This is a genomic window from Mycobacterium shottsii, from assembly GCF_010728525.1.
Taxonomy (GTDB): Bacteria; Actinomycetota; Actinomycetes; order Mycobacteriales; family Mycobacteriaceae; genus Mycobacterium; species Mycobacterium marinum.
Genome location: NZ_AP022572.1, coordinates 4,036,388 through 4,151,730, shown reverse-complemented (window position 1 = coordinate 4,151,730; position 115,343 = coordinate 4,036,388). Strand labels below are relative to the sequence as shown.

The following is a 115,343-nucleotide window of genomic DNA, read 5'->3' as shown; positions in this document are numbered from 1 at the left end:
TCAACCGCGCACACTGGGCGTCCGGCAGCGCGACGCGGACATATCCCGCCGTGTGCCGGACGGTGAAAGCGACCAGAGACGAGGTCGCGGCCTCGGCCGCGAAGACCAGATATCCCTGGGCGGCGTGATCGTGGGTGACAACGACGGGGCGTCCCGCCGCTATCGCGGTGATCGCCCGGCGCACCCGGACATCGGTGGTTTTCATCCAGGCTCCGTTGCGGGGTGAGCGGCCAACCGGCGGAACCGGCTGCCATGAAAAACCAGTGGTGGTGTCTCGGGATCGGCTCCCAGCGAGCAGATTTCAAGCAATGCGATGGTGTGATCCCCCGCCGGGACCTCGGAGTGCAGCAGGCACTCCAGCCAGGCGCTGGCTCCGAGAACGACCACGCCCCCGCCGGGCAGCTCGCTGTGGAACACCCCGGCGAATCGGTCACCTTCCTTGCGCGAGAGGCTGATACATGTCTCGTCGTGGCCCTCGGCAAGAACGCTGACGCCGAGGCGCGGACGGTTGCGCAACTTCGGCCACGTCGTGGAAGTGTTCTGCACACAGATCGACACCAGCGGCGGGTCGATCGAAACGGAAGTGAACGAGCTCGCCGCCATCCCGACCGGGGCATCGCCGACCATCGCACAGACAGCAATCACACCGGAGGGGAAGCAGCCGAAGGCGTAGCGCAACGCGGCGCCGTCGAGAGGGTCGACGGTCTGCGGAATCATGTCGAAGGCGCAACTCACTGCCGCAGCCCCCCAAGGAATTCGAGTAGCAGCCGGTTGGTCTCATCGGGCGCTTCCCGCTGAATCCAGTGCCCGACGTCGGCCACCATGTGGGTGCCGCGGTAGTCGGACATGACCTCGTGTGCCCGCGCTATGGCCTCGGCTCCCCAGGTGGTGCCGACATCGTATTGACCACCGATGAACAGCGCGGGCGCAGACAGCGGCTTGCCTTCCTGGTCGGCGAGGTCGTGCCAGTCGTTGTCGATGTTGTGATAGAAACTCAGCGGTCCACCGAAGCCGGAGCGTTCGAACTCGCCAGTGTAGAAGTCAAGATCGGCATCGGTGAACCAAGCGGGCATCGTCTCCGGGTAGACGAACGTGTCCTTGAGCCGCGCCCCATCGGCCATGCACAAGGGGCCGGCCCGGATAACGTCGATCGGATCCATGGATGCCAGATCGACACCCGCATCGGCGGCCGCCTTGGTGGCCGCGATCATGCCGTCGCCGGACACCGTGTAGGTCAGCCCGAGTAGCCAGGTCCGCACATCTTCCTCGATCTCGGCGATGATGCCATCCTGAGCGGAGAAGTAGTCCTGATACCAAACCCGGCCTTCGCCCGCCAGCTCGAGGTGGTAGTCATTGGGCCGATGCTCGCCAAAGGGGCTGCCCGGCAAGCCGATCACACCACGCCCGGCGAATGGAACGCTGATCCCCACCACTCCGGCGCATCTTTGCGGATATAACCAGGCGAAGGTTCAAGCGACCGGCGCGCCCCAGTCGTGACCGATAACGAATACCTTGTCCGCACCATAGGCATCGACGACGCCAAGCACGTCACCGACTAATTCTTTGATGCGGTAGGCCTTTTGCACCCGGTACTTCGACGATCGGCCATAGCCACGCTGATCGACGGCCACCACCCGGTAGCCCGCGGCGGCCAGCGCCGGAATCTGATGGCGCCACGAGTACCAGGACTCTGGAAACCCGTGCAGCAGTATCACCAGCGGTCCCTCGCCGTCTTCGACGGCATGGATGCGGGTGCCCCGGCAGTTCAAGATCCGATGAGCCTGCGCCATGGTCGCCTTCCTTATCTCAGATCACCCACGGTCACCAGCTGGTCCGAGGGTTCGGCAGGTGCGGTGTGGTTTTCGTAGTTGCGGGCGATCAACGTCTTCTGGCCGGACAGCCTGGTTCGCGCCCATTTACCGATGACGCGGCTGGCGATTCCGGGCTTCATGAGCGCCAGCGGCGGTTTGACCAGGTGGACGACGGCCAGAAACTCGCGGTAGGCGTCGAGGTCGTCGTGCACCAGCTCCAACAGCCGATCCATGTACCAGGTGAGCGCACCGAAATAGAACGGGCGTTTCTTGTCGACGTCCTTGATCCAGTTGAAGCGCAGGTTCTGCTCGCGGATCACGAACCAGGCGGTGTCGGCCATCTTGGCGATCGTTCGGTAGTACTTGCGCGGTAGCTCCCGGTGCGTGGGACCGTATTTGGACAGCAGCAACTGCATCTCCCGAACTTCCTTGAGCGCCAGACTCATGCCCAGCCCGGAAACGGGGTCCGCACTGGTGTAGGCGTCGCCCACCGCCAACAGAGCGCGCGGCAGGTTGCGCTTCTTTTCGTAGTGCAGCCGCAGCATGTTGGGATATCGGAAGTTGTAGATCGGCGAGGCCGGCTGAAGTCCGTCGATGTTCTCTCCGATGACCGGTGACGGCATCAGATCGGCGAACTCGCGAAATTCTCGAGCGGTGCGTGGCGGCGAGTAGCAGTTGTAGGCCACCAGTGAGGTGGACAGGATGGTCCGGGAGCTGTCGGTGTAGTACTGCGCGGCGTAGGTGTCTTCGTAGGGCCGGTACGCATAACAGATCACCATCACCTTGTCTTGCCACTGCCGCTCCGGCGGCACCTGGTGTTGCATGGTGGAGTAGAAGCAGTTGATGATGTCCTGTTCGACCTCGGGGGCTCCAATGCCGACGCGCCCCAAGAACTCCGGCACGTGGGTGTTCTTTCCCGAGGCATCCACGACGAACTCCGCGGGAATCACCTCCGGTTCGCCGCCGTCACCCTGGACGGCAACCCCGATGACGGCGTTGTTGGCGCGATCGAACACCAGGTCGGTGACCTCTGACTCGTAGCGGAAGTCGATGCGCGGTTCGTCGTCGAGTCGACGGCGCACGCACCATTCCAGCAGCGGCCGCCCGGCGCACACGATCTCGATGTCGCTCGTACCGGGTTTCTTCCAGGTTCCGCCCAGCCGAATCCGGTACTGGGCTGCCATGTCGACCTTGAATGCGCCCTCGCGCACCATGTCGTCGACGATGCCGGGGAAGAAACGTTCGAGTTCGATCTGCCCGGCGGTGAGGAGGTGGTGCAGGTGCCAGCCCTGCGCAGCGCCCGGTCTGCCCTCGCGGCGGCGGTGGGGGTCGTCCTTCTCGAGCACGATGACGCGGTCAAAGGCGTCGCTGCAGACCTTGGCCGCGGCGATGCCCGCGATGCTGCCGCCGATGACCACAGCGGTACCGCGACCGCTGCGCCGCACTGCGGCGAGATCCAGGGCCGAGTAGTCCAGGCGCGCCGGCGTGCGGCGGCGCGCCGCCCCGCTGGACACGAACTTCTCGTGGTAGAGCCCAGCTCGGTGAAAGCCATTGGCCGACAACCAGGTGCGGGTAGCCTCGACCATCGCAGCGGGGCCGCACAGGTACACGTCGGCGTCGCCGCCGGCCAGCATCGCCTCGTCGAGCAAGTCGGTGACCAGCCCGGTGCGCCCGGACCAGTCGTCGTCGCGGCGCGCCACGATGACGTGCACCTGCAAGCCCGCAACACGGTGCTCGAGCTGTTCGAGTTCGTCGTGCTTGCACAGATCTTCGGCCGAGGTCACTCCATAGAGCAGACTTACCGGTTGGCCGGGATCGGCCGGCAGACTCTGGGCCATGGCCAGGATTGCTGACAGGCCGGTACCGCCGGCGACCAGCACCACCGGCCGTACAATCGGGCGAAGATAGAAGTTTCCCTTGCTGCCCCGCAACGCAATTCGATCACCCTGTTTAGCGTGGTCACGCAGATAGTTCGACATCGCGCCGTCGGGCAACAATCGGATGATGAACTCGAGCTCACCACCTCCGTCGGCCGGATGCGCATAAGAGTAGTTGCGCCACTGGTCGCTACCGGGAACCTGCTGCTGGGCGAACTGGCCCGCTCGATATCCGATCGTGCCGGCCATGGCCGAGACATCGACACGCAGGACGGCGGTGCCCGGTGACACCATGTCAACACCGGTCACCACGCCGTCGCCGCTTACCAGCAACGCCGCGTTGTCGTCGACGGGGTACTGCAGTTCGATCTCGCAATCGGACTCGGCAAAGGTTTTGCAGGTGAGGATCTTTCGGGCCGCTCGCTCCACATCGGAGAGGCCCTCGGTACGTCCCATGTCGTACCGGCCGGCGGTGCAGGTGGCCACGCAGGTGCCGCAGATTCCGCTCTGGCATTCGTTGACGATGGCGACACCGTGTTCTTCGGCGGCCTCCAGTATCGACTGGTCGGGCCGCACCGGCATGGTCTTGTGCGTTCCGTCCGAGTAGCCGACGGTAACGTGCCGAACTGTCATGGCGGTGCCCTTCTCGCCCTTGGTTCGCTAGACGATCGCGGCTTCGGGCTTTGGAGGTTTGTGGGGTCCCCCCCGGCTTCTTGGCGATGCGAGCATTGAGCCGGGGCATGACTTCCTCGGCGAGCAGCCGTAGTGACTCTTTCCATGGCCCCGGGTTCTCCCGGTAGTCGAATCCGAGAACCAACAGGTGACCGAATCCGCCGACCTGGTCGTAGGTGGCTTCGAGTTTGTCGACCACGGTGTCCACCGAGCCGACCACGAAGGTGTTTTCGGCGAGGTACTCCGGGGTCACGTCGTCGTCGGGCACCGAGGGGTTGTGCTTGTAGAACTTGGTCATGCCGAACATTCGGAAGGTCGGCAGGACGTACTCGCGCATGGCTCGCCCCATGGTCCCGTCGACGGCGTACCGGAATGCTTGCTCATCGGTCTCCGCCACCAACACCTCACGCACGAGTCGCCAGTCGCGGCGGTCGGGCGTCCGGCCGCTGCGGGCGGCGCCTTCGAGGACCGCATCCCAGTGGGTCGCGACATACTCGGTGTTCAGGTCCAGGCTCATCGGAAGGTAGCCCCGCTCGCCGGCCAGTTTGAGGGTTTCCGAGCCGGCGCTGAACCCGGTTACTCCGATCGGTGGGTGGGGTTTTTGGTAGGGCTTGATGTGGCGCCTCATCAGACCTTCGAACATCGGCGCAATACCGTTGGCGTTCCAGTACTTTCCGCGATGTTCCCAGGGTTGGTCTTCGGTCCAGATCCGCAACATGATTTCGAGAGCTTCGCGGGTCATCTCGCGATCCTCGCCATTCTTGCCGTCCACGTCATAGAGTGCCCAGTCTCCTGGGATACCGCTGGCTCCGACGCCCAGCATGAAGCGGCCCTGTGCCAGGTGATCGAAATACGCTACGCGATGGGCAAGTTCGACCGGGTGATGATAGGGCAGCAGGTGCGCGCCGGGTGCGAGCTTGATCTGCTTGGTACGCAGCAGCGCCTGGGCCAACAGTAGATCCGGGGCGCAGATCGGCTCCCACGGCACGGTGAAGTGTTCGCCGACCCAGGCTTCGACGTAGCCGAGTTGGTCGGCCAGTTCGATGATGTCGAGGTCCCACTGGGTGGCGTCGTAAAGAGTGCGTTCCGGCGGATGGGCCGGTATGAGGAATATTCCGATCTCCATCATTAACCCTTCTGGTCTGTCCCCGGCCCTGATGCGTGGCGCCGTGATCGCTTCTTCTGTAGGTATACTACAGTACTAGCAAGATACTTGACTGCGCACAAGACCCAATTTGCATGCGAGTTTATCTGTCGTTGAACTCCGATAGGACGTATTGGCTATGGACATACTGGTCCGTAGCCGCGTAACCTCGCACAGATCACCCGTTCAGCGCCCAGTGAGCAGTAAGGAGCCGCCATGAACGTCGCCGGTGTCAGTCCAGTCGATCGCCGGTCCAACGGGGAGCGTGCGGCGCCGGACTTCACATACGTCCGGTACGAAACGATCGACGACGGCCGTATCGCGACGATCACCCTGAACCGCCCGAAACAGCGCAACGCGCAAACGCGCGGAATGCTGGTGGAGTTGGGTGCCGCCTTCGAACTTGCCGAAGCTGACGACACCGTCCGGGTGGTCATCCTGCGCGGCGAGGGGCCCGCCTTTTCCGCCGGGCACGACCTGGGCTCGGCCGATGATGTCCGGGAACGCGCCCCGGGGCCCGACCAGCACCCCTCCTATCAGTGCAATGGCGGCACCTATGGCGGGGTGGAGTCACGCAACCGCCAGGAGTGGCACTACTACTTCGAGAACACGAAGAGGTGGCGCAATCTGCGCAAGATCACCGTCGCCCAGGTGCACGGGACGGTGCTGTCGGCGGGTTTGATGTTGGCCTGGTGCTGTGACTTGATCGTCGCTGCCGATGACACCGTGTTCGCCGAGGTCGTGGGCACCCGTCTCGGCATGTGTGGAGTCGAGTACTTCGGCCACCCGTGGGAGTTCGGCCCGCGCAAGGCCAAGGAGCTCTTGCTTACCGGCGACTCGATCGGCGCGGACGAAGCCCACGCGTTGGGCATGGTGAGCAAGGTATTTCCGGGCGAGGATCTAGCCGATTGCGCGATCGAATTTGCGCGCCGCATCGCCAAGCTACCGACGATAGCTGCGCTGCTCATCAAGGAATCGGTGAACCAGACCGTGGACGCCATGGGTTTCACCACGGCGCTGGACGGGTGCTTCAAGATCCATCAGCTCAATCATGCGCACTGGGCCGAGGTCACCGGCGGAAAGCTGTGCTACGGCACCGTCGAGTATGGACTCGACGACTGGCGGGCCGCTCCGGAGATTCTGCCCGCAACCAAGCGGCGGCCCTGAGCAGGGCGCCGCACGTGGACGTCGCTTACCCGCCCGAGGCGGAAGAGTTTCGCGAGCGGGTCCGCGCGTTCTTGGACGAGCACCTGCCGTGCGGCTGGTCGGGGCCCGGCGCTCTGGCGGTGCAGGACCGCAAGGCCTTCGCTGCGAGGTGGCGCCAACTCCTGGTGGCAGCCGGGTTGATCGCGGTGTCCTGGCCCAAGGAGTACGGCGGGGGCGGTCACTCCCCCGTCGAGCAGGTGGTGCTCGCCGAAGAGTTCGCCCGCACGGGAGCACCCGAGCGCGAGGAGAACGATCTGTTCGGGGTCGATCTGCTGGGCAACACGTTGATCGCCCTGGGAACCGAAGCGCAGAAGCGGCATTTCCTGCCGCGCATCCTCACCGGCGACGATCGCTGGTGCCAGGGTTTCTCTGAGCCCGAGGCCGGCTCGGATCTGGCCTCTGTGCGGACCCGAGCCGTAATCGATGGTGACCAGTGGGTGATCAACGGTCAGAAAATCTGGACATCGGCCGGATCCACCGCCAAGTGGATCTTTGTCTTGGCGCGAACGGATCCCGTTGCGCCCAAGCACCAGGGGCTGTCGTTGTTGTTGGTGCCGATGGACCAGCCCGCCGTGGTGGTTCGGCCGATCATCAATGCCGCCGGACATTCCCCGTTCAATGAGGTCTTCTTCGCCGACGCCCGAACCGGCGTTGCCAATGTAGTGGGCGAAGTCGGCAGCGGCTGGACGGCCGCCATGACTCTGCTGGGTTTCGAACGCGGCGCGCAGGCGACCACGGGGGCGATCGACTTCGCCCGTGACCTGTCCCGGTTGTGCGATCTGGCCCGAGCGCGGGGCTTGGACAGCGACCCGCGCATCCGAGACCGGCTGGCGTGGTGTTATTCCCGCACCCAGATCATGCGCTACCGCGGCTACCGCAGCCTTACCTGGGCGCTGAACGGGCTGTTGCCAGGCGCTGAAGCGGCGATCAGCAAGGTCATCTGGAGTGAATACTTCCAGCGCTATACCGAGCTTGCCGTGGAGATTCTCGGGTTGGACGCGCTCTGCCCCAGCGGCCCGGGCAATGGTGAGGCGCGCGTTGTTCCGCAGGCCGGTACCGCCAACTCCCCTGCCTGCTGGATGGACGAGTTGCTATACGCGCGCGCCGCGACGATCTATGCCGGCAGTTCGCAGATCCAGCGCAATGTGATCGGCGAGCAACTGCTCGGGCTCCCCAAGGAACCACGCCGAGAAGCCGTGCACTGACATGGATTTCCGCTATAGCACCGAGCAGGACGACTTCCGCGAGTCGTTGCGGGGCTTTCTTCGCGATCAGGCCCCACCGGCGCGGGTACGTCAGGTTACCGCCGTGGGTGGCCATGACAAAAAACTGTGGCACCGGCTTTGCGCCGAACTGGAACTACCCGCGCTGCACGCCCCGCCGGAATACGGCGGAGCGGGCGGCACGCTGGTGGAGACCGCGATCGCATTCGGCGAACTCGGCCGGGCACTGACCCCGGTTCCCTTCGCCGCAACGATCCTCGCGATCGAGGCGATACTGCGCATGGGTGATAGCGAGCAGCGCAAGGGCCTGCTCAGCGTTCTGCTCTCCGGCGATCGGATCGGGGCGCTGGCGGCGGCCGGACCCGACCTATCGGTGACCTCGGTGCGAGCCGGCCGGCGCGACGGCCGCCCGGTGCTCACCGGCGAGTGCGCCCCGGTGTTGCATGGCCATGTCGCGGACCTGTTCGTCGTCCCGGCCGAATCCGACGGTGCGGTGATCCTCTACGTGGTGGACGCCGCTGCCCCAGGGGTCACCGTCGTCGGACTCCCCTCGTTCGACATCACCCGTCCGGTCGCCAAGCTGCGACTGGTTCGGGCCCCGGCGGAAGCCTTGGCCGCGAGCTCAGCCGACGAGGTAGCCCGACTACTGGACGTGGCCCGGGTGCTGCTGGCCGCTGAGATGCTCGGTGGCGCCGAGGCATGCCTGGATCTGGCAATCGAATACGCCTGCAGTCGCAAGCAATTCGATCGGCCGATCGGCTCGTTTCAGGCCGTCAAGCACCGCTGCGCCGACATGATGATCGAGATTGATGCCACCCGCGCTGCGGTGATGTTTGCGCAGCTGTGCGCGGCCGGCGAGGACGAACTGCACGCCACCGCCCCGCTGGCGAAGGCGCAGGCCGCGGACACCTACGTATTGTGTGCGGGCTCGGCTATCCAGGTTCACGGCGGGATCGCCTTCACCTGGGAACACGACCTGCATCTGTATTTCCGCCGGGCCAAGACGACCGAAGCCTTGTTCGGCAGCAGTGCGCACCAGCGGTCGCTGTTGGCCGATCGTGTCGGCCTCTAGCCGGTGAGCGACGGTGCCGATCTAGGTGGCGACCGCTGCCAGCGCCGCTTCGTAGTCGGGCTCTTGCGCGATTTCCGGCACCAGTTCGGTGTAGGAAACTTTGCCGTCGGCGCCGATGACCACGATGGCCCGGGCAAGGAGTCCGGCCATCGGGCCGTCGGTGATGGTGACGCCGTAGGCCTCACCGAAGCCGTCGCGGAACGCCGAGGCGTTTGTCACGTTCTCGATCCCCTCCGCCCCACAGAATCGCTTCTGCGCAAACGGCAGGTCTTTCGACACGCAGAGCACGTTCACTCCGCTGGCGGCGGCACGCTCGTTGAAGGTCCGAACACTGGTTGCGCACACCGGTGTATCGATGGACGGGAAGATATTAAGCACGACGGCCTTGCCGCGGAACTGGTCGCTGCTCACCGTTCCCAGGTCATCACCGGTCAGGGCGAATGCCGGGGCAGGAGATCCGACGGCGGGCAGTTCGCCGACAGTGTTGATCGCATTTCCACGCAGGGTTATCTGTGCCATGGGCACAGTCTGCCAAGACCGTCAAAGCGACCCACGACCAGGTCCAGACCGGGCTGACCCGCCGCTGTTGGCGCCCAAAGGACACCTTCAGCATGAATACGAAACCCGCGCTCCGAACGCCTCCACCACATGGGTCGCGGTGACCTCATGGACCATGGCGCTGAACTGTTCGTCGAAGAAGCCCCGATCCTCCAGGTGGGCCTCGATGCGCGGCAAGATATATCGATCGATCGGGCAGTCTTGCAGGATGTGGCTGTCGAAATTGCGTGCGATCGGGCTGGTGTCGCAGGCGCCGAGGAACGGGCACTGCGTGCATACCGAATCCTTCAGTGCTGTCTCCTCCGCGACAAGGTAACCGTAGGTGGCGCCATCCACGATGTCCTCGATGGTCGTCTCGGTGATATTGCCGAGGTCCCCATGCTCACGGTAGGCATCGCAACTGAGTCTGCCGTCACGGTCGATGACGAGGACGTCGTTACCCAACAGCGCACGGTCTTGGCCCGGGCGCTCCAAGCCCATGCGCTTGAGGATCACGGTGCGCAGATACTGATCAAGAGGATCGACCCGCGGGGTCATACCGGCCGAGACCCACAGGTCGAAGAACACCATCAACGCGTCGAGGATGTCGGACTTGTCGACGGTGACGCCGTTCATCGGACGCGCCGCGGGACCGCTGAACAGTGGGAGCAGTCGTGCTGGCTTCTGGAGCTGGCTGATCTCCTCGAATACGCGCTGAATCTGGCTGACGGTGTGCCCAGCCAACACCGTGATGATGCTGAAGGGTAAGCCCCGGTCCTGCAGACGGCGGATGTTCTAACGTACCGCCGCCTCTGTCCGCTTGCCTCCCGTCGTCAACCGCACGCCTTCGGCGAAATCTACCGAGATACCCAGTTCAACGCCATGTTCTTCGAAGACATCCAGGTGCTCGTCGCGAACGGAATACAGGTTCGTTTGCAGGACATTTCTGACCCGGCGGCTTTGTAGCCAATCGCTGGGGAAAACCTCTCTCTGCAATGCGAACACTCGCTCAAAATATTCACGCGGCAACAGTGTGGGCTCGCCCCCGTGCCAAATGATGTCCACGGGGATGTCGTAGCCGCAGCGCCGGGTCGTCAGATCGGCGTAGTCCCGGATGGCTACTAAAGCGTCCCGCCAGACCGACTCCGACATCCTTGTCGGGTCCGATAGGTGCTCCCACTCGTAACAGTAATTGCACCTTAGATTGCAGAGCTTGCTGGTCTTAATTACCCATTGGATAGCGGCACTCCCAGTCCGAAGACTGACACTTCTTCCCCTATTGGCATCGCTGCCGATCAACCGGCAAGAGGTAGAACACGGCCCAATCGGGGATATCTCCGGCCGCGGCGGTACCACCTACCAGGCGGCCATTTTCAATCACCAATGTCTTGCCGCAGGCCAGGACGTAGGTGCCGGTGGGTGCGGCATCGATGGTCGTGCCCGCCGAGACCAACTCTGCCGCTGTAGCGGACTTGCTGGTCAGCGTGCTGACTCGGATCTCTTGTCCGTCGATGGTCTCAAGTGTGATGATGCTCGGGCGGAAAGTGTTCTTGGAAGCCGTGTTTCGTCCTTCGGCGAGGGCCGAAATGACCGACGTAGCGGTCGCCGACTCCAACGCCTCGATGATCACCTTGCTGACAGCTGATTGGGCGGTTTCCTGCAATATCGTCACGTTGTAATCCTTACGTTAAGTGGCTGTACTGCTATCGCTTGCTCGATGTGGTCAATGTGGCATATGTGACTTATTCGTCCTATGCGGCTGAGTGACAGCAGCCCTTCGCCAACGACGCAAAACAATGTGGTATGCAAACCATACACGATATTCATCATGATGTCTGCATTGGCGAAATGCAGCCTCAAATTCGAGCGCAATTCTAATTTGCCATTCTGGTATCGGGTTCACCCTTAGCAAGTGATGGCGTTGGAACGAGGGATTCCGGCTGGCGGTGCCGGCATCACGCCGGTCGCGCGCCTCGGTCTTCTCGCTGCCGAGCTTGCGCCGCGGTCGAGACGCAGCGGCCGCCGAGATCCTGTTTACGGTTTCGGGGTCGGGTCAGCACAATCAACAAGCGCGGATTGATGCGGCGGGTCGACTTAGCGAAGGCGGGCCAATGACGACACGGCAGGATCGAAAGGCCAAGCGGCGCAGCTTGATGCAGCACCTCACGGCGCTGTGCGTGCGCTATGTCGAACGCTTCATGCCAGATCCGTACCTGTTCGCGGTCCTGCTTACCGTCATCGTGGTTGCGTTGGTCGCGCTACTGGTCCGGGGCGCAACGCCGAGCGGCGTCCTCAACGCCTGGTACGACGGTGTCTGGGGATCGCAGAACATCTTTACCTTCGCGTTCCAGATGGTGTTGATCCTAGTGACTGGTTACACGCTCGCCGAAGCGCCACCGCTGAAGCGGGCGATCGTATTCGTCGCCAGTAAGCCAACGAACCAGATTCAAGGCGCTCTGCTGTGTTTTAGCCTGAGTGCCGCATTGTCGCTGCTGAATTGGGGGCTCGGTCTGGTGGCGGGCGCCCTGGTCGCTCGCCAGGTGGCGAAGCGACTCGAGGGCGTGCATTTTGGCTACCTCATCGCAGCCTCATTCATGGGCTTTATCGTCTGGACCCAGGGCCTGTCGTCGTCGATCGCGCTGGCGAACACCGACTCCAATAGCCCAATCAATGTGATTCACAAGATGACCGGCATCAACGTGCCGCTGCGGCTGACGATCTTTCAGCCCTACAGCTGGGTGGCCGCGGCGGCGGTACTGGTGCTGCTGGCCATCGCGATCCGGCGCATGGAGCCGGCGCGTCGCCTCGAGCCGGACCCCGCGGTCTTCGCGGACGAGGACACGCCATCGGACCCCGCCACAGGCGACCGGACGTTTGCTGACTGGTTGGAAAACCTGTGGATTCTCAACGTGATCGTCTTTGTCACGGGACTAACATACTTCTCGCTATGTGGTTTTGCGCTGAACATCTCGTCGATGATCATGCTGTTCACCGTGACGGGAGCGTTGCTACATCGCACGCCAATTCGCTTCATCCGGGCGTTTTCCGGCGCGGCCAGAGTGTCGGGCCCGCTGCTGCTGCAGTATCCGCTGTACGGCGGGATCATCGGGCTTCTGGGTTATCTGCCCTCGCAAGCACCCGCGGGTTCGGGCACGCCGGTGCAGACGGTGCTCGCCGAGGTGCTGGTCAGCGGCGCGAACCAGTACACCCTCCCTTTCCTGACCTTCGTCGGCTCGATCATCATCTCGCTGTTTGTGCCCTCCGGCGGTGGCCACTGGGCGGTGCAGGGGCCAGTCGCGGTCGACTCGGCGCTCGTGCTGGGCCAACATTCGCCGGCCTACCTCGGACTGATCTCAATGTCGGTGGCAATCGGCGAGGCGGTTGCCAACATGATTCAGCCGTTCTAGCTGCTACCACTGCTGGCCATCGCGAAACTCAATGTCCGTCAGGTAATGGGATTCACCATCATCGCCTTCCTGATTGGTTCGGTGGTCTCCAGCGCCGCCGTCCTCATCGCGCCGCACGTCCTATGAATCGATCAACTCCGGCGCCTACCAATGCACTGACATGTGCTCCCCTGGACTCATTACTCGGCTGCCGGTGCGGCGGGGACACGCCGGCAGCCGACGGCCTGGCCTAATTTGTGGGGTACACGCCCTAGGTCCTGTCTGCTAATTGCGGACGCGGTGGTAGGTGATGATGGCGGCCAGGGTGACACCGCCGAGGTAGGTCAGGGCGTATTTGTCGTAGCAGGTGGCGACCGCGCGCCAGTGTTTGAGCCGGTTGAAGCTTCGCTCGACGGTGTTGCGGTGCTTGTAGATTCGGCCTGAGAACCCCGGAGGCCGTCCTCTGTTGCGGCCTTTGGCTTTGCGGCGGGTGATCTGGTCGCTGCGCTCGGGGATGGTATGGGCGATCTTGAGCCGGCGCAGCTGTGCCCGCGTCGAGTCATGGGAGTACGCCTTGTCCGCCAGCAGGCGAAACGGGGCGTATGAGTTGCTGCACCGGGCGGCCAGCAATGGCCAAAGCATCGGATTATCACCGGCTTGACCGGCCGACAGTGCCAGGGTGACCGGACTGCACAGCTGGTCGGTCAAGGCGTGGATCTTGGTAGTCAGCCCGCCGCGGGAACGCCCAATGGCGTGGTCATCGGGCTCATCGAGATATTTCTTGTAATTCGACAGATCCCCTGTGCGGCGCCCGGCGCGCTCCGGCTGCGTGTTGGTGGGCGCGCACACTGGTCGAATCGACCGACAACAGTGCGCCCAGGTCGGCGTCCTCGGCGTCGAGGTCAGAGGCGATCGCCGCGAAGATCCGCGCGTAGATGCCATCGACCGACCAGCGTAGATGCCTCTCGGCCACCGATTGCCAGGGACCGAAGTGCTCGGGCAGGTCACACCACGGAGATCCCGTACGGTAACGCCAGATAATGCCCTCCAGAGTACGTCGATGATCGTTCCACGGCCGGCCACGCCGCCGCCCCGCAGGCAACACCGCCACGATCAGCGACCACAAATCATCAGAAATCGCATGCGTCCGCATCACCCAAACAGCATCAGCCAAAACACCATTCACATTAAGCAGACACGCCCTAGACGACATAGCGGAACCTGAGCAGCATTGAGCCCATGGCCCGCAAGGTGGTTATCGTCGGTTTCCCCGGGGTCCAACCGCTCGACGTGGTGGGACCGTTCGAGGTGTTTGCGGGTGCATCCCTGCTGAGCGAGGGCGGTTACGACGTGGCGCTCGCATCGATCGACGAGCGTCCGGTGGCAATCGGAATCGGCTTGGAATTCATGACCACGCGGCTGCCAGACCCGAGTGCGCCGGTAGACACCGTTGTGCTCCCCGGTGGCGGTGGCGTCGATGCCGCACGCGACAACGTGGCGCTGATGGACTGGGTCAAAGCCGCTGCGGGTACTGCCCGGCGCGTTGTCACCGTCTGTACGGGCACATTTTTGGCCGCCGAAGCGGGGCTGCTCGACGGTTGTCGGGCCACCACGCATTGGGCCTTCGCCGACCGACTGGCTCGTGAGTTTCCCGCCGTCGACGTCGATCCTGACCCGATCTTCATCCGCAGCTCCCCGAAGGTGTGGACTGCCGCGGGAGTGACGGCGGGTATTGACCTCGCGCTCGCCTTGGTCGAGGGTGATCACGGCACCGAGATCGCCCAGACGGTTGCCCGCTGGCTGGTGTTGTATCTGCGTCGCCCCGGCGGCCAGACGCAGTTCGCGGCACCGGTGTGGATGCCGCGGGCCAAGCGGCCTTCGATCCGGGACGTGCAGGAGGCGATCGAGGCCCAACCGGGTGGCCTGCACAGCATTGAAGAGCTGGCCCATCGGGCGGCGATGAGTCCCCGCCATTTCACGCGGGTATTCACTGGTGAAGTTGGCGAGGCGCCGGGCCAGTATGTCGAACGCGTCCGCACGGAGGCCGCGCGACGACAGTTGGAAGAGACCGAGGACACCGTCGTGGCAATCGCGGCCCGCTGCGGGTTCGGTACCGCTGAGACGATGCGGCGCAACTTCATTCGCAGGGTTGGCATCTCACCAGACCAATACCGCAAGGCCTTCGCCTGACCGGAAGGGAGAATACCGATGCCCCAGTTCGCTTTCGTTGCTTACCCGGGTTTTACCGCTCTGGACATGATTGGCCCGTACGAGGTATTGCGCAATCTCCCCCACGCCGAGGTGCGTTTTGTCTGGCATGATCCCGGACCGATCACCGCCGACTCGGGGGTGCTGGTGCTCGGCGCCACGCATTCGCTGGCTGAAACTCCTGCGCCTGATGTGGTCGTGGTTCCGGGTGGCCCGGCTACTCTCGTGCATGCGCGCGATGAGAAGCTACTCGACTGGCTGCGCCAAGCCCATCGGAGCGCCAGCTGGACTACCTCGGTGTGTTCGGGCTCGGTAATCCTGGCCGCGGCCGGCTTGCTCAAAGACCGGCGCGCGACTTCACACTGGCTGACCATCCCGGCGCTAAAGGCGTTTGGCGCGATTCCGGTCGCTGACAAGCGAATCGTTCAGCAGGACAACATTATTACTAGTGCAGGCGTGTCCGCGGGACTGGACTTGGGGCTGTGGCTGGCCGGGCAAATCGCTGGCGAGAGCCGGGCGAAAGCGATCCAGCTGGCCCTCGAATACGATCCTCAGCCGCCGTTCGATTCCGGTCACATGTCGAAGGCATCGGCGAGCACGAAGGTTGCCGCGACGGCGCTGTTGTCGAAAGATAGCGCCACGCCGGTTAACTTGAAGGCCGCCACCATGTTGGCGTGGCAGCAGGCGCTGGCGGCGGCTCGGGCGCGACGGCGCAAGCGCCAGCCGGTTGACTCGACGCCGTAGCGGACCCGGCCCGTCTTCGCGCGGTCGCCAATGATCCCGCGACGCCATTTCCACCTTCACACCTCCGGCTGGGGCTAGCTGGGACATGAGCTCGGACCTGATCGCATCCATGTCGGGCGCATCCTGGGGCTGTGTCGCTTATCCGTCCCGAACAGGATGAGTGAACGGATGCGACCGCCACAGTCGCGCCACCAGCAGCACCGCAACCAGCGGGTAGGGCGCGTTGACGGCGACGCTGTGCAACGCGCTTGGTGACTTGTAGTCGAAGCTGGAGTCGGGCCCGCAGGCCAGTGAAAACAGCGGTGCATCACCGAGGAGTAAGACGGCAAGGTACAGCCCGGTTGCCATGACGACCATGCCGGCGCCGAAAATTGCTGGCAGTCGGATCCATTCGCGGCCCCGTACGAATGCGTAGCTGAGCACGAGGTAGAACCCGCCGAACAGCAGCGCCGAAACAAAGCCGACGGACAGTTGCACAAAACGAGGATTGGCCATCATCAGCGGATCGGCACCGCCTATCTGAGCGTAGAGGAGCCGTGCTATCGGGTTGTGCGAATGCGGATTCGGGCGGCTAACCATGTTGGCGGTATCGATCACCAACGATGTACATGCGAACGTTGTGAATGCGACGACGAAGAACCAGTCATATCGTCGCTCGCGCAGCGGGATCGACAACGATGGGGCATCGTGTTGACCGGTATGGTCAGGCCCGGCGGGGCTGGTTGTCATGCTCCGAATGGTAGGCGGGTCACCCTTGGGTGTGGATGAATCCACCACGGACAGCGGCCCCGCACCGATGTTGGGGTGCGGCCGTATGGTCTGGTCTATGGGACAGATTGTGTTCGACACCGCGACGACTCTCAACGGCTGGATCGCCGACGAAAACTATTCGCTGGCTTGGCTGTTCGCGGTCGACCAAAGCGGAATGCCCGAAAGCGGACTGGTTCCGACCGAAGCGGCAGTCATGGTGGAGGGCTCGATAACCTACCAGTGGGTCATTGAGACGGAGAGCATTCTCGACCACCCCGAGACGTGGCAGCAGTTCTATGGCGAGAAACCAACATTCGTCTTCACTACACGTGAGCTGCCCGTCCCCGCCTGGGCAGATGTGCGGTTCGTGTCCGGCTCAGTCCTCGATGTGCTGCCGACGATAGAAGAGGCCGCGGGCGCCGGAGACATCTGGGTGGTCGGTGGCGGAGACCTTGCCGGCCAGTTTCTCGATGCCGGCGCCCTGGATGAGATCAGGTTGTCCGTTGCGCCTGCTGCCTTGACCGGCGGAGCGCCGCTACTCCCGCGATGCATCGGGGCCTATCGGCTCCGCCTGGCTTCCGCCGCTGCTCATGGGCAGTTCGCCCGTCTTGTCTACACCGTCACCCCACCAGAGTGACCCCCTACTGCCATGAAGTTCCCGGGCAGGTCAGTCCCGACGGTCCGACCCCGTAGCTTGCGCGCCGATGATCCGCTGTGCGACCTCGGTGAACGCATCGCGCACCGCGACTGGCTGTTCGATCCAGGGGAAGTGCCCCGCCTCGGCGATGACGCGCCGGATCACGTTGTCTGCCTGGAAGCGTTCGGTTTGCCACAGCTACTGCGTAACGATGCGATCGGCCGCGCCGCTGACGATGAGTGTCGGTAGTCTGGTCGGCCACCAGGCCAATCGGTAGCTGCTATCGAAGTTCGCGTCCGACCATTGCGTCGCACCCGTGTTGTAAGGCAGCCGGGCCAGTATCCGCGCGCCCCTGGCGACGCTATGTTCAACGAAGTTCCAGGGCGCCGACTCGACGGTAACGGCGCGAAGATTCTCCGGTGTTTGATCGGATTGGTAGCGGGCCATCGCCTGCTCGACGCCCGGCAGCCAATTGTTGCGGGTCATCTCCTCGAAGGCCGGCATCCACGAGGCATCAGGAGCGGTGCTGATCAATACCAGCCCCTCGAGCACTGCATCCAGCGCGGGCGTCGACAGTAGGTACTCGCCCCCGGTGGAATGCCCGACAAACACGGGATGCGGGACTTGTCGGGCCGCTTCCGCGACAACCCGCGGCCACAGACGATAGGGATCCTCGGAGGCACCCGGCGCATTGACGTTGGAGCCATCGCCGGGAAGATCGACCAGCCAGCAGGTGCCGGGGACATCGACCGTGTCGACCAGTTCGTGCAGGCTCTCGGAGCCGATTCCCGGGCCACCGGGCAGAAATAGCCAATTGAGGTCACCGGCGCGATCGATCCGGCGAATCAGGCGTACTCCGGATCGGGTCCACTGGACGTGTTGCATGTGCGCGTCGGCCCAGCCGGGTTGTGGCAACCTAGGGCCCGGGCTGCAGGATCTGGTCGGAGGCGAGCTGGCCGCCGGCCAGCAGCCAGGCAGCTATCACCCGCGGCGCATCCCGGTCGGGGTTATAGATGTCTTCCTCGCTGCAGAACAGGCCGTCGCCGGCGTAGACGAGTCGAGTCCAGTTCGGGAACCAGAACGGCTCACCGTTTGGATCGGTCGGGTGGTCAAGGCTGTTCTTGATCATCAGGACAACAGCATCGTTGTCTTCGTCGTAGGCGGTCCAATCCGAGGGAAAGCGCATATGCGGGAAAGGCGCCATGACCGCAACGATCCACTCGCGCACCGCCTCGCGGCCATGGAAGACCCCATAGTGGTGTTCGGTGTAGACGACCTCCTCGGTGAACAAATCTGCGAACGGTCGCCAGTCACCGGAGGCTGAGCACCCCTCGACGACGGTGGTGTAGTGCCTGACGGCTTGTTCTATCTCGGGCTTGGTGAACCTGCCCATACCGGACACACTAGAACGTGTTTCGGTTGGAGGTCACCGTCTGAAGGGACTGGCGAATGAGCGTGTTGGATCTGTTCGACTTGAGCGGCAAGCGCGCCCTGATCACCGGGGCGTCCACCGGCATCGGAAAGAAGGTGGCGCTGGCCTATGCCGAGGCCGGGGCCCAAGTCGCCGTTGCGGCAAGGCATTCCGATACGCTGCAGGTGGTTGCCGACGAGATAGCTGGGGTCGGCGGCAAGGCGCTGCCTATCCGCTGTGATGTCACCCAGCCTGACCAGGTCAGGGGCATGCTCGACCAGATGACCGGCGAGCTGGGTGGGATCGACATCGCCGTCTGCAACGCCGGCATCGTCTCGGTCCAGGCGATGCTGGACATGCCACTCGAAGAGTTCCAACGCATTCAGGATACGAACGTGACTGGTGTCTTTCTCACCGCACAAGCGGCGGCCCGGGCGATGGTCGATCAGGGCATTGGCGGAACGATCATCACGACCGCGTCGATGTCCGGACACATCATCAACATTCCTCAGCAGGTCAGCCACTACTGCACGTCCAAGGCGGCGGTTGTTCATCTGACCAAAGCCATGGCCGTGGAGTTGGCTCCGCACCAGATCCGGGTGAACAGCGTCAGCCCGGGCTACATCCGCACCGAGCTCGTTGAGCCATTGGCGGACTACCACGCCCTATGGGAGCCAAAGATTCCGCTGGGACGAATGGGCCGGCCCGAAGAACTCACCGGCCTCTACCTCTACCTAGCCAGTGCGGCTTCCAGCTATATGACCGGCTCGGACATCGTGATCGACGGCGGGTACACCTGCCCCTGACCCCGAATCCGGATGCCGCTCGGCTCGCTTTGCAATGAACCACGCATTCAACGAACCACGCACGGGCGCCCGAAAAAGGTTCGTACTCCGGGAGAGAACAGGGCACGCAGGTGTTTGCCGGCCGGCCGCACCCCGCTGGCCGCGGTGAGCTCATCGTCGAGTTCGAGGATCTCGGCCGAGTGCAACGGCCACGATCCGTGCTCGTTGGGCATCCACCACGTCCGTCCCCCATGGCGGGTGTGCGCTCCCCAGCGCGCGGTGAGCCAAGTCTCCAGCGGAGTCGGTTCAACCGCGTCGCCCACGCGGATCGTCAGCAGGCTGCGCAGGCCGCGGTGGGGCCAGCGCCGCACGCTTTCATAGCTCAGGCGCTGGCCCGACCATGTCATCTGCATTTTCGCCCAGGTGTAAGGAATGCCCATCCCAATCCGGGTGACGGGCACAACGGCCAGCCGGGCTGTTTCCAAGGAACGGAACAACACGCCGTGGCGCCCGGAGTCATCGATCGAGTAGAGCCGGATGTTGGTCTCCAGAAACCTGCCGAAATATGGGAGCGGGAGCGCGGTGCCGATCTTGGTGCTGGTCATCGCGAACGGAACAAAGCCCAGATATGTCAGACCGTCGGCGAAGATGTCGGGACGAGTGCCGGGCGGGTACATGTGCGCGACGCTGTCCGGCAGCACGGGCCAGTGGACGAAGGTCAGGTCATTCCAGCGCTGGTCGAAGGTGACGGGGCGCGGCAATGGCGGTGGCGTCACCGGGTATCCGGCAAGGGGGTCGCAGTGGCTGGAATCCGATTCTGGGGGGCCCGGTCCGACAGTCATTTCACCATCGTGGCAGGGTCGGTCCCATCCAGCGACCCCGAACCAGCAACGCAGCGATCAACGTTGCAGCGCAGGGTATTACGAGCATCAATCCGTCTAGGATCCACCCAGGATCCATTGTTGTGCTTGTTCGACTTGGCCGGCGGGAAAGTGGCGCACCTCAGCCGACACGAAATGTGATGTCAGATGCTCGGCGACATCCCCGAGGTGGGAGTCGGTAACGACGGCGATTTTCTTCACGTGCTTCTGATGGTCCCGAATGAAGCGGAAGTGATTGACCATCGCTCCGAAACTGTCCCAGCCGGGGAAGGACGGGGCGTTGAGAATCAGCCCGGCAAGATCGCCGGTCGCTTCGATGTGAGGATCCACCACTTCAGCGAGCTTGACGAAATCTTCCTTTTCCAGCGCCGTTTCGGGCCGTACGTGGAGAATGGAATGTTCGGTGTCCAAAGAGAAATCGATTATGAGGGCTCCTAGGCTCCTAGGCGACAGTCGGCCGCGAACTGTCATGCCGCCATGATCGGCTACCCCGGTGCTGGCTGGTTAGAGGCCAAAGTCACCGGATTGGGCGAAGCCGGGATCAAGCTTGCAGATGGGGCTTCGGAGTGATCTTGAGGGCGTAGGCAGGCCAGACGTCCAATCGGTCGGGGAACGTCACGTTGATCCGGTCTTCGGCACATTCATGTTCGAGGGTGCCACCGCCGAGTAGCTCGACCTTGGTATCCGAAGTGCCGGTGAGTCCACGCAACCCGACCCGGCGTTCGCCGGGGGCCTGCAGGAACGTCACATAGACGGCGTCCTCTTTTTGGGTAAAGCGCAGCGGGGTTCCATCTGTAGCGGTGGCTTGCGCGGTTGCCCACGGGCGGGTGTTGAAGTAGGCGTCGCCGGTCACGTCGAGCCACGCGCCGAAATCGGCGAGCAGCTTGGCCTGCAACTCGGGGATGGTGCCGTCCTGGTAGGGCCCGATACCCAGGAGCAGGTTTCCGTTCTTGCTCACCAGGTCGGCGAAGCCGCGGGCGAGGTCGGTGAGGGTCAACATCTGGTCGGGACCCTCTTGGCGGTTGTTTCCGAACGAGTTGCCCACACCGCGGGTCGATTCCCACTTGTACGGTTTGATCTCGTCGTACTGGGCGTACTCCGGGGTGCGGAAGTCGTAGTGGAAGCTGGTCGGGAAGTCCAAGACCCGAACCCGGTCGGGCAGGAACCGCCACAATGCGTTGGCCAGACCGAGCCCGCCCATGACCAGTGGCTCCATTCCGGGGACCCTGGGGAGCTGCAACTGCGCCCACCGGTCGTTGATGACACCGTCGGGCACCTGGTTGTAGTAATGCGCGAACAACTCGGCCAGGTTCGACTTGGGCGGGTAGCCGATGTCGTTCCACAGCACAGACGGCTGGTACCGGTTGATGAGCTCGCGGATGTGATTGTCGGCGTACTGCGCATACTCGTCGGTCTGTACGAGCGAGGATGCCATCCCCGGTAGGTCGGTGATGACGGTCGGGTTGAACGTCCAGTCGTAGCCACCCGAGTAATAAAGGCCCATCTTCATGCCCCGGTCGCGGACCGCGCTGGTCAGGTCTCCGACCAGATCGCGGCCGGCATGCCAGGAGTCCTTGTGCGGGTTGGGATGCCGGCTGGGCCACATGGTGAATCCGTCGTGGTGCTTGGTGGTGAGCACCACGTAGCGGGCGTTGGCCCGGACAAAGAAATCGGCCCAGGAGTCGGGATCGAACTGCTTGACCGCCTTGTTGAACATCGGCTTGAAGTCGTCGTAGGTGAAGTTGGAGCCGTAGGTCTTGAGGTGGTACTGCTGCGACGGGCTGCCGGGGATTCCGATGGTGTTCTGATACCACTCGGCATAGGGGTTGTGCTTGAGCCAGTACGCCGGCCCCCTGGTGGCCATCAACTCTTGGGTGTCGGCCTCGAGTGGGGCCCACCCCGGCACCGAATAAAGACCCCAGTGGATGAAGGTGCCAAACTTCGCGTTCTCAAACCAGTCGGGCACACGATGGGTGGCGACCGAGTCTTTGGTCGGCTGGTATTCGGGCACTCCCGCACCCTACTAGCACTATCGGCATCGTGCCTGGTCCCATCGTGGTTGTCGGCGGTAACCCGGCGCTGCGGCGTCGGCCATCAACAACCCCGATGGGTGGAAACTCCGACGGCCGGAATATACCCCTATGGGTATTTTTTGAACGGGCTGAGATACGCGAAAGGATCATCACGATGACCAACCCCGACACCCCGGCCCCAGCCGCAGTCATGCCACGAATCGGCGATCCGGCTCCGGAGTTCACCGCTGTCACCACACAGGGGCCCATCAATTTTCCGGCCGACTATGCGGGCAAGTGGGTCATCTTCTTCTCTCATCCGGCCGACTTCACCCCCGTATGCATAAGCGAGTTCATCACGTTCGCGTCGATGCAGCAGCAGTTCGCGGCCTACAACACCGAGTTGGTCGGACTGTCCGTGGACGGGCTTTATAGCCACATCGCATGGCTGCGAACGATCAAGGACAATATCAGTTTTCGCGACATGCACGATGTGCAGGTCAACTTCCCGATCATTGAGGACGTCTCGATGGAGATCGCCGGCAAGTACGGGATGATCATGCCTGGTGAGGACTCGACCAAGGCCGTACGAGCGGTGTTTGTCATCGATCCCACCGGCACGATCCGGGCCATCATCTACTATCCGCTCAGCCTCGGCCGCAATTTCGACGAGCTCCTTCGTGTGATCAAGGCCCTGCAGACTGCCGATCACTACGACGTCGCTACACCGGCGGACTGGCGCCCGGGTGACCCGGTGATCGTGCCCCCCGCGGGCTCGTGCGGCACGGCGAAAGAGCGCATGGAGGGTCAGGTCGACGGCGTTGAATGCGAAGACTGGTTCTTCTGCACCAAGGAACTCAGTGCTGAGACCGTCGAGTCGGCGATCACAGCCGGTGCCCAACCGTGACGGGCACCGGCATCGGTTCCGAAAGAGCCGCGGGCCAGATGGGTGAGACGACCATGGACGAGTCGGCGAAATGCCGAGAGCCAGCCGGCCCGCGCCGGGACGGGAGCGCTGCGGCCCCCGCGAACGCAACGAACACGCCCCCCGCGCCGAGTCGGCCAACATGCCGGGAAGTACCCGACGATGACCCCTATGACTTGGGGTGTCAACCCGGTGCCGAGCTGGGTCCTGCGCCGTCCGGCGCCGACTGAGCGCCAATCGGCCCTAACTCGGCCTTGGCGGCCGTTCCTCATTCGGCGACGGGCGCGGGCTGCGGCTAGCGGGATCCCCCGGATCCCATAGCTCCCAATGGATTTGCGTCAAAAGGGATCAGAGGGCTACCGGCAGATGCGCCGCGGGGCTCAGCGGCCGGCGTCGGCCAGACCTAGCCGCGTTCCCGCAGAGTCACCGCGGCGTTCTTGGCGTCTGTTGCCAAGGTCTCGGTGTCGGCGGTGCGCAACTCGCCGTCTTCGACGACGGTGTTTCCGCCCAGCAGGAGTAGCCGCAACGGCGCAGGCGGACCATAGATCAGCGCCCATACCGGGTCTTCGACATCGGAATGGCCGAGCCCGTCCAGCTGCCAGAGTGCGATGTCGGCCAGCTTGCCGACCTCGAGGGACCCGAGGTCCTGGTCGCGGCCCAGGCACCGGGCGCCAACAACGGTCGCCATCCACAAGGCCTCGCGCGCGTCGAGCGCCTGCGGGCCCAGCCGGAATCTGGCCGCCAGCTCGGCCTGGCGCATTTCGTTCGCCAGCCCACGGTGTTCGGCGCCGGCGCCGTCCACGCCCAATCCGACCGCTACATCGGCGGCCAGCAGTTCGGGGATCGGGGCGATCCCCGCGCCAAAGCGGCCATTGGAGGTCGGGCAGTGGGCTACCCCGGTTCCGGTAGCGGCGAGCTTGGCGATGTCGCCCTCGGACAGGTGCACGCAGTGCGCCATCCAGACGTCACTTCCCAGCCAGCCCAGCGATTCCACGTAATCAACTGGCCGGAAACCGAATTGGGCGAGACAAAACTCGTCTTCTTCGACGGTCTCCGAAAGATGAGTGTGCAGCCGCACCCCAAGGTCGCGGGCCAGCAGCGCGGACTGCTTCATCAATTCACCGGTGACCGAAAACGGTGAGCAGGGAGCAAGGGAGATCTGCACCATCGAGCCCTTCGTGGGGTCGTGGTGCTCGCGTACGGCGTCTTGGCAGGTGGTCAGGATCGTGTCGATGTCTTCGACGGTGTGCTCCGGCGGGAGTCCCCCCGATGCGACGCCGAGGTCCATCGAGCCGCGGGTCGGATGAAAGCGGACGCCGATGCGCTTTGCTGCGGCGATCTCCGCGCCCAGCATGTCTCCCCCGGCATGCGGGAAGACATAGTGATGATCCATGGTCGTGGTGCAACCGGTCAGGGCGAGCCTGGCCAGCCCCGCGCTGGCGGCAGCGAACTCCAGCTCAGCGTCCAGGCGTCCCCACACCGGATACATCTCGGTCAGCCACTGAAACAAGGTCCCCTTCTGGGTGTAACCACGGGTGATCCACTGATAGAGGTGCTCGTGGGTGTTGACCAATCCGGGAGTTGCCAGGCAACCGCGGCCATCGATGACAGTTGCGCCGGGGACCTCGGGCGCGGGTCCATCACCAACCGCGACGATCAGATCGTCCTCGACGATGATGTGGCCTTCGGAGAACTCGGCGGCCTTGGGGTCAACGGTTGCTATGGATACGCGGTCGATCACGAGTTTGGGCACGCGACACTCTAACATCAGCGTGAGCAGAATGGTTGACATGGGAGGGGTCTACGTAGAGTTGACACGACCAGCTCGAACATGCTACAGCGGTGCACAATTGGTTCGGCAGTACCGATTTGGATTTGGTTCGGCAGTACCGATTTGGATTCCAAATTCGGATTGTTTTCCGGTCGGCGTGGCGCCATCGCGTTAGGGTTGAGCCGAAGTTCACCGGCCTGAACCGATTGTTGTTGGTGGGAACAGTTGTTGACGGGAACAAACGATGACACCTGAGCAGTCCATGGCCACGGCGATTAGGCTGGGCGGTGTATCGGTTGGCGCCGGCCGGGCAGGCGGGCGCAACCACGAGTTGCGATATTCCGACTCAACCCCAGGCGATGTCCGGGGCCGTAGCGCGAACGAAGGCAGCTGTTGATGGGGCGGAAGGCGCCCGGCGGCGACCGGTCCGGGTCCTACCGTGCGGTCGAGCCACGCGACAACGCGGTGACCGTGATCATCGGTCAGGCAATACATTCCGGTCGCGAAGACGACTACGTGGCTTGGCAGCAGAAGCTTCACAAGGGGCTCTCGCACTATCCGGGCTACCTCGGCTCCGAGCTGCGGCCACCCGGCGGGGCGCAGTCCGAGTGGATTGCCGTCTATCGCTTCGACTCGGCTCCAAACGCGAAAAGTTGGTTGGACAGTTCCAGCCGCCAGCTCATGGTCAGTGAGGCGGCGGGGATTTTTGCCGGACCGGCCAGTTGTCAGGTGATCGCACGAAGTACCGAGGCTGATGACGCGCTGATGACCGTCGTAGTGTCGCACCGGGTTCCCGAAGAACGGGTGGATGAGTTCCTGGCTTGGCAGAAGGAGATCGTGGCAGCCGAAAGCAAGTTCGCGGGCTTTCGCGGTGCCGAGATGTTCCGCCCGGTCGCTGGCATCCAAGACGAGTGGACAATCTGCTATCGATTCGACACCGCCGAGCATCTGGACGCCTGGCTGACTTCGGAGGCGCGCAAGCAACTCATGCACCACCCGCACTTCCGGGACTACAAGATGCGCAAGATCGATCAGTCATTCGGCAGCTGGTTCGTCCTCGGTGACGAGACAGCCCCGCCACCTTCGGATTTCAAGACTTCGGTGGCGGTGTGGTTAGGGCTCTACCCCACCGTGGTGTTGTTGACGATGCTGCTCAGTCCGCTGCGCATGCCACTGTGGTTGGGGATGTTGGTGGGCAACCTGTTGTCCAGCTTTGTGATGAGCTACATCACCATGCCCTACTACAGCATGCCGATCATCGGGTGGTGGCTCAGGCCGAAGGCCAGCGCTCGTCAGCCGCGTACCAACGTCGGCGGAATGCTGTTGGTAGTGCTGGTCAACGGGGCCTGGGCCGTGGTGTTCTACCTGGTTACGGTCCGGCTTTGGCACCCATAGGCTCGCTATTGCTTTAGCCGGCAACGCATTCAGGTCTCACCGATCTCCCGGTCGTGGCAAGCTGGCGCGGTGACGATGGTCGAAGCGGCGAAGATCGCCTTTCAGTTGAGCCTGTTCGTGGTGATCCTCGGCTACGGGCTGACAGCACACTTTTCCGACGTGCTCTATGTGCTGAGACGCCCGGGTCTGCTGGCCCGTTCGGTGTTGGCCGTGCTGATCGTTGCACCCGTGCTAGCAATACTGCTCGTTCGCTTGCTGGAGCTGCGTCCACAAATCGCGATTGCGCTTGTCACACTGTCGTTGTCACCGCTGCCCCCGTTGTTGCCGCGTCGCGGAGAAAAAGCGGGCGGGCACGTTCAGTACGCCCTGGGCCTGGTCATCATCCTCGCCGTCCTCGTCGTTCCCGTGCTAACCATGGCCGCGATGTTGCTCGATGACATCTTCGGGCGCCAACTCGTCTCCAGACCCGGGGCCATCGGAGAGCTGATGGCCATATCTGTGCTGGCCCCGCTGGGCGCCGGGATGGCGATCAGAGCGCGCTGGCCGGATGCGGCAACCCGCATCGCGCTGCCCATCCAGCGCGCGCAGAAGTGGGTGCTGCCGATCGCAATGATTGCGCTGCTGATCTCAGCTGCGCCCGAGATGTGGAAGCTCATCGGTGAATCGACCTTGGTGGCCATGTTGGCATTCATTGCTGGCACCTTCGCCATTGGTCATCTCTTGGGCGGCCCCGACCGGGAATCGTCGACGGTGTTGGCGTTCGCCAGCAGCTGCCGCCATCCCGCGACCGCGTTGGCGATCGCGTCGGCCAATTTTCCCAACGCTGACGAGCACGCCGCCGTGGCGCTCTACGGTTTGCTCACCGCGGCGTTGGGGATGCTCTATACGTTGTGGACGCGCCGACGCGCGGTCACCTCACCATCGTGGCTGGCCGTCCGTTGGCGCATCGCTGGGCTGCGGGACCTAGATCACCCCGAGGCCGTGCAGGGCCTTGAATCCGAACCAGATCCCAAACCCCAATCCCACCACGATCATGATCGGTCTGTCGTTGTCCTGCAGCCAGCGCTGGATCCGGTCCAGCAGGGCGCGCGACTGATCAGGGAACAGTGCGGCCATGGCTACCACGAGCAGATTTGTACTCAGGGCAAGCAACACGAAAAGCACGTAGGAAGCCATGTTGCCGACTCGTGGCAGTCCCGCGTTGCCGATCACGCTGATCGCCGCCAGCGTGAAGACCCACGATTTCACCGATACGGTCACCAGGCCCGCGCCGATGAGGAACGCCCTGGTGGGTGTCGCCGACATCGGCATCGCCATCCACTTGGGCGGTGGCGCCTCCGGGTCGTTATCGCCGAAGAACTCTCGGGCCGCGGTGACCAGAAATATCAGCGCCACGATCAGAAGGACGGTCGACACAATCCAGTGGTGCGCGTGGTTGGGTGCAGAGCGGCGAGCTCCCCAGTGCAGGATGGTGCCGAAGACCAGGCCCTGCAGCAGACGTGTGCAGCCATGGCCGGCGATCCAAGCGCCGGCGGTTCGAGTACGCGCGGGCGTGCCCAGCAGCATGATGGTTATGGCAAGTTCGATCGGTTCCAGCAGACTGCCAAGAATCAACGGCAGAAGGCTGCTCCACATGGCGGACACCGGGTGAGAATAACCAGCCGGCGCGCCGATGGGGCCAAACCTGGCGCCGGTGTCCAGGTTCGGTTGTGAAACTTGAGCCACTAACGATGCGAGCGCTTCAGGCAGCACGGCAACGCGGTGGGTGGGTTGCCGTGATCACCGACGGGTGCGGTGTAGGTCACCGACCAGCGCGATCTATTGGGAGCCCAGTGCCGCGCGCATCTCGATGTCGGAAAGGGCGGCGGCAAGGTCGGCCGGACGCGGGCTCACACTGGCATCGATCCGGTGGATAAGGCCGGTGAACGGGAAACTGTGCTCGCAGGGCGCGACGGGTGAGCCGGTGTCGAGTCCAACATCGAGGGTTTCTCCGCTCATTGAAAATCGGAACGGAACCGTCTGCTCAACGCGCCCGCTGGCCACCGTGGTGCCGTCGACGACCAAGGTGACCAACGCGCCCTTCCCGAGTCCCCCGCCGTCGTAGTCGAACGAAAGCGCCAGGGTTATCTGGCCCTCGGGAAGCGGATCGGTGGCGGCGACCGTGGTGAGTTCGTGGCCCAAGTAGTTGTAGGCGAACGTGGGGATGCCGTCTTGCAGATACAGGCTCCACCCGCCCATTGACCCACCGATGCAGATGACCACCCCCTGGGCGCCGCCGCGTGGGATCTGCAGCTGCGCCCGCAGTTCGAATGAAGTGCTGGTGTAGGGCAGCGTCGAGGTCTCGGGGATCCGCACATGGCTGGGGTAATAAGTAGCCGAGGTGCGGCCGGCGAGCAGGTTCGGCCGGTTAGCGGGCAGCGCGCGGGCCAGCGTCGCGTCGCTGAGCGGGTAGACGTCGTACTTGCGGGCTTCGGTGTCGAACACGGCCCGCAGCTCGGCGAGCTTGTCCGAGTATTGCTCGGCGAGATCTACCCCCTGGCTGAAGTCGTCGGCGAGGTGGTAGAGCTCCCAGCGCTCGGAGTCGCCGAAGGGGTTGGTTCGCTGGGTGCGGACCCACGGCAGCCGGCCGTGGAAACAGGACGCGATCCAACCTTCGTGATAGATGGCGCGATTGCCGAAGATCTCGAAATACTGGGTCCGGCGTCGGCTGTGGGCATCGGCCTCGTCGAAGGAGTAGCGCATGCTCACACCTTCGATCGGCTTCTGCTCGATACCGTTGACGCGCTCGGGCATCTCGATTCCGGCGGCCTCCAAGATCGTCGGAACGACGTCGATGACGTGGTGAAACTGGCTGCGCTGCTCCCCCGCGCAGGTAATCCCGCGGGGCCAGGAGACGGCCATCCCCTTGCGAGTTCCGCCGAAATGGGATGCCACCTGTTTCATCCACTGAAACGGTGAGTCCAGCGCCCAGGCCCAGCCGACGTTGTAGTGGTTCTCGCAGCGCACCGTGCCGAAATCGGCCAAGTGGGCCAGCAGCCATTCGGGGTCCTCGGGCAACCCGTTTTGAAACGAAGGAGAGCTCCAGGCGCCGTGCACCGTTCCTTCGGCCGAGGCGCCGTTGTCGCCGCAGATGTAGATGAACAAGGTGTTTTCCCACTGCCCCAGGTCGTCGATCGCATCGACGACACGGCCTATCTGGGCATCGGTATGGGCCAGAAAACCGGCATAAACCTCCATCAGGCGACGCGCCACCGGCTTGTACCGATCGTCGTAGTCCGCCCAGGCCGGAATTTGTTCGGGTCGTGGTGTTAGTTGGGTCCCGGGGGGAATGATTCCCCTCTAGAGCTGGTGGGCATACGTCTGCTCGCGCAGCGCGTCCCAGCCCTCGTCGAACTGTCCGGCGAACCGGTCCGACCATTCTGGCCAGACGTGGTGGGGACTGTGCGTTGCGCCGGGTGCCAAGTAGAGCAGGAACGGCTTGTCCGGCGCGGATGTCTGTTGCCGCTGAATCCACTCGATCGCCTTGTCGGCAAGATCCTCGGTGAGGTGGTAGTCGTCGCGCCCGACGTATGGTTCAACCGGCGTGGTTTGGTCAAATAACGCGGGCTCGTACTGTGACGTGTCGCCGCCCAGGAAACCGTAGAAGCGTTCGAATCCCAGCCCGGTGGGTCACCGGTCGAAGGGGCCCGCCGGGCCAATCTCCCAGGTGGGAGTGAAATGCGCTTTGCCGAACAGTGCGGTGTTGTAGCCGTTCATGCGCAGGACCTGTGCGATGGTGGCGGTGCTCTGCGGCAGCACACTGTCGTAGCCGGGGAACCCGTAGGCGATCTCGCAGATCGTCCCCATACGCGCGCTGTGGTGATTGCGGCCGGTCAGCAACGCGGCGCGGGTGGGCGAGCAAAGTGCGGTGGTGTGGAATTGGTTGTAGCGCAAGCCGGCTTGGGCGATGCGGTCCAGGGTTGGGGTAGGCACTGGTCCGCCGAAGGTCGAAGGGGCGCCGAACCCAACGTCGTCGAGCAACACCACAACGACGTTGGGAGCCCCGTCGGGTGGATAATCGATCGACGGGGTGACCGGGGTGGAGTCGGCCACCACCGGGTTGATAACTCCGCCGAACGGTTGCTCGTTGCGCGGCAAGTCGACCATTCGTGCTCCTGATTCCTGTGCCCGGATTGTTGTCTGCCATAGGTCTTCTCGACGGCCACATTACAGATTCTTCGGCGTCTGTCCGCCGTACCGGCGAGGTACTTGGGCCAGGTGGGCAGTGGTGTTTGCTGCCAAATTGCGGGTAGCAATAGGCCATTTAAGACCTAGAGTTAGTCATGCCGGGAGGTTTGAACGGCGTGATCGCTCCAAAAAAATAGTGGAGGAGGACCAATGAAGCTCACCACGATGATAAAGACGGCGGTGGCCGTCGTGGCAATTGCGACCATCGCGACCATCACTGCACCAATCGCATTCGCCGCATATCCGATCACCGGCAAATTCGGCAGTGAGTTGAAGATGACCGACTCCGTTGGTCAAGTTGTGCTCGGCTGGACAGTCAGCGATCTCAAATCCAGCTCAGACGTGATCCCCGGCTACCCGGTAGCCGGCCAAGTCTGGGAAGCCACTGCCACCGTTAATGCAATCAGCGGCCCGGTCACTCCGGCGATTTCTCAGTTCAACGCTCGCGCCGCGGACGGGGTCAACTACCGAGTCCTGTGGCAAGCGTCGGGCCCGAACACCATTAGCGTGGCCACCATCCCACAGGGTGCATCATCGACCGGGAAGATCTACTTCGATGTCACCGGTCCGGCTCCGACCATTGTTGCGATGAACAATGGAATGGAAGATCTCATGATTTGGGGTCCCTAGAACGGTTGCTGATTGACCGGCACGGTGCGGGCCTGCCCGCTCGCACCACGGCCCTATCGTGGTTGCCGTGGGCCCTTCACGGAAGCGAGGCAGGCTCGCGGCCGGTGCGGCATTGGTCGCGGTGACGGCACTGTTCGGAGCCGGCTACCCGCTGTGCGGGCGGCCATCGGCAGAGGTCGGATGCGCCGGCGGCAGGCCTGTCACCAGGCCCGTTGATGGAGGCGAGCGGGTGATCGTGGACTACTTCAACGCGGTCAACGACCGCGACTAGGGCGCGGCTTGGGGGTACCTGGGCCGGCCGATGCGTGCGATCTATGGCGCAACATCGCCGGATCACGACCGAGACGGGCTGGCGCAGTTCTCATTACGCATGGACCAACGTGTGAGGTGCGTGCGGGTCACCGAGATCGTCAACGTCGGAAGCGCCGACCCGCAGATCTCTGCCTCGATGGGTATCCAGTGGTATCGGGTGACACTTGATGCCGAATACGTCGCCGCGGCCGGCGCATTGCCGGCGTTCTACAAGGCCAGCGCCGATCCGCACGCCGGGGCGCCACCGCCGCTGATCATGGGGCAGGCGACGAGCCTGTGAAAGCGCACGACCGCATGCCGGTGCGAAGTTCAGCACCGTCGGCTCGACCAGCCGGGGCCGCCTTGGGTGCGGTAATGCCACCATGGCCGTATGCGAATCAGCGGTACCGGCGTCGGGAGATGGGCAGCAATTCTGTTGTTGGCGAGCACGGCGGGGTGTGGCGATGGGCCGGGCGTTACCACCGGAGAGAGTTCTCCGGCGCCAACCGGCACCACGATTTCTACGTCCACACTGCCGACTCCCAGTAATAATCTGCAGCTGGCGAACGCGGCCGACTACTTCTTGGACACCGGCAGCGCTCGCGCGGGCTACTACTTCGAATCGCCCAGCGGTCGCTGGCGTTGCGCGATCCTGCCCCATGTCCAGGCCGGTTGTCAGTCTGCCAGCGGTTCGGCGATCGGGATCCACGGTGCGCCAGACACGGTGACCAACTCCGATGGTACTACCGACGCGCCGAATGCGATCGTGGTCGAGGAGACCGGTGAGGCGCACTTCGCCGTGCTGAGCAAGGCACAATCCTTTGCGGCCGTTGAGCCGGCGAAGGTTCTGCCCTTCAACGAAGTCCTCGATGCGGCCGGTTTCCGGTGCAACTTTCAGGAATCCGTCGGTGTCTCCTGTGCAAGTGAAACGAGCGCACAAGGCTTCACGTTTTCCAGCGACGGCTACACCCTGCAGTACACGGACATTCGGCCGTGATATCGCTGCTGGTGCGAGATGCGTTGCGGCTCCCGGAATATTCGGTTGCCCCGGCACACGTCGGTGGCAACAATCGCTGAATGGTCGACCCACCGCTATCGGATGGCACGGTCACGCTCTCGCCGTTTCGTCCCGATGAGGTGAGTGCGCACGTCGCCGGCCAAGACGAGCTGACAGCGCGCTGGCTCAGCGGCGGGGTGGTGACCCAGCACAGCGCGGCGGCGTACTTCGAACACTGCCGTGACCAATGGGCTACCGGCGGACCACTGCGGGCCTTCGCGATCCGAGTGGGGCCGCAGCAGGTTCCGGCGGGGACGGTCGACCTGCGATTTGCCGGTGAGGGACTGGCCTTCGGCGAGGTCAACGTCGCCTACGGCCTCTACCCGGCCTGGCGCGGGCGCGGCCTGGCCACCCGCGCGGTCGACCTGGTGTGCCGCTATGCGGCAGAGCTGGATGCCACCGTTGCGGTGGTCAAGGTGGAGCCGGAGAACTCGGCTTCGGCGCGGGTCGCGCTGTGGGCTGGCTTTGGCCGCACCAGCCGGATCCGCGAGCCGGACGGAAACGTCTTCGATCGCTACGAGCGCACCCTCAGCAGGGGGGTTTGGGTCAGGATCGCCGGCGAGGCCGATATCGACGCGGTGTTCGAGATCCGCACCAGTGTCACCGAGAACCATCTGTCGCTCGAGCAACTCGCCGAACTCGGCATCACCAAAGAATCGGTGCGAGAGGCCATGCGCGCCTCGCCGTGCCTGTGGGTCGCAGATGTCGACGGGGTCACCGCGGGTTTCACGATGGCCGATGCGACCGCCGGCAGCGTGTTCGCCTGCTTTGTTCGACCGCAGTTTCAGGGTCGCGGTGTGGGAAGCGCGTTGATGCGGCGCGTGGAAGCAACACTGTTTGAACGGCACACGGAGATCTGGCTGACTACCGACGGCTCGAGTCGTGCCGCCGGCTTCTACCGCAAACTGGGCTGGAGCGCGGCCGGGGATCTACCCGACGGCAGTATCAGGTTCGAGAAGCGGCTGAGAGCTCCCGCCGCCAAGATGCACGCCGACGAGGTGGACATCGACGCATCGCTGGTCCGGCGGCTGGTGTCCACCCAATTCCCGCACTGGGCGGACCTGCCACTGACACCGATCGACTCGGCCGGCACAGACAACGCCATGTACCGGCTCGGAACCGACATGGCGGTTCGGCTTCCGCGGATCCACTGCGCGGTGGCGAGCCTGCGAACCGAGCAGCGCTGGCTCGGTCGAATCGCCCCGCAGCTGCCCGTCGCCAGCCCGGCCCCAGTGGGGCTGGGTGCCGCGGCGCAGGGGTTCGCTTGGCCGTGGTCGATCTGCCGTTGGGTCACAGGTGAGAATCCGAAGGTCGGCCAGCTTGTCGATCCTATCGGACTTGCTCGGGACCTGGCCGACTTCATCGGCGCCCTGCGCCGCATCGACCCCGCAGGCGGGCCGGACGCGGTGCGGGGAAAGCCCTTGGCCGAGCAGGATGAGCAGGTCCGCGGCGCGTTGGCGATGCTGGACGGACGCCTCGACGTCCAGGCCGTTACCGTCGCGTGGGAACGAGCGCTGCGCATCCCCGGGTACGCGGGGCCGCCGACGTGGTTCCACGGCGACCTGTCCCCGTTCAACATCCTGACCGTCGACGGCCGGTTGGCGGGGGTGATCGATTTCGGCTTGATGGGCGTGGGCGACCCCAGTGTCGACCTCATCCCCGCGTGGAATCTGCTGTCCGCGCCGGCGCGCGAGCAGTTCCGCACCATGCTGCGCGTAGACGCCGAAACCTGGGCACGCGGTTGCGGTCGGGCTTTGTCGATCGCCCTCGTTGCCCTTCCCTACTACCAGACCACCAACCCTCAGCTGGCCGGCAGTGCCCGCCATGTCATCAGCGAAATCCTCGCTGATCAGCGGCGCAGCGGCTCGCTTGGCTCGTGGTGAGTGCTAGTGCACTCCCAATACCCCGCCGAGGTATTGGCCGCGGCATGCCCGCCGAGCCAACTTGCCGCTGGTCGTGCGCGGAATGGCGCCGGCGGGAAGGAAACGCACTTCGGCCACCGCCAATCCATGGCGGTTTGCCACCGCGGCGCGGATGGCTTGGATCGCGGGCTGTGGATCGTCGCGGCTGGTTCCGGCCGCCCGTTCTGCGATGACGACCAGCTGTGGGCTGGTGTTGTGGCTATCCGAGTCTTGGGCCGTAGGCAATTCATTGGCGGGTGCCGCGAACGCTGTCACATATCCCCGCCGGACCATGGGTGAGGCCTCGGCAACGGTGGCCTCGATGTCCTGGGGATAGTGGTTGTGTCCATCGATGACGATCAGATCGGCGATTCGGCCGGTGACATACAGTTCGCCGTCGAGGTAGACGCCCAGGTCACCGGTTCTTAGCCAGGCGCCGTCGACCGCGGCGCCGGCGGCGTGGCTAGCTTCGTCGAGCTGCGAATGCAGCTTGGCGCCAAACACCCGCTCGGTGTCTTCGGGCCGTCCCCAGTAACCGCGACCGACGTTGTTGCCTTGCAGCCAGATTTCGCCGACTTCGCCGTCACGCAATTCGGTGCCGGTATCGGGATCGACGATCATGGCCCACAAGCTGCGGGCGACGCGGCCGCAGGACACCTGAAGCACCGCGTTGGGTGCGTCGGCGGCCACGCGTACGGCGTGACCGGCGCCCAGCTGTTCGCGGTCGAGGTAGACGACCGTGGGCTCAGCGGCATGGTCGATGGTTGCCACCAGCAGCGTCGCCTCTGCGATCCCGTAGGAGGGTTTGAACGCTGTGCGCGGTAGCCCGTAGGGCGCGAACGCCTTGTTGAACGTCGTGACGGCATCGATGCTGACCGGCTCCGAACCGATGATCAGTACGACATTGCTCAGATCGACGTCGTCGCCGGGTGTGAGTAGACCACGCTGGGCCGCCCATTCGTAGGCGAAGTTTGGCGCTGCGGTGACCACGCGTCCGGTGCGCGATCCAGCCGACAAGGCATGGATCCATCGTTGCGGTCTGCGGACAAACGCAGTCGGAGACATGAGTGTGGAGTGCCCGCCGTACACCGCGGGAAAGCCAATCATGGACAAACCCATGTCGTGGTACAGCGGCAACCAGCTGACGCCATGCGTGTTGCGGTTCAACAGGTCGATGGACAGGATCATCTGCACCAGGTTGGTGCCCACGGCACGGTGGGTGATCTCCACACCGACCGGTGGACGTGTCGATCCGGACGTGTACTGCAGGTGCGAAACGGCATCGATGTCGAGCTCGACCGGAACGAAAGACTCCCCCGCCGAATCCGGCACATCATCGATGGTGATGATGTGCGGCCTGCGTAGGTGGGAAAGGTTCGCCAGAAACTCCTCGATGGCAGGCTTTGCCGCGCCGGTGGTGAGCACGACCGTAGGTTCCGAGTCGCGCAGCGCGGTATCGAGACGTTCAGCGTGGCCGGGGAGTTCGGGTGCGAACAGCGGTACCGCGATCGTGCCCGCCTTGATCGCCGCATAGAACCCGGCGACGTAGTCAATGCCCTGCGGCGCGAGAATCGCAACCCGATCACCGTCGCCGGCGAACTTCTGCACATGGGCACCGATGGCCTGCAACCGGACGCCGAATTCTGACCAGGTGACCTCCAGGGCGTGCCCCTGCGCCGTCCGATTGTGGTCCAGGTAGCGATACGCCACCGAGTCGCCGACATTGGCAATGTTGCGTTCAATGAGAGAGATCAGCGTGGTGCCCGGCGGCAGCTCGATGTTGCCGCCGGCATCCAGGCAGTCCTCGATCTCTAGCAGGCCTTTTGGAGCCGCGGAGTCCTGCCGGGAACCGTCATTCATAACCGCAGTCTAAGCAACCGCGCAGGTCTGGCACCGCAAGCACCTTGTGGCCTCGGCCACCCCGGCGACGCACCGATCACCCCTTGGCTGGCCTATCGGTCCACTAAAGTCCGTGCCTAGCGGGCCCGTCGATCGACTCGAGGCAGGGGTATCCGTGGACTCAGGCGACTGCAACCCCGCGGCCACGACTCGCGATGCGGCATTCGCGCGCGTGCTTGCCTACCGAGACCGAGCGCGGGCCAAGCCGATGGTGCTTCGCGTACTGCTCGCCGTCTTCGGTGCGGCGCTGCTGATCGCATCCGTACCTCTCATGGTGCTGCTGCCGGAGCTGGGCATTCCCGCGGTCCTGGTCGCGTTCCGTGTCCTGGCGATCGAGTCCGATTGGGCCGCGCGCGCGTATGGCTGGACCGATTGGCGGTTCGCCCAGCTGCGTGACTGGTTCCATCGGCAGTCCGCGATTGTGCGCGCGGCGATTCTGACCGCGCTGTTGTTGGTGGCAGCCGCCCTGGTGTGGGTATTGATTGTTGAGTTCTAGCGTCGGGCGATGGTGTTTAGTGCGGGGTTCAATCTCGCCCGCAGCGCCACCATACGCCGCGTCCGCTGCTGCATCCTCGTTCTTCTTGTGCGGCCTGGGAAGTCCAACTGTGTTGTGGCTCAGTGGGGTTGGTTTGTGTGTCGACCTTGGCGGAGTTGGTCGCGGTTGGACTGGCCGTGACGCCGGGGGTGGGTGGGAGCCATGCGGTTGCCGCCACCAGCGCTGGTGCGGCAAGTAGCACGCGCGGCCAATTGGGCCTGCGGGCCCGGCTGGGCTCAGCAGCAACTGGAGATGGCAAAGCTGGCGCCGACATGGTCTGGCCCAGTTTAGCTGGTGGGAGCGGATTCGGACGGTGCGTGTTGGGCCTGTGTAGGTAGCTGTGCACGCGCGCGGCGCGGCGAAGTCACCCAGACTCGCCGCGAGAGGCAAGCCTGGAATCTACACCGAGGTCTTCAATAAGCATCCGCCTTACCAGGCGGATCCACGGTTTCACTCCCGCGCGTGGTCCATGCCGGGTGGCAACCGGTGAGCAGGTGCGGAAGGGTGCTCGGTATGACCAGTAGCACCGAATGCCGTAGACGAAGTAGAGACCAAGTGAGAGTCTGAATGGAAACCGAGCGTCTGCTGCGCGCCGCAGCTGACTTTCTCAGCACGCGGCCCAACGCCACCCTGGATGAGATCGGCGCTGCCGCGGGGGTCAGCCACTCAACGCTGTACCGCCACTTCGACGGACGTACCGCATTGCTCGAGGCACTGGATCACGCGGCCATCGAGCAGATGCGTGGTGCGCTGAAAACCTCTCACTGGCAGGAATATTCACCTACTGATCCGCTGCGGATACTGGTTGCGGCTTGCGAGCCGGTGGCGGGCTACTTGACGCTGCGCTACGTGCAAGGTCAAAGCTTTGAGACTCGGAAGTCGGTTGCCGAGTGGCGTGGAATCAACTCCGAGATCGAGGAGATTTTTCTGCGCGGCCAACGCGCCGGAGAGTTCCGCACCGACGTGACCGCGGGCTGGCTGACCGAAGCGTTTTTCAGCCTCGTCTCGGGCGCAGGGTGGTCCGTTCAGCATGGGCGGGTCGCTCGTCGCGAATTCACCCACATGATTACCGCTTTGTTGCTTGACGGAGTCAGAGCGCCGGCACAGGGGAATCCGCCGCCACCGCTTGTTGGGTTTGTCGGTCGTGAGGCCGAACTTGCCGAACTCAAAGAGTTGATCTTGAATTCGCGATTGGTGACGTTGACCGGGATCGGTGGAATCGGTAAGTCGACCTTGTCGGTGTGGGCCGCCCGCGAATGTGTCGGGGAATTTCGCGATGGCGTGTGGTTGATCGAGCTGGGCGACCTGAGCAATGGTGAGCTGTTGGTTGCGGCGGCGGCCGCGGCGCTGGGCATTCGCGATCAGACCGCCAGGCCGCTGTTGGAGGTGATGGTCGAAACTCTGGCTGACCGTGAGGCACTGCTGGTGCTCGACAACTGTGAACACATCATTGACGCGGCGGTCCCGTTCATCCAGACACTGCTGGCACGCTGCCCGAGGCTGAAGATTCTGGCGACCAGCCGAGAGTTCTTTGACATCGATACCGAAGTGGTGCTGCCGGTTCCTCCGCTGTCGGTTCCCGATACCAGTCACCTGCCTGGTCTGCAGGATTTGGCCCGCTGTGATGCCGTGGCGTTGTTTGTCAAACATGCCCGTGCCAGCCAGCGCAGTTTCAAGCTCACCGAGCGCAATGCTGCGGCCGTCGCGCACATCTGTGCTCAGCTTGACGGGCTGCCGTTGGCCATCGAACTGGCCGCTCCGTTGTTGCGGACGATGGCCGTCGAACAGATCGCCGCGCGGGTTTCGGACCGGGCGGGGCTCTTGACCCATGGCAAGCGCGGGGCGCCGGCTCGCCAGCGCACGTTGAACTGGTGCATCAGCTGGAGTTATGAGCGTTGTACCCCGGCCGAGCAACAACTGTGGGCACGGTTGTCGGTGTTCGCGGTGGCTTTGAGCCAAACGCCGTTCAACGGATCTGCGCGCCAGAGATGTCCGACGATGAGCTACTCGAGGCGTTGTGTGCCCTCGAGGACAAATCGATCCTCATCCGCACCGCGGCCCAAGACGTGCTGCGTTTTCGGCAGCTGGCAACGCTGCGTGAATTTGGATACGCCAAGCTCAGCGTGCAAGAGCAAGCCGAGCTGCACCGCAGCCACCTTGATTGGTACCGCCAGCTCGCCGAGAAAGCCTGCGAGGAATGGTTTGGCGAACATCAACTCGACTGGCTTCACCGCCTGCGACGGGAGATGCCCAACCTGCAAGAAGCGCTGCAGGTTGCGCTGACCGTTGCACCCGCCGATGCCGTGGAAATGGCCACCAACCTACGCGATCCCTGGACCGCTATCGGGATGCTGCAGCAAGGGCGCCGATGGATCGAAAAGGCCCTCGACGCCGGCCCCCGCCGAACCCAACGCGGCGCGACTGCAGGCGATCGTCGCAGCGGCCGAACTAGCCTTTTTGCAGGTCGATATGCCCACCATGGCCGCTCGACAGGCAGAAGCCGGTGAACTGCTCACCACCGTGACCGACCACAACTCCCTCGCCTATTTCAACGCCAACGAAGGAGCGCTCGCCCTGCTGCGCGGCGAGCTAGACCTGGCGCGGAGCTTGGCCGAGCAGTCGCTGGCCAGCGCCGACGAATTCCGGGTGCAAATCTATGCCCGCCTGGTGATGATATGGACGTCGGCTGCCGCCAATGACGCCCACACCGCGGTGGCCCACGCCGAGCAGGGCATCGCCCTGTCCGAAGCCCACGGCCAGGACATCGTCTTGCGGACCTACCTCTTGGCGGGCCTGGCGGCTAGTCGGCTGGCGCTGGGGCAACTGGACCTGGCTGAGCACGCGATTCGCGAAGGCCTGCAACTGTCTCGGACGATCAACGACACCATCACCTGCGCGACATTTCTGGAGACGGGTTCCTGGATTGCCGCGGCCGGAAACGATCCGCGGCGCGCCGCGGTTTTGATGGCCGCCGCAGCCGCCGTGAGCCGCGCTGCCGGCGCCGGCGGCGCCGTCTCGGCACACGTGGGGCCATTCCACGAACAATGCGAACGCCAAGTCCGCAAGCAACTTTCCGAAGCCGACTATCGCACCGCCACCAACGAGGGCGGACGCCTATCCCTGGACGAGGCCGCCGCCCTCGTTCTGGGTATGGAGGTGCTGCCCGATCGAGGGTATGGCGGGTGAGGCCGGGCGGTGTAACTGGCCGGGTGCACAGCAACACGAATCAGCCATCGCCTAGCAAGTCCGCCGGGGCCCGGTGCCAACCCCAGTGACCGCGGCCAATCGACCCGCGCAAGAGCGAGATGCACTGTCTGCCATGTCAGTAGACCGTGATCGGATATGTCCATCCCCAACACGGAGCTAGCGGCTGCGGCCTGATTCTGGGAGCGGGCTTCTCGGTGCTGCCGTGGCGAGGGCTGGCGGTACCATCGCCAGGCATGGGGCGGGTCGACTACCTAGCCGCGCTGCGGCGCGACGGCGATCGGATTGTCAGCGTGTCCGAGGCGGGCCTGGATCGTTCGGTGCCGAGCTGCGCCGGATGGACCATCGCAGACCTGATCTGGCATGTCGGTGTCGTGCACACGTTTTGGCGGCAGGTGGCTGTCGGAGCCATTACTGGGCCGGAGACCTACCAGGAGCCTGCCCGGCCGCCGAACCTGGTGGACTGGTTTCGCGACGGTGTGGCCGAGACCAGTGACGCGCTCGCAGGTATCGATCCCGCCGTACCGGCATGGACTTGGGGACGTCGACAAGACGTGGGTTTTATCCGGCGCTGAGTTGCGCACGAAACTGCGGTGCACTGTTGGGACGCCGTAACTGCGGTAGGGCCCGAGGAACCGATCGAATCAGAGTTAGCCGCCGATGGCGTGACAGAGTTCATCGATGATGTGTTGCCGGCGATGTCGAAGGATTTGGCTGGGCCGTTTCAGACAATCTCGTTACGCGCCTGCGATACCGATACCCGATGGACGGTCCGAGTCGGGGATGGGCATTGCCATGCCATGCCAATCGAGACCGTGGCCGATGCCACGGTCAGCGCCACCGCGTCGGATCTGGTTCTGCTGCTGTGGGGGCGTCGTCGCCCAGATCGGGTTGATGTCGACGGCGCGGCCGAGGCACTGAGACGATTCTTGGCCCGGGCGACCTTCTGAGCCACACCGACCGGCTGGTTTCAGCTGGTTTCTCCGGCCGCCAGCGGTTGCTGACCAGTCTCGCGGTAGGAAGCACCGAAGTGCGGTACCTCTAGCGGGCCCTCCCGCCGGGCGGTCGAGACAGCACTGCTCAACAGCGGTGCCAACCCGGCGAACGAACCGATGTCAAAGAGCAGCAAGGTCAGCAGCCGGTTGTGTACGTAGCCGAAGGCGCTGCCGCTCTCGGGGTCCGCCCATCCGATGGTTCCGCCCAGACCGATGTGGCCGTATCCCCCCAGCAGTCCTGGGACGGGAGAGGATTGGTAGCCCTGGTGGTAAGTAAAGGGAAGACCAAGATTGAGATCTGGCCACAGCTCGGCCTTGCCGGTCAGTCCGCTTACCGCGTCCGACGACAACAGTCGCATGCCGTCGATGACACCGTCATTGGCCAGCGCCGCATACGTCTTGGCCAGGGCGCGCGCCGTCACCACGCCGTTGACCGCTGGGATCTCGCCATCCAGAAATGGCATGTCGTCCTGCAACATCGACAGAATTCCCGGGAAGTAGACGGCGCCAAGTAGACCAGAAAAGGACAGTCCGGCAACTTTTGGCGCGATGAAGTCCAGTAGTGGCGTGGGGATCTTGGATTGTGGTAGCAGCGTCTGTGCCGCGGTGGTCGGCGCATCGGCCGGCGGGCGGCCTAGATGGAGACCATCCGTGTCGAGCGGGCGGGCGAGTTCTTCACGGAACAGGTCACGCATACCTTTGCCGGTCACCGCGCGGGCCAGACCGGACAGCAGCCAACCGTAGGTCACTGCGTGGTACGCCATCTTGCCGTGCGTGCGATCCAGCGGTGCCGCCGCCAGCTTCTCCTCCATCCGGAGGTGGTCCAATATTTCCTTCTTACCGACACCTTTGAGGTGCGATAGCCCGGATCGATGTCGCAGCAGGTCGCTGACGGTGATTGCCGACTTGCCCTTGACCCCGAACTCCGGCCAGTAGTCGGCCACGGGGGCGTCGTAATCCAGCAGCCCGCGATCCACCAGGCGGTGAATCACGGTGGCGGCCAGGCCCTTGGTGGCCGAGAACACCATTGCTCCGGTGTCAGCAGTCCAAGGGACTTCGCCGTTGCGATCGGCCCAGCCCGTCCAGACGTCGACCACTTGACGGCCCTCGATGTATACCGATAGCGCCCCGCCGCCGAACTTGCGTCCCGGGTACAACCCCGCGAAGGCACGCACGACCCCGGAGAACCGGGAGTCGCAGGCACCCGCTACGCCGGACGGTAGGCCATCATCGGTGGTGAGGACAGAAGGTTGCGCCATACCGTGAATGATTGCAGCCCGCTCTGGCTCTGTTACATCGGAATGACGTTTTGGTCGTCGTTGGCCGGGTTTGACACCCGAATCCGGTGCTCGAGCGGCCGTCAACCTGGAGTGCTCGCGGCTACATCCACAGGCGTCCAATTGCATCGGCCAGGCTTTGGGGATCTTGTCCTTCCATGTTGCAGCTGACGGCCACCGAAGTACGCCGGTCGCTGCTGATCCGGAAGTCAGTGACAAATCCGGCCCAGCTGCCGTCGTGGTCGAGGGTGCCGTTGGCACGGGAGAAGATGCCGGCGCCATACCGGTCGCCGCTGCCGGGTTCGGTTTCCACGGCACCGGCAAGTTGCTCGTCAAGCAGCTTCTGGCAGCCCACTTTGCCGGTTCGGTAGTTGTCGGCCCAGAGCACGAGTTGGCTGGGCGTGGTCTGGATAGCGCCATCGCCGACCTGCTCCCAACCTGAGTGGAGCACCGGGAACTGCGGTGGGTTGCCGGTGTCGCCCTCGCCGTAGGAGACCGCCTCATCGGGATCTGCCGAGATCGGATCCACGACCATGGCCAGATCCAGCGGGCGGAATATCTCGATGCTCAGGAAGTCAGGTAGCGATTTGCCGGAGACCAGCCGCACGATCTCGGCGAGCAGCAGATAGTTGGAGTTCGAGTACTCGAAGCGGTTACCGGGCTTGAATTCCAGCTCAGGTGCCCCTTGTATCGCGGCCAAGGCTTGAGCTTGGGTTGTCCGGTCACTCATTTGGTACCCCTGGTCCTCGAGCAAGCCGGTGTAGTCGGGGATGCCGCTGGTGTGGTGCATCAGTTGCGCGACGGTGACGGCGGACGACCAGTCCGGAAGGTCGGGAACATAGTGGGCCAACGGGTCATCGAGCGTCAGCCTGCCCTCGTTGACCAGGAGCAGCACCGCGGTGGCGGTGAACTGCTTGGAAACCGAGCCGATGTCGAACACGGTGTCCTTGGTGACCTTCTTGTTGGTAGCCAGGTCCGCAATCCCGAGGACACCGGTCCACATGACAACGCCCTCAACGCCTACTGCGGCCGAGCAGCCCGGTTCATCGGGATTGACGGCGCCGTCGAGCACCCGCTGGCTGCGGGTCTTGAGATAGGAATTGTCCGTAGTAGCCGGCGGGCTGACGGCAGGGGGCGGGCCGCCGCAGGCGCCGAGCATCACCGCAATCACCAGAAGTGGTGCCCACTTGATTCGCCATCCGCGCCGATGCGTCGAGGAAACCGGATTCCACCGAACCAAGCCCACCTGGTCGGGTGCAGACGACGCCTGAGCCTCAGCCTCATCACGCGCGATCACCGTTGTCGAATCCCCTTCACCACATAAAGACTCGCACACGCCCGCGTGCTGCCCGTAAACCTCGTCGGATCGGACGGTCCATCGGATAAGCGAGTCGCACAACCAGGAATCTCTCCCCCGGCTGCGCCAGCGATTGAATGCGCTAGCGAGTGGAGGTCGGCGGCGCCACGACTCAGCCAGCGTCATCGACGGACGGCCAGGCGGCCAGCGGCCGGCTCGCGGGTCCAATCACAGCGCCGAATTTTCGGGTGCGACTCGCGTATTTATCAGGCGTCCGACCGCAACAATCGGCGGACCACCGAGCGATTCGGATCGCGTTCGCGTTCGGCGAGCATCAGCTCGATACCCTCCTCGATCGCAGCCGCCGCACGCTCGCGCACCTTGCGCGCGGCGCTATCGTCGGCTTCCCGGCTGGCGAACTCCGTGGTGTCGATAGGCTCGCCGAACCAGTAGTACTGCCGCTCGGGCCGGGGCACCGGAGTCAGCCCGACGCCGCGGACCAGAGGCGGCCCTTCGCGCATGCCGAGCAGCTTGTCGGCCAGGAACTGGGTCGGTGCCATCAGCGGTGAATCTGTATCGAGCACGATGTCGATGCCGTGCTCAGCCCCGACCGAAGCGAACGGCACGATGGGATATGCGTGTTGGATCGCTGAGCGTGCGAACCCCAGTCGGTTCTTCCACACCAACTTGTAGCGCTCGTTCTTGCGCTTGTTGACCTCCCGGCCGCCACCGGGGAACACCATGATCAGCTCGCCGCGCTGCATCAGCTCCGAGGTGATCTCTCTGGTTCCTTCGACGACGCCCATCCGCATCTGGGCCTCGCGCCACCCCGGAATTCTGAAGTGTGCGTGATCTCCGAGGGAGCGGACCAGCCGGCCCCGCTCCCACAGCTCCGCGGCCAGCAACGGGGCATCGACCATGCCGAGTGTGTTGTGGTTGCCGACCAGCAACGCATGCTCGGTTGGCACATTCTCGATGCCATATACCTTGGGCTTGATCAGTTTTCGCAGCGGCTTGATGATCCGCAACGCCGCGTCGACGTCGGCTTGTGACGGCGGGGGCGGAACAGCGGGGGCTTCGACGTTCGACACAAGCTGAGTATGCCCTCGAGATTCGGGCAAGGGGGCCATTTTGCCTGGTCGGCGTTGGGCCGGACGGATCAGCGTCGGGCGTGCCGGTAGGGTACGCGGCAGCACCGTTGCAGGCATTCGTGAGATCGGGAGTGGGTATGTCGGGTCGCAAGTTCTCCTTCGAAGTCACCAAGACCAGTAGCGCGCCTGCCGCGACGCTGTTCCGGCTCGCGACGGACGGCGCCACCTGGGCTAACTGGGCCAAGCCAATCGTCATGCAGTCGAGCTGGGCGCGGCAAGGTGACCCGGCACCGGGCGGTGTCGGGGCGGTTCGCAAGGTAGGCATGTGGCCCATGCTCGTGCAGGAGGAGACCGTCGAGTACGAGCAGGACCGCCGCCATGTTTACAAGATGGTTGGGTCTTCGACTCCGGCCAAGGACTATCACGGCGAAGTGGTCTTCACCCCGAACGCATCCGGCGGCACCGACATCCGCTGGAGCGGCTCTTTTTCCGAGGGAGTTCGCGGAACGGGGTCGGTGATGCGTGCGGCGTTGGGCAACGCGGTCAAGTTCTTTGCAGGTCGACTCGTCAAGGCGGCCGAGCGGGAGGCCTCCAGCACCGGCTAGCGCTTGCCCTAATCGGTGATCGCTGAGCTTCAGCTGCAACGGCTTTCGGCCTCAGCGGCTACTTGCTGTCGAGTTCTTGCTGATATTTCTTGGTCATGTGGTCGATGGCCTGCAGCTGCGTCTGGGCCAGACCTTCCCGCACTTCGCCGGCACGCACGGCAGCGTCGAGGGTGCGCTGGGCTTGTCCCTGAAAGTGCGGCATCACTTCGGCGGCGAACAGCTCGGCGGAACGTCTGGTCGCCGCGGGATTTGCCCATTCGTGGCCCATCTGCAGCATGCAGCCGAATCCGCCAGATTGATCCCACAGTCGCTGGACCTGTGCCCGCGCCCGCTCCGGGGTACCGATCACACCGGCGACGTTCTCGTTGATGATGTCGATCATCTCGTCAAGTTGTTCTCCAGGCATGGTCATCTGGGGGAACGCGGCAACTTTTTGGAAATATCGGAACCAAGGCTCGATGCCGAATTTCACGTCGGCACGGGCTCGCGCATCGGTCTCGGCGATGTGAAACGGCCCGACCAGGGTCCAGTTCTTGCGGTCGGCGTGGGTGCCGAACGCCGCGGCGCGCTCTTCGGCGATGCCCCAGTGATGGGCCAGCGCATCGAAGCCCTCGATCGTCAGCGTCGCTCCGATCGACAGCAGGCCGATGCCATGCCTGCCGGCCAGCCGCGCACCGGTCGGCGACGCGACGGCGGCGACCGCCAGTGGGATCCCCCCTTCCGAGTAGGGCGCAAGCTGCAATCTCGCGTCGAACAGTTGATGTGTTGCGGTCTTGGCGGTCACGGTTTGCCCAGCCAACAGCCGGACGACGATGTCGAGGTTGGTTTCCAGCAGCTCGCGGGTGTCGGTGGGGGTAAGCCCGATCATCGCTGAATCGGTGGGCAATGAACCCGGTCCCATGCCTCCGATCACCCGACCGTGGGTGAGATGATCGAGCAGCATCAGCCGGTCAGCGACCCAGAGCGGGTGGTGATAGGCCAGCGATATGACCCCCGTGCCAAGGCGGATCCGCTTGGTCCGTTCGGCGGCGGCGGCGATGAAGACCTCCGGTGAACTGATGATCTCGCTGCCGGCCGAGTGATGTTCCCCGATCCAGGCCTCATCAAACCCGAGGGCATCCAGATGTTCGACGAACTCCAGATCGCGCTGTAGGGCCAGTGTTGGATTGGTGCCGGCACGGTGGAACGGGGCGATGAAATATCCGAACCTGAGCTTGGCCATGTCGAGGCTCCCTTGCGCTTGCGATCGGCCTTGACCGAACCATAACGCGGACCGACCGTCGCCGGAACGCATCAACTAACGCGCCTGGGTCACCATGGCCGGGGCGAACGTCGCCGCAAAGTTCAAGGAAGTTTCAGTGACGTCTCGCGATCACGGGTAGCTGCCGCAGATGTTGCCGATGCAGCCGCCGCCACCGCCCGGCCCGCCGCCGCCCCCACCCACGCCGGGAATGGTGCCGCCGCCACCGCCTGGTCCACCGCCGCCGGTGGGCCCACCCGGGATGCTGCCGCCTCCCCCACCCGGACCGCCGCTGCCGGTGGGACCGCCGGGCACGCCGCCGCCCCCGCCCTCTGGGCCGCCAGTGCCGGACGGACCGCCGGGCGCCGGTGACGACTCTGTCGTAGGTGAGCTGGATGGGCTGGATGGGATTGTTGTTGTGGGTGTCGTGGTCGGCGTTGTGCTACTTGGCGCCTTGTTTTCGCCGCCACCGCAGGCCACCGCCAGAACAAGCATGGCGCCGCCGCCAAAAACCGCGAATGTCGTCCTGGCTTGGGATCTCATGTCACTCTCCGCTCTCGTCGCCACTGTTGGTCGGGCATTGTTTGGTCGGGCCTTGCTGCAACCATTCGTTCCCATACCCGATCGGCTGTGGATGGAAACGAAGCATCCTGACGGTCGCTGCGGTCGTCGCATGCCCGTTGGCACCAAGCCAGCTTCCGTCATACCGCATCCCGCCGCCGCAGTTGCCCGTTATCGGCGCCATCGTAGAAGTCTGCGCGGCTTCGCTGGGGGCTGTGGCCGCACTGGGTCTGAGCACCGAGACGCCTGCAATCACGTCTGTGGACCGGGTCCGCGGTTTGCTGCCATGGCGACCATGGGGTGATTCGCCGTTAGTTGCGCTGTCGCCGGACGAGCCTAGCTGCATTGTTCTGCATTGTTGAGATTTTCCGGGCGCTGATGGCGCAAATTGCGGGTTTGCGGCAGCTGAATTTAACGCATACTCGGCGAGGAAGTTCCGCGCGAAAGCGGCTTGGATCCGCTACCGAATTCCCTTGCATATCCCCTTACTTCGGGAGGTCAACGCCTGATTCTGGCTTGACATCGAGACCGCTGGATATGTCCTGAACGGCCCGTGTAAAGAAATTTGGCAATAGCCCGGATATAGAATCATGATCAGATAACAGAATGATCGGGTTATGATAAATATGCGAAAGTCTCTACCGGTTATGCGCGTAGTTTGTCCGCTACGAGGTTGGCGTGACGGCCGCCGACTGACACCCGGGCCCACTGTCGTTGGTCCTGGCGTGGAGCCTTCAGCGAAAGGGTTGGCGATGAACTTCTCCGTGCTTCCACCCGAGATCAACTCGGCTCTCATATTCGCTGGCGCGGGATCGGAACCCATGCTGACGGCCGCGGTGGCTTGGGACGGGCTGGCCGACGAACTATCAATGGCGGCTTCATCTTTCGAATCTATTACCTCGGGAATTCTGAGCGGGTCGTGGCAAGGCGCGGCATCGCTTGCGATGGCCGGCGCAGCGGCGCCATACGCAGGGTGGCTCGCCACTGCGGCTGGCCAGGCCGCGCAGGCGGGCGCCCAGGCCAGTGCCATGGCGGCCGAATTTGAGGCCGTGCGGACTGCGATAGTGCCGCCGGCGTTGGTGGCGGCTAACCGTTCGAACCTGGTGTCGTTGGTGCTTTCGAATCTCTTCGGGCAAAACGCGCCAGCGATTGCCACCGTGGAGGCGGCATATGAGGAGATCTGGGCTCTCGATGTGTCGGTGATGTCGGCCTACCATTCCGGCGCGTCGGCGGTTGTCACGGCGCTGACGCCGTTTGCTCCGCTGCAGAGCCTGGCGGGTCTGCAGTCCGGCCTGTCGACCGTGATGAGCGGTGGTGCATCCGGAGCCGCTGCCGCCCCGGCCGTCCCGGATCGCGTCACAACTCTCAACCTCGGTCTGGCCAATGTCGGTGGTGGCAACGTTGGCAACGGGAACAACGGCTTCGGAAACTTCGGCAGCGGCAATCTAGGTAGCGGCAACTTTGGATCGGGAAACTTTGGTAGTTCAAATATCGGAGCCTCAAACCTCGGGAGCAACAATTTTGGATTCGGAAATCTGGGAAACTTCAATAATGGCTTCTCCAATATTGGAAGTGGAAACTTCGGGTTTGGCAATAATGGAAACAACAACATCGGTACCGGGCTCAACGGGAATAATCAGGTCGGCATCGGCCTACTGAATTCCGGCACCGGCAACGTCGGTCTGTTCAACTCGGGCGATGGAAGCATCGGTTTCTTCAATTCTGGTAGCGGCAATTTCGGGATTGGCAATACCGGCAACTTCGGCACGGGAATATTCAACTCTGGCAATGGCAGTACTGGCCTCTTCAATGCCGGTTAATTTAACACCGGCGTCCTGAACGTGGGCGATGGAAATACGGGAATCTTGAACACCGGCAGCTACAACATAGGGGGTTTCAATCCAGGCTCGTCCAACACGGGTTCATTTAACATCGGGCGCGCGAACACTGGTTGGTTGAATTCTGGCAGCATCAACACCGGAATTCTCAACTCGGGAGACATGAACAACGGCCTGTTCAACACGGGAGACATGAATAACGGCATCTTTTTCCGCGGCGTCGGTCAGGGCCGCCTGTACTTCGGAATCGGACTGCCCGAGCTAACGTTGCCGCCTCTTGATGTTCCGGGGATCACGGTTCCGGGCTTCAATCTGCCTGCCCTAACACTGCCCTCGATGTCGCTACCTGCCATTACGACGCCGGCGAATATTACGGTGGGTGCGTTTGATCTGCCTGGGTTGACGCTGCCGCCGTTGACGATTCCGGCGGCGACGACGCCGGCGAATATTACGGTGGGTGCGTTTAACTTGCCGGGATTGGCGATCCCATCGTTGACAATTCCATCGATATCGATACCTGCGGGTACCGCTATTGGTAGTTTTGATCTGCCGGGGATCACCACTCAGTCGATATTCGCCAACAACATCACTACGGGTTCGTTTACCACGCCTACGATAGTAACGCCCACAATAGCTGGGCCCGTTGTCACAATTCCGGGCTTCCATCTGGATTTCAAGGCGCTCATTCCCAACAACATAATTGCTTTGCAAACAGGTATCGCGGGCCAGTATCCGGCCATTGGTAATTTTTATGGGATGGAGGGGGCCTACCTCGAGACCGGAACGCTTACACTCGGGCCCATTGGCCTCAGCGGATTCACCATCAGTCCAATCTCTATCTCCGGCTTCAGCCTGCCCAACTTCACCATCCCGGGTATCAACGTTCCGCCCATTCACCTCGCCGATTTCACATTGCCGGCGATTACCACTCCCGAGTTCACGACTCCCCCGTTGAGCATCGATCCCATTGCGCTTGATGGCTTCACGCTTCCGCAGATCAGTACTCCGCAGATTACGACTGAGCCGTTCACCATCGATCCGATTGCGGTTGGTGGGTTCACGCTTCCGCAGATCAGTACTCCGCAGATTACGACTGAGCCGTTCACCATCGATCCGATTGCGGTTGGTGGGTTCACGCTTCCGCAGATCAGTACTCCGCAGATTACGACTGAGCCGTTCACCATCGATCCGATTGCGGTTGGTGGGTTCACGCTTCCGCAGATCAGTATTCCGCAGATTACGACTGAGCCGTTCACCATCGATCCGATTGCGGTTGGTGGGTTCACCCTCCCGCAGATCAACATTCCGCCCACGACAACAGGGGAACTCACCATCCCGCCGATAGGCCTGGCGTCTTTCACCACGCCTGCGCTCACCATCCCGAGCATTCACGTGCCGGCCGGTACGTTGGCGCAAGTTTCGATCCCCGCCGGTTCAGGTTTCCTCAACTCGAGCACTGCGCCGTCATCGGGCTTCTTCAATGCCGGAGCGGGCGGCAGTTCTGGGTTTGGCAACAACGGATCGGGGCTGTCGGGCTGGTTCAACACAAACGCCACCGGACTGATTGGTGGCTCGGGCTACCAAAACTACGGCAGCGTGTTCTCGGGCTTCTCCAACCTGGGCACCGGTGTTTCGGGCTTCGCCAACACCGGCACGTTGCCGTTAGCGATGACCAGTCTGGTGTCGGGCTTCGCCAATGTCGGCAGCAGCCTGTCGGGCTTGTTCTTCCAGAGCGTCACCCCGTAGCCGTCGTAGCTCCTGCCGGATGGCACGGTCAATCCATCGCGCCATCTGGCTGACTGGAACCTCGCTGGGTGAACTCCCGAGCGGCAGATGTACGCCTAGGGCGTGTCTGCTTAATGTGAATGGTGTTTTGGCTGATGCTGTTTGGGTGATGCGGACGCATGCGATTTCTGATGATTTGTGGTCGCTGATCGTGGCGGTGTTGCCTGCGGGGCGGCGGCGTGGCCGGCCGTGGAACGATCATCGACGTACTCTGGAGGGCATTATCTGGCGTTACCGTACGGGATCTCCGTGGCGTGACCTGCCCGAGCACTTCGGTCCCTGGCAATCGGTGGCCGAGAGGCATCTACGCTGGTCGGTCGATGGCATCTACGCGCGGATCTTCGCGGCGATCGCCTCTGACCTCGACGCCGAGGACGCCGACCTGGGCGCACTGTTGTCGGTCGATTCGACCAGTGTGCGCGCCCACCAACACGCAGCCGGAGCGCGCCCCGGGCGCCGCACAGGGGGATCTGTCGAATTACAAGAAATATCTCCATGAGCCCGATGACCACGCCATTGGGCGTTCCCGCGGCGGGCTGACTACCAAGATCCACGCCTTGACCGACCAGCTGTGCAGTCCGGTCACCCTGGCACTGTCGGCCGGTCAAGCCGGTGATAATCCGATGCTTTGGCCACTGCTGGCCGCCCGGTGCAGCAACTCATACGCCCCGTTTCACCTGCTGGCGGACAAGGCGTACTCCCATGACTCGACGCGGGCACAGCTGCGCCGGCTCAAGATCGCCCACACCATCCCCGAGCGCAGCGACCAGATCACCCGCCGCAAAGCCAAAGGCCGCAACAGAGGACGGCCTCCGGGGTTCTCAGGCCGAATCTACAAGCACCGCAACACCGTCGAGCGAAGCTTCAACCGGCTCAAACACTGGCGCGCGGTCGCCACCTGCTACGACAAATACGCCCTGACCTACCTCGGCGGTGTCACCCTGGCCGCCATCATCACCTACCACCGCGTCCGCAATTAGCAGACAGGACCTAGTCGCCCTTGGTGATCAACTGTCGCAGCGCCACCCGGTCCGCCGTCAGCAACTCCTCGATGCGCGGGCGGTTGACCTCCGCGACAATGATCTCGCCCACGTCCTGGTTGACCTCGCTGAAGATCCCATGCGACTTCATCTTTGAGGTCTGATACTGGTTGTCTTCGGTAGGCGTGACGTAGTAGACCGCGTCAGCCTTGAACCGGTGGACCAGCCAGAGGTGGATCAAGGTCATCAGCCGCTTCTGGCGAAGCTTGTGAGCGAACGTGTTCTGGTCACGCACGGTGAGAATGCTGCGGCCGTGGCGGTCCTTGATGGGATCGAACACGACGTTGGCCAACTGTTCGTCGTCGTTGCCGTAGATTCCCAGTTCCAGCACGTCGGAGCCGGCGCGGCGAGGCCGCAGCTGAACGCGCAGCTTTTCGCCCAGCTGGTAGTGATCGCTCCACAGCGCCAGCCACTCCTCCAGCAGCTTCTTGGGCACCTCGGTCTGCACGAGATGTTGGTGCTGTGTGGAGCCCTTGCCCATCGCCTTGGTAGTCGCCGTGCGTCCGGACGAGGCTTGCAGCGCAGCATCGCTGCGCGGGCCGCCGACCAGGGTCTGTGGTGTGCGATAAGGGGACTCGACGAGGCGCATCTTGCGCTGCAGCCGAGCCAGCGCCAGCATGCCGTCCTGTCGCAACGCCGTTGCGAATTCTTCGGAGGCAACACCATCGATCTGATGCCCACCGTAGGTGATGAAGTTGAAGACGAAGCCCATCTTGCCCAGCTCTTCGGGGAAGCGCTTCATCTCCTCGTCGGTCATGCCGGTGGTATCCCAGTTGAACGACGGCGAGAGGTTGTAGGCCAACATCTGGTCCGGGAACTCGGCATGGATCGCCTCGGCGAACTGCCGCGCGTCGGCGAGGTCGGCCGTCTTGGTCTCCATCCAGAGGATGTCGGCAAATGGTGCCGCCGCAAGCGACTTGGCGATGGCATACGGTATGCCGCCCCGGATTTGGTAGTAGCCTTCTGGCGTTTTTGCCAACTCGCAGTCCCAGCCGGGGTCGACGCCCAATTCCTTCGCCTTTTGCCGAGCCGCATAAAGCGATGCGCGCGCGGCGAAAGTCCGCCATTCTTCGGGGCTCATCGCCACCGGATCGCCTTCGCTTTGACCGAACGCGAGCACCTCGGCCACGGCCTCTGCATAGTTCATCAGGCCGGCGTCGTCCTCCCACGCGGCCACGAACCGGGATTCGACTTGGTCGAAAAGGTCGTCGATAGTCTGCATCCCGTCTTCGCGCCAGGAGTTAACGGCGTCGGAGATCAGGCCCATGATGCCGGAACGCTCGAGCCAGCCGTTGGCGGCGGCGTACTCGGCATCGGCGAGAGCGTAGAGCAGGTGACCGTTGAGTTCCTTGACGCCCAGTTCGTAGAAGCGCCGGAGCATGGCCAGGAAGCAGGACTTGTAGGAGGGGATATCGAGTTTGGTGGCGCCCAGCAGGAAAGGCTGGTCCCGTTCGTCGGCGCGGCTGTCGATCAGATTGGCTGCTTCGGCATCGGTGCGCGCGACGATGATGCCCGGGACTCGCATCACGTCGAGCTGGAAACGAGCGGCGTTGAGACGCTTGATCTGTTCGTCGGACGGCACCAGAACCTTGCCGCCTTGGTGGCCGCACTTCTTGGTGCCCGGGCGCTGGTCCTCGATGTGGTAACCAGGCACTCCAACCTCGACGAAGCGGCGGATGAGGTTGCGCACGTGTGGATCACCGCCGTGGCCGGTGTCGGCGTCGGCGATGATGAAGGGCCGAAAGTCGTAGGCCGTGGTGGTGGCGCGCTGCTGGTCGGTCATCTGCAGGCGCAGGTACTCCTGATTACGGTCGGCGGTAAGCAGGGCGCGTACCAGTACCGCCGCATCGTCGGGCACCTGACTCAGCGGGTAGCTGGCCAGGTCGGGTCCGGGATCCTCGGTCGTGGAACCCTTGGCCGAGGTCGCCCATCCGCCTAGGTAGATCGCCTCGATGCCCATGCGCTTCATGCTCACGGCCTGGCCCGGCGAGTAGGGGCCGAAGGTGGTTACGCTCTTCTTCTCGGTGTAGAGCTCGCGTAGGCGCTGGTAGAAGGCGCCCGCGGCGGTTCGTGCGACGGTGTAGTCGTTCGGAATCGTGCCGCGCTGCTCTACGACTTGTCGCGCCGTATAGAGGCGAACGATCCCGGCAAAACGGGAACTGTCGAAGTATCGCTGTGTGTCGGCGACTTCTTGCTCGAACGGTGTGCGGACTTCAGTGTCCGTTTCGGCGATAGCCATGGGCTTGCGCTCCTTTGTGCGCCCGGTTACCTCAACGGACCGAGTGTATCCCCGTAGCAGGCGACAAAATCATCGGCTAAGCGAGTCTCTGAAATCGTTCGCAGCCGGGCGGGCGGCGCCGGTATCGTTTTTCTGTGAAAACGCAATTGCGGTTCGAACGGTGGTTTCTGCCCCTTTCGGTGCCGCTGGGCCTGGGACCCAAAAACTGCGCGGTTCGGGTCGAGGCAGGCAACCTGTACGTGCGGATGGGTTGGGCGTTCGCCGCCGACATTCCCGTAGCGTCGATCAAGAGTGCCGCGCTCACCAATGCCAGGGTGTTCGCGGCGGGGGTCCACTATTCTGGCGGCCGGCGGCCGGTGGTTGGTCAACGGGTCCGGAAAGGGCCTGGTGGCACTGACGATCGAGCCGCCGGCGCAAGCCAAGGCGGTGTTCATGTCGGTGCGGGTGCGCTCCTTGTGGATCAGTGTCACCGATCCGGATGCGCTCATTGCCGCATGCGCTACTCCCTAGCTGCGCTCAGCGCAGGCCGGGGTGCGCCCGCTGCTTCAGCCAATCTCGCTGCCCGCGGATGAAGTCGGCGTCAACGACGCTGCCGTGACCGGGGACGTAAATGGCGTCGGGTCCACCGATCGCCAGTAGACGCTCGAGTGTTGCGGGCCATGCCGCGACGTCAGAATCGGCGTCGATGGCGGGGTCGGCGGACTCCTCGACAAGGTCACCGGTGAAGACGACGACCGGTCCGGTCTGCGCAGCCGGCGGGGTCGCCACGACCACCAGGTCTGCGCTGGTGTGGCCACGGCCGAGATGGGTGATCCGCACGCGGCGGTCGCCGAGGTGGACGTCGGCGTCCAAGATCGGGTGCCGAGGCGGTCGCAAGGCTGCGATTGCGGTATCGATCTCCCCGGCATCCGCGCCGTGGTGCAGCGCGTCCTCGCGCAGCTGGTGGCCAGCCGAGGAGAGGTATTCGGCGACTTCGGGCGCGCAGTATATTTCGGCGCCGACAAAAGCCGAGGAGCCCAGCACGTGGTCGAAATGCTTGTGCGTCAACGCGATGTGTGCCACACGGCGCTCGGCGAGCTGCCGAATGTCGGCCTGAACTGCGGCCGCTTCGCGTAGCGTTGAACCGGAGTCGACGAGCAGTGCGTCGTCGCGGCCGATCACCAAACCGACTGTGACGTCGCAGAACGGCAGCCGACAGCGATAGACGCTGCCCGGCAGCTGTTCCCAGTCGTAGTTCACAGCTAGCAACGTAGGCCGTCGCGGGCGTGCGCGGGCCAATTGCGGCATGCGTCTTGCCCGTCGGTCTGGTTGGGAGTCGACAATTGCAGCGCCGGGCGCCAACTTACTGCGGGCGGTGCGCGGCGGAGTACGGCTGTGTTATGACGGAAAAGTGTTCGAGGACGCGAGTGCCGAGCAGGCCCGGGCGATCCTGGCGGCCGCGCATTGTGTCACCCAGCAGACCATCGATCCCGCCGATCCCCGCTCCGGCCGCGGCGAGGGAGTCGTCGTCGCCGCGGGCCGGTTGTTGTTTCGGCCCGCCGTGGAGATAGAGCCGAGTGGATTGGGACGCATCGAGCCGCAGGAACTGGCTCGCGCGGTGGGACCGGATCGTGATCTGGCCGAACACGCCGCGGCGCTGATCGCCTGCGCCTCGCTCTCCGATGGCCGGATCGATCCTGGGCGGCTGCGCAAGGTGGTCGAGTACGCCCACGCGATGCATGTTCGGGCGGGCTGGGTGCGAGACGTGCTCCAGGTGGCTCGTGGGCATCTCGCCTGGGCGATGGCGGACATGACACGACGCAACAGGTCGACCTTCCCCGGCTGGGCAAGCCCAGACGACACGCTCACCGAGATGATGCCCTACCGGGCGCAGACCGACGAGGACAAGAGACTGGCCGCTCGGTTCCTGGCCTTGGAAGGATTGCCTGAAGGAACTTTCGGGCATCAGTTTTGGGCTCACTTCCGGCGGCACGGTTTCGGATTTCCCGGTGAAACGGAAGCGTTCGCGGGATTGTTTGCTGTTCTTCATGACGGTCTACATGTGCTGTCCGGTTACAGCACCTCGATTCAGGGTGAACTGCTGGTGAGTACCTTCACCGGTGCAATGCACCGCCGCGATGCGCTGCGCGCCCATATCTTGCCGGTGATCTTCGAGTGGCAGGTGAGCCACGAGGTCAACGGCATCGGCGCGCGCCGAGGAGCGCTGGACCCGGTCAAGTTCTTGGTCAGCTGGCAGCGCGGGGATTCGATGACCACTGATGTGCTGGCGCCGAATTGGGACTTCTGGTCGGTCGTGGATGTCGAACTCGACGAACTACGAGTCAGGTACGCCATTGCTCCGTTGCTGCCGGCCGACGCCGCGGCGGGTGACGAGGTCATCGTGGCGGATAAGGCGGACCCCTACGCGAACTAGCCGAGCGTTATGTCGGAAAAGTTGATATGTCGGAAATCTCCGACATATATTCGTCGGGTGTGCACCCCGGAACGCATTTGCGACCGGATCTTCGTCGCGCTGGCTAGTCCGGTGCGGCGCAAGCTACTTGAGATTCTGACCGGGCAGCCGCTATCGGCAGGGGAACTCAGCGATCGGTTCGAGCTGAGTCGCCCTGCCATCGCAGAACACCTCAAGGTGCTGCGCGAAGCCGGGCTGGTCAGTGACGAGGCGCAGGGGCGCCGGCGCATCTACCGGCTGACCGCCGAACCGCTGGCCGAGCTGGGTGAGTGGCTGCATCCATTCGAGAAGCTCTGGCGAGATAAGTTGTCCGCACTTGCCGAAACGGCCGAGGAGCAGCAGTGAGCCCGACGATTTGCGTGGACCAGTTCGTGGCTGCGCCCCCGGAGAAAGTGTGGCGGCTGCTGACCGAACCCGATCTGCTGCGGCGCTGGTGGGCCGAGGGTGAGGTGGCCGCGGTGGTCGGGCACCAGTTCGAACTCGACATGCCGGGTTTTGGAAAGCAACGCTGCAAAGTGCTCGAGGTGGACCCGCCGCACCGCTTCGTCTACACCTTCACCGCCGCCTGGACGCTCGCCTGGACCTTGGAGCCCGAAGGCGCGGGCACCCGGGTGTTCTTGGAGCACAGTGGCTTTGATCGCAACGATAAGCGCATGGCCGATGCGTTCCTGCGGATGGGGCCCGGCTGGCGCGATGTGGTTCTCCCCCGCCTGGCGGCGGCCGTCACGGCGACTGCCGATGGGGCCGAGAAAGCAGCCGTCGGCGAGTAATTCCGCAAGCTGCGGTTCGATGAGTCCTGATATGGAGGAGCAATGCGTGCTGTCGTAATCACGAAACATGGTGACCTGTCTGTCCTGCAGGTGCAGCAGCGGCCCGACCCGCCGCCGCCCGGCCCGGGTCAGCTGCGGATCTCGGTTCGCGCGGCGGGGGTGAACTTCGCTGACCACCTCGCCCGCGTGGGTCTCTACCCGGATGCACCGAAGCTTCCGGCGGTGGTTGGCTACGAAGTCGCCGGGACCGTCGAGGCCGTGGGCGCCGGCGTCGACGAAAGCCGGATCGGCGAAAGAGTTTTGGCTGGGACACGGTTCGGCGGCTATTCCGAGATAGTGAACGTCACGGCGACCGACGCGGTGGTGCTCCCCGAAGGATTGAGCTTTGAACAGGGGGCCGCGGTCCCGGTGAACTACGCCACCGCGTGGGCGGCTCTGCACGGGTACGGGTCGTTGCGGGCCGGAGAGCGTGTGCTGGTGCACGCCGCGGCCGGTGGTGTTGGCATCGCGGCTGTTCAATTCGCCAAGGCGGCGGGTGCTCCGGTGCACGGAACCGCATCTCCTGGGAAGCATCAGCGGCTTGCAGAATTGGGAGTCGATCGGGCCATCGACTACCGCCGGGACGGCTGGTGGAAGGGCCTGGACTCCTATGACCTCGTGTTCGACGCGCTCGGGGGCACCTCCCTGCGCCGATCGTATGAGCTGCTGCGCCCGGGAGGCAGGCTGGTCGGCTACGGGGTTTCCAACATGCAGGAGGGCGAGAAGCGCTCGCTGCGCCGGGTGGCCCCACATGCGCTATCGATGCTGCGCGGCTTCAACCTGATGAAGCAGCTCGAGGAGTCCAAAACCGTGATCGGTCTCAACATGCTGCGATTGTGGGACGACCGTGGCACGCTCGAGCCCTGGATCGCGCCCCTGAGTGAGGCGCTCGGTCAAGCTACCGCTGCGCCGATCGTTCACGCGGCGATACCGTTCGGCGAAGCGCCCGAAGCGCACCGCATTCTGGCGGCCCGGGAGAACATCGGCAAGGTTGTGCTGGTGTCATGAGTGTTAGGCGTGCATCGGTACACGTATAGCCAGTCGCCAATGCTGTTGCGCTATCCCGATGTTTGCCGTGTGGCCACATCCTCGAGCACCTGATGGGCAGCGTTGTAGCCCGGTATGAAGGTGATGCCCGGGCCGCCATGGCATCCAGCGCCGCCGAGGTAGAGGCCGTCGATGGGAATCGGAAAGTCGAGAAATCCCTTGGGGCCGGGGCGGTTGGGCCCCATCAGATCCGGATGCAACAACCCGTGGCAGAAGTCACCCGAGGGGGCCCCGAACATTGTTTGCATGTGATACGGCGCGAACGTGATGTAGCGGATCACAATGTCTTTGAAGTTGGGGGCGAATCGGGTGATCTTGTCGATCACGCGTTGGGCCATAAGCCGTTTCAGATGACCATGTTGGTCGCGGTCGACCTCCACCGGAAACGCGTACGCATAAGCGCTGGCGGCGTGCTTGCCCGGCGGTGCGAGGCCGCTGTCGTGGACCGAGGGAATCTGCATCCCCATCGAGGGATTCTCCGGCACGATGCCTCGCCGGCAGGTTTCCCATTGCTGTTGCTGTTCCTCGGGCGTTCCGAAGATGCCGACCGACTGCTGCATTCCCGGCTCGTTCAACAGCTCATACGGTGGTGCGAATTCGGGTAGCGCGTCGAGGGCGAAGTGGATCTGTACGAAGGAGGCCCGATGGTCGCGCCCGGCCAACCGTGCCAGCAGATCTGCCCCGACGTGTTCCGGCCCGACGAGCTTGGCTAGGGTCACGTCCGGCGCCAGGTTGGACACCACGACCGGCGTGCTGATCACCGAGCCGTCGGGCAGTCGCACACCAGACACCGCCCCGCGGTCAACGACGATCTCCACTACTTTCGAGCGGAATCGGATGTCGCCGCCGGCCGATGCGAAAAGCTCCCGCAGGTGATCGGTCAGGGCACCGATGCCGCCTCTGAGCTTGGTCATCATCGCGGTGCTGTCGTCGGGCACCGCAAGGGCAAACGCCAGGCAGGCGGCGCTGCCAGGAGTAAATGGTCCACGGTAGGTGGAATTGACGGCCAGAAACGCCAACATTCCGCGCATCACCGCATGTTTTTCCTTGTCCGGCAGGAATCGGTCGATCACGTCCATCGCGGAGCCGAATAGCATTTCATGAATAGCCCTGCGCTCGGCCTGGTTGGTGGCGCAGGCATACATCTCTTCGAGGGTCCGGGGCGGCGTGCGCACCTCGAAGCGGCCGAGTGCCCGGGCCGGCCCCTGACTCCAGCCGATCAGCTCGGCCATGCCGGTGACAGCTGCCGAGCCGTGCTTTTCGCCTAGGTGTGAGATCAGTTGCAGCGGATCTCGATAGAAGATCATCGCCTCTTCGCCGGATTCGCCGATGTTGGTCGACATCACCTCGGGTGCCACGGTGGGCAAGGTGTCCAGCCCAAGCTCTTTGCTGATTTGGCTGTCGGTCGGAAATTGCACCGATCCTGCGATCTCGAAGTGGAGGCCGTCGATCAGTTCAACCGTTGCGGCCATTCCTCCGGCGTATGTGTTGGCTTCCATGCATAGGGTGCGAAGTTGTCCGTGGCCATGAAAAAGTAGCCACTGGTGGCCAAGTCGAGGTATCCAGTTTTGGCCAGATAAAAGTATCCACCCCGTGTTCGTCGTGTCGATCAGGAACTGTGGGCCCCGATGGTGACGGTGAAGGCGCCAACCAATGGCCATCACCACCGGGGAGTTCCATTGAAGTCTGTGAAGGACCGCATGGACATCATTTCTGCCGATCAACAGCTCGGGTCGTACCGGGCCGCCGCCGACGCGTGCGGCACCACGCATCGCACCGTCAAGAAGATCATCGACAAATTCGAGGCCGACCAGGCCGGCATACCGCCGGCACGGCGGGCCGAACGAGGGCACAACTACGATTCGGTGGCCGAGCTGGTCGCCGAACGTGTCGAGAAATCTGGAGGCCGGATCTCGGCCAAGCGGCTGCTGCCGATCGCCCGCACCGCAGGCTACCAAGGCTCGGATCGCAACTTCCGGCGTCTTGTTGCCGAGGCGAAGACGTTGTGGCGCAGCGCCAATCACTGCGGGCGCCGTCCAGCGGTATGGTCACCAGGGCAGTACCTGGTGATCGACTGGGCCCAAGCGGCACCGGGATTGTTCCTGTTCTGCGCGGTGCTGGCATTCTCCCGGTGGCGATTCGTGCGTTTCGCCGCCGACCAGAAGGCCTCGACCACGCTGGCGTTGATCGCCGAAACCCTGTCGGCGATCGGCGGGGTCCCGGCGTGGGTGCTGGCTGATCGGATGGCCTGCCTCAAAGGCGGGGTAGTCGCCAATGTGGTCGTCCCGACCCCGGATTACATCCGACTGGCCACCCATTACGGGTTCGCCCCGGACTTCTGTCACGCCAACGACCCACAATCCAAGGGCATCGTGGAGAACCTGTGCGGCTATGCCCAACGCGACCTGGCGGTGCCGCTGCTGACCCAGTCCGCTGTCGACGGCGTGCCGATCGACATCCGGGCCGCCAACGCCGCTGCGGCGGCGTGGTGCGACGAGGTCAATGCCCTGGCGCACTCGGAGATTCAGGCGATTCCCGACGAACGGTTGGTCTCCGAACGCCAAGTACTGCAACCACTTCCATCGTTGCGCTTACAGATCGGGGCGCCCACGGTGCTGCGCAAGGTCGACCGACTCTCCTGTGTGCGCTACGGCTCGGCCCGCTACTCGGTACCCACCCGGCTGATCGGCACCACCGTGGCAGTGGTGGTCGATCACGGCGCGGTCTGCCTGGTCGAACCGGCTACCGGGATGATCGTGGCCGAACACGAACTGGTCGCCCCAGACTCAGCGTCGATCCTCGATGAGCACTACGACGGGCCAAGGCTGGCACCGAGTCGGGGCCCGCGGCCCAAGACCAGCGTGGAGAAGCAGTTCTGCGCCCTCGGCGCGGACGCCGAGGCATTCCTCGTCGGCGCCGCGGCGATCGGCAACACCCGCCTAGGGCGTGTCTGCTTAATGTGAATGGTGTTTTGGCTGATGCTGTTTGGGTGATGCGGACGCATGCGATTTCTGATGATTTGTGGTCGCTGATCGTGGCGGTGTTGCCTGCGGGGCGGCGGCGTGGCCGGCCGTGGAACGATCATCGACGTACTCTGGAGGGCATTATCTGGCGTTACCGTACGGGATCTCCGTGGTGTGACCTGCCCGAGCACTTCGGTCCCTGGCAATCGGTGGCCGAGAGGCATCTACGCTGGTCGGTCGATGGCATCTACGCGCGGATCTTCGCGGCGATCGCCTCTGACCTCGACGCCGAGGACGCCGACCTGGGCGCACTGTTGTCGGTCGATTCGACCAGTGTGCGCGCCCACCAACACGCAGCCGGAGCGCCCGGGCGCCGCACAGGGGATCTGTCGAATTACAAGAAATATCTCGATGAGCCCGATGACCACGCCATTGGGCGTTCCCGCGGCGGGCTGACTACCAAGATCCACGCCTTGACCGACCAGCTGTGCAGTCCGGTCACCCTGGCACTGTCGGCCGGTCAAGCCGGTGATAATCCGATGCTTTGGCCATTGCTGGCCGCCCGGTGCAGCAACTCATACGCCCCGTTTCGCCTGCTGGCGGACAAGGCGTACTCCCATGACTCGACGCGGGCACAGCTGCGCCGGCTCAAGATCGCCCATACCATCCCCGAGCGCAGCGACCAGATCACCCGCCGCAAAGCCAAAGGCCGCAACGGAGGACGGCCTCCGGGGTTCTCAGGCCGAATCTACAAGCACCGTAACACCGTCGAGCGAAGCTTCAACGGGCTCAAACACTGGCGCGCGGTCGCCACCTGCTACGACAAATACGCCCTGACCTACCTCGGCGGTGTCACCCTGGCCGCCATCATCACCTACCACCGCGTCCGCAATTAGCAGACAGGACCTAGCCGCAGAGCTGGAGATCCTGCTCGCCCTGGGGGCCGCCCACGGCACCGACGCGCTGATCGCGGCGCTGCACCGGGCGGTAGCGTTTCGCCGGTTCCGGGCCGCCGACGTGCGCTCCATCCTGGCCGCGGGCACCGGAACCCCACAACCCCGCCCTGCCGGGGATGCGCTGATTCTGGACCTACCGGTCGCCCCGATGCGTTCCCTGGACGCCTACAAGATCGGACCCGTCGGAGCCGATGACGAGGTGATCTCATGACCACGACATCACCAACGACTGCCGTCGAACCCGTGGCGCCGCCGTCGTTGCCGCCGCTGGCCGCTGATCTGGATGCCGGGCTGCGGCGGTTGAAGTTGGCCGCGGTGCGGCGCAGCGCACCCGAGGTCTTGCTGACCGCCAAGACCCAACGCTGGACTCCTGAGGAAGTGCTGCGCACGCTCGTCGAGACCGAACTGGCCGCCCGGGATGCCTCCAACATCGTCAACCGGCTCAAGGCCGCCGCGTTCCCCGTCTCGAAAACGTTGGAGTCCTTCGACGTGGCCGCCTCGTCGATCCCGCCGAAGGTTTTCGACTACCTGTCGAGTCTGGAATGGATACGGGCCCAACAGAACCTGGCGATCATCGGCCCGGCCGGCACCGGCAAATCCCACACCCTGATCGGGTTGGGGACCGCGGCGATCCACGCCGGGCTCAGGGTCCGCTACTTCACCGCCGCTGATCTCGTCGAGACCCTCTACCGCGGCCTGGCCGACAACACCGTCGGCAAGATCATCGAATCGCTGCTGCGGGTCGACCTGATCATCTTGGACGAACTCGGCTTCGCCCCACTCGATGACACCGGTACCCAACTGCTGTTCCGCTTGGTCGCCGGCGCCTACGAACGCCGCAGCCTGGCCATCGGGTCACACTGGCCCTTCGAACAATGGGGCCGGTTCCTGCCCGAGCAGACCACCGCAGTCAGCATCCTCAACCGCCTGCTACACCACGCCACCCTCGTCATCACCGACGGCGACTCCTACCGCATGAAGGACGCCCAGCACCGGAAGGAGCAACCCACACCAACCTAGGAACTACCGCCCGGGGTGGATACTTCTATCTGGCCACCAGCGGATACTTCAACTTGGCCATTGACACAAGTCCCGCGCGTTGCAGAACCGCGGCGGCGGTCAACCCGTTGTGCCCAGCTCCCACCACGATCGCGTCATAGTCCGTCACGGCTATTTCCTCCCGAGTAGGCAATGTGCACGTCCCAGGTTATGTCAGTACTGACATAATTTGAAGATGTCAGCCCTGACATCCTTGGCGCCGCTGAGATGGCATCCTTGGCGCCGCTGAGATGGCATCGGTGCGAGATGGCCGTGCCCACCAACCGTCACGAACTGCGTCGACGATCCACCCACGAAGCGCTGCGGCGGGCTGCATTAAAGAGCTTTGCGCGTAAGGGATTTGCTCAGGTGACGGTGACCGAGCTGGCACGAGAGGCCGGTGTTACCGAACGGACGTTCTTCCGACATTTCCCGACCAAAGAAGCGGTGCTGTTCCAGGACTATGAGAACCAGCTGGAGTGGCTCGCGCAGGCGCTTGCCCAACGCCCGGTGTCCGAGCCGCTCTTTGATGCGGTCTTGGCCAGTGTCGCCGCCTTTCCTCATGATCTGGAAGTGGTGCGCCAGGCCGCAACCGCTCGAAGCGAGTTGATCAGCGCGGATCGGATCGCTAACCATCTGCGGGTGGTGCAGTCGTCGTTCGCGCAGGTGCTGGCCGCGTTCGTCAGAGACCGGTATGCGGATGTGGCCAATGTCGACCTGGTTGCGGAGGTCGCCGGCGCGACGATTGCAGCGGCTCTTGTGGTGGCGGTGGAAAATTGGGGCCGCAACGGGTGTGTCGTAGACCTCGGCGAACTGGTGGCCGCGAGCCTGGATCTGGTGCGGTCCGGTTTGGCGCCGCTGTCCTAGACAACTACCGACCCCTCGCAACGTAACAGCCGGTAGCCCCCTCCCGCTCGTCGCTGGAGTAGGCACCGTGCTTCTGAGTCATCTTCACAGATGTGGTGGACATGAGTGCTGCAAGCCAGAATTCGGCGACGTTAGGGCACTTCGGACATTACCCGCAGACGATTGCTTCCAGTCCATTTCGTGCCCGACCTCGACACCAGCTGACCTCTAGATTGAGCAGATGCTCTCGGTGCGGTTTCCGGACCGCCGAGAACGCGACGCATCCGTCAAGCCCGTGGCAGCCATCGCGGGAACATCACACGCACCGCCAAATGGGCCACTCGTGGGACAAGGCATCGATGCTCGCCTATGTGAGAGTCCCGGATAGTGCTAGCTCCCGCATCGCCATCACACGAGGACACTTGTTTGGCGTGGCACGGCAACGGTCTTGGCGGCCGTGACGCTAAGAGTGGCGATGACAAGACAGGCGATCGTGTACCAGAGGCTGCCGATGGGATCACCGTTGGGAGTTACGCCGTCGACGGCCGCGAAGTAGGCCGGCAGAGATGTCGCCCAGAGGATCGTCATGACGGCCAGGTAGGCCGCAGCGTAGCCGAGGATGAGCGGGTTGGCGTATTGCAGGACGCCGGGCACGTAGCCGCGGCGTAGGCCGCGCCATTGGTTGCTCATCACCACGAGGGCGATGACGGTGGCTAGGGCAAGTTCGGCTCCGTAGATGAAACCCACAACGGTCGTACTATGAGACAGGGCTCCCGCGATCGTGGCGGGCAGCGGCAGCACTGCGGTGCCGATCGAGGCCAGGACGCCAACAGCGATCGTGCGCCACAGCAGCTGCACCGCTGAGAAGGTCTTGCCCTCATCGACGTGGCGGCCAACGAAAAGTTGGACGAACAGTGCCAGGGACATCGGCCACAACGCAGCGAATACCACGACGCTGGGCAGTGGCACCGAATCGAAGAACGGCCGGTTCATCGGGTTGTCCAGCGTCCATTCCCACCAGCGCAGTTGTGGCCCGAGCTGGTCGAAGATCTCGTAGAACGCGTGGTGCACAAATCCCACGCAGACGGCGCCGACCAGGGCCCCGTACCGGCGGAAAACCCCCAGCATTCGGACAATTTCATAAGCCACTGTCGCCATCGTCGGATAGACAGCGACGATGTACAGCGGTAGCCGGCCCCACAAGAAATCGACGGTGAACACGTTGTGGGCAAACATCGTGTCGACGTGGCTACTGATGCCGAAGGCTGCGGGAAAGTACAACGGCGGCTCGATGATGACCAGGTAGGAGATCGCGCCCAACCACAGCACGAGGTTGGTCGGATCGTTGTGGCGACGGAGCCGCACGATCGCGTACACCAACGTCAGCACCGCCCCGGCGATCATGGTGACTTCCAGGACGGGCAGCGTCCAGTTCGCCAGGCTGAATGGGTTGCGCAATTCGATGAGCCCGCCCGCGTCATCGCACGAAAAGCCTAGCCGCGCAGCAAGTCCGGCGAACGTCGGGGCGCACAGATCAAACATCAGCGATCCCTCGCGAGCTGCTGGACGGGTGCCGTATACCACTGAGTGACGTCGTAGCCCGCCGCGTAACGTTTGAACCATTCATCGGCCAGGGCCGGTAGGTTCTCGTGAGCGGGATTGTGGCCTGGAATTTGGCTGCGCACGACCCCGAACATGGCGATCAGCTGCTCGCGCCACGGAAGGTGTCCGAAGGCGTTGCCCAACGGGCCGTCATCAGCGACATCGAAGAAGGGCAGCCTCTGCATCAGGGCCTTCTTCTGGCGCTGCATGCCAAACATCGACAGGGCGTCCACCTTGAGTTCCTCGACCGGGACGTGCTTGTTGAACCCGTGGCAGGCGATCTGCAACACCGACCAGACATGTTTGAAGATCGACGGTGCTACCCGCATGCGGTACCAGGGGTCGTCGACCACCGCGTCGTAGATGATCAACGCTGAGCTGCGATGCTCGACCTCTTCGACGAAGTGCCATAAAAACAATGAGGCCACCCGATCGTCTCCCGGAGCGAACAAGGTGTCATCGTGGTCGAGCATCAGCTTGAACGCCGGCGTGAACGTTGCCTCGAGGTCGGCGGTGTAGGCCAACCGGTACTTCAAGGGCTTGCTAGCCGTCAGATCATCGAAGGCGGCGATCACTTCGTCGAGGGTCTCCTTGAGGGCTGGATAACTCTTGATAAGTCCGCGGGCGTGCTGGCGATGGGCCATCGAATGCTGGCCTTCTTGGCGCACAAACGCGTCAGCTTCCTCAGCGATCGCGGGGTCGGTGATCATCGGCTTGGCCTCAGAGATCATGCTCACGACCATCTTCTCGAACGCGATCGCTAGGAACGACACCGCGTTGGCCATGCTGGAAAACGCCGGGTTCTTTTCGTTCCACAGGAACGGAACGTAGTGGTCAGCGAACGTGAAGCGCATTTTTCGCACAATCAGATCTGTCACCGCTTGACATCTCTCTGCTCGGGGAAGCCGCGTCGGGGCTCACGTCAAGTTACCATACAGTCATATATTGATGTGTGTGGGCGTATGATCATGTGGCCGGTGCCTGCATGGGAAGGCATCAACCGAGGCAACGATTGATCGGGTGTCCGCCGCGGCGACGTCTCCCCTACTTCGACCGGAATCGGCGCCTGCACCGCCGCCGCCGTCTTTACCGCCGTCTGCCGAAGCCGGAAATCATCGGATCGTGAGATGTGAGCGAGTTCCGTCGAGATCGCTGTCTTACGACCAACGTTCGGCGCTGCTGGACCGTCTTTATTGTGTCTACAGCGAGACCATGTACGGGCACACGCGCGAACAATTCGAAAAGCACCTGTTCAGCGCTGGCGAGCTCACGTTTGCGCTTTATTACGGCACTTTTGGCGAGTTGGCCGGGTTCGCCTTTAACGGTGTTCAATGCGTCACTCATGGGAAAAGTCGGATGGCGGCGTTTTCCGGCGGTGGCTTCTTCCGGCCCGGGTACAACGGATGCGGCGTGGTCGCCATGTTTTTCGGACTGCGTCAGGCGCTGCGCTTCAAACTCCGCCAGCCGGGCACCGCTTTGGGGTACCTCGCTCGCACCTCCTCCCCGGTTGCCTACTGCCTGTTCACCCGGACCATGCCGCGGGTATATCCGTGTCGCACCTGCGCGACGCCGGTTGAGGTCGACAACTTGGTGCAGAGCATTGGCGAGGGGCGCCACTACGTTCGGACCAACGCGGATTCCTGGGTGGTGCGCTCGGACGCGATTCCGCGCGACGCGTCTCGCATGAGCAAGCTCGACGATCACCCGGACGTGAGGTTCTACAGCCGAATCAATCCGCGATTCTGCGAGGGTGATGCTCTGTTGGTCTGGATACCGCTTAATGCCGCCAACATCGTCGGCGGGTTGTATCGCCAGGTAAGGCTGCGCGTCTTCCGATGGTCGCAGTAGTTCGCAACGGCTGGACACGCGAGGGCGCCCGCCAGGTGTTACTCGCGTTAGGTGCCGGTGTGTTGTATGGCAGCTGGGCGGCGTTTGCCAATCAGGCGGGCGGCGCCGCGGTGGCGCTGCGCGCGGCTTTGACACAGATGCTGTTGAGTATGGCCGCGACCCTGATGTTGGAGCTGGTGCTGGAACGGCTATTTCGCTTGGGGCGCACTCCCAGACGCGGCTTTTGGCTGTCGTGGCTGGGGTCGTCGATGCTGGCCGCGACCGCATTGGTGACGGGGCACGTCCTGGTAGGTACGCCGCACGTTGCCACCACGATCGCGCCGTCACTGATGGTCGGCACCGCATTCTGCTATCTATATGCGCGCGGGATGCTCGCGCGCCGCGGACGCGGGCACCCGAGTCTGGCGGCGTAGATACCAGCAGTTCGAAATGCGCTGCTCACCCCGGTAGGCTGCAGTGCTATGGGCTCGAAGGTAATGGCATCCCACGCGGCGCGCCTTGGCGCTGCGGGATTGCTGCTTGCGGGCTGGGCGGGGTCGATGGGCGTTGCCGCGGCCGATCCCCAACCAGCGCCGCCCGCGCCGAAGACGACGATGGATCACGACGGCACGTATGCCGTGGGCACCGACATCGTTCCCGGTACCTATACGTCAGCGGGGCCGGTCGGCGACGGGACCTGTTATTGGAAGCGCATGAGCAACCCCGATGGCGCCCTCATCGACAACGCGATGACCAAGAGGCCTCAGGTAGTGCAAATCGAGCCGACCGACAAGGCGTTCAAGACGAGCGGCTGCCAACCCTGGCAGAGCACCCCTGACGCCGATGTGCCCGCCGTGCTTCCCGGCCCGGCCGCCGGGGGCCAGTTGCAGATGAATCTGGGGATACTCAACGGGCTGCTTGCTCCGAATGGTCAGCAAGTACCCCCGTCCTAATTGAGGTCGATCTTGGGCAGCGGCCGCACTGCGGCAAGTGATGCGCGACAAGTCGTCGTCATCGGTGCCGGCGTCAGCGGGCTGACGTCGGCCCTGTGCCTGGCCGAAGCGGGTTGGCCGGTGCGGGTGTGGACCGATCTGCTGCCACGGCAAACCACCTCCGCGGTGGCTGGTGCGGTGTGGAGACCGCGATTTGTGGAACCCGTCGTCAAGACCCGAAAGTGGGCCGAGCAGTCACTGCATCGGTTTCGCGAGCTGGCCGACGATCCGACCAGCGGTGTGCAGCTGATGCCCGCTATCAGTGTTGGGGAGATAGCCGAGGTGGACGTGACGGCGTCTGGGGAGGACATGATTCCCGGCCTGCGTCCGGTCGCCGACACCGACGTTCCGGATGGCTTTCCCACGGCCACTGCAGCGACCCTGCCGATGATCGATATGCCCCGCTACCTTGATTACTTGACGACGCGGCTTGCCGCGGCGGGTTGTGAAATTGAGATACACCCGGTGCGGTCGCTAACCGAAGCCGCTCAGAGCGCACCGATCGTGATCAATTGTTCTGGTCTGGGTGCCAGAGAGTTGGCCGGCGATGACACCCTTCGGCCGCGATTTGGCCAGCATGTTGTGCTGGCCAACCCCGGCTTGGACCAACTGTTCATGCAGCTAGGTGATGGCCCGGAATGGATCTGCTACTTCCCTCACCCGCACCGGGTGGTGTGCGGCGGCATCAGCATTCTTGATCGCTGGGACACCACTGCGGATCCCCAGGTGACCGACCGTATCCTGCGAGACTGCCGGCGGGTCGAACCCAGATTGGCCGACGCGCCGGTCATCGAAACAGTTACCGGACTGCGGCCCGATCGGCCGTCGGTGCGCGTGGAAGTCGAGCAGATTGGGGCGACGCGGTGCATTCACAACTACGGTAACGGGGGCGATGGTGTGACTTTGTCGTGGGGTTGCGCGCTTGATGTTGCGCGGCTGGCCGGCCTCGATTGCTGAAGGGCAGCGCCCGCTCAGTGCCCGTTGGGAACGGGCGACAACGCGGCTTCGACCGACGAATACATCGGCAGCAGACGGCGCAGTCCACACGCGGCAATGGTGCGGGCAACGATGGGCTGGTTGCTCACCAATCGCAGATTCACGCCGCGCCGACGGCACCGCACCGACTCTTGGGCCAAAACCGCATAGGCACACGAGCCAATGAAATCCAGGTCACGGATATCGATCACGAACGGACCCGGCGCGATGGCGATGGCAGCGCTGCGATTCACCAACCGCTGCCAGACCACCTCATTGCTGGCGTCAACGTCTCCTCCGACGTGAACAACCACTGCCGAGCCGGTGCACTCGGTGACCGCCCGTAGACCGGTATGCGGATCCCCGGCGGGTGAACTCAGCCGGGTGCTCGATGAACTGGGCGATGACCCCATCGCGACGGTGTTCACTCTTCGCACTATCCCGTCCTAGTGTGCCGTTAGGTAGCGCCGACCTGGATCCGCGAGGACAAACCATCGGTCCTCGCAATCGCAGCAGAGCTACTGTCTCCGAGCGCGTTAGCGAGCTGTGTTCGTAAGCATATGTGCAACTGTGGCTGACAACATAGGGTGTCGCGTGCGGTAATTTTGGGCGCTCTTGCTCGGCAAGTTTGTCACATCGATCGACGTAGGTGGCTGAACTTCGATTTATGGTCGTGTTCTACCTGCCCTCAGCAACCTAATCGAAGGCCAACTAATAATGGCTAGCCGCGCGCTACGCGGCGCAAATCACGAGTCAGCAACGACAGAAGCCAGCTCACGATCGACAAGAGGATGGCGGCCCAGATGGCGGTCCACCAGAAGTGGTCGATCTGCAGGCCCCACCTGGTGGTGTCCTCGGTGATCCGGGCGGTGATCCACAACATGAACGCGTTGATGACGACGTGAATGAGGCCCAGCGTCAGGATGTAGAGCGGGATTGACAGAAATTGCACGATGGGCTTGATGATGGCGTTGACGAGGCCGAAGATCACCGCGACAACGAAGATGATCCCGATCTTCTCCAACGTCGTATCGCCACCGACAAATCGGATCCCCGAGATGCAGAGCGTGACTACCCACAATGCAAATCCCGTGACGGCGGCGCGTAGCAGAAAAGGTCCCATGCGCCGATCCTGCCATTCAATTCAGCTCGTAGAAGCGCTGGGCGTTGACTCCAGCGATCTTGTTCCGAGACTGTTCACCGATGTCGGTCCTGGTGCGCAGCTGCTTCGTGCTCTCGGGCCACTCGCCGTCCCAATGCGGGTAGTCGCTGGCGAACATGATGAAGTCATCGCCCAGCACGTCAATCACGCCAGGCAGGATTGGCTCGTCGGGCTCGCAGGTCACCCAGACGTTGCCGGCGCGCAGGTAGTCGTGCGGGTCGCGGCGCCAGCCTCCGTCGATCCAGTCACCGCGCTTCTCGTAGTGCTCGTGCAGGCGGTCGACAAAGAAGGGGACCCAGCCGACGCCCGCCTCCAGAAAGGCAACTCGCAATCGGGGATGACAGTCAAAGACACCGCCCGAGAACAGCGCGGTCATCGCCGTCATCTGGTCGAAAGGGAAGCTGATGCAGTGCACCTGGATGTAGTTGGTGAAGCGGTCCACGCCGATTTTGGGCAGGTGCATGCCGGGGGCGCCGTGAATTCCCAGCGGCATCCCCTGCTCGGCGGCGGCGGCGTAGAACGGATCCAGGTCAGCATGGTCAAGGTTGCGGGACTTGAGCGCGGGTGGGACCAACGTTGCGACCAGCCCCAGCTCGTTGGCCTCTTTCATGATGTCGATGGCCACTTGCCCGTGTTCGATGGGAGTGACACCGACACCGCGTAGTCGCCCGTTCGTCGGGGCACAGAAGTCCGCGATCCACTCGTTGTAGAGGCGCGCGAAACCGGCGGCGAACGCCGGGTCTTCCAGGCTGGGAACGCAGAGCCCGACGCTGGGATAGAGCACCATCGTGTCCAGGTGATCGCGATCGGCGTCGGCGAGTACGCCATCGGCTGTCGCACAGTTGATTCCGGGCGCTTTGCTGATGCCGTGTTGGGGCGGACACCCGGCCCCGGGACCGTTGTCCTGCGGGTAGTGCCGGCCCTCGATCATTAGATGCGGTCGACCGCATGTGGTGAGTCGCACCCGGTCCGGCCAACGACGCAGCGCTTCGCCGGTCAGCGACGCGTTTTCGGCGACATGTCCATCGGCATCGATGATTCGCATATAAGCCCAAGCTACTCGCGGGTGGCCGCTACCCCAGGTGCGCGGTCCGGCGTGCGGTACGCCACGATGCAGAACGTGAAAACACCGTGGCTGAACGTCGACCAGCGGAATTCGTTTATCGCGGCGTTCTTGGGCTGGACGATGGACGCGTTCGACTACTTCATCGTGGTGCTGGTCTACGCCGACATCGCAAAAACCTTTCATCACACCAAGACCGAAGTCGCGTTCGTGACCACCGCGACGCTGGCCATGCGGCCGGTGGGTGCGCTGATCTTCGGGCTGTGGGCAGATCGGGTCGGCAGGCGCGTTCCGCTCATGGTCGACGTGGCCTTGTACTCGGTGGTCGGGTTCTTGTGCGCCTTTGCCCCCAACTTCACGGTGCTGGTGATCTGGCGCCTGCTCTATGGCATCGGCATGGGTGGTGAGTGGGGATTGGGTGCGGCGCTTGCCATGGAGAAGGTTCCCGTCGGTCGGCGCGGATTTTTCTCTGGGCTGCTGCAAGAGTGCTATGCGTTCGGCTATCTGCTGGCCACGGTGTCGAGCCTGGTGGTGATGAACTGGCTGGGTCTGTCCTGGCGCTGGCTGTTCGGGTTGTCCATCATCCCCGCGTTGATCAGCCTGATCATTCGGTACCGGGTGAAGGAATCCGAGGTGTGGGAGGCCGCGCAGGACCGGATGAAGCTCACCAAGACCCGAGTCCGAGACGTGCTGCGCAACGCGGCGATCATCCGCCGGTTCGTCTACCTGGTGTTGCTGATGACCGCCTTCAACTGGATGAGCCACGGTACCCAGGACGTCTACCCGAGTTTCCTCACCGCCACCACCGACCACGGTGCCGGATTGTCGTCGGCTACCGCCCGCTGGATCGTGGTCGTCTACAACGCGGGCGCCATCATCGGCGGGCTGATGTTCGGCACCCTTTCGCAGCGCTTCGGCCGGCGATACACGATTGCGTTCTGCGCGGTATTGGCGTTGCCGATCGTGCCGATATTCGCTTATTCGCGTACCGCCGCGATGCTGTGCCTGGGTTCCTTCTTGATGCAGCTATGCGTGCAGGGGGCCTGGGGCGTGATCCCGGCGCACTTGACCGAGATGTCGCCGGACGCCATTCGTGGCCTCTACCCCGGGGTCACCTATCAGCTCGGCAACCTGCTGGCGGCGATGAACCTGCCCATTCAGGAACATCTGGCCGAAACCCACGGGTATCCGTTTGCCTTGGCCGTCACAATCGTGCCGGTGTTGACCGTGGTCGCGGTGCTGGCGCTGATCGGCAAGGACGCGACCGGTATCCACTTCGGCACTGCCGAGACCGCCTTTTTACCAGGGAAGACATGACGCAGACAGCGTCGGGATCGCGAAATGCGCGCTCCGGCAAGCCCGACTCGGGGGCGGTCGCCGCACGATCGACCGGCGGTGAATCGTCGGCCGAGTTATTCGCTCAACGCACGCCGCAACAGGTGCATGGCAACGGTTGTTGAGCGTTCGCGGATGTCGGACCGATTTCCGGGCAGCCGCAGCGTTCGAGTGACGTTGCGACCGTCGCCGACCAACACGCAAAAGCAGACTGTCCCGACCGGCTTTTGCTCGGTTCCCCCACCGGGACCGGCGATTCCGGTAATCGCGACCGCGGTGTCGGCGCCGAAGCGCTGCAATGCCCCCGCCGCCATGGCCTGCGCCACCCGTTCTGAAACTGCCCCGTGCATCTCGATCAGTGCTGGGTCGACGCCGAGCAACTCGGCCTTAGCCTCATTGGAGTAACTCACCACACCGCCCATGACATAGGCCGAAGAGCCAGGACGGTCGGTGAGCCGAGCGGCCAGGAGTCCAGCGGTGCACGATTCCGCGGTCGCGATGCGCCGGTCGGCAAGCAATCGTGCCACCAGATCGTCCACCTGCGAGCCGTCTTCGGAGTAGATCTGATCGCCATGGCGATCGCGCAGCAGTCGCGCTACTTGCGCATAGGTGTCTGCCGCGCCCGGTTCGTACCGCGTGACCATCTCGATTTCTCCGCGCCGCAGGCATGTTGTGATCTCTAGCGCGCCAAAATCGGGGATGGTCGTCTCGGCGCTGCGCAAGGTCTCGGCCAACCCGGACTCCGGCAGTCCGAACATCCGTATTGTCTCTTGCCGGTAGGTCGTTCGGCCGGCGATCGCCTCCTGCGCCCCGGGCATCTGAATGGCACTGTGCCACATGGGCTGAAGCTCGCGCGGGGGTCCTGGAAGCACCATGACCGCCGGCTTTCCCGGCACCACCAGACCAGGCGCGGTACCCACCGGATTGATCACTTGCGCACCAGCCGGGATCATCGCTTGCTTCTGATTGGCGGCCAGTACCGAGTCGAAGTTGCCGGGGTCGAAACCCGGGTTGCGCGCCATCAGCCTCTTGAGGATGTTGGCGATCGTGTCTTCCAGTTCCGCGTCCAGTATCAGCTCGCGTCCACAGAAACGAGCGACCACCTCGACGGTCATGTCATCGGCCGTAGGTCCTAGACCACCGCTGGTGATGATCAGGTCGAGGTCCTGGTCTGCCATGAATCGCAGCTGCGCTTCGATGTCGGCAGGGCGGTCGCCGCAGATGGTGATGTGGGCCAGCTCGACACCCAGCTCGAGCAGCTGGTCGGCGATCCACGGACCGTTGCGATCTTGGACACGGCCGGTGAGAACCTCAGTTCCGGTGACCACGATGCCCGCACGTGCGCTCACCGCCATCAGCCTACACACCGGCCGATCCGGCGACGAAAGTGCCTTCTTGGCAAGTCGATTAGTGCCCAGCTGGGGTGCTACGGCCGGGGCCGCTTATTCGGCGCTCAGCGCCTGCAGGTGATCTAGTGGGCCGGGCTGCCAGGTTGACCCGGCTGGCCGGGCTGACCGGGCTGACCGGGGGTTCCGCCGGGGCCCGGCTCACCGCCGGCTTCGCCCGGACCACCCTCGCCGGGCCGACCGCCTATGCCAGGCGCACCGCCCGGTCCGCCGGCGCCGCCCCGGCCGCCTTGACCTCCAGGACCGCCGGCACCGCCGGCACCGTCCCTGCCGCCGGCACCACCGGCTCCGCCGGCACCACCGCGGCCACCCGCCCCGCCTTGGCTGTCTTGGCCGCCGGGCTCACCGGTATCGCTACTCATGCGATTCGCGCCGGTAGGGGTGTGCAGTGACGAGCCATCGGTGTGCCTCCTGGTGGGCCAGCCAAACTTCCTCGGTTGTGTCACGTTATCTCAGCGGCCGCCTCGACCGGCATCAGACTCCAGGTCGTGCCGTGGCAGTCCCTCCGCTTTGGTCCGCGCCGTCGCGGCTGGCTGGCCGAAGCCGGCCGTTTGATGGCGTTTCCGGCGGTGCGCGACGGACAATGGGCCCATGATCGAGCTAGAGGTAGTCCAGGCTGACGTCACGAAGCTCGAACTCGACGCGATCACCAACGCCGCCAATACCCAACTTCGCCATGCCGGTGGCGTCGCAGCGGCCATCTCCCGCGCCGGTGGGCCGGATATCCAACGTGAATCGAATGAAAAGGCGCCGATCGGGCTCGGAGAGGCGGTCGAAACCACGGCCGGCGAGATGCCGGCGCGCTACGTGATCCACGCGGCGACAATGGAGCTGGGCGGTCCTACCTCGTCCGAGATCATCTCTCGGGCCACCAGCTCTGCCTTGCGCAAGGCAGATGAGCTCGGTTGCCGCTCGCTGGCCTTGGTGGCATTTGGCACCGGCGTTGGCGGCTTCCCGCTCGAACGGGCGGCACGGCTGATGGTCGAAGCGGTGCGGCGACACCACCCGGGTTCGCTAAAGCGGGTGGTTTTTGCCGTGCACGGAAATGCGGCCGAGAAAGCATTTGTAGCTGCAGTGCAGGCCTAAGGTGCTGGCTGATCGCTGCCGGGCTGAGCTAGGTAACGCTCTACCGACGCGACTTTGCCGGTCATTGCGTCACTGGCTTCCCGGCGCCAGTCCGCCTTGATCACGGTGCTGACTCGCGGCGCGCGGGCCGCGACGGCCTCCACCGCGCGCTGTACCACCGCCATGACCTCTTCCCAGGTATCGCCTTCGATCACGGTGAACATCGAGTCCGTCTGGTTGGGCAATCCGGAATCGCGAACCACCCGAACCGCTTCGGCCACGATCTCGCCAACGCCTTCACCAACGCCCATCGGGGTAACGGAAAACGCGACAAGCACAGACACGCTTTTCTCCTATGTCAAGCCGCTGTCGGTCGGCACGGCTGTACTCGGCACCGCGACGGCCAGGACCGCGGCCACGGCAGCAAGAAACCGGCCCTCAGCACGATACGCCCCGCAGTGGGAGAACAGCCGTCGGCAATTGGCGAGATCGGTTGCTTCCGCCAGTGCCGCCGCTACCGCCAGACCAGGCGATCGAATTTCCGCCACCGCAACACGTGGCACCCTCACGCTCACAGCGACATGCGCCTACCCAGACCGGCACCTTGGCGCTACGACCCGACCTGGCAGCATCGAGGCCCATGCGGGTTCTGGTGCAACGGGTGTGCTCGGCAGCGGTGACGGTCGACGGTGACGTGGTCGGCGCCGTCCGGCCGCCCGGCCAGGGACTGCTGGCCTTCGTCGGTGTGACTCACGGTGACGACGGCAACAAGGCCCGGCGGCTTGCCGAAAAGCTCTGGTATTTGCGTATTCTCACCGACGAGAAATCGGCTTCTGACCTTGGCGCGCCGATTCTGGTGGTCAGTCAGTTCACGCTCTACGCCGATACCGTCAAGGGACGGCGGCCATCGTGGAACGCTGCGGCGCCGAGGGCGGTGGCTGAGCCGCTGGTGGCCGCGTTCGCTGAGGCCTTGCGGGCGCTGGGCGCCCACGTGGAAGCCGGTGTCTTCGGGGCCCACATGCAGGTTGAACTCATCAACGACGGTCCGGTGACCGTCATGCTGGAACTGTGATCGCGTGCGGTGGTAGGTTGGCGCCGTAGCGGGAGGTATCGATGACTACATCCGAATATGGATCTCGTCGTTCCGACGATGACCAGTGGGACATCGTCAGCGGCGTCGGTTACACCGCATTGCTGGTGGCGGGATGGCGCGCGCTGGACACGGTCGGGCCGCAACCGCTGGCTCCCGACGAGTATGCGAAGTACTTCATCGCGGCGTCCGGGGATGCGTATTTGAACGACCAACTCGCCCATCCGCCAACCTCCGTGGACGAAACCGCGTTCCCCCGCCTCTACGGAGTCCAGACACGGTTTTTCGATGACTTTTTCCGCTCCGCCGCCGCCGCGGGAACCAAACAGGCGGTGATCGTCGCCGCCGGTCTTGACTCGCGGGCCTATCGGCTCGAATGGCCATCCGGAACAACGGTATTCGAGATCGACCTGCCACAAGTTCTCGAGTTCAAAGCACGGGTGCTGCAGCGGCATGGTGTCGAGCCCAAAGCGCGACGAAACGAGGTAGCGGCGGATCTGCGCACCGACTGGCCGGCGACGCTGCACGCAGCTGGGTTCGAGCCGGGTCAGCCCAGCGCCTGGTCGGCGGAGGGACTGTTGCCATATCTGACCGCTGACGCGCAAGATGCCCTATTCGCGCGGATCGATGACCTTTGTGCGCCGGGCAGCCGAATCGCCACGGGGGCCCTGGGGTCGCGGTTGGATCACGATCAGCTCGTCGCCCTGGAGCAGACGCACCCCGGGGTCAATCTGTCTGGCGACGTGAACTTCTCTGCCTTGACGTATGACGACAAGACCAATCCGGCCCAATGGCTGGCGGCGCGCGGGTGGGTCGTCGAACTTGTTCGCAACACGCTCGAGTTGGAAGCCGGCTATGGAATGACGCCCCCCGCGGTGGATGTGCGCCTCGACGCCATCATGCACTCTGAGTACATCGTCGCTACTAAACCTTGAGCAGCACCTTCACGTCATTGCCGGACCGGGAACCGGCAATCGAGTACCCCTTGGCAGCTTCGTCCAGTGGCAATGAAGTGGTGAAGATCCCGTCCACATCAAGGCGTCCCGACTCGAGCAACGGAATCAATTCTGACCAGGTGCGCTGCACGGGTGCGATGGTCAGTCGCAATGTGATGCTGCGCAGCAGGCAGGTCAGGGCGGGAAGCGGAAACGGCTGCAGATCGTGAACGCCGACAACGGACACGGTGCCGCCGGCCCGAACGGCGTTGAGCGCGTCGGTCATTGATGCGTCGGTGCCCACGGCATCAATCACCGAATCGGCGCCGCGCCCACCCGTCGCTGCGACAATGGCCTCGGCCGCCGGAGAAGCGACGGCGGTCGCTCCCCATTCGGAGGCCCGCTGCAAGCGCCCCTGCACTCGATCCACCGCGAACACGGTCGCAGCGCCTTGGGCGAGGGCACTGCGCACCGCGCACAGCCCCACCGCGCCCAGGCCGATGACTGCCACCGTTGCGCCAAAGGGGATATCGGCCCGGCGTGCGGCCGCCCAGCCGGTTGCGAGGTTGTCGGTGAGCAGCAACGCCTGCTCGGTGGTGATCGCAGCGGGAATCTTGAGCACCTGGAAGTCCGCGGCCGGGACCGCGAGCAGGTCGGCCTGCGCGCCGCCCAGCGCGCCGGATCCGAAGATCTGTGGCCCGGAAACACACATCGCCGGATCGCGGGTGGCGCAACCCGCGCAGGCACCGCACCCGGCCACCGAGGACACCATGACCTGGTCACCAACTTCGACGGTGTGGACGTCGGGTCCTTTCTCCACCACCGTGCCAACCGCCTCATGACCCAGGGCCACCGGTTCGGCCAGGGGGTATTCGCCCTCGTAGAAATGCAGGTCGGAACCGCAGATGCCCGCGGCGCTCACGGCGACTATGACTCCGTCAGATCCGGGCAGTGCCGGGTCGGGGCGGTTGTCGACGCGGATACTGCCCGGCTCGTCGATGACTACGGTGCGCATGTCGGCGTGCTCACTTTCTTTGTCGGAGAACGAACTGAGACCAATCGGGCTGACGTACCGCGGCCCAATACTCGTTGAGCCGCCACGGGCTGACGGTATGAATTTCCCCGTCGGCGTTCTTGAAGTAGGAATGCTTGACGGCCGGGTGCGACCACACCATCTTCTTGATCTCGGCTTGCGTCCGCTCGTGCCAGCCCGCGGCCGCTTCGTCAGTCGGTTCCAGTGAACCAATGCCATCGGCCACCAAGCGTTCCAGGCACAGGTTGATATAGCGCATTTGAAGTTCCGATTGAAAGATCAGGCTGCCGCCGTGGGCGAGATGCGTGCCGGGCCCGTAGATGAGAAAGAGATTGGGAAATCCCGGAACCGTGATCCCCAGGTAGGCGTAGGGCCGGCTCCCCCACACGCGGTGCAGGTCGATTCCATTGCGGCCGATGACCTGCAGCGGCCACAGCACATCGGTGTGCCGAAAGCCGGTGGCGTAGACAATCACGTCAACGCTGTGCGTCACGCCGTCTTCGGTAACGATGCCGGTGGGTGTGATGCGCTGAATCGGAGTGCGCACCAAGTCCACGTTGTCGCGCTGCAGCGTGGCCAGCCAGCTACCGTTGTCCTGCAGGGTCCGTTTGCCGGTAGCCGGATAGTCGGGCAGCACCTTGCTCAATAGCGCGTCGCCGTCGGCGACTTGGCTGCTGATCCACTGGCTGAACATCATCCGCGCCGCGGCGTTGATATCGCTGACCGCATAGTCCTGGTCGGCGTAGTTCGGATCGGTACGGGCGGCGTCGAGGCCCTTGTCGGCTCCCGGCCAGAGCAGCAGGAATCGGTACCACCTGCCGTAGAACGGCAGGTGGCGCATCGCCCAGCGCACGCCGTCTCCGACTTCGTCGTGATACATGGTGTTGGGAAACATCCATTGGGCCGTGCGCTGAAACACGGACAGCTGCGCCACATCCCCGGCAATCGCCGGTGCGATCTGGAAACCGCTGGCGCCGGCCCCGACCAGGGCGACCCGCTTACCGGTCAGGTCCACCGACCGGTCCCAGGCTGCGGAGTGAAGCGATGGCCCGGCAAAGGTGTCGGCGCCGTCGAATTCCGGGACATAGGGACGGTTCAGCTGACCCACGGCGGTGATGAGCGCCCGCGCCGAGAGGGTGCGCGTTGTACCGTCGGCCGACCGCAGCCGAACGGTCCAGACTCCGTCGTCATCGTTCCACTCGGCCCCCAGGGCTTCGGTATTCCACTGGATATGCCCACCCAGATCGTGCGTGTCGATCGCCTTTGCGAAATAGTCCTGCAGCTCCCACTGTTCGGCGAAGAAATGCGTCCAATCGTTGTTGGGTTCAAAGCTGTAGCAGTAGAAATGGTTGGCTACATCAACACGCGCGCCGGATAGCGGTTTTCCCACCACGTTCCGCCCTGTCCGGCGTTCTTCTCCACAATCGTGAACGCAATGTTGGCTTGCTTGAGGCGAATTCCGGCCAGGATCCCCGATTCGCCGCAGCCGATCACGATGACCGGGAACTCCGCCGCGCTCTCCGAAGGCAGGGCTACCGGCCGGCGTTGGTCCAGCCCCTCGAGGTCCATCTCTTCAGCGAGCAGAGGCAAGTAGTTATCGGGGACGTGCTCGCACGCGGCCCAGTCCAGCATTTCCCGGATGAGCTCACCGCTCAGGGGCTTGGGCTCGGGGCAGCCCTGGTCGCGATACTCGCTGATCACCGCCAGAGCCTCAGTGCGTGCTCGGGCCTTGTCGTCCTCCGACATGAATCCCTGCACTTCGTTGAGAAATAGACCCATGGGCTTGAAGTCACGGATGAAACGGGCATCGCCGGTGATGTGCACCAGGGAGAGCAACAGCGTCGGGATGCTTACGTCCTCGAGCGCGGCGGCGATCTCTGCTGTGGTCGTGGCGAACGGCAGGCCGGCGTAACGACTTGGCATTTCGGCCTTTCTCTCGGCGGACCGCAATTACACTACTCAACGTATCGTAATTAGCAGCACAACGCTACCGTTGCTTGCGGTACCTGAGCAAGAGTCGCCATTTCTTGCGCACCGAGGCGCGTCATCCAGATGGTGGCAACCGCTATCAATAAGGGGCAGGCACCGTAGTCTCCGTCGGACCCATCGTGGCCGGCCAGAGATCCACCTGTGCCGCCGGCGCCACCGGTTCCGCCGGAATCCCCCCGGCCGCCGTCGCCGCCGTCGCCGATCAACTGGGCGTTGCCGCCGCTGCCGCCGTTGCTGGGGAAGACACCGGTTGGGCTTACCCCGGCGCTGCCGCCGGTGCCGCCATGGCCGATCAGCGCTGACATTCCGCCATTGCCGCCGTCTCCGGCCGGGTGAACACCCGCGGTGGAACCACCGGACCCACCTGCTCCGCCGTTGCCGAATAGCCAGGCCCCGGTCCCGCCATTGCCACCGTCACTTCCTAGGGCAGTGCTGAAGCCGTCCGCCCCGGTGCCGCCGGCTCCGCCGTTGCCGATCAGCCCCACCGCATTGCCACCGTTGCCGCCGCCGTCCGCACCGAGGATGAACCCGCTGCTGACAATGTTGGCGCCGCCGTCGCCACCGTTGCCGATGGCTGTCCCCCCCCGAACCACCATCGCCGGCGAAGCTGTTGTAGATCGCCCAGCCACCATTGCCGCCGTTGCCGACCAGCCCGGCGTTACCGCCGTCGCCGGCGGTGCTTTGAAAGCCGGCGGACCCGCCGTCGCCGCCATCGCCGAACAGCGATCCCCCGGCGCCGCCATGGCCGCCTATGCCGTTCTGCCGAAGAACACCCGCGGAGCCGCCGTCGCCGCCGTTGCCGATCAGGCCAGCGTCACCGCCGGCTCCGGCAGCGGCTCCGCCCCTGGAGGTGCCACCATCGCCGCCGTTGCCGTACCACTGGCCGCCAGCGCCCCCGGCGCCGCCAACCCCGCTGACCGCGCCGAAGGCCTGGTTGTAACCCCCGGTTCCACCGGTACCGCCGTTGCCGAGCAATCCAATCGCGGCGCCGCCGGCGCCCTCCGCGCCCCCCGAATCGCCGATGCCGATGCCGAGCCCGCCGATCCCACCATGGCCGCCATTGCCGATCAGCCACCCGCCAGCACCGCCCGCGCCGCCGGACATTCCGGTTGTACCGGGCCCGCCGATCCCGCCATTGCCGCCGTTGCCAATCAGCCCCGCGGCGCCACCGGCGCCCCCGGCCTGACCGGATAGACCGTTGCCGCCGTTGCCACCGTTGCCATACAACAACCCGCCGTCCTAACCGGATTCACCCGGCGCTCCGTCGGCGCCGTCCCCGATCAATGGGCGACCCAGCAGCGCCTCGGTAGGAGCATTGACCACGTCAAGCGGATTGCCGATCAACCCGACCGCACCAGCCGCGCCGGCGGACCCGCCCGAGTCGCCCAGGCCGCCACTGCCGCCGTCGCCCACGAATTGGGCGCTGCCGCCGTTGCCGCCGATCCCGCCCGCTACGCCGGAGAGGCCCGCCGCGCCGGCACCGCCGGCGCCGCCGTTGCCGAACAACAGCCCGCCGGTACCGCCGGACCCGCCGGCCCCACCAGCGATGAAGATATCGGGGCCGTTACCGCCTGTTCCGCCGGTTCCGCCGTGCCCGAACAGGCCGACGGCGTCGCCTCCGGTCCCGCCGATGCCGCCGATACCTGTGGTGCCGATGCCGCCCCGCCCGCCGGTGCCGCCGTTTCCTAACAGCCACCCGCCGGCCCCGCCGGCCCCGCCAGCCAAACCGGTGGTCCCAGGCCCGCCGATACCACCGCTACCGCCGCTACCGATCAACCCCGCGGCCCCGCCAGCGCCGCCGGCCTGGCCCACTCCGGCCGTTGTCCCCGTTGCCGCCGTTTCCGTACAGGAGTCCGCCGTCGCCGCCGGATTGCCCGGGCGCCCCGTTGGCGCCGTCGCCGATCAGCGAGCGTCCGAACAGTGCCTGGGCAGGCGCATTCAGCACGTCGAGCGCCGCCTGCAGGGGCGAAGCATTTACGGCCTCGGCGCCGGCATAAGCCCCCGCGCCGGCGGTCATTGCCTGCACAAACTGCAGGTGAAACGCGCTGGCTTGCTCACTCAACGCCTGATAGGACTGCGCGTGCGCGCCAAAGAATGCCGCGATTGCAACCGATACCTCATCAGCGCCGGCGGCCAGGACCTCGATCGTCGGGGCCGCCGCCGCATTGGCTGTGCTGAGCGCAGAACCGATGTCGGCCAAGTCCGACGCCGCCGCTGCCACGTACTCAGGGGAGGCCACCACAAACGACATCACGTTCTCCTCGCACCGATTGCCTTCGACCAGACCGGAAGCGGTGGAGCGCGGTGCGCCCTGCAGCCAACTCCGAAACTGACTACACATTATAGTATGGTATGTTCAGTTGTCCTGTCGACACGAACAATTGGATGGCTGCGGGGCAGGTCGGCGGTGATCGCGACGAGTTCCGTGATGCATCAAGTCAAGATGCCTGCGAAACCTGGTTCATGCATCAGGTAAGGAATGCCCGCGAAATCGGGGTCAGGTGGTGGTCTTGCTTTTGATGCGGATGCCGGCTTTGAGGGCGGGTAGAGCGGCGGGTATGGCGGCGAGGTAGAGCTGTTCGGTCTTGTCTTTGGCGAGTCTGAGCAGGGCGGCTTGCAGGTCGGCGATCTGGTGGGCGATCGCGGCGGGGTTGAGGCTGTTGCGGTAGGTGAGCAGCTCTGTTTGTTGGGCCGCTGAGAGGACTCCGGCGGCCAGCAGCCGGTCCAGGGGTCTGGGGCTTGTCGTAGAGCCGGCGGCGGTGACCGTCGCGGCTGCAGCCGTAGCTGATGGGTTTGATGGTGGGGGTCAGGTAGTTGAGCCGGTCGTTGACCAGGTGCCACAGCCGGTTGAGCACGGCGCGTTCTTCGTCGGTGTCGTAGCGGTAGTAGAACCCGTAGCGACGCACGAGGTGGTTGTTTTTGGACTCGATGGTGGCCTGGTCGTTCTTCTTGTAGGGTCGTGAGCGGGTGAAGAAGATCTCCATGTCCGCGGCCCACTTGATGACCGCCTTATTGAGGAATTCGGTGCCGTTGTCGAAGTCCAAACCCGTTACCTTATAGGGATTTTAGTAATTCCGGTTTTGAGGGCGCCCAGGATGTGGGGGTGGGCGTTGTTGCGCACCGTGCGGGTGAACACCCAGCCGATGTGCATGTCGGTGAGGTTGACCGTGCGGGCGAACTCACCTTTCAGTGTCGGGCCGCAGTGCGCCACGGTGTCGCCTTCGAAGAACCCCGGAGATTCTTCGGCCTCATCGCCTGCTTTGCAGATGGTGATCGAGGACCGCAGCAGCGGGGAGGGTTTCGTCGTCGACACACCCGAGATCTGGTCGCGGGCCTTGGCGCCGCGCAGGTAGCGGTCGATCGTGGCGCTGCTCATCGCCAACAGCTCGGCACGCACCGCCGGGCCGTAACGGTCACGGCCGTCCACCAGTTCGCCGTGGCGTTCTAGGTCCTGTCTGCTAATTGCGGACGCGGTGGTAGGTGATGATGGCGGCCAGGGTGGCACCGCTGAGGTAGGTCAGGGCGTATTTGTCGTAGCAGGTGGCGACCGCGCGCCAGTGTTTGAGCCGGTTGAAGCTTCGCTCGACGGTGTTGCGGTGCTTGTAGATTCGGCCTGAGAACCCCGGAGGCCGTCCTCTGTTGCGGCCTTTGGCTTTGCGGCGGGTGATCTGGTCGCTGCGCTCGGGGATGGTATGGGCGATCTTGAGCCGGCGCAGCTGTGCCCGCGTCGAGTCATGGGAGTACGCCTTGTCCGCCAGCAGGCGATACGGGGCGTATGAGTTGCTGCACCGGGCGGCCAGCAATGGCCAAAGCATCGGATTATCACCGGCTTGACCGGCCGACAGTGCCAGGGTGACCGGACTGCACAGCTGGTCGGTCAAGGCGTGGATCTTGGTAGTCAGCCCGCCGCGGGAACGCCCAATGGCGTGGTCATCGGGCTCATCGAGATATTTCTTGTAATTCGACAGATCCCCCTGTGCGGCGCCCGGGGCGCTCCGGCTGCGTGTTGGTGGGCGCGCACACTGGTCGAATCGACCGACAACAGTGCGCCCAGGTCGGCGTCCTCGGCGTCGAGGTCAGAGGCGATCGCCGCGAAGATCCGCGCGTAGATGCCATCGACCGACCAGCGTAGATGCCTCTCGGCCACCGATTGCCAGGGACCGAAGTGCTCGGGCAGGTCACGCCACGGAGATCCCGTACGGTAACGCCAGATAATGCCCTCCAGAGTACGTCGATGATCGTTCCACGGCCGGCCACGCCGCCGCCCCGCAGGCAACACCGCCACGATCAGCGACCACAAATCATCAGAAATCGCATGCGTCCGCATCACCCAAACAGCATCAGCCAAAACACCATTCACATTAAGCAGACACGCCCTAGGTCCTGTCTGCTAATTGCGGACGCGGTGGTAGGTGATGATGGCGGCCAGGGTGACACCGCCGAGGTAGGTCAGGGCGTATTTGTCGTAGCAGGTGGCGACCGCGCGCCAGTGTTTGAGCCGGTTGAAGCTTCGCTCGACGGTGTTGCGGTGCTTGTAGATTCGGCCTGAGAACCCCGGAGGCCGTCCTCTGTTGCGGCCTTTGGCTTTGCGGCGGGTGATCTGGTCGCTGCGCTCGGGGATGGTATGGGCGATCTTGAGCCGGCGCAGCTGTGCCCGCGTCGAGTCATGGGAGTACGCCTTGTCCGCCAGCAGGTGAAACGGGGCGTCTGAGTTGCTGCACCGGGCGGCCAGCAGTGGCCAAAGCATCGGATTATCACCGGCTTGACCGGCCGACAGTGCCAGGGTGACCGGACTGCACAGCTGGTCGGTCAAGGCGTGGATCTTGGTAGTCAGCCCGCCGCGGGAACGCCCAATGGCGTGGTCATCGGGCTCATCGAGATATTTCTTGTAATTCGACAGATCCCCCTGTGCGGCGCCGGGGCGCGCTCCGGCTGCGTGTTGGTGGGCGCGCACACTGGTCGAATCGACCGACAACAGTGCGCCCAGGTCGGCGTCCTCGGCGTCGAGGTCAGAGGCGATCGCCGCGAAGATCCGCGCGTAGATGCCATCGACCGACCAGCGTAGATGCCTCTCGGCCACCGATTGCCAGGGACCGAAGTGCTCGGGCAGGTCACACCACGGAGATCCCGTACGGTAACGCCAGATAATGCCCTCCAGAGTACGTCGATGATCGTTCCACGGCCGGCCACGCCGCCGCCCCGCAGGCAACACCGCCACGATCAGCGACCACAAATCATCAGAAATCGCATGCGTCCGCATCACCCAAACAGCATCAGCCAAAACACCATTCACATTAAGCAGACACGCCCTAGAGCATCCAACTGAAGTGCCATGGAAGCGGCCAGGTACCGGCCGCACTGCCCGCCTGAGGCCGCCCACACCTTCTGCAACACCTTGAGCGCATCCTAGAGTACTTCGGATTGCGTTGCCGGCGAGTCCGTTTGGCGACCTGCCGACCCGCTCCCGGCGGCGCGGCCGCCGCCCTCAACCGCCGCCGGGCGTTGTCACGCGACCAGCCGGTGACCGCCACCACCTGATCCAGAATCTGCCCCTTGTCCGCCTTCGGCGCCCCCACATACGCCCTGGCGAACTTCGCGGTGATCTCGGCCCGAGACGACATCGACAGCCCACTTCCCATGCCTGCCAAGGATCGACCGTTTCGCGGGCATTTTTACGTGATGCACCGAGGGCGCTTCACGGGCATTTTTCGTGATGCTTGCCGCAATCTTGTGGGCCAGGCCACAATCGTTATGCTTTGGGAAAGCTTGCCGGTGCCACGAAGGGGTGGAAGATGATTCGGGAACTGCTCGCCGCCGCGGCAATCACGGGTGCCGCAATCGGTGTAGCACCTGTCGCCGTGGCCGACCAGCCGCATTACGAGGGTGACGTGCCAGGGATGAACTACGGCGCCTCATTGGGTGCGCCTTGCGACAACTACGAACGCTTTATCTTCGGACGCGGCACCAGCGGCCAAGCCGAGGCGTGCCATTTCCCGCCGCCCAACCAGTTCCCGGCCGCCACCACCGGCTATTGGGTAATCTCCTACCCGCTGTACGGGGTCCAGCAGGCCGGCGCGTCGTGCCCGGGTCCGAATTCCGCCGCCCAGACCGAAGACGGCTTGCCGATGCTCTGTCGGGGTGCCCAGGGATGGCAGGCCGGATGGTTTACCGGAGCGGGCTTCTTTCCCCCGAGTGATCCAGTGACCTGATCCGATGACGCCCGAGGCGCAGCAAGCCGAATCGCCGATCCCGCGGTGGTTACGGTTTGTCCTCGCGTCGGATCGGGCGGGCTCGGCGTGGTACATCGGGGCCGGATTCTTTTTCGCGCCAGTGTTGGTTTTGTTGTCCCCGTGGCCGGCGGTTACCGCGGTCCTGTGGTGGATCATCGGGCTCGCCGGGCTGTGGCTGGGTCTGCTTGGAATAGCGATGGCGGTTGGGCTGGCCCGGGTGTTGCGGTCCAGTGACGATATCCCGGAACAATACTGGCGCACCCTGGTCGACTACTGACGCTGGCATGTTCGAGGCGAATTCGCCGGGACTACAGTCGTATCAAGCATCCACCAACGAAAAGGAGCCTCCGATGGCCATCAATCCCAAAGATGCAGTCAACGCGGCCAGGGACATCGCGACCAATGCCGTCGAGAAGGCCTCCGACATTGTCGAGAACGCCAGTGACATCATCCGCGGCGACGTCTCCGGGGGAGCCAGCGGCATTGTGCAGAACTCGATCGATATCGCGACCCACGCGGTCGACAAGGTCAAAGAGGTGCTCATCGGCAAGGACGACGACCTGGACTAGTCCCGGCTGGCAATCACCGACACCAGGCTCGGCGGGCCGCGCGACTGCCGTCAGACGGCGGCGGCGTTGAGTTCGTCGAGCCTGTTGGTTGCCTCGAGATATTCCTGCACCCATCTCTCGATGACGGTGGCAGCCTTCTCGACCTTGGTGAACTGTCCGACCACCTGACCAACCGGATTGAACGCGAAGTCCACGGTTTCGGTCGGGTACTTGTTGGTGGCCCGCACAGCCATGCCGGAGACCATGTACTGCAGTGGCATGCCTAGCGGCTTCGGGTTGTCCGCTTGCTCCCACGCCTCGGTCCAATCGTTGCGCAGCATCCGGGCCGGTTTTCCGGTGAACGAGCGGCTACGGACCGTGTCGCGGCTGGATGCCTTGGCGTATGCCGCTTGTTGCACTGGGGTGTTGGAGGCCTCCTCGACCATCAGCCACTGCGAACCCGTCCATGCCCCTTGACATCCCAGCGCCAGGGCCGCGGCGATCTGCTGGCCACTGCCGATACCACCGGCAGCCAGGACGGGGACCGGTGCCACTTCCTTGACGACTTGCGGCCACAAGACAATCGAGCCCACCTCACCGCAGTGCCCGCCGGCCTCGCCACCCTGGGCGATGATGATGTCGACGCCCGCGTTCGCGTGCTTGCGGGCCTGCGAGGGCGAGCCGCACAAGGCGGCAACCTTGCGGCCTCGCTCATGAATATGCGCGATCATCTCCGCCGGAGGGGTGCCGAGCGCATTGGCGATCATCGTCACATTCGAGTGCTCGAGTGCCACTTCCACCTGGGGAGTGGCCGTCGCCTCGGTCCAGCCGAGCAACTGCAGACTGTCCTCGTCGGCGTCCTCAATTGGGACACCGTGATCAGCGAGGATCTTGCGGGCAAAGTCCAGATGCTGTTGCGGAACCATTGACCGCAACGTGTTGGCCAGTTCCTCCGCTGACAGGTGCGAGTCCATGCCCTCGTACTTGTTGGGGATGACGATGTCAACGCTGTAGGGGTGATCGCCGATCCAGTTGAGCTCGATCTCTAGCTGTTCGGGGGTAAATCCAACCGCCCCCAGGACGCCGAAGCCCCCGGCCTTGCTGACCGCGACGACAACATCGCGGCAGTGCGTGAACGCGAAGATTGGAAACTCAATGCCAAGCTCGTCGCATATGGCGGTGTGCATGCCTGCTCCCCGGAAACTAACGGACGATGACGGAATTGGAACGTGTTCTAGTTTAGTACGCCCACCGGTAGCCTGACCAGCCGCCGGCAAGCATCACGAGAAATGCCCGTGAAGCGTCCTCGGTGGATCACGTAAAAATGCCCGCGAAACGGTCGATCCTTGGCAGGCATGGGAAGTGGGCTGTCGATGTCGTCTCGGGCCGAGATCACCGCGAAGTTCGCCAGGGGGTATGTGGGGGCGCCGAAGGCGGGCAAGGGGCAGATTCTGGATCAGGTGGTGGCGGTCACCGGCTGGTCGCGTGACAACGCCCGGCGGCGGTTGAGGGCGGCGGCCGCGCCGGCGGGAGCGGGTCGGCAGGTCGCCAAACGGACTTGCCGGCAACGCAATCCGAAGTACTCCTAGGATGCGCTCAAGGTGTTGCAGAAGGTGTGGGCGGCCTCAGGCGGGCAGTGCGGCCGGTATCTGGCCGCTTCCATGGCACTTCAGTTGGATGCTCTAGAACGCCACGGCGAACTGGTGGACGGCCGTGACCGTTACGGCCCGGCGGTGCGTGCCGAGCTGTTGGCGATGAGCAGCGCCACGATCGACCGCTACCTGCGCGGCGCCAAGGCCCGCGACCAGATCTCGGGTGTGTCGACGACGAAACCCTCCCCGCTGCTGCGGTCCTCGATCACCATCTGCAAAGCAGGCGATGAGGCCGAAGAATCTCCGGGGTTCTTCGAAGGCGACACCGTGGCGCACTGCGGCCCGACACTGAAAGGTGAGTTCGCCCGCACGGTCAACCTCACCGACATGCACATCGGCTGGGTGTTCACCCGCACGGTGCGCAACAACGCCCACCCCACATCCTGGGCGCCCTCAAAACCGGAATTACTAAAATCCCTATAAGGTAACGGGTTTGGACTTCGACAACGGCACCGAATTCCTCAATAAGGCGGTCATCAAGTGGGCCGCGGACATGGAGATCTTCTTCACCCGCTCACGACCCTACAAGAAGAACGACCAGGCCACCATCGAGTCCAAAAACAACCACCTCGTGCGTCGCTACGGGTTCTACTACCGCTACGACACCGACGAAGAACGCGCCGTGCTCAACCGGCTGTGGCACCTGGTCAACGACCGGCTCAACTACCTGACCCCCACCATCAAACCCATCAGCTACGGCTGCAGCCGCGACGGTCACCGCCGCCGGCTCTACGACAAGCCCCAGACCCCTGGACCGGCTGCTGGCCGCCGGAGTCCTCTCAGCGGCCCAACAAACAGAGCTGCTCACCTACCGCAACAGCCTCAACCCCGCCGCGATCGCCCACCAGATCGCCGACCTGCAAGCCGCCCTGCTCAGACTCGCCAAAGACAAGACCGAACAGCTCTACCTCGCCGCCATACCCGCCGCTCTACCCGCCCTCAAAGCCGGCATCCGCATCAAAAGCAAGACTACCACCTGACCCCGATTTCGCGGGCATTCCTTACCTGATGCATGAACCAGGTTTCGCAGGCATCTTGACTTGATGCATCACGGATTGGATAGCAAAGCCGACGGTGCGGGACAAAGGCGGCGATCAACCGCCGTCACCGGCGGCGAGGCCGGGGGCTCGGGTGGCCTGCCAGACGGATTTGACCAGTGCCTTCGGTGTACTGCGGCGCCGCTACCCGTCGTGTCGGGCCGGTCGGCGCTGGCCGCGGTGGGCAAGCGCGCTCGTCGTCGCGGGAGGTTCGCGCGGTGTCTCTTCGAGGCCGGTCGGGACTCGTGAACTCGTTTCGGTCTCGGACATGTCAGGAAATCCTGGCGGCTGAACGCGTTGCAATTTCTCTTCGCGGATCTGGTCGGAGTTCTTCCCAACCGCGGTGGAGCAATGGATTATGGGCAATAGACGACGACTAACAGAATTCGCATCGAGGAGTGGCCTTATGCCAGCTGCCGAGCCAACCGCCACGTCGGTCCCCAATCTGCCTCCCGGATTCGATTTCACCGACCCCGACATCTACGCGGAGCGGTTACCGGTAGCCGAACTCGCCGAGATGCGTCGATCCGCGCCCATCTGGTGGAACGAACAGCCGACGGGCTGCGGTGGGTTCGACGACGGCGGTTTTTGGGTGGTGACAAAGCACAAGGACGTCAAGGAGATCTCGCTGCGCAGCGATGTCTTTTCCAGCCTGCAAAAGACCGCGCTCCCCCGCTACAAAGACGGCACGGTTGATGAGCAGATCGAACGCGGCAAGTTCGTGCTGCTCAATATGGACGCACCGCAACACACCCGGCTGCGCAAGATCGTCTCGCGCGTATTCACCCCAAGGGCGGTCGAGCGGCTGCGCGACGACCTCAGAGAGCGCGCTCGGCGGATCGTCGAGGCGGCCGCGGCCGAGGGGCGGGGGGACTTTGTGGAGCAGGTGTCTTGCGAACTGCCGCTGCAAGCCATCGCTGGCTTGATGGGCGTACCGCAGGAAGACCGCAAGAAGCTTTTTCACTGGTCCAACGAGATGGTCGGCGACCAAGATCCAGAGTTCGCTACCAATGATGCTCTGACCGCTTCCGTCGAACTCATCATGTACGGCATGCAGATGGCGGCCGACCGGGCGAAGAACCCGGGCCAGGATCTGGTCACCAAGCTGGTCGAGGCCGACATTGACGGCCACAAGCTCTCCGACGACGAGTTCGGCTTCTTCGTCATCCTGCTGGCGGTGGCCGGCAACGAAACCACCCGCAACTCCATCACCCAGGGCATGATGGCTTTCACCGACTTCCCCGATCAGTGGGAGCTGTACAAGCGGGAGCGTCCAGTCACCACCGCCGACGAGATCGTGCGTTGGGCGACTCCGGTGACCTCGTTCCAGCGCACCGCCCTGGAAGACTATGAACTGTCGGGGGTGCGGATCAAAAAGGGCCAGCGGATGGTGATGTTCTACCGCTCCGCCAATTTCGATGAAGACGTATTCGATGACCCGTATACGTTCAACATCCTGCGCGACCCAAACCCACATGTGGGTTTTGGCGGTACCGGCGCGCACTATTGCATCGGGGCCAATCTGGCCCGGATGACGATCGACCTGATGTTCAATGCGATCGCCGATGTGATGCCGGATCTGGAATCGATCAGCCAGCCCGAGCGGCTACGGTCGGGCTGGCTGAATGGAATCAAACACTGGCAGGTCGACTACCACAGCGATTCATCCGGGAAATGTCCTGTCGCGCACTGACAAACGAATAGTAGAGGCGAGTTGATGGCAACCCACAAAGCTGTCCAAATTGGTGCGGCGGGCGGGCCCCTGCAGCTGGTTGACGTCGATACTGCTCCGCGGGGTGATGGTGAGGTGCGTATATCAGTTTCTGCGTGTGGTATTTGCGGCACCGACCGGGCATTTGTGCTCGGGGCCTTTCCAGGCCTGGGCTGGCCGCTGACGCCTGGACACGAGATCGCCGGCAGAATAGCCGAAATCGGAAATGGGGTTGAGGATTTCGCGGTTGGCGACCGCGTCGCTGTCGGTTGGTTCGGCGGAAACTGTAACCACTGCGATCCCTGCCGCAAGGGAATGTTCATCCACTGCGCCAAGATGAAGGTTCCGGGCTGGCAGTATCCCGGTGGCTATGCGGAATCGGTGACGGTGCCGGCCACCGCGCTGGCTCGCATTCCGGCGGAGCTCTCCGACGCCGAGGCGGCTCCAATGGGTTGCGCCGGCGTCACGACGTACAACGCGTTGCGTCATACCCGGGCACGGCCGGGCGATCGGGTGGCGGTGCTCGGTGTCGGGGGTCTGGGCCATCTGGGGCTACAGTTCTGCCGTGCCATGGGTTTTGAGACTGTGGCGATCGCTCGCGGTAGTGCCAAGGCCGAGGATGCACGCCAGCTGGGAGCCCACCATTACATCGATTCCACCACAGGTGACGTAGCGGAAGGATTGCGACGGATCGGCGGTGCCGCGGTCGTGTTGGCGACCGCTGGCAATTCGGCAGCTATGGCTGAAACGGTGGGCGGACTTCTTCCCCGCGGCGAGCTGGTCGTCATCGGCGTGACGGCTGATCCGCTACCGATCAGCCCGGTCCAGCTGATCAACCCCGGCCTCAGCGTCACGGGTCACCCATCCGGTACCGCTAAAGACGTGGAGGAAACCATGCATTTCGCGGTCTTGTCCGGTGTGCGGGCCTGAATCGAAGAGCGACCGCTCGCGCAGGCCGCCGATGGCTATGAGGCGATGGAGCAAGGCCGGACGGGCTATCGGACGGTGCTGGTCATGTAAGTGCCAGGCCAAGCGAATACAGTCGTGTTGTGAGCGAGGCTGTGTGGACCCTGGACGCTTCCGACGGCGAGCTACTCATCGGCACCGGTGTCGCGGGACGGGCAGCGAAAATGGGCCATCGACTGACCATTGCGATGACCCGCTGGCAAGCGACGGTGAATTGGGTAGCTGACGAGCCCAGCGCCGCAGAGCTCATTGTCGAGGCGGATTCGCTAGAGGTGCTACGCGGCGAGGGCGGAGTCAAGGGGCTTTCCGGGCCGGAGAAGGTCCTGGTGCGGTCCAATGCACTGAAATCGTTGCGCGCCGATCGGTTTCCGCGCATCGAATTCTCCGCCGATGCCATCGAGAAGACCGCGGATGGTTACCGGCTCAGTGGGCCATTGCATATTCACGGAACGTCGCATCAGCACGTAATCGACTTGCACACAGATGATCTGGGCGATTCATGGCGCATGTCCACCGAAACGGCGGTTCGCCAGTCCGACTACGGTGTCAAACTTTACTCACTGCTGATGGGATCGCTGCAGGTTGCCGATGAGGTGACGATCTCATTCAGCGCCGTGCGGGCCAAGAATGGTTGATGAACGGTTTGCCGGCCGCCGATAAACCGCTGGAAGACAACGTGTTACCGCTCCGGTGGCCGCCGTACCGCCGCCCGCGCTGAAAGGCTTCTGGTGCTTGGTGGCTTTCCCGGCAGTAGCCTTCGTGGTGTGCAAGAGCGTGATGACCAGTACGTGTAGTCGAAGGAGCCGTCGATGACGCAACCAACTGCCTATCCGGTCCGGGTGGGGGGGATATCGATCCCGCATTGTCACGTTGGCAATGGCTGATCAAGTGGATCTTGGCGATTCCGCACTACATCGTCCTGGTTTTCCTGTATCTGGGCGCCTTCGTGGCCACCGTGATTGCTTTTTTCGCGATCCTGCTCACCGGCAGATATCCACGGCCGCTGTTTGATTTCAACGTCGGTGTCATGCGGTAGCGGTGGCGGGTCGCGTTTTACGCGCTGACGGTGTTGGGCACCGACCGCTATCCGCCATTCAGTCTGCGGGAGAACCCGCAGTACCCTGCCGATCTGGATGTCGAGTATCCGCAGCGCCTACATCGCGGTCTGGTGTTGATCAAGTGGTGGCTGCTGGCCATTCCCCACTACCTGATATTGGCCGCCTTCTTTTCCGGCGGCTGGCGCGTGGTCATGCTTGGCCGGCATGAATTAGGCGGTGTAATGCTGCCGTCGCTGGTGATGATTGTGGTGGTTAGCGCCGCGATAGCACTGTTGTTCACCGGGCGCTACCCCGATGGCTTGTACAACCTCTTGATCGGAGTCAACCGTTGGAGCCTGCGAGTGCACGCCTATGCCGGGTTGATGCGCGACGAGTACCCCCCGTTTCGGCTCGACATGGGTCCACGCGAGCCCTTCGAGTGAGCCTGACCAAGGTGGCGGACTACTCAGGTGGGCGAGAGCCCTCTTCTTCGCCGTAGCTGCCGGGGATGTGCGTAAGCACTCGGGTCAACATCGGTGATCCATCCGCGGGCTCGGACTGCGGTGCCTCCCCGCCAGGTTGTTCGACCGGCGCGGCGTCGGTGATCTGCTCACCGGCGGTAAGACGAATAGGCTCCTGCCCCGCACCGGGTGCCGGTGCCTGATGAGGAGCGGACGGCTCTGGTTGCGCGGGCATCGGCACAACGGGGGCGACCGCTTCTACGATCTCAGGCGTTGGCTTGTGCCCCGCGTGACCGGTGGCTGTGTGATGCCAATCCGGGGTGAGCTGCAGACCGATCGCCAGTGACAGCGACCCAACGAAGGTCACCGCGGCGGCCGCCAGGGTGGTTGCCGCTCCGGCGTAGTGCAGCGACCGCTTGGGTGCCGGGGCGGGTTCGCTGACGTCGGCGATCAGCCGGGCGTCGGTGAAATCGGTGCTCTGGGCGGCCGCCAGCGCTGCGCCGCGCGCAATTGTCACCTGGGCCATCGTCTGTGCGAAAACCGGCACCGGCAGAGCCTTTTCGAGCTGCCAAGAGAATTCTTCAACGTCGGTGTCCGAACCGACGACCACGACGGCGGCGGGGTGCCACGCACCGCGGTCGAACATTCCGGTCAGCCAGGAATTCAGGCCGTCGAATCCGCCTCGAACGTGCTTGACGGCGGTTTGAGTCTTCCCGTCTTGGGTATCAACCATCACAACGGTTGCCCAGTCGTGCTCGAGGATGCAGACCGCGGTCTGGTCATAGCCGATAACCGGTGCGATCGCTTCGGCCAGCGTCTCCACCGCGTCAAGCAGCCGAACCGGCACAACGTTGTCGAGACCCGCGTCGGTGAGTGCCTCGAGCAGCAGCGCGGCCTGCGCGGATGCCTCGTCGCTCCAGGTCACGCCGATCATGCGCAGGCGATGGCCCGCACCGCTGGCGACCTCTTTCGCGTGCCAAACCTCATCGGCGACCTGCTCGGCGGTGTGCACGATGCGCATGCCGCGAGAACCGTGCAACTGCGACTCGTGGTGATCGAGGATGGCGCCATCGGCACCGTGTCCTTCAGCGAGGACCCACCCGACGGTGGTCGGCGTTACTGATAGCCCAAGTACCGTATCCAAAACTTCGCACCTCAATCGTTTCCGGAGCCCGACGCCCTCAGCCACCGCCAGCGCGCACCAAGGGGCCCTGGTGTGCTGGTGTGGGCAGCGCCGGAAATGACCGGAATAGTGTGGTCTCCATCGGCTTGTCTTGACAGAGAGTACGCGGTCGATGCAAATTCGGCCGCCTCGGTAGGCAAACCCGCAGGTGACTCACAAGAAGTGGGCATTGCCGCTGGCGTCGGCTACGGCGCCAACGGAGCGCGGAATGCGTGGATTGCTCCAGCTGGCCGCCTCCCCGATATTCCGGCCGACTTTTCCGCCGATTCGTCATTTGATTCGTCTGATTCCTCAATTGAATCCGCAAGCGCTTTCTCCCCATACCGACCGATGCAACCCCATGCGGCACGCGCGCGCCGCCTGATTGGTTGCATATCGCCCCGCTGGCGGACCGCCACCGCGCGCGGGCGATCAGCTGACTAGGTGCGGGTGCCGACTAGGTCCTGTCTGCTAATTGCGGACGCGGTGGTAGGTGATGATGGCGGCCAGGGTGGCACCGCCGAGGTAGGTCAGGGCGTATTTGTCGTAGCAGGTGGCGACCGCGCGCCAGTGTTTGAGCCGGTTGAAGCTTCGCTCGACGGTGTTGCGGTGCTTGTAGATTCGGCCTGAGAACCCCGGAGGCCGTCCTCTGTTGCGGCCTTTGGCTTTGCGGCGGGTGATCTGGTCGCTGCGCTCGGGGATGGTGTGGGCGATCTTGAGCCGGCGCAGCTGTGCCCGCGTCGAGTCATGGGAGTACGCCTTGTCCGCCAGCAGGTGATACGGGGCGTATGAGTTGCTGCACCGGGCGGCCAGCAATGGCCAAAGCATCGGATTATCACCGGCTTGACCGGCCGACAGTGCCAGGGTGACCGGACTGCACAGCTGGTCGGTCAAGGCGTGGATCTTGGTAGTCAGCCCGCCGCGGGAACGCCCAATGGCGTGGTCATCGGGCTCATCGAGATATTTCTTGTAATTCGACAGATCCCCTGTGCGGCGCCCGGGCGCGCTCCGGCTGCGTGTTGGTGGGCGCGCACACTGGTCGAATCGACCGACAACAGTGCGCCCAGGTCGGCGTCCTCGGCGTCGAGGTCAGAGGCGATCGCCGCGAAGATCCGCGCGTAGATGCCATCGACCGACCAGCGTAGATGCCTCTCGGCCACCGATTGCCAGGGACCGAAGTGCTCGGGCAGGTCACGCCACGGAGATCCCGTACGGTAACGCCAGATAATGCCCTCCAGAGTACGTCGATGATCGTTCCACGGCCGGCCACGCCGCCGCCCCGCAGGCAACACCGCCACGATCAGCGACCACAAATCATCAGAAATCGCATGCGTCCGCATCACCCAAACAGCATCAGCCAAAACACCATTCACATTAAGCAGACACGCCCTAGCCGCCAACTGTCCTGGTCACAGCTGCATCACGGCTGCTGGGGCTGGTTTATCAGGGCCGGCGGGAGGTTATTACCGAGAAGTCGGGATCGTGGCGGCTCGCGTAGCACAGGTGCTGTGTCCGTGGCGGTGGCCGATATCCAAATGAAATGAGTTCGCGTCCCGATCGACATTTGCCGTACTCACGCGGTAAGTTCTGCCGGGAGCACACGACTACATACGGACAAGGGGCACAGGTATGACAGACGTGAGCGGGAAAATCCGAACCTGGGGACGGCGGCTGCTAATCGGCGCGGCTGCCGCGATAACCCTTCCTGGTCTGGTCGGACTCGCCGGCGGCGCGCCGGCTGCGAAAGCTTTCTCGCGTCCGGGCTTGCCCGTCGAGTACCTGCAGGTGCCATCCGCGGCGATGGGGCGCAGCATCAAGGTCCAGTTCCAAAGCGGCGGGGACAACTCGCCTGCGGTCTACCTGCTCGATGGCCTGCGCGCCCAAGACGACTAAAACGGCTGGGACATCAACACCCCGGCGTTCGAGTGGTACTACCAGTCAGGCCTGTCCGTCATCATGCCGGTAGGCGGCCAGTCCAGCTTCTATGCGAACTGGTACCAGCCCGCCTGCGGCAAATCCGGCTGCTCGACCTACAAGTGGGAGACGTTCCTAACCAGCGAACTCCCCGAATGGCTGTCGGCCAATCGCAGCGTCAAGCCCACCGGTAGCGCCGCGATCGGCATCTCGATGTCCGGCTCTTCGGCGATGATCTTGGCGGTGTACCACCCCCAGCAGTTCGTGTACGCCGGTTCGCTGTCGGCGCTGCTGGATCCGTCCCAAGGGATGGGACCGTCCTTGATCGGCTTGGCAATGGGTGACGCCGGCGGCTACAAGGCTGGCGACATGTGGGGGCCGTCCAGCGATCCCGCCTGGCAGCGCAACGACCCGACGATCCAGATCCCTGCCTTGGTCTCCAACAACACCCGCCTGTGGGTTTACTGCGGCAACGGCACCCCCTCCGAACTGGGCGGCGCGAACCTGCCCGCCGAGTTCCTGGAGAACTTCGTGCGTAGCAGCAACCTGAAGTTCCAGGACGCCTACAACGCGGCCGGTGGCCACAACACGGTGTTCAGCTTCAACGACAACGGAACGCACAGCTGGGAGTACTGGGGCGCACAGCTCAACGCTATGAAGGGCGACTTGCAGGCCAGCCTCGGCGCCGCCTGATCGCCAATCAGATCGCAACTGCTGGGCTTGACGGGCCCGGTTTTCCGGGCCCGTCAAGCCCAGCGGTCTTTTCTGGCGTTGTCCTACCGGAGCGGGCCGAACTGGTCGCTGATATCGGTCCATCCCATCGTGTCGCGGCGGTGATCTGTGGTGTTGCGGCACGGACCGTAGAGGCGTAGGACTCCCATGGTGGGGTCATCGCGGTGCCGATACAGAACGGCTGTCGTGTCGTCCCTGGTCAAGGTCCTGCCGAACACGTGTTCAGCGGGTGGTCGTCCCTCGGTCCATCCGTGCTGGACCAGCGTGCCCGCCACCGCGCGAAAGTAGGTATCTGCGTGGGCGTCGACGGGCAAGGTGAAGGTCAGATAGATCGCGCCCTGATAGGGCGGATCCTCGCGGTTCTTGCAGGACATCAAGAGGTAACCCGCGGCGATCGGCCGTAGCCCGGCGACGGCGACGAGTCCTCTGGCCGATTCAACGACGTGGGCTTCGGTCGCAGCGCCGGAAAGTGGGTTGCCGGAATGGTCGATGGCGCCGGCAGACGACGACTTACGGCTGTCCACCAGCAGCACGGCTGCGCCGAGGAGCAAGCAGGTAGCCAGGGTGCTGGCTACGGCGAATCGAAGCTGGCTCCTGCCGAGCCACTGTCTGCTTGTGTCGTTGCGCTGGATCATCGGTGGGGCATCTGTTTCCCGTGGCGCCATGGTTGGGTGTCTGTCGCTGCGGCTGATTATCGTTGGTCGCGGTAGCGGTTGCACCCGTCAAACGGGTCTCGGTGCACCCAAGACCCCACCTTGTGACGTTGCGCTTGCCGCGAACACGCTGGTTGGCCCTGCTCCCGGCTGGCAGTGTCACCCCCGTGCCCGAATTCCGGTTCTCGTTCAACGTGTTTCGCATCGATCCGGTACACACGTTCATCGAAACGTGCCGACGCGCCGAACAATGGGGGTATGACGCCGTCTTCGCTGCCGACCACCTCGGAATCGCAGCACCCTTCATGACCCTGGTCGCCGCAGCAGCCGCCACCGATCGGATGCGGGTCGGCACCTTGGTGCTCAACGCGCCATGGTGGAACCCGGCGTTGCTGGCTCGCGATATCGCGACCACCGACGTCGTGACCGGGGGCCGGCTCGAGGTCGGTCTGGGTGCCGGGTATATGAAATGGGAGTACGACCAGGCGGACATCCCATTCCCGTCATTCACGATACGAACCGCTCGGTTGCGCCAGACCATCGAAGAACTCGCCAGCCGGTTCGCCGAGGACGGGTTCGCCCAACAAGCTGAACTACGCGAAGCCCACAACATTGCGGTACTGCGCCCGACCCAGCGGCGGGGATTCGGCGGCTACGGTCCACCCCTGCTAGGGCGTGTCTGCTTAATGTGAATGGTGTTTTGGCTGATGCTGTTTGGGTGATGCGGACGCATGCGATTTCTGATGATTTGTGGTCGCTGATCGTGGCGGTGTTGCCTGCGGGGCGGCGGCGTGGCCGGCCGTGGAACGATCATCGACGTACTCTGGAGGGCATTATCTGGCGTTACCGTACGGGATCTCCGTGGCGTGACCTGCCCGAGCACTTCGGTCCCTGGCAATCGGTGGCCGAGAGGCATCTACGCTGGTCGGTCGATGGCATCTACGCGCGGATCTTCGCGGCGATCGCCTCTGACCTCGACGCCGAGGACGCCGACCTGGGCGCACTGTTGTCGGTCGATTCGACCAGTGTGCGCGCCCACCAACACGCAGCCGGAGCGCCCCGGGCGCCGCACAGGGGGATCTGTCGAATTACAAGAAATATCTCCATGAGCCCGATGACCACGCCATTGGGCATTCCCGCGGCGGGCTGACTACCAAGATCCACGCCTTGACCGACCAGCTGTGCAGTCCGGTCACCCTGGCACTGTCGGCCGGTCAAGCCGGTGATAATCCGATGCTTTGGCCATTGCTGGCCGCCCGGTGCAGCAACTCATACGCCCCGTTTCGCCTGCTGGCGGACAAGGCGTACTCCTATGACTCGACGCGGGCACAGCTGCGCCGGCTCAAGATCGCCCATACCATCCCCGAGCGCAGCGACCAGATCACCCGCCGCAAAGCCAAAGGCCGCAACAGAGGACGGCCTCCGGGGTTCTCAGGCCGAATCTACAAGCACCGTAACACCGTCGAGCGAAGCTTCAACCGGCTCAAACACTGGCGCGCGGTCGCCACCTGCTACGACAAATACGCCCTGACCTACCTCAGCGGTGCCACCCTGGCCGCCATCATCACCTACCACCGCGTCCGCAATTAGCAGACAGGACCTAGTCGGCGGCACCGGTGATCAGGTGCTGCGACTTGCCGCGCAATACGCCGATACGGTCAGCATCGCGTGCCTGTACCAGTTCAAAGGACGGCCCCCGGGGACGATGCGACTGGCCACCGTAGCCGAGATCGAGCAACGGGTCGCCTACGTGCGTCGGTGTGCCGGAGCTGCCAGACACCCGGAGTTACACACGTTGATTCAAGAGGTCGTGTTGACCGATGACCGTAGGAAAGTCGCCGGCATGCTCGCCGCCAAGTATGGCAACCTGCTAACCGCCAACGAAATCCTGCAATCCCCAACGCTTCTCATCGGTACAGTTGAGCAGATAGCGCGGCAGCTGCGCGCGAATCGGGAACGATACGGCTTCACTCACTACACCATCCCCCAGCCCCATGTGGCGGCCTTCGCCCCGGTCATCACCGTGCTTGGTGACCTGAACTAGCGCCACCATTGACTTTCATGCAGGATGCACGATACTTACGTACTGGCAGTACGTAAGTATCCGCGAAGGAGTGGCACCGATGGAACAGGTCACGCTGAGTCAGGCGACAATCGCCTACCGAGTGCTCGGACCCGAAAACTCCCCACATCCCCCGGTGCTATTCGTCCACGGCATTCTCGTCGATGAGCGCCTGTGGTCCGCCGTAGCCGAAGGGCTTGCCGCGATGGGGTTTCGGTGCATCCTGCCCACCTGGCCGCTGGGTTCCCACACGATCCCGGCTAACGAAGGCGCTGACCTCTCCCCCGCCGGGATCGCGGAGATGATTCACGAGTTCATGGTCGCCCTTGATCTCGCCGACGTGACCTTGGTGGGCAACGACACCGGTGGCAGCCTGTGTCAGCTGGCGATCGATGCCCACCCGGATCTGGTCGGTCGCTTGGTGCTCACCAACTGCGATGCCTTCGAGACTTTTCCACCGTTTCCGTTTCCGGCCGTATTCGCGATGCTTCGGGGCCAAGATCGATCAAGGCGCTGTTTGCGGCGATGGGGTTGCGGCCGTTGCGGCACTCCCCGCTCGGGTTCGGCCTGCTGTTGAACAAGCCATACGCCGCGCTGACGGCGTCGTGGTTGCAGCCCTGCCGCACAGACGCTCGCATCTGCGATGACCTGGCCACGCTGCTTCGACATGTCGCCGCCACCGATCTGACCGAGGTGTCGACGCGGTTTGCCCAGTTCACCAAACCGGTGACGCTGGTCTGGGGCATGGGAGACCGGTGCTTCAAGCCGACGCTGGCTCGCCGCATGGCCCAGCTCTTCCCGGACGCGTCGATCATCGAGGTACCGGGTTCGAAAACCTTTGTCGCTCTCAATGAGCCGGCGGCGGTGATCAACGCGATCAGCACTGTTGGCGCACACCACGGCTGACATGCTGTGATGAGGCGTGGTTTTTCCTGCGCGCCGATCGACTCGGCATCGGTTGGGCGTCGGGCTCGGCGGGGCGGCCGCCCTGCTTGCGGTGGCGCTGGGCGCGCCCGGGCAGGTGCGGGCCGACAGTGCCAGCCCGCTGACCACCTTGGTCGACGCGGCGGCGCAGCGGTTGGCCGTGGCAGACCCGGTGGCGGCCTTCAAGTGGCATGCTCGCGTGGCCATTGAGGACCCGGACGGCGTCCAGCAACAACTCGCCAAGCTGGGCGATGCGGCCCGCGCCGCACAGGTCGACCCCAACTACGTCACCCGGTTGTTTGGCGACCAGATCAGCGCGACCGAGGCGATCGAGTACAGCCGCTTCGCGGACTGGAAGTTCGGCTCGGCCGACGTCCCCGCAGCACCCCCCGACCTGTCCGCATCGCGCGCCGAGATCGATGCGCTAAACGATAAGATTTTATCTCAGATAACACTTAATCGCAGTTTGCTGGAGTCGGCGTCCTGCGCGGCCCAACTCGACCTCGCGAGGGCGGGCACGATACGGGCTCGTCAGCTGGACAGCCTCTATCAACGTGCTCTGTTGACCGCAACGAGGTCGTACTGCCCGGCCGGGGACCAAGCCTGAGGTAGCGGCCCGCGAGCGGTTTGCCTCCCTACTCGGTGAATTTCGGTGCGATAGATTTCCAATCTCACAAGATTCTCTAATCGGTAACGCTTTGACTACGTCCGCCGAAAAGTCGGACATGACACACATCGCGAAACCCCTCACCAAGTCCGCGCTCGCCGGTGGATTCGTCGTTGCGTCGATGTCACTGTCCACCGGTGTCGCACAGGCCGATCTGATGAACTGGGAAGCCGTCGCGCAGTGCGAGTCTGGCGGAAACTGGTCGGCCAACACCGGCAACGGCGCCTACGGCGGTCTGCAGTTCAAGCAAGCCACCTGGGAGGAATACGGTGGGGTGGGAAACCCCGCAAGTGCCTCTAAGCAGCAACAAATCGCGATCGCCAACCGAGTTCTGGCAGGACAGGGACCGGCCGCCTGGCCCAAATGTTCGTCCGCCGGTGGATTGCCGCCGGTGCCCGTGGTGTTGCCCAAACCGGTACGTCAGCTCGAGCAGACGGTGACTCAGATCATCTCGATATTCACGCCCCGTTAGGGGAATATCGCTGGTTCGGTTCCATGTGTTACAGCGAGCGTGTTTGGATCGTGTCATGGAGGGTTCAGCGACAGTTCACATGGCAGCCCCGGCGGACAAGATCTGGGATTTGATCGCCGACATCCGCAATACCGGACGATTCTCGCCGGAAACCTTCGAGGCCGAATGGCTCGACGGCGCGACCGGCCCTGCGCTGGGTGCCAGGTTCCGGGGGCATGTTCGGCGTAACGAGATCGGACCGGTTTACTGGACGGTTTGCGAGGTGACGGCCTGCGAGCCAAGTCGCGAGTTCGGGTTTGCTGTGATGATGGGCGACAGGCCGGTCAACAACTGGCACTATCGCCTGGCACCCTCGGGGGGCGGGACCGATGTGACCGAGTCATTTCGGCTCGCGGAGTCTCCGCTGAGCACCGTGTACTACTGGATGTTCGGTGGCTGGCTGCGTAAGCGCCGCAACATTCGGGACATGACCAAGACGCTGAACCGGATCAAAGACGTGGTCGAGGCGGCCTAGGTCGGCGGCGCTCCATGAAATCGGTATTCATCACCGGCGCCGGCAGCGGAATGGGCCGCGAGGGGGCGAAGCTGTTTCACGCCAAAGGCTGGCGGGTCGGCGCGGTGGACCGCGACGGCGCCGGCCTTGACGCGCTGGGCGCCGAACTTGGCACCGAGCGGCTGTGGACCCGCGTTGTTGACGTGACCGACCGGGATGCGTTGGATCGCGCCCTGGCCGATTTCTGCGCCGGTACCAGCCACGGCGGACTCGACATGATGTGGAACAACGCCGGCATCGGCGAAGGCGGATGGTTCGAGGACGTACCCTACGACGCCGCGATGCGCGTCGTCGATGTGAACTTCAAGGCGGTGCTGACCGGGGCTTACGGTGCCCTCCCCTATCTGAGAAAGGCACCGGGAAGTCTGATGTTTTCCACATCGTCGTCGTCGGCCACCTACGGCATGCCACGGCTGGCGGTCTATTCGGCAACCAAGCACGCCGTCAAGGGACTCACCGAAGCGTTGAGCGCCGAATGGCGGCGCCATGGTGTGCGAGTTGCCGACGTGCTGCCCGGGTTGATCGACACCGCGATTCTCACCTCAACTCGGCAGCACTCCGACGCCTCCGCCCCGACCCTGTCCAGCGAGCAGATCCGCGCCGCCGCGCCCAAGAAGGGGATGTTTCGTCTACTGCCGGCATCCAGCGTCGCCGAGGCGGCCTGGCAGGCCTACCAGCACCCGACGCGGCTGCATTGGTACGTGCCGCCAAGCATTCGCTGGATCGATCGGCTCAAGGGCGTCAGTCCGGAATTCGTTCGTAGCCGCATTCTCAAATCCCTACCCACGTTTGGAACAGGACAGCAGTAGAGTCTCGGGCACAGCGCTGGTGTCCACAATGGAGGTGGCTCGTGCAGATTCGGTTGGTCACTGTCACAGGGCTTGCATTGAGCGTGGTCGCTGCCGTCTCCGGGTGCGGGAGCGCGATGACGGTGCCCCGCCAAGCCGCGCACGTGACCATCGACGGCTCCACCCACACGGCACGCCCCGCCGCATGCAGTCAGGAGCAGTCCTACCGGACCATCGACATCGGCGACCGGGACGGCCATGTCCAGGCGGTGGTGCTGATCAGCGGCGAGCGAGTGATTCCGCAGTGGGTGAAGATCCGCAATGTTGACGGGTTCAACGGCAGCTATTGGCAAGGCGGGGTGGGAGAGGCTCAGGTGGACTTTTCCCACGGGACATACACGATCACCGGCAGCGCCTACGGCATCGGCAGCGACAACGCGAACAAGGTGGTGACAACCGACTTCAAGATCGTCGCCGAGTGCTGACCCGTTGGGCTCTGCCTCGGGGCGCGAGCCTCGATTAGCCCTGCGTCGGCGACCTCGACGAGCTTAGTCTGGTCACAAGCGCAATGGCGAGGTCGATCGATGGAGGCGCGGTGAAGGACAAACTGCACTGGTTCGCGATGCACGGGGTAATCCGGGGCATGGCCAATATCGGTCTTCGACGAGGTGAATTGGAGGCTCGGCTGATCGCCGACCCGGCAGTTGCGGCCAACCCGGGACCGTTCCATGACGAGTTGCGCCGCCACGGGCGTATGGTGCGGACCCGCGTCAACTACCTCACCGTTGACTATCAGCTCGCGCACGATGTGCTGCGCTCCGACGACTTCCACACCATCTCGTTCGGCGAAAACCTGCCGGGACCGCTGCGCTGGCTGGAGCGCCGCACCCGCGACGAGCAGCTGCATCCGCTGCGGCCGCCGTCGCTGTTGGCCGTCGAGCCGCCCGATCACACCCGATACCGCGAGACGGTGTCGGCAGTTTTCACCTTCCGAGCGGTTGCCGCGCTACGCGATCGGGTCGAGCAGACCGCGAACAGTCTGTTGGATCAACTCGCGTAGCGGCCCGGTGTTGTCGACGTGGTGGGCCAGTACTGTTCCCAGCTCCCGATCATGGTGATCAGCGAAATCCTCGGTGTTCCAGAACAAGACCGCGGCCGAGTGCTGGAATACGGCGAATTGGCAGCGCCTAGCCTGGATATCGGGGTCCCCTACCGGCAGTACCGGCGCATACAGCAGGGCATAACGGGATTCAACTCGTGGCTGACGGCACACCTCGAGCAGTTGCGTCGAAACCCCGGCGACGACCTGATGAGTCAGTTGATCCGGGTCGCTGAAAGTGGTGATGCTGGGACATATCTCGATGAATCCGAACTGCGCGCGGTTGCTGGGCTGGTGTTGGTTGCGGGCTTCGAGACCACAGTCAACCTGTTGGGCAACGGAATTCGGATGCTGCTGGATGCCCCCGAGCAACTGGAGACACTGCGTCAGCGTCCGGAACTATGGCCGAACGCGGTCGAAGAGATCCTGCGGCTGGATTCACCAGTCCAGCTCACCGCCCGGGTGGCCCGCACCGATGTCTAGATAGCGAGCTGGCCAATCAATCGCGGCGAAATGGTGGTGGCTTATCTGGCTGGAGCTAACCGCGACCCGGCGGTATTCCCGAACCCGCACCGTTTCGACGTCGAACGCGCTAATGCCGGAGGGCATCTCGCATTCTCCACGGGTCGTCATTTCTGTCTTGGTGCGGCTCTGGCCCGGGCCGAGGGAGAGGTTGGGTTGCGGACGTTCTTCGAGCGCTTCCCCGACGTTCGGGCCGCCGGCGCGGGAAGTCGCCGCGACACCCGCGTGTTGCGGGGCTGGTCGACGTTGCCGGTCACGCTCGGACCGGCCCGTGCGCTGGCCGCCTCCTAGCGGACCGCGAGGGCGTGTCCGTCGGTCGCGTTGAGGGCGCCAATTGGCATCGGCGCAGCGTGGTGGTTGACAGCCCAAGAGGGACCAAGTGTTATTGGCCGTTATGGCAGAACTTTCTTTGATTTCGGTTGGCGATACGGTGCGTGGGATGTGGCACGCGCTGTCTTGGAGGGACTGGGATGGCGTCAAGACGTTTTTGTCGCCGGACTGCCTGTATGTGGACATGCCGGTTCCCGCGCTGTCGGCGCGCGGTCCGGACGACATCGTCACGCGGCTGAAGCTCGGGCTGGAACCCCTGGTCGGCTACGAGAACCACGACGGAATGATGCTGTCCAGCGGTTCCGATGTCATGTATGAGCACTCCGAGACCTGGACGTTCGCGACCGGTGAGCAGGGGCTGCTGAGGTTCGTTACCGTCCATCAAGTCGTCGACGGGAAAATCACCGTGTGGAAAGACTATTGGGACTTCAACAGCCTGGTGGCCTTTGCGCCGCCGCAGCATTTTGAGAACCTTGGCTCGGCAGATCAGGGCTGGATATTCGACGCGAGCAGCCTGGTCTAGCAACCGGTTGATGTCGCCGGTGACTACCGGTGGGGTCTAACGCGCCGACCACCAGCACAGCCGCCAGAGGACTAGGGCAGCCGGTCGAGGTCAGGGAGCGACGACAACTGCCGCCGCGGGTTGGCGGTCACCACCGTTAGGAGCCTCTCCAACCGGTCGGTAATGGCTTCGATCACCGTAGGAGTGAACATGGCGGTGCGGTATTCGACGACTCCGCTGATCCCGGCGGGCTCACCGCTCTCGGTGAACTGCTCGGTCAGGGACAACAAGAAGTTCATCCGTGCCGCCCCGGTGTGCACCGGGGCTTCGGTGATGTCCAGCTCGCCCAGTGCCAGCTCGGCCGGTTTGTTGTTTTGCCAGGCCAGCATGACTTGGGCCAAGGGGCCAGCGGGTGACGAGCGGGCGGCGTTGATCTGGTCTACCAGAACGCCATAGGGCATGTCTTGATGGTCGAGTGCTTGCAGACTGCGGGTACGCACCTGGTCGAGCAGGTGTGCGAAATCCAGGTCGGGGGCCACCGCAATGCGCAATAGCACCGTGTTGACGAACACGCCGACCAACTCATCGAGCGAGGGGTGACGGCGACCGGCGACCGCTATTGCCACCACGATGTCGTTGCTGACGGCCAGTTGTGAGAGCAGCGCGGTAAAGCCCGCCTGGACGACCATGAAGCTGGTGGCGTGCTGTGCGCGCGCCAACTCGGTTATCTGGCGGTGCAATGCCGCCGGCCAGCGCACGGCCAGCGTGTCGCCGCGAGTGTCGTACGAGGTGGCATCGGGTTGCCCGGGCGATAGCTCGAGATGCGTGGGCATGTCCGCAAGCGTCTTCTGCCAGTACCGAAGTTCCGCGGCGATCATGCTGTCGGGATCCGCCGGGTCCCCCAGGTACGCGCGTTGCCACAAGGCGTAGTCGATGTATTGGATGGGCAACGGCTCCTAGGTCCTGTCTGCTAATTGCGGACGCGGTGGTAGGTGATGATGGCGGCCAGGGTGGCACCGCCGAGGTAGGTCAGGGCGTATTTGTCGTAGCGGGTGGCGACCGCGCGCCAGTGTTTGAGCCGGTTGAAGCTTCGCTCGACGGTGTTGCGGTGCTTGTAGATTCGGCCTGAGAACCCCGGAGGCCGTCCTCTGTTGCGGCCTTTGGCTTTGCGGCGGGTGATCTGGTCGCTGCGCTCGGGGATGGTGTGGGCGATCTTGAGCCGGCGCAGCTGTGCCCGCGTCGAGTCATGGGAGTACGCCTTGTCCGCCAGCAGGTGATACGGGGCGTATGAGTTGCTGCACCGGGCGGCCAGCAGTGGCCAAAGCATCGGATTATCACCGGCTTGACCGGCCGACAGTGCCAGGGTGACCGGACTGCACAGCTGGTCGGTCAAGGCGTGGATCTTGGTAGTCAGCCCGCCGCGGGAACGCCCAATGGCGTGGTCATCGGGCTCATCGAGATATTTCTTGTAATTCGACAGATCCCCTGTGCGGCGCCCGGGCGCGCTCCGGCTGCGTGTTGGTGGGCGCGCACACTGGTCGAATCGACCGACAACAGTGCGCCCAGGTCGGCGTCCTCGGCGTCGAGGTCAGAGGCGATCGCCGCGAAGATCCGCGCGTAGATGCCATCGACCGACCAGCGTAGATGCCTCTCGGCCACCGATTGCCAGGGACCGAAGTGCTCGGGCAGGTCACACCACGGAGATCCCGTACGGTAACGCCAGATAATGCCCTCCAGAGTACGTCGATGATCGTTCCACGGCCGGCCACGCCGCCGCCCCGCAGGCAACACCGCCACGATCAGCGACCACAAATCATCAGAAATCGCATGCGTCCGCATCACCCAAACAGCATCAGCCAAAACACCATTCACATTAAGCAGACACGCCCTAGCCGGGGGCCTGCCCGTCGCATCGGCTGCGGTAGGCCACGTCGAGATCGGCCGCCAGCGGGGCCAGTGACCAGCCGTCAGCGGCAATATGGTGCAGCACGAGAACCAGCAGGTATTGATCGTCGGCCCGGCGATAGAGCCGGACCAGTAGCGGCAGCCGGCTGGCCAGGTCGAAGCTGTGGCGGGCTTGGGTCGAAACGACGTCACGCAGCTGACCCGGCGTCCAGGTGGTGGCGTCGATGACCTCCCAGCACAGGTCCACCGCTTCGGGCGCCAAGACGACTTGGTGCGGTTCACCGTCCACGGCGGGATAAACGGTGCGCAACGGTTCGTGACGACAAACAACATCGACTAGGTCCTGTCTGCTAATTGCGGACGCGGTGGTAGGTGATGATGGCGGCCAGGGTGACACCGCCGAGGTAGGTCAGGGCGTATTTGTCGTAGCAGGTGGCGACCGCGCGCCAGTGTTTGAGCCGGTTGAAGCTTCGCTCGACGGTGTTGCGGTGCTTGTAGATTCGGCCTGAGAACCCCGGAGGCCGTCCTCTGTTGCGGCCTTTGGCTTTGCGGCGGGTGATCTGGTCGCTGCGCTCGGGGATGGTATGGGCGATCTTGAGCCGGCGCAGCTGTGCCCGCGTCGAGTCATGGGAGTACGCCTTGTCCGCCAGCAGGCGATACGGGGCGTATGAGTTGCTGCACCGGGCGGCCAGCAATGGCCAAAGCATCGGATTATCACCGGCTTGACCGGCCGACAGTGCCAGGGTGACCGGGCTGCACAGCTGGTCGGTCAAGGCGTGGATCTTGGTAGTCAGCCCGCCGCGGGAACGCCCAATGGCGTGGTCATCGGGCTCATCGAGATATTTCTTGTAATTCGACAGATCCCCCTGTGCGGCGCCCGGGGCGCGCTCCGGCTGCGTGTTGGTGGCGCGCACACTGGTCGAATCGACCGACAACAGTGCGCCCAGGTCGGCGTCCTCGGCGTCGAGGTCAGAGGCGATCGCCGCGAAGATCCGCGCGTAGATGCCATCGACCGACCAGCGTAGATGCCTCTCGGCCACCGATTGCCAGGGACCGAAGTGCTCGGGCAGGTCACGCCACGGAGATCCCGTACGGTAACGCCAGATAATGCCCTCCAGAGTATGTCGATGATCGTTCCACGGCCGGCCACGCCGCCGCCCCGCAGGCAACACCGCCACGATCAGCGACCACAAATCATCAGAAATCGCATGCGTCCGCATCACCCAAACAGCATCAGCCAAAACACCATTCACATTAAGCAGACACGCCCTAGGCCTGGCGCAGTGCCTCGGTGTGCAGGATGCCACGCAACTGCAGCACCCAGGGGATGTTGAACACAGCGGAGGGGCCCTGCAGCTGAACGACACTCCACATCCGGTGCTGGGCCGGCGATAGTGGCACCCGCTCGGGCCGCTGGACCGGTGCCAGGGGTATCGAGGCGGCCGATCTCTTGTTGATGTGCGGCACCAGCTCGGCGACGCTGGGTGCATCGAACAACACCAGCACGGACAGGTCTGCGGCCAAAGCGGTGTTGACCGCCGCGACCACGCGCATCGCCAGCAACGAGTCGCCGCCCAAATCGAAGAACGACTGGTCGGCGCCGACCCGTTCCAGCCCGAGGACCCGCGCAAAAATTCCGGCCACGATTTCCTCCACCGGCGTGGTCGGGGCTCGGTAACCGGTGGTGTAGTCCGGAATGGGCAGCGCGGCAACGTCAGGTTGCCGTTGACCGTCAACGGCAACCGCTCGAGCGACATGATGGCCGCCGGAACCATGTAGTGGGGCAGTTGGTCTTTGAGACCGGCACGAACAGCTTCGGGGTCGGCTTGGCCGGTGATGTAGCCCACCAGACGCTTGTCGCCAGGGCGGTCTTCGCGGACGATGACGACCGCATTGTTCACGCTGGGCGACCGCATTAGCGCTGTGGTGATCTCAGCGGGTTCGATGCGATAGCCGCGAATCTTGACTTGGTCGTCCACCCGACCCTTGTAGTGCAGTTGACCGTCAGCACCCCAGCAGGCCAGATCACCGGTCCGGTACATACGGCTGCCCGCGGTTCCCCCGAACGGGCAGGCCACAAAACGCGATGCCGTCAACCCGGAGCGGTGCCAATATTCAAGCCCAACTTGGCTTCCCGCCACATACAGCTCCCCCACCACCCCGGGGGCAGCTGGCGCAACCACGGGTCCAATACGAACAGAGCAGTACCCGGCAGTGGTAGGCCAATGGGAGCGGTCCCGGAACCGGCAACCAGCGGTGCGCTGATGCTGACGCAGACAGTGGATTCGGTTGGGCCGTAGGCATTCACCATCACTCGCCCGGGCGCCCAACGATCCACCACCTCGGCGGTGCAGGGTTCACCGCCGACCACGAGTGTCGTGGCTTCCAGAGCATCGGTTGACAATGCGGCAACCGCCGAGGGGGTTTGGGTCAGCGCGTTGACTCGCTGTTCCAGCAGCAAGTCGTGGAAATCGTTGGGGGAACGAGTTACGTCTTCGCCTACCACGACAAGTCGACCGCCGTGCAGTAACGCGCTCCAGATTTCCCACCCCGTGAAGTCGAATGCGTAGGAGTGGCACTGGGTTACGGCCAGACTGTTCTGGGCGTTCAGTGGGGTGGGTGAGGCCACGAGTTGGGCAATGTTGTGATGGGTGATCGCCACGCCTTTGGGCACGCCGGTGGTGCCGGATGTATACAGCACGTATGCGACGTCGTCGGCGGCTGGCGCGGGCAGCCCCGTGCTGGGTCGGGCGGCAACGGCGGGATCGTCGACATCGATGACCGCCAGGGCGTGGCCGTCCAGACCGCCGGTCAAGTCGCGGACGGTCAGGACAGCCACCGGCTTGGTGTCGTCGAGCAGGAAGGCAACGCGGGCGCGGGGGTGATCCGGGTCGATGGGCAGGTAGGCCGCTCCCACCTTCAGCACTGCCAGGATCGCGATGATGGCTCGTCCGCTGCGTGGAAGCAGCAACGCTACGACGTCGCCACGGCCTATCTCGTGAGAGGCCAACAAGGACGCAAGCCGGTTGCTGGCGGCGTCGAGTTGGCGGTAGCTCAGCACGACGTCTGCGGCTGTAACCGCGACAGCGTCCGGTCTCTGGGCGACGTGGGCGGCGAACAGCTCCGGAATCGACTGGGTAGGAGCAGCGGGGCAGGTCAGCGCGGCGTGGTTACCCCACGTATGGATCCGGCGGCGCTCGAGCTGATCGAGCGGGTCGATTGATGACAACCGCCGCGCCGGATCCGCGGCCATCACCATCAAGAGCCCAGTCAGTCGTTGCGCCAAGGCTGGGCCCTCGAAATCTGATGATGGCGCGCCAGCACCTCCCGTGCTCAAGAGCAGCCGCTGCCCCTCAATCATGACGAACATTCCAAATCGATTGCCGCGGCCAAAGTTTGTATGCACGAGCGAGGCCGGCGCATCACCGAAATGTGGGATCGCCGTCGGCGGGAGCAGGTTCAGCGCGATTCCGCTGAGGGGCCCGCACAACGTGTGTACCGGAAACCGTTGATGTCGTAGGACATCGCGGACCCGCGAATCCGCCTGCGTACACAGCTCAGCAACTGAGGAAGTGGGCGATGTCGGCAACGCCAGCGGAACCACCCCGGCAACCATCCCCGGAATCGTCTTCAACTTGTCGGTGCCGCGCCGGCTCACCGCAAAATCCAGTACCACCTGCGGACCGCCACCATCCCAACCGTGTACCAGTAGCCCACACGCTGCGGTGATGATCGAGGATCGCCTGACGCCTAGCACTGTGGCCAGAACATCAATGCTCTGCGCGGCGGCGGCATCCAGCACCACCGGCGCCGACGCGCCGTAGCGATCGTTCTCATTCCCGGTCTCCGCGGACTGGTATTGGAGCGCTGGGCGGTCCGGGGGCAGATTCTCCCGCCAAAACTACAGGTCTTCTCGATATTTGCGGGACGCCTCGTACTCCAGTTCGGCGCCGACCAGATCGTGCAGCGAACCAAAGGATGCTGCCGGTACTGGCGTGGCAGAGGCGAGCGCCGAGTAGATAACGGCGATTCGACTGACGAACAGCACGGAACTAAATCCGTCGACCACGATGTGATGTAGACAGAAAAACAAGAAGAATTGGTTTGGGCTCGTCCGGAATAACGCAAATCGGAACAACGGCCCGGCCCATGCCATGGGCTGGCGCTGCATCGACGCGGCCAGTTGGTGCGCTTCCCGAACCGGATGTCGCGAGCCGCTCACGTCAACGAGCGGGACAGTAACGGCCGGATAGTCCCGCGGTTTCTGGCAGACCTGTGCGTCGACCTCGAATATCCCGACGCGCAGCGGCTCGAATTCGGCCACCGCCCGCCGGACGGCACGCTCGATGAGGACCGGATCGACCGGGCCGCTGATCACTGCAAAAAAGCTTGTTTGCCAGAGTATTCCCGAGCCGTTGCGCTCTTGGGAGAGGCATATGTCGAGCTGCCCGCGCGTGAGTGCGAGGGACTTCCCATTTGCCGGCACTGCGCGGTGCGGGTCGGTGGGAGCAGACATCAGGTGCCGGTATGGAGCCGAAGCGCGCGGTGGCGATTCCCCAGCTCACCGACATAGACCGAAACGGGCCACCTAGTCTTTCGGCAAGTCGCCACGGTGGTGACGGAGCGTGGTGCCATTTTTCACCTAGGTGTCAATGGCCAAGTTGAAGTATCCGCTGGTGGCCAGATAGAAGTATCCACCCCGGGCGGTAGTTCCTAGGTTGGTGTGGGTTGCTCCTTCCGGTGCTGGGCGTCCTTCATGCGGTAGGAGTCGCCGTCGGTGATGACGAGGCTGGCGTGGTGTAGCAGGCGGTTGAGGATGCTGACTGCGGTGGTCTGCTCGGGCAGGAACCGGCCCCATTGTTCGAAGGGCCAGTGTGACCCGATGGCCAGGCTGCGGCGTTCGTAGGCGCCGGCGACCAAGCGGAACAGCAGTTGGGTACCGGTGTCATCGAGTGGGGCGAAGCCGAGTTCGTCCAAGATGATCAGGTCGACCCGCAGCAGCGATTCGATGATCTTGCCGACGGTGTTGTCGGCCAGGCCGCGGTAGAGGGTCTCGACGAGATCAGCGGCGGTGAAGTAGCGGACCCTGAGCCCGGCGTGGATCGCCGCGGTCCCCAACCCGATCAGGGTGTGGGATTTGCCGGTGCCGGCCGGGCCGATGATCGCCAGGTTCTGTTGGGCCCGTATCCATTCCAGACTCGACAGGTAGTCGAAAACCTTCGGCGGGATCGACGAGGCGGCCACGTCGAAGGACTCCAACGTTTTCGAGACGGGGAACGCGGCGGCCTTGAGTCGGTTGACGATGTTGGAGGCATCCCGGGCGGCCAGTTCGGTCTCGACGAGCGTGCGCAGCACTTCCTCAGGAGTCCAGCGTTGGGTCTTGGCGGTCAGCAAGACCTCGGGTGCGCTGCGCCGCACCGCGGCCAACTTCAACCGCCGCAGCCCGGCATCCAGATCAGCGGCCAGCGGCGGCAACGACGGCGGCGCCACGGGTTCGACGGCAGTCGTTGGTGATGTCGTGGTCATGAGATCACCTCGTCATCGGCTCCGACGGGTCCGATCTTGTAGGCGTCCAGGGAACGCATCGGGGCGACCGGTAGGTCCAGAATCAGCGCATCCCCGGCAGGGCGGGGTTGTGGGGTTCCGGTGCCCGCGGCCAGGATGGAGCGCACGTCGGCGGCCCGGAACCGGCGAAACGCTACCGCCCGGTGCAGCGCCGCGATCAGCGCGTCGGTGCCGTGGGCGACCCCCAGGGCGAGCAGGATCTCCAGCTCTGCGGCTAGGGCGTGTCTGCTTAATGTGAATGGTGTTTTGGCTGATGCTGTTTGGGTGATGCGGACGCATGCGATTTCTGATGATTTGTGGTCGCTGATCGTGGCGGTGTTGCCTGCGGGGCGGCGGCGTGGCCGGCCGTGGAACGATCATCGACGTACTCTGGAGGGCATTATCTGGCGTTACCGTACGGGATCTCCGTGGTGTGACCTGCCCGAGCACTTCGGTCCCTGGCAATCGGTGGCCGAGAGGCATCTACGCTGGTCGGTCGATGGCATCTACGCGCGGATCTTCGCGGCGATCGCCTCTGACCTCGACGCCGAGGACGCTGACCTGGGCGTACTGTTGTCGGTCGATTCGACCAGTGTGCGCGCCCACCGACACGCAGCCGGAGCGCGCTCCGGGCGCCGCACAGGGGGATCTGTCGAATTACAAGAAATATCTCGATGAGCCCGATGACCACGCTATTGGGCGTTCCCGCGGCGGGCTGACTACCAAGATCCACGCCTTGACCGACCAGCTGTGCAGTCCGGTCACCCTGGCACTGTCGGCCGGTCAAGCCGGTGATAATCCGATGCTTTGGCCATTGCTGGCCGCCCGGTGCAGCAACTCATACGCCCCGTTTCGCCTGCTGGCGGACAAGGCGTACTCCTATGACTCGACGCGGGCACAGCTGCGCCGGCTCAAGATCGCCCATACCATCCCCGAGCGCAGCGACCAGATCACCCGCCGCAAAGCCAAAGGCCGCAACGGAGGACGGCCTCCGGGGTTCTCAGGCCGAATTTACAAGCACCGCAACACCGTCGAGCGAAGCTTCAACCGGCTCAAACACTGGCGCGCGGTCGCCACCTGCTACGACGAATACGCCCTGACCTACCTCGGCGGTGTCACCCTGGCCGC

93 protein-coding genes and 30 pseudogenes (2 of these 123 running past the window's edge) are annotated in these 115,343 nt (G+C 63.9%); 67 read left to right on the top strand and 56 right to left on the bottom strand.

Going from position 1 to position 115,343, the window contains the following annotated elements; all coding sequences use genetic code 11:
• The 5 genes and pseudogenes from G6N41_RS19185 to G6N41_RS19165 all read right to left on the bottom strand — a co-directional run.
• Positions 1-205, bottom strand: a pseudogene (locus tag G6N41_RS19185) (3,4-dihydroxy-2-butanone-4-phosphate synthase); its annotated part reaches 236 nt to the left of the window's first position; the annotation flags it as partial.
• Positions 202-735 (bottom strand): flavin reductase family protein, encoded by a 534-nt coding sequence (locus G6N41_RS19180; protein WP_117424025.1) that lies wholly within the window; start codon positions 733-735, stop codon positions 202-204. The pseudogene G6N41_RS19185 and the gene G6N41_RS19180, both read right to left, overlap by 4 nt.
• Positions 732-1,790, bottom strand: a pseudogene (locus G6N41_RS19175) (alpha/beta fold hydrolase). Before G6N41_RS19175 ends, G6N41_RS19180 begins: the two are co-directional and overlap by 4 nt.
• A gap of 11 nt (positions 1,791-1,801) precedes the next feature.
• The gene (locus G6N41_RS19170) at positions 1,802-4,321 is read right to left on the bottom strand and encodes an FAD-binding oxidoreductase (protein ID WP_198965390.1); all 2,520 of its coding nucleotides are present in this window, start codon (positions 4,319-4,321) and stop codon (positions 1,802-1,804) included.
• 73 nt (positions 4,322-4,394) lie between these two features.
• Positions 4,395-5,486: pseudogene (locus G6N41_RS19165) on the bottom strand (LLM class flavin-dependent oxidoreductase); the annotation flags it as partial.
• 234 nt (positions 5,487-5,720) lie between these two features.
• On the opposite strand from G6N41_RS19165, the gene G6N41_RS19160 reads away from it, so the two are divergent.
• The 3 genes from G6N41_RS19160 to G6N41_RS19150 are packed head-to-tail and all read left to right on the top strand — an operon-like array spanning position 5,721 to position 9,005.
• On the top strand, positions 5,721-6,671 hold the full coding sequence (locus tag G6N41_RS19160) for an enoyl-CoA hydratase (RefSeq protein ID WP_198965389.1): 951 nt from the start codon (positions 5,721-5,723) through the stop codon (positions 6,669-6,671).
• Between the two features lie 14 nt (positions 6,672-6,685).
• Positions 6,686-7,915, top strand: coding sequence for an acyl-CoA dehydrogenase (locus G6N41_RS19155; RefSeq protein WP_198965388.1), 1,230 nt, complete (start codon positions 6,686-6,688; stop codon positions 7,913-7,915).
• Between the two features lies 1 nt (position 7,916).
• Positions 7,917-9,005: an acyl-CoA dehydrogenase family protein gene (locus G6N41_RS19150; RefSeq protein WP_198965387.1), complete on the top strand. Its 1,089-nt coding sequence runs from the start codon at positions 7,917-7,919 to the stop codon at positions 9,003-9,005.
• 21 nt (positions 9,006-9,026) lie between these two features.
• Here G6N41_RS19150 and tpx read toward each other — a convergent pair whose 3' ends face one another.
• From tpx to G6N41_RS19135, 4 genes are all read right to left on the bottom strand, one after another.
• Positions 9,027-9,524 carry a thiol peroxidase gene (gene tpx / locus G6N41_RS19145; protein WP_038579723.1) on the bottom strand — a complete coding sequence of 166 codons (498 nt, stop codon included), beginning with the start codon at positions 9,522-9,524 and terminating at the stop codon, positions 9,027-9,029.
• Positions 9,525-9,611: 87 nt separating this feature from the next.
• Positions 9,612-10,286 carry an SPASM domain-containing protein gene (locus tag G6N41_RS28915; protein ID WP_231608601.1) on the bottom strand — a complete coding sequence of 225 codons (675 nt, stop codon included), beginning with the start codon at positions 10,284-10,286 and terminating at the stop codon, positions 9,612-9,614.
• A 51-nt stretch (positions 10,287-10,337) separates the two neighbouring features.
• Complete coding sequence (locus G6N41_RS28910) at positions 10,338-10,898, bottom strand: radical SAM protein (RefSeq protein ID WP_231608600.1); 561 nt, start codon at positions 10,896-10,898, stop codon at positions 10,338-10,340.
• Positions 10,819-11,214: a hypothetical protein gene (locus tag G6N41_RS19135; RefSeq protein WP_020729101.1), complete on the bottom strand. Its 396-nt coding sequence runs from the start codon at positions 11,212-11,214 to the stop codon at positions 10,819-10,821. Before G6N41_RS19135 ends, G6N41_RS28910 begins: the two co-directional genes overlap by 80 nt.
• A 274-nt stretch (positions 11,215-11,488) precedes the next feature.
• On the opposite strand from G6N41_RS19135, the gene G6N41_RS19125 reads away from it, so the two are divergent.
• Entirely contained in the window at positions 11,489-12,949 is a 1,461-nt protein-coding gene (locus tag G6N41_RS19125) for a TIGR00366 family protein (RefSeq protein WP_231608599.1), read from the top strand.
• Between the two features lie 264 nt (positions 12,950-13,213).
• Here the strand turns inward: G6N41_RS19125 and G6N41_RS19120 are convergent.
• Positions 13,214-14,084: pseudogene (locus tag G6N41_RS19120) on the bottom strand (IS5 family transposase).
• Positions 14,085-14,167: 83 nt separating this feature from the next.
• On the opposite strand from G6N41_RS19120, the gene G6N41_RS19115 reads away from it, so the two are divergent.
• A complete protein-coding gene (locus G6N41_RS19115; RefSeq protein WP_198965386.1) occupies positions 14,168-15,118 on the top strand; it encodes a GlxA family transcriptional regulator in 951 nt (316 codons plus the stop codon).
• Positions 15,119-15,136: 18 nt separating this feature from the next.
• Positions 15,137-15,880, top strand: a complete 744-nt coding sequence (locus G6N41_RS19110) for a DJ-1/PfpI family protein (RefSeq protein WP_198965385.1) — start codon at positions 15,137-15,139, stop codon at positions 15,878-15,880.
• A gap of 138 nt (positions 15,881-16,018) precedes the next feature.
• Here the strand turns inward: G6N41_RS19110 and G6N41_RS19105 are convergent, their stop codons facing one another.
• Positions 16,019-16,555, bottom strand: a complete 537-nt coding sequence (locus G6N41_RS19105; protein WP_231608598.1) for a hypothetical protein — start codon at positions 16,553-16,555, stop codon at positions 16,019-16,021.
• A gap of 163 nt (positions 16,556-16,718) precedes the next feature.
• On the opposite strand from G6N41_RS19105, the gene G6N41_RS19100 reads away from it, so the two are divergent.
• A complete protein-coding gene (locus G6N41_RS19100; protein WP_231608597.1) occupies positions 16,719-17,267 on the top strand; it encodes a dihydrofolate reductase family protein in 549 nt (182 codons plus the stop codon).
• 30 nt (positions 17,268-17,297) lie between these two features.
• Here G6N41_RS19100 and G6N41_RS29620 read toward each other — a convergent pair whose 3' ends face one another.
• Genes G6N41_RS29620 through G6N41_RS19090 form a run of 3 tightly spaced genes read right to left on the bottom strand, consistent with a single transcriptional unit; the run spans position 17,298 to position 18,660 of the window.
• Complete coding sequence (locus tag G6N41_RS29620) at positions 17,298-17,432, bottom strand: hypothetical protein (RefSeq protein ID WP_259593090.1); 135 nt, start codon at positions 17,430-17,432, stop codon at positions 17,298-17,300.
• 33 nt (positions 17,433-17,465) lie between these two features.
• Positions 17,466-18,182, bottom strand: a complete 717-nt coding sequence (locus G6N41_RS19095; protein WP_231608596.1) for an alpha/beta fold hydrolase — start codon at positions 18,180-18,182, stop codon at positions 17,466-17,468.
• A 1-nt stretch (position 18,183) separates the two neighbouring features.
• Positions 18,184-18,660: a nuclear transport factor 2 family protein gene (locus tag G6N41_RS19090; protein WP_198965383.1), complete on the bottom strand. Its 477-nt coding sequence runs from the start codon at positions 18,658-18,660 to the stop codon at positions 18,184-18,186.
• A gap of 56 nt (positions 18,661-18,716) precedes the next feature.
• Between G6N41_RS19090 and G6N41_RS19085 the strand changes: the two genes are divergently transcribed.
• On the top strand, positions 18,717-19,484 hold the full coding sequence (locus G6N41_RS19085; protein ID WP_198965382.1) for an SDR family oxidoreductase: 768 nt from the start codon (positions 18,717-18,719) through the stop codon (positions 19,482-19,484).
• A gap of 47 nt (positions 19,485-19,531) precedes the next feature.
• Here the strand turns inward: G6N41_RS19085 and G6N41_RS19080 are convergent, their stop codons facing one another.
• From G6N41_RS19080 to G6N41_RS19070, 3 genes are all read right to left on the bottom strand, one after another.
• The gene (locus G6N41_RS19080) at positions 19,532-20,305 is read right to left on the bottom strand and encodes a YqjF family protein (protein WP_198965381.1); all 774 of its coding nucleotides are present in this window, start codon (positions 20,303-20,305) and stop codon (positions 19,532-19,534) included.
• A gap of 96 nt (positions 20,306-20,401) precedes the next feature.
• Positions 20,402-20,815, bottom strand: a complete 414-nt coding sequence (locus G6N41_RS19075) for a SpoIIAA family protein (protein WP_198965380.1) — start codon at positions 20,813-20,815, stop codon at positions 20,402-20,404.
• 70 nt (positions 20,816-20,885) lie between these two features.
• Positions 20,886-22,355, bottom strand: a complete 1,470-nt coding sequence (locus G6N41_RS19070; protein ID WP_198965379.1) for an alpha-L-fucosidase — start codon at positions 22,353-22,355, stop codon at positions 20,886-20,888.
• A gap of 176 nt (positions 22,356-22,531) precedes the next feature.
• Between G6N41_RS19070 and G6N41_RS19065 the strand changes: the two genes are divergently transcribed.
• Positions 22,532-23,263 (top strand): peroxiredoxin, encoded by a 732-nt coding sequence (locus G6N41_RS19065; RefSeq protein ID WP_198965378.1) that lies wholly within the window; start codon positions 22,532-22,534, stop codon positions 23,261-23,263.
• A 421-nt stretch (positions 23,264-23,684) separates the two neighbouring features.
• On the opposite strand, the gene G6N41_RS19060 is transcribed toward G6N41_RS19065, so the two are convergent.
• Positions 23,685-25,034 carry an 8-oxoguanine deaminase gene (locus tag G6N41_RS19060; RefSeq protein ID WP_198965377.1) on the bottom strand — a complete coding sequence of 450 codons (1,350 nt, stop codon included), beginning with the start codon at positions 25,032-25,034 and terminating at the stop codon, positions 23,685-23,687.
• A gap of 414 nt (positions 25,035-25,448) precedes the next feature.
• Between G6N41_RS19060 and G6N41_RS19055 the strand changes: the two genes are divergently transcribed.
• On the top strand, positions 25,449-26,447 hold the full coding sequence (locus G6N41_RS19055; protein WP_020729090.1) for an antibiotic biosynthesis monooxygenase: 999 nt from the start codon (positions 25,449-25,451) through the stop codon (positions 26,445-26,447).
• Positions 26,448-26,522: 75 nt separating this feature from the next.
• Positions 26,523-27,014, top strand: a pseudogene (locus G6N41_RS28905) (bile acid:sodium symporter family protein); the annotation flags it as partial.
• Between the two features lie 396 nt (positions 27,015-27,410).
• Here the strand turns inward: G6N41_RS28905 and G6N41_RS19045 are convergent.
• Complete coding sequence (locus G6N41_RS19045; RefSeq protein ID WP_231608595.1) at positions 27,411-28,199, bottom strand: GAP family protein; 789 nt, start codon at positions 28,197-28,199, stop codon at positions 27,411-27,413.
• Between the two features lie 66 nt (positions 28,200-28,265).
• A pseudogene (locus G6N41_RS30105) lies at positions 28,266-30,593 on the bottom strand (arylsulfatase).
• 231 nt (positions 30,594-30,824) lie between these two features.
• Between G6N41_RS30105 and G6N41_RS19035 the strand changes: the two are divergent.
• The 5 genes from G6N41_RS19035 (at position 30,825) to G6N41_RS19020 (ending at position 34,535) form a co-directional block, all read left to right on the top strand.
• The gene (locus tag G6N41_RS19035) at positions 30,825-31,304 is read left to right on the top strand and encodes an MPT63 family protein (RefSeq protein WP_198965376.1); all 480 of its coding nucleotides are present in this window, start codon (positions 30,825-30,827) and stop codon (positions 31,302-31,304) included.
• Between the two features lie 67 nt (positions 31,305-31,371).
• Positions 31,372-31,575 (top strand): hypothetical protein, encoded by a 204-nt coding sequence (locus tag G6N41_RS28890; RefSeq protein WP_231608593.1) that lies wholly within the window; start codon positions 31,372-31,374, stop codon positions 31,573-31,575.
• Between the two features lie 120 nt (positions 31,576-31,695).
• The gene (locus G6N41_RS28885) at positions 31,696-31,896 is read left to right on the top strand and encodes a hypothetical protein (protein ID WP_231608592.1); all 201 of its coding nucleotides are present in this window, start codon (positions 31,696-31,698) and stop codon (positions 31,894-31,896) included.
• Positions 31,897-32,034: 138 nt separating this feature from the next.
• Positions 32,035-32,592 carry a hypothetical protein gene (locus G6N41_RS19025; protein ID WP_407663645.1) on the top strand — a complete coding sequence of 186 codons (558 nt, stop codon included), beginning with the start codon at positions 32,035-32,037 and terminating at the stop codon, positions 32,590-32,592.
• An 80-nt stretch (positions 32,593-32,672) separates the two neighbouring features.
• Positions 32,673-34,535, top strand: coding sequence for a GNAT family N-acetyltransferase (locus G6N41_RS19020; RefSeq protein ID WP_198965375.1), 1,863 nt, complete (start codon positions 32,673-32,675; stop codon positions 34,533-34,535).
• 3 nt (positions 34,536-34,538) lie between these two features.
• Here the strand turns inward: G6N41_RS19020 and G6N41_RS19015 are convergent, their stop codons facing one another.
• Positions 34,539-36,413: a fatty acyl-AMP ligase gene (locus G6N41_RS19015; RefSeq protein WP_198965374.1), complete on the bottom strand. Its 1,875-nt coding sequence runs from the start codon at positions 36,411-36,413 to the stop codon at positions 34,539-34,541.
• 154 nt (positions 36,414-36,567) lie between these two features.
• On the opposite strand from G6N41_RS19015, the gene G6N41_RS19010 reads away from it, so the two are divergent.
• The 6 genes and pseudogenes from G6N41_RS19010 (at position 36,568) to G6N41_RS28860 (ending at position 41,141) form a co-directional block, all read left to right on the top strand.
• Positions 36,568-36,948 carry a hypothetical protein gene (locus G6N41_RS19010; RefSeq protein ID WP_020729082.1) on the top strand — a complete coding sequence of 127 codons (381 nt, stop codon included), beginning with the start codon at positions 36,568-36,570 and terminating at the stop codon, positions 36,946-36,948.
• Positions 36,949-37,554: 606 nt separating this feature from the next.
• Positions 37,555-38,820, top strand: a pseudogene (locus G6N41_RS28880) (TetR family transcriptional regulator); the annotation flags it as partial.
• 155 nt (positions 38,821-38,975) lie between these two features.
• On the top strand, positions 38,976-39,494 hold the full coding sequence (locus G6N41_RS28875) for a hypothetical protein (RefSeq protein WP_231609062.1): 519 nt from the start codon (positions 38,976-38,978) through the stop codon (positions 39,492-39,494).
• Positions 39,466-40,173 (top strand): tetratricopeptide repeat protein, encoded by a 708-nt coding sequence (locus tag G6N41_RS28870; RefSeq protein ID WP_231608591.1) that lies wholly within the window; start codon positions 39,466-39,468, stop codon positions 40,171-40,173. Before G6N41_RS28875 ends, G6N41_RS28870 begins: the two co-directional genes overlap by 29 nt.
• A 146-nt stretch (positions 40,174-40,319) precedes the next feature.
• Positions 40,320-40,766 carry a maleylpyruvate isomerase N-terminal domain-containing protein gene (locus G6N41_RS28865; protein ID WP_231608590.1) on the top strand — a complete coding sequence of 149 codons (447 nt, stop codon included), beginning with the start codon at positions 40,320-40,322 and terminating at the stop codon, positions 40,764-40,766.
• 18 nt (positions 40,767-40,784) lie between these two features.
• A complete protein-coding gene (locus G6N41_RS28860; protein ID WP_259593076.1) occupies positions 40,785-41,141 on the top strand; it encodes a hypothetical protein in 357 nt (118 codons plus the stop codon).
• 20 nt (positions 41,142-41,161) lie between these two features.
• Here the strand turns inward: G6N41_RS28860 and lipD are convergent, their stop codons facing one another.
• From lipD to G6N41_RS18985, 3 genes are all read right to left on the bottom strand, one after another.
• Entirely contained in the window at positions 41,162-42,445 is a 1,284-nt protein-coding gene (gene lipD, locus G6N41_RS18995) for a lipase LipD (protein WP_012394530.1), read from the bottom strand.
• Positions 42,446-42,566: 121 nt separating this feature from the next.
• Entirely contained in the window at positions 42,567-43,760 is a 1,194-nt protein-coding gene (locus tag G6N41_RS18990; protein WP_198967924.1) for a serine hydrolase domain-containing protein, read from the bottom strand.
• Between the two features lie 266 nt (positions 43,761-44,026).
• Positions 44,027-44,851, bottom strand: a complete 825-nt coding sequence (locus G6N41_RS18985; protein WP_407663833.1) for a lysophospholipid acyltransferase family protein — start codon at positions 44,849-44,851, stop codon at positions 44,027-44,029.
• A 137-nt stretch (positions 44,852-44,988) separates the two neighbouring features.
• Here G6N41_RS18985 and G6N41_RS18980 point away from each other — a divergent pair, with 137 nt between their 5' ends.
• Positions 44,989-45,456: an SRPBCC family protein gene (locus G6N41_RS18980; protein WP_198965373.1), complete on the top strand. Its 468-nt coding sequence runs from the start codon at positions 44,989-44,991 to the stop codon at positions 45,454-45,456.
• Positions 45,457-45,514: 58 nt separating this feature from the next.
• On the opposite strand, the gene G6N41_RS18975 is transcribed toward G6N41_RS18980, so the two are convergent.
• A complete protein-coding gene (locus tag G6N41_RS18975; protein WP_198965372.1) occupies positions 45,515-46,678 on the bottom strand; it encodes an LLM class flavin-dependent oxidoreductase in 1,164 nt (387 codons plus the stop codon).
• Positions 46,679-46,828: 150 nt separating this feature from the next.
• Positions 46,829-47,239 (bottom strand): hypothetical protein, encoded by a 411-nt coding sequence (locus tag G6N41_RS18970; RefSeq protein WP_198965371.1) that lies wholly within the window; start codon positions 47,237-47,239, stop codon positions 46,829-46,831.
• Positions 47,240-48,009: 770 nt separating this feature from the next.
• On the opposite strand from G6N41_RS18970, the pseudogene G6N41_RS18965 reads away from it, so the two are divergent.
• A pseudogene (locus G6N41_RS18965) lies at positions 48,010-50,841 on the top strand (PPE family protein).
• A gap of 145 nt (positions 50,842-50,986) precedes the next feature.
• Positions 50,987-51,860 (top strand): annotated as a pseudogene (locus G6N41_RS18960) (IS5 family transposase).
• A gap of 10 nt (positions 51,861-51,870) precedes the next feature.
• On the opposite strand, the gene aceA reads toward G6N41_RS18960, so the two are convergent.
• Positions 51,871-54,159, bottom strand: coding sequence for an isocitrate lyase ICL2 (gene aceA, locus G6N41_RS18955; protein WP_198965370.1), 2,289 nt, complete (start codon positions 54,157-54,159; stop codon positions 51,871-51,873).
• A 134-nt stretch (positions 54,160-54,293) separates the two neighbouring features.
• Between aceA and G6N41_RS18950 the strand changes: the two are divergent.
• A pseudogene (locus G6N41_RS18950) lies at positions 54,294-54,669 on the top strand (hypothetical protein).
• Between the two features lie 6 nt (positions 54,670-54,675).
• Here G6N41_RS18950 and G6N41_RS18945 read toward each other — a convergent pair.
• Positions 54,676-55,398: an MBL fold metallo-hydrolase gene (locus G6N41_RS18945; RefSeq protein ID WP_116267863.1), complete on the bottom strand. Its 723-nt coding sequence runs from the start codon at positions 55,396-55,398 to the stop codon at positions 54,676-54,678.
• A gap of 115 nt (positions 55,399-55,513) precedes the next feature.
• Here G6N41_RS18945 and G6N41_RS18940 point away from each other — a divergent pair, with 115 nt between their 5' ends.
• From G6N41_RS18940 to G6N41_RS18925, 4 genes are read left to right on the top strand one after another with little or no spacing between them, the layout of a single operon-like run.
• The gene (locus G6N41_RS18940; protein ID WP_231608589.1) at positions 55,514-56,572 is read left to right on the top strand and encodes a hypothetical protein; all 1,059 of its coding nucleotides are present in this window, start codon (positions 55,514-55,516) and stop codon (positions 56,570-56,572) included.
• A 57-nt stretch (positions 56,573-56,629) separates the two neighbouring features.
• On the top strand, positions 56,630-56,956 hold the full coding sequence (locus G6N41_RS18935) for an ArsR/SmtB family transcription factor (RefSeq protein ID WP_012394519.1): 327 nt from the start codon (positions 56,630-56,632) through the stop codon (positions 56,954-56,956).
• On the top strand, positions 56,953-57,381 hold the full coding sequence (locus tag G6N41_RS18930) for an SRPBCC family protein (RefSeq protein ID WP_198965368.1): 429 nt from the start codon (positions 56,953-56,955) through the stop codon (positions 57,379-57,381). The genes G6N41_RS18935 and G6N41_RS18930 overlap by 4 nt, the downstream gene beginning before the upstream one ends.
• A gap of 42 nt (positions 57,382-57,423) precedes the next feature.
• Positions 57,424-58,428 carry a zinc-binding dehydrogenase gene (locus tag G6N41_RS18925; protein WP_198965367.1) on the top strand — a complete coding sequence of 335 codons (1,005 nt, stop codon included), beginning with the start codon at positions 57,424-57,426 and terminating at the stop codon, positions 58,426-58,428.
• A 50-nt stretch (positions 58,429-58,478) separates the two neighbouring features.
• Here G6N41_RS18925 and G6N41_RS18920 read toward each other — a convergent pair whose 3' ends face one another.
• Positions 58,479-60,128, bottom strand: coding sequence for a phytoene desaturase family protein (locus G6N41_RS18920; RefSeq protein ID WP_231609027.1), 1,650 nt, complete (start codon positions 60,126-60,128; stop codon positions 58,479-58,481).
• An 18-nt stretch (positions 60,129-60,146) separates the two neighbouring features.
• On the opposite strand from G6N41_RS18920, the pseudogene istA reads away from it, so the two are divergent.
• From istA to istB (G6N41_RS18900), 4 genes and pseudogenes are all read left to right on the top strand, one after another.
• Positions 60,147-61,409: pseudogene (gene istA / locus G6N41_RS18915) on the top strand (IS21 family transposase); the annotation flags it as partial.
• A 47-nt stretch (positions 61,410-61,456) separates the two neighbouring features.
• Positions 61,457-62,326, top strand: coding sequence for an IS5 family transposase (locus tag G6N41_RS18910; protein WP_407663832.1), 870 nt, complete (start codon positions 61,457-61,459; stop codon positions 62,324-62,326).
• 10 nt (positions 62,327-62,336) lie between these two features.
• Positions 62,337-62,597: pseudogene (locus G6N41_RS18905) on the top strand (IS21 family transposase); the annotation flags it as partial.
• Positions 62,594-63,406: an IS21-like element helper ATPase IstB gene (gene istB, locus G6N41_RS18900; RefSeq protein WP_198965366.1), complete on the top strand. Its 813-nt coding sequence runs from the start codon at positions 62,594-62,596 to the stop codon at positions 63,404-63,406. The pseudogene G6N41_RS18905 and the gene istB (G6N41_RS18900), both read left to right, overlap by 4 nt.
• A gap of 67 nt (positions 63,407-63,473) precedes the next feature.
• On the opposite strand, the pseudogene G6N41_RS29615 reads toward istB (G6N41_RS18900), so the two are convergent.
• Positions 63,474-63,554: pseudogene (locus G6N41_RS29615) on the bottom strand (hypothetical protein); the annotation flags it as partial.
• 137 nt (positions 63,555-63,691) lie between these two features.
• Between G6N41_RS29615 and G6N41_RS18895 the strand changes: the two are divergent.
• Positions 63,692-64,291, top strand: coding sequence for a TetR/AcrR family transcriptional regulator (locus G6N41_RS18895; protein WP_038579694.1), 600 nt, complete (start codon positions 63,692-63,694; stop codon positions 64,289-64,291).
• A gap of 387 nt (positions 64,292-64,678) precedes the next feature.
• Here G6N41_RS18895 and G6N41_RS18890 read toward each other — a convergent pair whose 3' ends face one another.
• The gene (locus tag G6N41_RS18890) at positions 64,679-65,812 is read right to left on the bottom strand and encodes a hypothetical protein (protein ID WP_198965365.1); all 1,134 of its coding nucleotides are present in this window, start codon (positions 65,810-65,812) and stop codon (positions 64,679-64,681) included.
• Positions 65,812-66,750, bottom strand: coding sequence for a metal-dependent hydrolase (locus tag G6N41_RS18885; protein ID WP_198965364.1), 939 nt, complete (start codon positions 66,748-66,750; stop codon positions 65,812-65,814). The genes G6N41_RS18890 and G6N41_RS18885 overlap by 1 nt, the downstream gene beginning before the upstream one ends.
• 142 nt (positions 66,751-66,892) lie before the next feature.
• Between G6N41_RS18885 and G6N41_RS18880 the strand changes: the two genes are divergently transcribed.
• Genes G6N41_RS18880 through G6N41_RS18865 form a run of 4 tightly spaced genes read left to right on the top strand, consistent with a single transcriptional unit; the run spans position 66,893 to position 69,648 of the window.
• Positions 66,893-67,720 carry a hypothetical protein gene (locus tag G6N41_RS18880; RefSeq protein WP_231608588.1) on the top strand — a complete coding sequence of 276 codons (828 nt, stop codon included), beginning with the start codon at positions 66,893-66,895 and terminating at the stop codon, positions 67,718-67,720.
• Complete coding sequence (locus tag G6N41_RS18875; RefSeq protein ID WP_036455673.1) at positions 67,708-68,133, top strand: hypothetical protein; 426 nt, start codon at positions 67,708-67,710, stop codon at positions 68,131-68,133. Before G6N41_RS18880 ends, G6N41_RS18875 begins: the two co-directional genes overlap by 13 nt.
• A gap of 48 nt (positions 68,134-68,181) precedes the next feature.
• Entirely contained in the window at positions 68,182-68,652 is a 471-nt protein-coding gene (locus G6N41_RS18870; RefSeq protein WP_020729042.1) for a hypothetical protein, read from the top strand.
• Positions 68,653-68,664: 12 nt separating this feature from the next.
• On the top strand, positions 68,665-69,648 hold the full coding sequence (locus tag G6N41_RS18865) for an FAD-dependent oxidoreductase (protein ID WP_198967921.1): 984 nt from the start codon (positions 68,665-68,667) through the stop codon (positions 69,646-69,648).
• 14 nt (positions 69,649-69,662) lie between these two features.
• Here G6N41_RS18865 and G6N41_RS18860 read toward each other — a convergent pair whose 3' ends face one another.
• The 3 genes from G6N41_RS18860 to G6N41_RS18850 all read right to left on the bottom strand — a co-directional run bounded on the left by G6N41_RS18860 (position 69,663) and on the right by G6N41_RS18850 (position 71,873).
• The gene (locus tag G6N41_RS18860) at positions 69,663-70,094 is read right to left on the bottom strand and encodes an anti-sigma factor antagonist (protein ID WP_011740808.1); all 432 of its coding nucleotides are present in this window, start codon (positions 70,092-70,094) and stop codon (positions 69,663-69,665) included.
• Positions 70,095-70,387: 293 nt separating this feature from the next.
• Positions 70,388-70,789 carry a phage holin family protein gene (locus G6N41_RS18855; RefSeq protein WP_020725326.1) on the bottom strand — a complete coding sequence of 134 codons (402 nt, stop codon included), beginning with the start codon at positions 70,787-70,789 and terminating at the stop codon, positions 70,388-70,390.
• A gap of 16 nt (positions 70,790-70,805) precedes the next feature.
• Positions 70,806-71,873, bottom strand: a complete 1,068-nt coding sequence (locus G6N41_RS18850; RefSeq protein WP_198965363.1) for an amidohydrolase family protein — start codon at positions 71,871-71,873, stop codon at positions 70,806-70,808.
• A 66-nt stretch (positions 71,874-71,939) separates the two neighbouring features.
• On the opposite strand from G6N41_RS18850, the gene G6N41_RS18845 reads away from it, so the two are divergent.
• Positions 71,940-73,208 carry a sialate:H+ symport family MFS transporter gene (locus tag G6N41_RS18845; RefSeq protein ID WP_198965362.1) on the top strand — a complete coding sequence of 423 codons (1,269 nt, stop codon included), beginning with the start codon at positions 71,940-71,942 and terminating at the stop codon, positions 73,206-73,208.
• A gap of 95 nt (positions 73,209-73,303) precedes the next feature.
• On the opposite strand, the gene G6N41_RS18840 is transcribed toward G6N41_RS18845, so the two are convergent.
• Entirely contained in the window at positions 73,304-74,575 is a 1,272-nt protein-coding gene (locus G6N41_RS18840; protein ID WP_456319719.1) for a competence/damage-inducible protein A, read from the bottom strand.
• A gap of 125 nt (positions 74,576-74,700) precedes the next feature.
• On the opposite strand from G6N41_RS18840, the gene G6N41_RS18835 reads away from it, so the two are divergent.
• Positions 74,701-75,024, top strand: a complete 324-nt coding sequence (locus G6N41_RS18835; RefSeq protein WP_198965361.1) for a hypothetical protein — start codon at positions 74,701-74,703, stop codon at positions 75,022-75,024.
• 199 nt (positions 75,025-75,223) lie between these two features.
• Positions 75,224-75,718 carry a macro domain-containing protein gene (locus tag G6N41_RS18830; RefSeq protein ID WP_012394499.1) on the top strand — a complete coding sequence of 165 codons (495 nt, stop codon included), beginning with the start codon at positions 75,224-75,226 and terminating at the stop codon, positions 75,716-75,718.
• On the opposite strand, the gene G6N41_RS18825 is transcribed toward G6N41_RS18830, so the two are convergent.
• Complete coding sequence (locus G6N41_RS18825; protein WP_012394498.1) at positions 75,715-76,041, bottom strand: MTH1187 family thiamine-binding protein; 327 nt, start codon at positions 76,039-76,041, stop codon at positions 75,715-75,717. The genes G6N41_RS18830 and G6N41_RS18825 overlap by 4 nt on opposite strands.
• 296 nt (positions 76,042-76,337) lie before the next feature.
• Between G6N41_RS18825 and dtd the strand changes: the two genes are divergently transcribed.
• Together dtd and G6N41_RS18815 are read left to right on the top strand one after the other, a co-directional pair.
• Entirely contained in the window at positions 76,338-76,769 is a 432-nt protein-coding gene (dtd, locus tag G6N41_RS18820; RefSeq protein WP_198967920.1) for a D-aminoacyl-tRNA deacylase, read from the top strand.
• A gap of 41 nt (positions 76,770-76,810) precedes the next feature.
• A pseudogene (locus G6N41_RS18815) lies at positions 76,811-77,716 on the top strand (class I SAM-dependent methyltransferase); the annotation flags it as partial.
• Here the strand turns inward: G6N41_RS18815 and G6N41_RS18810 are convergent.
• From G6N41_RS18810 to G6N41_RS18760, 8 genes and pseudogenes are all read right to left on the bottom strand, one after another.
• Positions 77,597-78,737: pseudogene (locus tag G6N41_RS18810) on the bottom strand (zinc-binding dehydrogenase); the annotation flags it as partial. The pseudogenes G6N41_RS18815 and G6N41_RS18810 overlap by 120 nt on opposite strands.
• 10 nt (positions 78,738-78,747) lie before the next feature.
• Positions 78,748-80,678: pseudogene (locus tag G6N41_RS18805) on the bottom strand (flavin-containing monooxygenase).
• A 50-nt stretch (positions 80,679-80,728) separates the two neighbouring features.
• Positions 80,729-82,995 (bottom strand): annotated as a pseudogene (locus G6N41_RS28855) (PE family protein).
• A gap of 217 nt (positions 82,996-83,212) precedes the next feature.
• Complete coding sequence (locus G6N41_RS28850; protein ID WP_231608534.1) at positions 83,213-83,788, bottom strand: hypothetical protein; 576 nt, start codon at positions 83,786-83,788, stop codon at positions 83,213-83,215.
• A gap of 5 nt (positions 83,789-83,793) precedes the next feature.
• Entirely contained in the window at positions 83,794-84,249 is a 456-nt protein-coding gene (locus tag G6N41_RS18775; protein ID WP_198965355.1) for a hypothetical protein, read from the bottom strand.
• Positions 84,203-85,074 (bottom strand): annotated as a pseudogene (locus G6N41_RS18770) (IS5 family transposase). The gene G6N41_RS18775 and the pseudogene G6N41_RS18770 overlap by 47 nt, the downstream one beginning before the upstream one ends.
• A 60-nt stretch (positions 85,075-85,134) precedes the next feature.
• Complete coding sequence (locus tag G6N41_RS18765; RefSeq protein WP_407663831.1) at positions 85,135-86,007, bottom strand: IS5 family transposase; 873 nt, start codon at positions 86,005-86,007, stop codon at positions 85,135-85,137.
• 46 nt (positions 86,008-86,053) lie between these two features.
• Positions 86,054-86,365 (bottom strand): hypothetical protein, encoded by a 312-nt coding sequence (locus tag G6N41_RS18760; RefSeq protein ID WP_198968063.1) that lies wholly within the window; start codon positions 86,363-86,365, stop codon positions 86,054-86,056.
• Positions 86,366-86,536: 171 nt separating this feature from the next.
• Between G6N41_RS18760 and G6N41_RS18755 the strand changes: the two genes are divergently transcribed.
• From G6N41_RS18755 to G6N41_RS18745, 3 genes are all read left to right on the top strand, one after another.
• Positions 86,537-86,953 carry a hypothetical protein gene (locus G6N41_RS18755; RefSeq protein ID WP_198965354.1) on the top strand — a complete coding sequence of 139 codons (417 nt, stop codon included), beginning with the start codon at positions 86,537-86,539 and terminating at the stop codon, positions 86,951-86,953.
• A gap of 4 nt (positions 86,954-86,957) precedes the next feature.
• Complete coding sequence (locus tag G6N41_RS18750; protein ID WP_198965353.1) at positions 86,958-87,251, top strand: hypothetical protein; 294 nt, start codon at positions 86,958-86,960, stop codon at positions 87,249-87,251.
• Between the two features lie 73 nt (positions 87,252-87,324).
• Positions 87,325-87,543 carry an Rv1893 family protein gene (locus tag G6N41_RS18745; RefSeq protein ID WP_011739344.1) on the top strand — a complete coding sequence of 73 codons (219 nt, stop codon included), beginning with the start codon at positions 87,325-87,327 and terminating at the stop codon, positions 87,541-87,543.
• 50 nt (positions 87,544-87,593) lie between these two features.
• Here the strand turns inward: G6N41_RS18745 and G6N41_RS18740 are convergent, their stop codons facing one another.
• Positions 87,594-88,709: a nitronate monooxygenase gene (locus G6N41_RS18740; protein ID WP_198965352.1), complete on the bottom strand. Its 1,116-nt coding sequence runs from the start codon at positions 88,707-88,709 to the stop codon at positions 87,594-87,596.
• Positions 88,710-88,895: 186 nt separating this feature from the next.
• Between G6N41_RS18740 and G6N41_RS18735 the strand changes: the two genes are divergently transcribed.
• The 7 genes and pseudogenes from G6N41_RS18735 to G6N41_RS18705 all read left to right on the top strand — a co-directional run bounded on the left by G6N41_RS18735 (position 88,896) and on the right by G6N41_RS18705 (position 94,424).
• A complete protein-coding gene (locus G6N41_RS18735; protein WP_198968068.1) occupies positions 88,896-89,111 on the top strand; it encodes a hypothetical protein in 216 nt (71 codons plus the stop codon).
• Positions 89,112-89,183: 72 nt separating this feature from the next.
• Positions 89,184-89,597, top strand: coding sequence for a hypothetical protein (locus G6N41_RS18730; RefSeq protein ID WP_198965351.1), 414 nt, complete (start codon positions 89,184-89,186; stop codon positions 89,595-89,597).
• A 10-nt stretch (positions 89,598-89,607) separates the two neighbouring features.
• A complete protein-coding gene (locus G6N41_RS28845) occupies positions 89,608-90,183 on the top strand; it encodes a hypothetical protein (RefSeq protein ID WP_231608587.1) in 576 nt (191 codons plus the stop codon).
• Positions 90,184-90,617: 434 nt separating this feature from the next.
• Positions 90,618-91,904, top strand: a complete 1,287-nt coding sequence (locus G6N41_RS18720; protein ID WP_198965350.1) for a cytochrome P450 — start codon at positions 90,618-90,620, stop codon at positions 91,902-91,904.
• A 24-nt stretch (positions 91,905-91,928) separates the two neighbouring features.
• Positions 91,929-92,942: pseudogene (locus G6N41_RS18715) on the top strand (alcohol dehydrogenase catalytic domain-containing protein).
• 29 nt (positions 92,943-92,971) lie between these two features.
• Positions 92,972-93,523 carry a YceI family protein gene (locus G6N41_RS18710; protein ID WP_198965349.1) on the top strand — a complete coding sequence of 184 codons (552 nt, stop codon included), beginning with the start codon at positions 92,972-92,974 and terminating at the stop codon, positions 93,521-93,523.
• Positions 93,524-93,697: 174 nt separating this feature from the next.
• A pseudogene (locus tag G6N41_RS18705) lies at positions 93,698-94,424 on the top strand (DUF4389 domain-containing protein).
• Here G6N41_RS18705 and G6N41_RS18700 read toward each other — a convergent pair.
• Positions 94,388-95,530 carry a DUF7159 family protein gene (locus tag G6N41_RS18700; RefSeq protein WP_198965348.1) on the bottom strand — a complete coding sequence of 381 codons (1,143 nt, stop codon included), beginning with the start codon at positions 95,528-95,530 and terminating at the stop codon, positions 94,388-94,390. The pseudogene G6N41_RS18705 and the gene G6N41_RS18700 overlap by 37 nt on opposite strands.
• A gap of 489 nt (positions 95,531-96,019) precedes the next feature.
• Positions 96,020-96,891, bottom strand: a pseudogene (locus G6N41_RS18695) (IS5 family transposase).
• 286 nt (positions 96,892-97,177) lie between these two features.
• On the opposite strand from G6N41_RS18695, the pseudogene ag85B reads away from it, so the two are divergent.
• A pseudogene (ag85B, locus tag G6N41_RS18690) lies at positions 97,178-98,155 on the top strand (diacylglycerol acyltransferase/mycolyltransferase Ag85B).
• Positions 98,156-98,238: 83 nt separating this feature from the next.
• On the opposite strand, the gene G6N41_RS18685 reads toward ag85B, so the two are convergent.
• Positions 98,239-98,745 (bottom strand): hypothetical protein, encoded by a 507-nt coding sequence (locus G6N41_RS18685; protein WP_231608586.1) that lies wholly within the window; start codon positions 98,743-98,745, stop codon positions 98,239-98,241.
• A 269-nt stretch (positions 98,746-99,014) separates the two neighbouring features.
• Between G6N41_RS18685 and G6N41_RS18680 the strand changes: the two are divergent.
• The 11 genes and pseudogenes from G6N41_RS18680 to G6N41_RS18630 form a co-directional block, all read left to right on the top strand.
• Positions 99,015-99,518 (top strand): annotated as a pseudogene (locus G6N41_RS18680) (LLM class flavin-dependent oxidoreductase); the annotation flags it as partial.
• 47 nt (positions 99,519-99,565) lie between these two features.
• Positions 99,566-100,437 (top strand): annotated as a pseudogene (locus G6N41_RS18675) (IS5 family transposase).
• Positions 100,391-100,891, top strand: a complete 501-nt coding sequence (locus tag G6N41_RS18670; protein WP_231608584.1) for an LLM class oxidoreductase — start codon at positions 100,391-100,393, stop codon at positions 100,889-100,891. The pseudogene G6N41_RS18675 and the gene G6N41_RS18670 overlap by 47 nt, the downstream one beginning before the upstream one ends.
• Positions 100,892-100,970: 79 nt before the next feature.
• A pseudogene (locus tag G6N41_RS18665) lies at positions 100,971-101,815 on the top strand (alpha/beta fold hydrolase).
• 52 nt (positions 101,816-101,867) lie between these two features.
• Positions 101,868-102,440: a chorismate mutase gene (locus G6N41_RS18660; protein WP_231608583.1), complete on the top strand. Its 573-nt coding sequence runs from the start codon at positions 101,868-101,870 to the stop codon at positions 102,438-102,440.
• Positions 102,441-102,558: 118 nt separating this feature from the next.
• Positions 102,559-102,972 carry a transglycosylase family protein gene (locus G6N41_RS18655; RefSeq protein ID WP_012394479.1) on the top strand — a complete coding sequence of 138 codons (414 nt, stop codon included), beginning with the start codon at positions 102,559-102,561 and terminating at the stop codon, positions 102,970-102,972.
• Between the two features lie 55 nt (positions 102,973-103,027).
• Positions 103,028-103,486 (top strand): SRPBCC family protein, encoded by a 459-nt coding sequence (locus G6N41_RS18650; protein ID WP_015355538.1) that lies wholly within the window; start codon positions 103,028-103,030, stop codon positions 103,484-103,486.
• 14 nt (positions 103,487-103,500) lie between these two features.
• The gene (locus tag G6N41_RS18645) at positions 103,501-104,334 is read left to right on the top strand and encodes an SDR family oxidoreductase (protein WP_198965346.1); all 834 of its coding nucleotides are present in this window, start codon (positions 103,501-103,503) and stop codon (positions 104,332-104,334) included.
• A 41-nt stretch (positions 104,335-104,375) separates the two neighbouring features.
• Positions 104,376-104,798 (top strand): lipoprotein LpqH, encoded by a 423-nt coding sequence (locus tag G6N41_RS18640; RefSeq protein ID WP_198965345.1) that lies wholly within the window; start codon positions 104,376-104,378, stop codon positions 104,796-104,798.
• A 110-nt stretch (positions 104,799-104,908) separates the two neighbouring features.
• Positions 104,909-106,225, top strand: a pseudogene (locus G6N41_RS18635) (cytochrome P450).
• Positions 106,226-106,343: 118 nt separating this feature from the next.
• Positions 106,344-106,787 (top strand): limonene-1,2-epoxide hydrolase family protein, encoded by a 444-nt coding sequence (locus tag G6N41_RS18630; RefSeq protein ID WP_198967917.1) that lies wholly within the window; start codon positions 106,344-106,346, stop codon positions 106,785-106,787.
• 71 nt (positions 106,788-106,858) lie between these two features.
• On the opposite strand, the gene G6N41_RS18625 is transcribed toward G6N41_RS18630, so the two are convergent.
• The 7 genes and pseudogenes from G6N41_RS18625 to G6N41_RS18595 all read right to left on the bottom strand — a co-directional run.
• Entirely contained in the window at positions 106,859-107,716 is an 858-nt protein-coding gene (locus G6N41_RS18625) for a condensation domain-containing protein (RefSeq protein ID WP_231608582.1), read from the bottom strand.
• Between the two features lie 20 nt (positions 107,717-107,736).
• A pseudogene (locus tag G6N41_RS18620) lies at positions 107,737-108,608 on the bottom strand (IS5 family transposase).
• Positions 108,609-108,654: 46 nt separating this feature from the next.
• Positions 108,655-109,068, bottom strand: a complete 414-nt coding sequence (locus G6N41_RS18615; RefSeq protein WP_198965344.1) for a condensation domain-containing protein — start codon at positions 109,066-109,068, stop codon at positions 108,655-108,657.
• On the bottom strand, positions 109,022-109,924 hold the full coding sequence (locus tag G6N41_RS18610; protein ID WP_407663644.1) for an IS5 family transposase: 903 nt from the start codon (positions 109,922-109,924) through the stop codon (positions 109,022-109,024). The genes G6N41_RS18615 and G6N41_RS18610 overlap by 47 nt, the downstream gene beginning before the upstream one ends.
• 19 nt (positions 109,925-109,943) lie before the next feature.
• Positions 109,944-113,187: pseudogene (locus G6N41_RS30095) on the bottom strand (non-ribosomal peptide synthetase); the annotation flags it as partial.
• A gap of 197 nt (positions 113,188-113,384) precedes the next feature.
• A complete protein-coding gene (gene istB, locus G6N41_RS18600; protein WP_198965343.1) occupies positions 113,385-114,197 on the bottom strand; it encodes an IS21-like element helper ATPase IstB in 813 nt (270 codons plus the stop codon).
• Positions 114,194-114,454: pseudogene (locus tag G6N41_RS18595) on the bottom strand (IS21 family transposase); the annotation flags it as partial. The pseudogene G6N41_RS18595 and the gene istB (G6N41_RS18600), both read right to left, overlap by 4 nt.
• 46 nt (positions 114,455-114,500) lie before the next feature.
• On the opposite strand from G6N41_RS18595, the pseudogene G6N41_RS18590 reads away from it, so the two are divergent.
• A pseudogene (locus G6N41_RS18590) lies at positions 114,501-115,343 on the top strand (IS5 family transposase) (it continues 31 nt past the right edge of the window).

Excerpts from the sequence above, each read along its gene's own strand:
- G6N41_RS18975 (WP_198965372.1), bottom strand. The coding sequence starts at position 46,678 with ATGGCCAAGCTCAGGTTCGGATATTTCATCGCCCCGTTCCACCGTGCC.
- G6N41_RS18890 (WP_198965365.1), bottom strand. The coding sequence starts at position 65,812 with ATGTTTGATCTGTGCGCCCCGACGTTCGCCGGACTTGCTGCGCGGCTA.
- G6N41_RS18970 (WP_198965371.1), bottom strand. The coding sequence starts at position 47,239 with ATGAGATCCCAAGCCAGGACGACATTCGCGGTTTTTGGCGGCGGCGCC.
- G6N41_RS19150 (WP_198965387.1), top strand. The coding sequence starts at position 7,917 with ATGGATTTCCGCTATAGCACCGAGCAGGACGACTTCCGCGAGTCGTTG.
- G6N41_RS19075 (WP_198965380.1), bottom strand. The coding sequence starts at position 20,815 with ATGACAGTTCGCGGCCGACTGTCGCCTAGGAGCCTAGGAGCCCTCATA.
- G6N41_RS18855 (WP_020725326.1), bottom strand. The coding sequence starts at position 70,789 with ATGGGACCTTTTCTGCTACGCGCCGCCGTCACGGGATTTGCATTGTGG.
- G6N41_RS18730 (WP_198965351.1), top strand. The coding sequence starts at position 89,184 with ATGGCACTTCAGTTGGATGCTCTAGAACGCCACGGCGAACTGGTGGAC.
- G6N41_RS18895 (WP_038579694.1), top strand. The coding sequence starts at position 63,692 with ATGGCCGTGCCCACCAACCGTCACGAACTGCGTCGACGATCCACCCAC.
- G6N41_RS18850 (WP_198965363.1), bottom strand. The coding sequence starts at position 71,873 with ATGCGAATCATCGATGCCGATGGACATGTCGCCGAAAACGCGTCGCTG.
- G6N41_RS19020 (WP_198965375.1), top strand. The coding sequence starts at position 32,673 with ATGGTCGACCCACCGCTATCGGATGGCACGGTCACGCTCTCGCCGTTT.
- G6N41_RS19080 (WP_198965381.1), bottom strand. The coding sequence starts at position 20,305 with ATGACTGTCGGACCGGGCCCCCCAGAATCGGATTCCAGCCACTGCGAC.
- G6N41_RS18720 (WP_198965350.1), top strand. The coding sequence starts at position 90,618 with ATGCCAGCTGCCGAGCCAACCGCCACGTCGGTCCCCAATCTGCCTCCC.
- G6N41_RS19160 (WP_198965389.1), top strand. The coding sequence starts at position 5,721 with ATGAACGTCGCCGGTGTCAGTCCAGTCGATCGCCGGTCCAACGGGGAG.
- G6N41_RS18650 (WP_015355538.1), top strand. The coding sequence starts at position 103,028 with ATGGAGGGTTCAGCGACAGTTCACATGGCAGCCCCGGCGGACAAGATC.
- dtd (WP_198967920.1), top strand. The coding sequence starts at position 76,338 with ATGCGGGTTCTGGTGCAACGGGTGTGCTCGGCAGCGGTGACGGTCGAC.
- G6N41_RS18830 (WP_012394499.1), top strand. The coding sequence starts at position 75,224 with ATGATCGAGCTAGAGGTAGTCCAGGCTGACGTCACGAAGCTCGAACTC.
- G6N41_RS18925 (WP_198965367.1), top strand. The coding sequence starts at position 57,424 with ATGCGTGCTGTCGTAATCACGAAACATGGTGACCTGTCTGTCCTGCAG.
- G6N41_RS19085 (WP_198965382.1), top strand. The coding sequence starts at position 18,717 with ATGAGCGTGTTGGATCTGTTCGACTTGAGCGGCAAGCGCGCCCTGATC.
- G6N41_RS18750 (WP_198965353.1), top strand. The coding sequence starts at position 86,958 with ATGACGCCCGAGGCGCAGCAAGCCGAATCGCCGATCCCGCGGTGGTTA.
- tpx (WP_038579723.1), bottom strand. The coding sequence starts at position 9,524 with ATGGCACAGATAACCCTGCGTGGAAATGCGATCAACACTGTCGGCGAA.
- G6N41_RS18875 (WP_036455673.1), top strand. The coding sequence starts at position 67,708 with ATGGTCGCAGTAGTTCGCAACGGCTGGACACGCGAGGGCGCCCGCCAG.
- G6N41_RS18760 (WP_198968063.1), bottom strand. The coding sequence starts at position 86,365 with ATGTCGTCTCGGGCCGAGATCACCGCGAAGTTCGCCAGGGCGTATGTG.
- aceA (WP_198965370.1), bottom strand. The coding sequence starts at position 54,159 with ATGGCTATCGCCGAAACGGACACTGAAGTCCGCACACCGTTCGAGCAA.
- G6N41_RS19055 (WP_020729090.1), top strand. The coding sequence starts at position 25,449 with ATGGGGCGGAAGGCGCCCGGCGGCGACCGGTCCGGGTCCTACCGTGCG.
- G6N41_RS18845 (WP_198965362.1), top strand. The coding sequence starts at position 71,940 with ATGCAGAACGTGAAAACACCGTGGCTGAACGTCGACCAGCGGAATTCG.
- G6N41_RS19090 (WP_198965383.1), bottom strand. The coding sequence starts at position 18,660 with ATGGGCAGGTTCACCAAGCCCGAGATAGAACAAGCCGTCAGGCACTAC.
- G6N41_RS28875 (WP_231609062.1), top strand. The coding sequence starts at position 38,976 with ATGTCCGACGATGAGCTACTCGAGGCGTTGTGTGCCCTCGAGGACAAA.
- G6N41_RS18735 (WP_198968068.1), top strand. The coding sequence starts at position 88,896 with ATGTCGTCTCGGGCCGAGATCACCGCGAAGTTCGCCAGGGGGTATGTG.
- G6N41_RS19065 (WP_198965378.1), top strand. The coding sequence starts at position 22,532 with ATGACCAACCCCGACACCCCGGCCCCAGCCGCAGTCATGCCACGAATC.
- istB (WP_198965343.1), bottom strand. The coding sequence starts at position 114,197 with ATGACCACGACATCACCAACGACTGCCGTCGAACCCGTGGCGCCGCCG.
- G6N41_RS18645 (WP_198965346.1), top strand. The coding sequence starts at position 103,501 with ATGAAATCGGTATTCATCACCGGCGCCGGCAGCGGAATGGGCCGCGAG.
- G6N41_RS19110 (WP_198965385.1), top strand. The coding sequence starts at position 15,137 with ATGCCCCAGTTCGCTTTCGTTGCTTACCCGGGTTTTACCGCTCTGGAC.
- G6N41_RS18920 (WP_231609027.1), bottom strand. The coding sequence starts at position 60,128 with ATGGCCATTGGTTGGCGCCTTCACCGTCACCATCGGGGCCCACAGTTC.
- G6N41_RS19170 (WP_198965390.1), bottom strand. The coding sequence starts at position 4,321 with ATGACAGTTCGGCACGTTACCGTCGGCTACTCGGACGGAACGCACAAG.
- G6N41_RS18980 (WP_198965373.1), top strand. The coding sequence starts at position 44,989 with ATGTCGGGTCGCAAGTTCTCCTTCGAAGTCACCAAGACCAGTAGCGCG.
- G6N41_RS18870 (WP_020729042.1), top strand. The coding sequence starts at position 68,182 with ATGGGCTCGAAGGTAATGGCATCCCACGCGGCGCGCCTTGGCGCTGCG.
- G6N41_RS18745 (WP_011739344.1), top strand. The coding sequence starts at position 87,325 with ATGGCCATCAATCCCAAAGATGCAGTCAACGCGGCCAGGGACATCGCG.
- istB (WP_198965366.1), top strand. The coding sequence starts at position 62,594 with ATGACCACGACATCACCAACGACTGCCGTCGAACCCGTGGCGCCGCCG.
- G6N41_RS19015 (WP_198965374.1), bottom strand. The coding sequence starts at position 36,413 with ATGAATGACGGTTCCCGGCAGGACTCCGCGGCTCCAAAAGGCCTGCTA.
- G6N41_RS18755 (WP_198965354.1), top strand. The coding sequence starts at position 86,537 with ATGATTCGGGAACTGCTCGCCGCCGCGGCAATCACGGGTGCCGCAATC.
- lipD (WP_012394530.1), bottom strand. The coding sequence starts at position 42,445 with ATGGCGCAACCTTCTGTCCTCACCACCGATGATGGCCTACCGTCCGGC.
- G6N41_RS19115 (WP_198965386.1), top strand. The coding sequence starts at position 14,168 with ATGGCCCGCAAGGTGGTTATCGTCGGTTTCCCCGGGGTCCAACCGCTC.
- G6N41_RS18740 (WP_198965352.1), bottom strand. The coding sequence starts at position 88,709 with ATGCACACCGCCATATGCGACGAGCTTGGCATTGAGTTTCCAATCTTC.
- G6N41_RS18655 (WP_012394479.1), top strand. The coding sequence starts at position 102,559 with ATGACACACATCGCGAAACCCCTCACCAAGTCCGCGCTCGCCGGTGGA.
- G6N41_RS19035 (WP_198965376.1), top strand. The coding sequence starts at position 30,825 with ATGAAGCTCACCACGATGATAAAGACGGCGGTGGCCGTCGTGGCAATT.
- G6N41_RS28870 (WP_231608591.1), top strand. The coding sequence starts at position 39,466 with ATGGCCGCTCGACAGGCAGAAGCCGGTGAACTGCTCACCACCGTGACC.